Source organism: Enterococcus sp. AZ015 (assembly GCF_050499225.1).
GTDB classification, from domain to species: Bacteria; Bacillota; Bacilli; order Lactobacillales; family Enterococcaceae; genus Enterococcus_D; species Enterococcus_D entomosocium.
Genome location: NZ_JBMHEX010000001.1, coordinates 1122672 through 1238014 on the forward strand (window position 1 = coordinate 1122672; position 115343 = coordinate 1238014).

The window sequence follows — 115343 nt, forward strand, 5'->3', positions numbered from 1 at the left end:
TATCGAGCATGGGACGGTGCTGGTCTTGTGGGAACAGGCGCAATATGAGATTACCACCTTTCGAACCGAAGCCGCCTATCAGGATTATCGCAGACCTGACAAAGTTGATTTTGTCAGGTCCTTGAAAGAAGATCTAAAGCGGCGGGATTTTACCATCAATGCATTGGCACTTCAAGAAGATGGGGTCATCATTGATCTTTTCGATGGTCTGGCAGATATCGACAATCAGATTTTACGAGCAGTGGGTCACCCGCAGGAACGTTTCCATGAGGATGCCCTACGAATGATGCGGGGGCTGCGTTTTGTCAGTCAATTGGGCTTTGTTTTAGAAACAGAAACATTGGCTGCTATCCATGCGAATCATGCCTTGTTGGGGAAAATCTCTGTTGAACGGATCATGATTGAATTCGTGAAATTGCTGTTAGGCAATCATCGGAACCAAGCACTGCGGGCGCTAGTAGAAACCGAATGCTATATCTATTGCCCATGCTTGCGGGAATACGGTGAGGCGTTACTGCGGATGGCAGACCTGCCAGCGATCCCATTAGAAAACGAAACGACGGCTTGGGTATTGCTCATTGACCAAATCGGTTTAGCTCCTGAGGCAGTCCGCAGCTTTTTAAAAGCTTGGAAATGTTCGAATGACTGCATCCGCCAAGTACAAACGGTCTATCAAGCACTGCTAATGCGTCGAAACGGCGAATGGAACGATCTGCTGTTGTATCAGTTCGGTTTAGAAGCAACCTGTTTAGCTGAAGGATTATTGCGTTATGACAAGCTGCCCAATGATCCAGCAAAAATCAGTCAGCGCTATCAGCAGCTACCGATCCATTCACTGAAGGAGCTGGCGATCAATGGACGTGATTTACTGCAGACAGTTGATCGTTCTTCTGGTCCGTGGCTCAAAGAAGTCTTGGCCGCTGCCGAAGCTGCAGTCATCACACGAAAAATCCCTAATGAAAAAGAAGCACTATTGGCGTTTGCTCAAGCATATTTAGCGAAGGAGGGATAACTGAAGAATGGAAAGCAAAAAAGACTTTCTCGTTGACCTTCAAGACACTGCGGCTGTTTTGGGTTCTGGCGGTTTAGCGGTTTTAGCAACCCCTCGACTGGTCGCAATGGTGGAAAACACCTGTTGGGAAGCCCTTGAGCCTACTTTAGATAAAGGGTTTACCACCGTTGGTACAAAGTTTTCGATCGATCATTTGAAACCTTCGCCAGTCGGAGCGACAATCACAGTTCTTATACAATGGGAAAAAGAACAAGGATTCCAGTTTGATTATCAGGTGACCGATGGGGCGCAACAACTCATTGCCAAAGGGACTCATCAACGAGCGGCGGTGGAAATCTCTCGGTTTATGAAAAAAGTCAACGAAAACCAAAGTTAATTTGTGTCCCAGTAGCGACTATGTGTTAGAATTAAAATGTATTATTAATAAAAAGGAGCGTTTTGTCATGGCTAGAGAAATGAAAGCTTTAAAATTTTATTTCCGTAATGGAGAAACATGGACGATCGAGCGCCGTTACATCGGTGACTTATGGATCAAACAAATCACGACCAGTTTTGGCCGTATCCACGGAAGCGAATTCGTTGAGATTCATCCATGTGCTGGGTTCAAAATTGAAATCTTCCAAGAAGGCGATCATGTGGCAACACATGACATCAACTTAGGCGGACTTGAATTAGGGATGTTTGCTCGTGCGTTGAAATATGAAGATATTGAACGGATGGAAATTCTTTACCGTAACGGTACACCGGATCTTGTTTATTTCCCATACAAGGACAAAGATACGGAAGGATTGGATAATGTATACCAATCAACAAAAATCAGTGAAAAAACGAAGAGTCTGTATATCGTGATCGACCCAAATCAAACGGTTGATGATGTTTATCAAGAACATTTCGAAGAATAAGAAAAACGCAGAACCAGTTGGTTCTGCGTTTTTTTTAGAATGTTTCTTGGAACATATCCGTATACTTTTTTAATAAAAGATAATCTTCGGCATATTCATCCTTTAAAACGATTGTATCGCCAAAGAAACTCTTACGAGCATGTTGAATGATCCGATGCTGAATATCTTTTTCCAGAAGGTAATCGATCTCAGACTGTTTCAGGTTTTGTGCAGCAGTCGCCCGATTCTTTTCTAAATATTGCAGCAAATCGTACTCAAGGTGTCCCGCACCATTGATGACTCGTTTGTATTCGATTTTGTCAATTTTCATCTGCTCACACTCCTTGCTATTAAAGTACCTTAGAAAGAAGTAAAGGGGGAGATGGGGGCCTCGAAATTACATAAATCTTTAAAAAATGGATCGTTTGTTAATGTTATCTTAAGATTTGTCATCGAAAAGGAAAGAAAAACGAGTCAAGTGCCGGTATTTTTTGAACCATCAGCAAACGGTTCTTTTTCTTTTTGCTGATGGACAGGTCCTATGTTGGCGATCCCATCTAGACCACCAGCGTGACCACCGACTAATTTGCTGCGTGCAATGGCACGAGCGCCTTCCATTCGGCTTGTGGCATGAACGATCGAAGTGAAGCCGTATTTCTCACGAATCTTATCGATGATCAAATCTAATTTACGCTGGCGTAATTGCGTTTCTGCTTGCTCAAAAAGATCCAGCTGGACATTTTCTGTATAAACCAATTTTGAATAGGTGATACCGATGTGGCGAACGACTTGCCCGGTATAAAATTTTCGAAAGAGAAATAGGCAATGAGCCACAAGCTTACGTGTATTGTCAGTTGGCGGGATTTTCATTTGTCGGGAAAAGCCAGAGGCAGTTTCACCAAAGGCTACGCCGATGTAAACATTGATACAAGCGGTCTGACAATGATGGCGGCGAATTCGAGCGGCAACTTGCTCCGCCATTTCCTTGATGACGATCTCGATTTCTTCTTGTAAATAATAATTGCGATGTAGGACCTGACTATTGCCGTAGCTTTTTTCCATGACCTGCGGTGTCGGTTCGGCTAAAATGGTGCGGTCAATGCCGTGAGCGTGATGGTAGAGCTGCTCACCAATGATTCCCATGCGACTGCGCAAAAGATCAGGACTGGCATGAGCCAATTGTTCAATAGATTCAATCCCCATCAAGTGAAGTCGTTTTTCTGTGCGTCGACCGATTCCCCAAAACTCAGTCATGGGGTTGATTTGCCAAACTTTTGTCGGGACATCTTCGTAGGTCCATTCGGCAATCAAGGAACGGTTGTGTTTGGATTCGTTATCTAAAGCTAGTTTTGCTAACAAAGGATTGTCACCAATACCGATGGTGACATACAATTTCGTTGTTTCGTAAATGTCTTTTTGAATTTGCTGGGCAATCAGCCAACGTTTTTCTTCGCGAGAAATCGTGTTATCAGGAATGAAAAGATCCAGTGTACGGGTCAGATCCATCATCGTTTCGTCGATTGAATAGAGCAGCAAATCATCTTGTCCAACATATTTGCGAAAGACATCATTGACTTTGGTGTTTTCTTTGATATAAAAACTCATACGTGGCGATGCTTTGTACAAATCGGGATGCGTCGGCAGATTGTCATTGCGGGTCACATTTGAAATTCCTAAAGCCGATTTTGCCTTTGGGGAAGCCGCTAAGATTAAGCCGTTTCCAGTATTGTCAGAATGAGACATGACGACCAGCATCGCTTGGATAGGGTCTAATCCGCGCGAGATGCATTCGACAGAAGCATAAAAACTTTTGACATCGATAAATAAGATATCGCGTTTTGGCTCGAGCGCATAATTAAAACCACCCATTTTTATCACTCCTTACCGAGATTATACGAACGTTTGTTCTTTTTTGTCAAGCGAACAGGAGCGGATGGGTGGATTTGTTTTTTTATAGAGAGATTATTTTTGGTTTATAATGATGGGAAACGTTGTTTTATAAGGGATAAATTCATTTCAGGTTATCAGAATCCGATTGGACATAAAAACGTGATTTTGTCTTTTTACCCGAAGGTGTGATTAAAAAAACAGCCGATCCATTGGACCGACTGTCGTAGCTTAAATCAATTTTCGGCAGGTAGCATTGCAAACAAACTTAAGAGATTGCCGTCTATATCTTTGACGATGGCATAGCGTTGCCCCCAAAAGGCACACCAAGGTTCTTTGAAAGACTGATACCCGGCAGCTACGACTTTTGCATGAAGGGCATCAACCTCTTCAGGGGAATCACATAAAAAGGCTAATTCAATCGTATCTCCCACAGTCATTGGTGAATGCCCATAGATTCCGGCAACCATTTTGCGGCTATTCAAGGAGATGCGAACCCCGTCGTTTGCTAATTCCATATAATCTTCTGAGTGCTGACCTAATGGTGTGAAGCCAAGTACTTGATAAAAAGCCAGTGCCTGTTCCATGTTTTTTGTGATAATACCAACCATATCTAGTTTCATTGTTTTCTTCCTTTCTTGTGGGAATTCTTTCCATAACAGTCAATGCAGTTGCTAGCAATGAAGATTACCTCGTTTCTGTCAGACGGTAATGGTGCAACCGTTCAGCCAACGTACCAGTGTGTAGTTCAAACAAATGATTGTCATCATCGTAAAAATAAATGGAAGCACCTTCGCCTTTGATACGAGAACGATCTTTTTCGATCTTCAATCCTAGTCCTTGGATGCGCGTAATCAAGGAATCGATTTGAGTTTGATCGATTTTAAAGGCAATATGGTTATACGTTTTCGGCAGCTTCTGGGAGGCATCCTCCATAACAGCAAGCCATAAGCCATCGATCAAAAAGAATTTTTCTGGGAAGTAAGAATGGGGCTGGTCTCGGCTATCATAAATTTCCTCTGCTTCAAACAATGTTTCCAGCATCGTTGTCGTCTTTGCTAAATTCTGTACGATCAACGTGATATGGGAAATCTCCATCGCATCAACACTCCTTCGTTATGACGAAATAGGGGAAAGAGAAACAATTAGTATCAAAATAAGCATTATGTTAGTGATTGTAAAATACCAATAGGAAGAGCAGAACATAAAACAGTGCATCAGTTGTGCAAGGAATAACTTTCTTCTTGTATTTTGTCCAAAAGAAGACATTTATTAAGAAGAGGATAATCACTGTCGGTAAGCTAAAGGTCCAAGCAGGGTGTTTAATGAAAATGAAAAGCATATTTCCAATAAGAGCAAAAAGAAAAGCGCCATAAAACAGACGATAGTTACTAGGTAGATACGTAAAATTGCCAAGCATGGGTTCACCTCCTGTAGGCAGTATAGCATGAAAGGATCGACTGGCACTCAAAGTATATTGAAAGGACAGCTAGAAGAAAAAGCTAGTTCATGTTCTATGTGCCGCCTTTGTTGAACATTAGTTTCTTTTTTACATTATACATTAAAATTTATTTATACGTCGCTTCAAAGAAAAAGTTGGCTCAAAAGTTCAAAGCAAATAAGTGAAAATAGGGGAGTGGTTGTGTAAAGAGGGAAATAAAAATGCAGCAGCTATCATTGCAAAATGTCTGAAAAAAAAGAAGTTCGCAAACGCCTTGGTTATCAGCGTTTGCGAACTTCTTAAATAGCATTATTTTGTTTCGCGGTGTAAAGTAACTTTTCTTTCACGTGGGCAATATTTTTTCTTTTCCAAACGATCAGGATTGTTACGTTTGTTTTTGTTTGATAAGTAGTTGCGTTCTTTACAAGAAGTGCACTCTAATGTGATGTTTACGCGCATGATTTTCCCCCCTAACGATACAAGAATCCTCTAAGAAATCTCTCAGACTAAAATATAATAGCATGTTTTGTGCGGGAATGCTAGCTTTTTCCTGAAATTTGTTAAGTAGTTTTACTTGACGAATTACTTGAAACGTATTAGTCCAATTTGCTCTGGATATCTTCGATCATTTTGGTATAGGCGATCGGACCGTTGTAGAGCCAGCTTGATTCGGGACCGAATTCCCATAAATGATTGTTTTTGACTGCATCAAGATTTTGCCAGACTTGTTCGCTGAAAAAATCAGCACCTTTATCACTATTCACTAAAATCAAGTAATCGGCATCCAATTCTGCCAATTTTTCCAGAGAAACGGCAGACCAGTCAGCAGTGGCACTTTCACTGATTTCTGAAACAAGCGAGGGAACTTCAAAACCGAGTTCGTGATACAGCAGTTGACCACTTGATTTTGTTTCTGAAACCATGAAGACAGAATTATTGACCACCCATAAAACAGCAATCGACTTGCCTTGGATTTGATCAGCGTACGTTTCCTTGGTAGTAGCGACTAAGTCATCATAATCAGCTTCTACTTGGGCAGCTTCCTCTTCTTTGTGTAAGACCTTTGCGATATCTGTCAGACGTTCACGCCAGGTTACTTCCTCGCCATTTGTGACCACATAGGTCGGCGCGATCTTACTGTACTGATCATATTTGTCGCCTTCCACCATGGAATTGCTATCCATCAGCAGTAGGTCTGGCTCAAAGCTCAAGACATCTTCATAGGGCAGATCATAGTTGATTCTTGGCACATCTGCTAGTTTGTCTTGCAAGTATGCTTGATCACTGTCATTGCCGACTGTCCATTGAGCAACCGGGGTTACTCCTAAAGCGACCAAATAATCTTCCAAGTAACTACCGATCACCCGTTGTGGGTTTTCGGGAACAGTGACTTCATTTCCCATCGCATCGGTAAAGGTTGTTGCTATTTCTGAAGAAGTAGTGGCTTTTCCACTGCTATCCGTTGAGTCATTATTCGTACCGCAAGCACCCAGTAGGGTAAGGGAGCAGGCTGCTAGCAGGGTAAGCCAAGTACTTCTTTTTGACCATTGTTTCATAGAAAAACTTCCTCCTTTGTTAAAAGATGAGCACTTATCATTTTAATTGAGAATAATTCTCATTTGCTGATTGCTATTATTACGGAGAAACGCTGATTTGTCAATCTTATTTTTTTATTTCCTTTTTTTAGAACTATTGACGAATAGTAGGATTACATTCATAATTGATAAGCATTATCAATCAATTATTTTGGGGACGAATATGGCGAAATTACGAACAGTTGACTTGAGTGTCGGCTATCAAAAACAAAAAATTGTGCAAGATCTAACAATTGAGATTCCAGAAGGGAAAATCATCGGCTTGATTGGTCCGAACGGCAGTGGAAAATCGACATTTTTAAAGGCACTCGCCCGAATTTTACAGCCTTTGTCTGGTGAGGTCCTATTAGATACACAAAACCTCCAGAACATCAAAACCAAAGAAGTGGCTAAAAAGATTGCGCTGCTTTCACAAGTTAGCGACTCATCGATTGGCTTGACGATTCGCGAAATTGTTTCTTACGGTCGTTTTCCCTATCAAAAAGGACTGAATAGTTTATCGGAACAAGATCTTGCAGCGATCGACTGGTCTTTGCAGGCAACTGGTTTGACGGCACTAGCAGAAGAAGTGATCAGTACGCTGTCAGGGGGGCAAAAGCAGCGCGTTTGGATCGCCATGGCACTGGCGCAAGATACGGATATCGTGATTTTAGATGAACCAACAACCTTTTTAGATCCTGCGCATCAATTAGAAATTTTGCTCTTATTACAGCAAATCAATAAAACCTATGGGAAAACGATCATTATGTCGATTCATGACCTGAATCATGCGTCACGTTTTTCTGATTATATTTACGCATTAAAAGGTGGAGAGCTTTTGGTTTCCGGTACACCGGAAACGGTACTGACCAAAGAATGGCTGCAGCGTTTGTTTGAGATCGATGCCGTGTTAGGTACCTTTCCTAATAGTACAAAGCCGCTGGTCTTGACCTATGAGTTAGGAGCGCAGATATGAAAAAGTTTCCTTGGCTGCTGCTGCTTTTTAGTGGCTGCTTTATTATCTGTTTCTTTTTAGCGATCACTCAAGGAGCAGCGGACCTTTCTTTTGAAACGATCTGGGATGCCGTCTTTGCTTTTGATTATGAGAATCAGCTGCATCAAGTCTTGCGCAATATTCGGTTGCCACGTGTTTTGGCTGCTTTTCTAGTAGGAAGTTGTTTTGCTGTTACAGGAGCCATCATGCAGGGGATTACGAGAAATCCCTTGGCAGATGGTGGTCTTTTAGGTGTCAATAGTGGGGCTGCCTTGGGACTAGCGATCGCATTTATCCTCTTTCCTAGTGTGCAACCGAGTCAAGCGGCGCTGTTTTCCTTTTTTGGTGCGTTTGCGGCAACTGGGCTGCTTTTTTTACTGACCAGATACGCCAAACTAGGCATGTCGCCCACGGGACTGATTTTGGCTGGTGTGGCATTAAGTTCTTTTTTCTCAGCCATTAGTCAAACTCTGTCATTGCAATTTGATTTAAACCAAGAGCTAGCCTTTTGGTTTATCGGTGGTGCGGCGAATGTGACTTGGCAGCAACTGCGTTTTGTGGGCCCCATCTATCTGATCGCCATCGTTTTTGTGCTACGGCTAGGAAAAGCCCTCAATCTGTTAGCACTAGGAGATGACACCGTCATTTCATTAGGCAAGCACCCGCATCTGATTCGGGCATCTGCCTTACTGTTAGTCGTAGTTTTGGCGGGAATGGCGGTTTCACTTGTTGGACCGGTCAGCTTTGTCGGCTTAATGGTTCCTCATGTCGTGCGGGGGATGGTGGGCAAAAACTACCAATTGATTTTGCCTTTGACGATCATTGGAGGTGGGACCCTAGTGATGGCCGCTGATCTGGCAGGTCGCTTGATCAATCCCCCTTTTGAGACACCCTTTGGGATACTGATGGCATTGATCGGTGTGCCTTTTCTATTGGTCAAGATACGGAGGGAAGACTGATGAAAAAAACACTCTTTGTTTTTTTTCTACTGGTGATGGCGGCTTTTTTAGGAAGTGTCATGGTGGGAAAAACAATCTTAACCTTTCAGACATTAGGGGCAATCATTCAAGGTACGGCTTCTTCGAGTCAGGTACTGACGTTTACTGAGTTTCGACTACCACGGGCTTGTCTGGCGCTGATCGCCGGCGGTGCCTTTGGTTTTTCTGGTTTTGTCTTGCAGGGGGTGACGAGAAACGAGCTGGCTGATGCAAGTATCGTAGGAATCAACAATGGCGCGGGTCTCTTTGTAATGATCTACTTAGGGGTTTATACCCAAGGATCGCAGCTTTTACCTGTCGTTGGGATCTTCGGTGGCTTGTTGGCTGCTGTACTGGTCTATTTGATTGCCTATAAACACCGCCAATTGTTGTCGGTGGAGCGAGTGCTGCTGGCGGGAATCGCCGTCAATGCAGGGTTGGCCGCGGCTACTTTACTTTTTACGGTGGAATTATCAAAAGACCGCTATCGCTTTGTAACAGCATGGCTTTCTGGATCTATCTGGGGAACCTCGTGGCAGCAAATTACCAGTCTGCTTCCTTGGGTCATCGTATTGTCTGTCGCAGCTTTCTGGACCGTACCTAAACTTAATCTGCTTGGTTTTGGTGAGGAACAGGCAATTAGCTTAGGGGTTTCTTTGACACGGTTGCGGACGTGGTTTTTAGTGATTGCGGTTGGTTTGGCTGCCAGTACGGTTGGCTATACCGGTAATTTAGCTTTTGTGGGCTTATTGGCGCCTCATATCGCCAAGGGACTCATCGGCAGAGAATCTCGCAGTGCCTTTTTCTTAGCGGGAATGATCGGCAGTCTGCTGGTCTTAGTAAGTGATACGATCGGTCGTTTACTATTGACAAGCGGTGAGATCCCAGCTGGTATCATCATTTCTATCGTGGGGGCACCGTACTTTGTCTTTTTACTGATCCGGCGTAAAGAAGGATGAGCAGATAGTCATTATCTTGCCAAGAAATCTGCGATTCTAGTTTGCTATTTGGACACAGTTTTTGGTACTATTTCTGAGAGGAGTGATCCAATGGAAAAACCAGTCATTAGAGAGCACATGATCCAAACATTAAAAAAAATGCCGAGCAAACAAAAGCAGCAGAAAGAAACGGTGATTTTGCAGTTGCTGTTTTCTTCTCAGCTTTGGCAAACGGCTAAGTCAGTAGGAGTGATCCGTTCGTTGCCATTTGAATTTGATACAGCGGCTATTTTTGCTAAAGGATTTGAACAAAACAAACGAATCGCAGTGCCGAAAGCACAACAAAAAAAATTGCAGTTTTATCATGTGGAGCCGGCAACGCGTTATGAAACGTCGGCATTTGGGGTTGAAGAGCCGATCAGTGAGCAAGAAGCCCATCACTTGGATTTACTCATTGTTCCCGGCTTGGCTTTTTCGAAAAAAGGCTATCGCATCGGCTTTGGCGGCGGCTATTATGATCGTTTCTTGTCAGCTTTTGATGGCAAGACCGTTTCTTTGGTCTTCGGAGAACAATTCAACGATCAATGGACACCAGATGTATTCGACATTCCAATCGATAAAATCTATACGGATTCGCTTATTCGCACGTAAAGGAGCACGTCAATGAATTCTCAAATGAAAAGATGGCTGAATCAGCCGATCTTCACGTATCTATTTTTAGCTATCCAAACTATTGTGTTTATCTTGGGTTATTTTAGTCCCTCTATTCAATCAGGCGGGGTGATGTTTGGTCCGTTTGTCGTCTATTTAAATGAATATTGGCGTTTCGTTACCCCAATCTTTCTGCATTTCGGGTTGGCACATTTTGCAATCAACTCTGTGATTCTATATTATATGGGGCAACAAGTAGAAGCCATCTATGGTCATAGCCGTTTTTTTGCCTTGTATTTACTAAGCGGCATCATGGGCAATACCATGAGTTTTGCTTTCAACCAAATAGGGGTTCAATCAGCAGGCGCTAGTACTTCATTATTCGGGCTTTTCGGGGCATTTTTGATTTTAGGTTGGCATTTTAGAAATGATTACCGCATCCAAGCAATGGTACGGCAATTTGCCCTATTCGTTGGATTGAACCTGGTTTTTGGGGTGTTTGATCAAACGATTGATATGTGGGGACACATTGGCGGGATCCTCGGTGGGTTATTGTTAGGGAATCTTTTGGCATTGCCAAAGAACTATGGAAAATATTCGATCCACACCAGAATCCTCTCTGGCGGACTCTTTGTTTTCTTATTGGCTATTTTTGTGATATATGGTTTTAAAAAATATTAATTACTTGTATAATAAGCAGGAAGTGGTTAAATGGAAACGTTATATGACGTACAACAATTACTGAAACAATTTGGTGTTTACGTATATGTCGGCAAGCGGATCTACGATATAGAACTGATGCAAATCGAGTTGAAAAACTTTTATGACAGTCGCTTGATAGATCGGGATGTATATCTGACTGCCCGGCGAATTCTTACGCGGGAGCATCGAATTGAAGAAAGCCGGGAGGAAAACAAGTGATGGACAAAAAAATCATCGGAATTGATTTAGGCGGAACAACTGTGAAATTCGCTATTTTAACGAGCGAAGGCGAGATTCAGCAAAAATGGAGTATTGACACCAATATTCTTGATGAAGGCTCACATATCGTGCCAGAAATCGTGGCATCGATCAATCATCGCCTAGAATTATATGGCTTACAGCCGGAAGCATTTATCGGTATTGGTATGGGGACACCAGGAAGTGTCGACCGTGACAAAGGAACCGTCATAGGTGCCTACAATCTGAACTGGAAAACACTTCAGCCAGTCAAAGAACTGATTGAAAAAGGCACAAAAATCCCATTTGCCATCGATAACGATGCCAATGTAGCAGCTTTAGGTGAGCGTTGGAAAGGGGCAGGGGATAACAATCCTGATGTCATCTTTATCACACTAGGTACAGGTGTTGGCGGCGGTATCATCATGGAAGGGCAATTGCTTCATGGGGTTGCTGGTTGTGCCGGAGAAATCGGTCATATCACTGTTGATCCTGAAGGGTTCGAATGTACTTGCGGCAAACGTGGTTGTTTAGAAACTGTTTCTAGTGCGACGGGTGTTGTGCGAGTTGCTCGACAGTTGGCAGAAGAATATGCTGGCGACTCGGCATTGAAACAACAGCTGGACAATGGGGAAGATGTTTCAAGTAAAGATATTTTTGAAGCGGCTCAAGCAAACGATTCATTTGGCTTGATGGTCGTTGATAAAGTGTGCTTCTACCTTGGGTTGGCATGCGGAAACCTAGGAAACACATTAAATCCATCAAGTATCGTTTTAGGTGGAGGCGTATCGGCAGCCGGTGAATTTTTACGTGAACGGGTTGCTGCCTACTTTGCTCAATTTACCTTCCCACAGGTAACGGAAAGTACTGAAATCAAATTGGCCGAACTTGGGAATGATGCCGGTGTGATTGGGGCAGCATCATTAGCTTTGCAGTTTGCAGCAAAAGCATAGATGACAAGCTGCTAGGCAATGATACATTAAAGCAGCATAAATCAAAAAAGAATGTTTGTTACAATAGAGAGGAATAGAAGAAATGACACCAATTATGTGGCTAAACTTGGTTTTGGCATTAATAATCTTAGCAATCGCTTTGAACTGGGCGTATTTTCAAATTATGGGACGCCGTTCAGCAACGATCATCTCAGAAGATGAATTTAAAGCAGGAATGAAGAAAGCCCAAGTGATCGACGTTCGGGAAAAAAATGAATTTGACAGTGGGCATATTTTAGGGGCGCGTAATATTCCCTTTACGGTTTTAACCAATTCCTTCAGCGCATTTCGTAGAGATCAACCAATCTACTTATATGACACGCGTAAATCGTTGAGTATTCGGGCAGCAAATAAATTACGTAAAGAAGGCTTTACCAATGTCTATATCCTAAAAGAAGGGTATGAAGGTTGGAGCGGCAAGACGAAAAAGAAAAATAGTTTATAAAACAGAGAACTCAAGGCAAAAGAACACAAGCAAATTTGAATGAGTGACGAAACACCAAATGGAGTGTTTCAAGTAAGTCATTATTCAATTTACATTGTGGGCTTTTGCCTTTATTTATAGAACTTAGGTCTATCGATAAGGAGAGTGTGCGTTGATCAAGCGAAAAAGAATTTATGAAGTGGCGGAAACGACAGATGGCTATCGGGTATTGGTGGATCGCATCTGGCCTAGAGGAATGAAAAAGGAGGCAGCCCAGATCGATCTATGGCTCAAAGCAGTCGCACCAAGTACTGAATTGCGCAAATGGTTTGGGCATGATCCTGAACGTTTTGATGACTTTAAAGGCTGCTATCTACAAGAATTAGAGAAAGCGCCAGCTAAAGATGCCTTGGCACGGTTAAAAGCGTTGGTTGCTGAACAACAGACCGTGACCTTACTATACGGAGCGAAAAATGAAGAACAAAATCAAGCCGTGATTTTGCAGGACTTACTGGAGAAGGCAGAATGATTACCTAAAAGAGCCGCCAGCCTATTGAAGGCTGACGGCTCTTTTGTAGCAAATGATTAGCGGGCAACGCTTTTACGCATCGCGCGTTTCCGTTTTTCATCATGATCTGCTTGTTGTTCGTCAATTGGATCAATCACTTGTTTCTTGACCGTCATAACAACACTTGCAGCTGCAGCAACCGTTGCGACTGTTCCTACTAAAAATCCTGAAAGAAATCGTTTCATCATTAAACACCTCGCCTTTAGTTATAGGTTCATTATGAATGAAAACGGAAAAAATATCAAAAAAAATCACTTTTGGGATTGAAAACGCTTGAAATAATTTAGTAAATAATTTACAATAAGTTTACTAAAAAGAAAGTGGGAGTGAGAAAAATGGAGCAATTGCAACAGATATTTATTGATAAATTTGGAACAGCAGGCACAGGCATGTATTTTGCGCCAGGGAGAATCAACTTGATCGGTGAACACACAGATTACAATGGCGGTTATGTTTTCCCGGCGGCAATCACATTAGGGACGTATGCAGTAGCACGAAAACGTGAAGACCAGTTGATCCAACTCTATTCAGAGAATTTTCCAGAAAAAGGCGTGATCTCCTTTCAGTTAGATGAGCTAGATTACCGAAAAGAAGATGATTGGACAAACTATCCGAAAGGGGTCGTTCGTTTCCTAAAAGAAGCGGGGCAAGGGATCGATCGTGGCTTTGACATCGCTTTTTATGGCAACATTCCGAATGGCGCAGGTCTTTCTTCTTCTGCATCGATTGAATTGCTGACGGGGGTTTGTCTAAAAGATCTCTTTGATTTAACCCTGAAGACCTTGGACTTAGTTAAAATCGGCAAAAAAGTCGAAAATGAGTTTATTGGCGTTAACTCAGGGATCATGGATCAATTTGCGATCGGAATGGGTCAAAAAGACCATGCATTGCTTTTAGATACGAACACTTTAAATTATGAAGTCGTACCAGCGGCATTTGGTGATTATGTCGTAGCGATCATGAATACCAATAAGCGCCGCGAATTGGCTGATTCTAAATACAATGAACGACGTGCAGAATGTGAAGAAGCATTAGCTCGTTTGCAAAAATCATTAGCCGTTGATTCATTGGGCGCATTGGACGAAGCAACCTTTTTTGCAAATACAGCATTGATCGATGATCCACGCTTGATCAAACGGGCGAAACATGCAGTGACGGAAAACCAACGGACATTAAAAGCAAAAGCCGCTTTGACTGCTGGTGATCTTGAAGAATTCGGCCAGTTGTTAAATGCTTCGCATGCTTCATTGCGGGATGATTATGAAGTGACAGGGCGTGAACTAGATACATTAGTCGCAGCTGCTCAAGCGCATCCTGCTGTTTTAGGTGCGCGGATGACTGGTGCGGGCTTTGGCGGCTGCGGGATCGCATTGGTCAAAGCAAGTGAATGGGCTGATTTTGAAGCGTCCGTCAAAGCAACCTATTTAGCAGAAATCGGCTACGCAACCGACATTTATCAAGCAAGTATTGATGATGGTGCACGAAAACTGTAGAATAAGAAATGATGAAGGAATTTAGAAAGAAGGCTGAAAATATGGCGATTTTAGTATTAGGAGGAGCCGGCTATATCGGTTCTCATGCAGTCGATCAATTGATCGGACAAGGAAAACAAGTCGTTGTCGTTGACAATTTGCTGACAGGACATCGCCAAGCGATCCATCCAGCAGCAACCTTTTATGAAGGGGATATTCGCGACAAAGCATTTTTACAATCGGTTTTTGAAAAAGAAATGATCGACGGCGTGATTCACTTTGCTGCCAGCTCTTTGGTGGGGGAATCCGTAGAAAAACCATTGAAATATTTCAACAATAATGTGTATGGGATGCAGGTCCTCTTAGAAGTGATGAAGGAACATCAAGTGAAACATATTGTCTTTTCTTCTACAGCAGCAACCTATGGGGAACCTGATCATAGTCCAATCACGGAAGAAACCCCAACAAATCCTAAAAATCCTTATGGCGAAAGCAAGTTGATCATGGAAAAAATGATGCGTTGGTGCGATGAAGCCTATGGTATGAAGTATGTCGCATTGCGTTATTTCAATGTGGCTGGCGCGAAGTCGGATGCTTCGATCGGTGAAGACCATGATCCAGAAACACACTTAGTACCGATCATCTTACAAGCTGCTTTAGGACAACGAAAAGAAGTCGCGATTTTTGGGGAGGATTACGATACTCCAGATGGGACTTGTGTTCGTGATTATGTCCATGTCGAAGATCTGATCGCTGCTCACCTGTTGGCATTAGAATATTTACAAAAAGGCAATGAGAGCAATGTCTTCAATTTAGGCAGCAATCATGGGTACTCTGTGAAAGAAATGGTGGAAGCGGCCCGCAATGTAACGAAAAAAGAGATCCCAGCCAGAGTGGCGCCTCGCCGTGCCGGTGATCCAAGTACCTTAGTGGCATCGAGTGAAAAAGCACGAAAGGTTTTAGGCTGGAAACCAGTCTATACCGACGTCGAAGCAATCATCGAGACTGCTTGGAATTGGCATGTCAGCCATCCAAATGGGTATCAAGGGCAGGAGGAATAACCAATGACGATCAGCCAAACAATCAGCGATTTCGTCACTTTAGCAATCAAGGCTGGCGGCTGGATGGAAATGGATCGTATTTATTTGCAAAACCGAGTACTAGCTATGATCGGGGAAGCTGTTTTTGAGCCAAGCGAAATTCGTTCTGTTGCTCGTTCCTCGATTGAAATGATGGACGAACTGGTGGCATGTGCATTGAGCAATCAGCAAATTGGCGATTCTCACGCAGAAAGAGAAATCTTTGAAGCCCAGTTGATGGACTTTTTGACGCCACCACCTTCAGTAGTCAATGCTTTTTTTGCGCAACATTATGCCAATGATCCTAAAGAAGCGACGGATTATTTCTTTGAGCTGTGCCGTCAAAATGATTACATCAAGACTCGGGCCATCGCTAAAAATATCGTCTTTCCTGTTGATACGGAGTATGGGGAGATCGAGATCACGATCAATTTATCAAAACCTGAAAAAGATCCGAAGCAAATTGCCCAAGAAGGTACCGCTGCTTCTGTAGATTATCCGAAATGTATGTTGTGTTTGGAAAATGAAGGCTACCAAGGAAGGGTCAATTACCCAGCGCGGACCAATCATCGGATCATTCGTATGAATTTGGATAATGAAGCGTGGGGCTTCCAATATTCTCCTTACGCCTATTACAATGAGCATTCGATTTTTCTTTCTTTAGACCATCGGCCTATGAAAATCAATTTGCAAACCTTCGCTCGCTTGTTGCAGATCATTGAAGTGATGCCGCATTATTTTGTCGGGTCCAATGCCGATCTGCCGATCGTTGGGGGTTCGATCTTGTCCCATGACCATTACCAAGGAGGGCGGCATACGTTTGCCATGGCAAAAGCGCCAATCGAACAACACTTTTCTTTGACTGGGTTTCCTGATGTAGCTGCGGGGATCGTGAAGTGGCCAATGTCGGTGATACGATTACAAGCGAAAAACAAACAAAAATTAGCCGCCGCTTGCCAATATGTGTTAGCCCAATGGCAACAGTACTCAGATCCAAGTGTTTCGATCCATGCTTTTTCAGAAGATGGGACGGCTCATCATACAGTGACACCGATCGCCCGCAAGCAAGGAGGGCTGTTTGAAATGGACTTAGTCTTGCGGGATAATAATGTTTCCAAAGAACATCCTGACGGCATTTTTCATCCACATCAAGAAGTGCAGCATATCAAAAAAGAAAATATCGGATTGATTGAAGTCATGGGTTTGGCAGTTCTCCCACCGCGTTTAGCTCCGGAACTAGAAGAAGTGACTGCTTATCTATTGGATCAGCCCAATCAGATCGCGGCTTACCATATACCGTGGGCAGATGCGATCAAAGCCCAGCACCCAGAATGCAATGCCGAAAACGTGTCGCAGATTTTGCGCAATGCATTAGGAGAAGTCTTTACACAAGTATTGACGCATGCAGGCGTCTTTAAACGAGACCAGACAGGGCAAGCGGCCTTTGCTCGCTTTATAGCTACTTTATAAAAAAGTTCCCCGCAAAAAAAGGAGGCTGGAAGATGGCAACGATTAAAGATATTGCACAACAGGCTGGCGTCTCGCCAGCCACTGTATCACGGGTGCTGAATTACGATTCAGAATTATCGGTCAGTTCTGAAACCAAAGAGAAAATTTTTAAAGCCGCAGAAGCACTCAATTACACAAAACATAAAAAAAAGAGTCAGCCAGAAACCAGTAGTATGCGCTTGATCCAATGGTTTGATACCGAGGAAGAATTAGCGGATCTTTACTATTTAGCGATCCGTATCGGGATTGAAAACAAAACCGAAGAATTAGGGATCCGTTTGCTGAAAGAACCCTATGAAGGATTGTCTGATACCGCCGTCGATGGAACGATCGCGCTAGGGAAATTCGATGATCACCAGATTCGTCAATTGAAAAAAAGCCAATCCAATTTGTTGATGGTCGATTTTGACGCATTGGCCCAGGGCGTCAATTCTCTGGTGGTGGACTTTCAACAAGCGGTCGATTTAGTGATCGATGACTTTATTGCAAAAGGCCACCAAAGGATCGGCTTGTTATCAGGCGTTGAGTTTACCAAGGACCATCACCAAGAAATCGAAGACCCTCGGCGCCGGATTTTTGAGGAACGGCTTCGTCGGTTGAAGTTGCACCACCCGCAATATCATCTCAGCGCACCCTTTACAGTAGAGGGCGGTTATGAGGCGATGAAAGAGTATTTGCAGCAAAACAAAGAGTTGCCAAGTGCCTTATTTGCTTCCAGTGATGCCTTAGCGATTGGCGCTATGCGTGCTTTGCAAGAAAAAAACATCAAGATTCCAGATAAGATCGCAATTATCGGCTTCAATGATGTCAGTGTCGCAAAGTACGTCTTTCCGACTCTGTCAACCATCAAAGTTCATACGGAATGGCTGGGGGAGCTGGCAGTGACGACCTTGCTGGATATCATTACGAATGCAGCACCCGTTCCTCGAAAAGTTACGATCGCAACGGAGCTGATTACGCGCCAATCTTCTTAGCAACCAGTTGAATCATCGGAGGATACCGTTACACACGTCAACTGAGTTTTAATGAAATAACAAAAAAATGAATATCGCCTTACCCGAACCTTTAAACAGCCCCGCTGGTTTGCAACTGCAGCCGTGCTTGCTTTTTTCAAAGGTTCGGGTATTGTTGTCCTATTGCTTTTTTTCTAAACGCAGGCATCTTTTTGGAGACTTGGTTGGGCATTTGATTAGAATATGGTAGAATATGAGAGAGTTTTTTGAATGGGGAGAAGATAGATGAAAACATTAGCGATTGATACCTCAAACCAGACACTGGCGGTTGCGGTGGTCGATGGTCAAGAAGTGTTGGGACAAAGCCAGACGATGGCGATCAAAAACCACAGCACAGCATTGATGCCTGCCATTGATGGATTGATGCAGGCGGTGGGGATGGCCCCTAAAGAGCTGGAGCAAATTGTTGTTGCGAAAGGTCCTGGCTCGTATACGGGTTTGCGCATCGGTGTCACAACAGCAAAAACGCTGGCACAAACATTGAACATCCCGCTGATTGGTGTTTCTAGTTTGAAAGCAGTCGCTGCCAATTGCGTGGGCGTATCGCAAGTGATCGTCCCGTTGTTTGACGCTCGCCGTCAAAATGTCTACGCAGGTGCCTACCAATGGCATAATGGTACCTTAGAAACAAGGATCAAAGATCAGCATATCTCACTGTCTGAGTTATTGACCCAGCTAAAAGCAGTCGATGGTCAAGAAGTCCTATTTGTCGGCGCCGATACCGTCAAATTTAAGGACATGATCGAGGCGGAACTGCCGACAGCCCATATCAATCAAGTGTCGTTATGGAATTACCCGAATGGCGTTGTTTTAGCTGCTATTGCGAAAGAAGAAGCGCCGGTGGCTTCGATCCATGATTTTGTACCGGACTACTTAAAATTAGTTGAAGCCGAAGAAAAATGGTTAGCCTCGCATGAACCGGGAGTGGATGCCTATGTTGAAAAAATTTAAAACGATGACGGGAAAGTTGGCTCTTTTCCGTCAGATTCAATATCCAGAGCGTAAAAAAGAGATACGAGGGGAAACGTATGTTGTTCGTGAATTAGTCGGTGATGACATTAAAGAGCTGCTGCAGGTGGAGCGTCTCGTGTATGCTGGGGAACTGCCTTGGACCAAGAGCGCCTTTTTGTCAGAACTTTATTCACGGGTCAAACATCTTTATTTGGGCATCTTGCATAATGAACGGATGATTGGGTTTATCGGGGTGCGGATTTTAGGCGCTGATGCCCATATCACCAATATCGCGATCATTCCTGATTATCAAGGAAAAGGGATCGGTTCTTTCTTGATAGGAGAGATGGAACGTTATGCAAGGAAAAACAAATGCGACCGTTTGACATTAGAAGTTCGCCTGGGCAATCGTGATGCGCAACGTTTGTATCGGACCCTCGGGTTTGTTTCACAGGCGATCAAAACGGCGTATTACACTGAAGGCAATGAAGACGCATTGGATATGGTGAAATTTTTAAATGACTAACGAACAAGCAGATCAAACGATCCCGACACCGCAAATGCTCTGGTCATTGGCGGATCAGAGCTATCCCTTTGGCTCGCCTTGGAATTTGCAGCAATTTCAGCAAGATTTGCAAAACAGCAACAGTCGCTATTTGTTTCGTTATGGAAAAACCAACCAAGAGCTGATTGGGTTTCTCTGTTTTCAGCAAGTGCTGGATGAAGCAGAGCTGTTTAATGTAGCGGTTTTACCAGCATATCAAGGGCATGGTTTGGCGAAAGAATTGTTGAAACAAATGGAATCGCTCGTGGAACAAACCGATGGTCGGCGGATCTATCTTGAAGTACGTGTGTCGAATTTACAAGCACAGGCCCTTTATTTGTGCATGGGCTATACGGTCATCGGTCGTAGAAAAAAATATTACAGTCATCCTGAAGAGGATGCGTTGATTATGGAAAAGAAAGTAGGCGGAAAAAAATCAAATGAATGAATTGATTTTAGCCATTGAAAGCAGTTGTGATGAAACCAGTGTGGCAGTGATTAAAAACGGCGACACCATTTTAAGTAACATTGTTGCTTCGCAGATCAAGAGCCACCAGCGCTTCGGCGGTGTCGTACCAGAAGTCGCTAGTCGTCACCATGTCGAACAGATTACTTTGTGCATCGACGAAGCATTGACCCAAGCCAACACACAACCAGAAGAGTTGTCAGCTGTTGCTGCTACCTATGGTCCAGGGTTGGTTGGGGCACTGTTGATTGGGCTTTCTGCAGCAAAAGCCTTTGCGTGGGCCCACAGCTTACCGCTGATTCCAGTCAATCACATGGCAGGACATATTTATGCAGCTCGCCTAGTGAAGCCATTGGTTTTTCCTTTAATGGCATTATTGGTCAGCGGTGGCCACACCGAATTGGTGTATATGGCAGAAGATGGCTCTTTTGAGATCATCGGAGAAACGAGAGATGATGCCGCTGGTGAAGCCTATGACAAAGTCGGTCGAGTTCTCGGTTTGCCTTATCCTAGTGGGAAAGAAATTGATCGCCTTGCACATCTAGGTAGTGATACGTATCACTTTCCTCGAGCAATGATGCAAGAAGATAATTTTGATTTTAGTTTCAGTGGCTTGAAGAGTTCCTTTATCAACTTTGTGCATAATGCACAGCAAAGAGAGGAAGCATTGTCAGTAGAAAATCTAGCAGCCAGTTTTCAAGCCAGCGTAGTCGAAGTATTGGTTCACAAAACAGTGCGGGCATGCCAAGCCTATCCAGTAAAACAACTGATCGTCGCTGGCGGGGTCGCCGCGAATCAAGGCTTGCGTGACGCTTTACAAAAAGCAATGCAGGAATTGCCGGAGGTAGAACTGTTGATTCCACCGTTGCGCCTTTGCGGAGATAATGCGGCCATGATTGGTGCCTATGCCCATGTTGCGTTGAAAAAGCAGCACCTAGCAGACCTTTCATTGAATGCTGATCCAAGTGTCAGCTTTGCCCATAGGATTTCTTAAGATGATTGCACCTAAGATCCGTTCTTAGGTGTTTTTTTTGTTTCATTTATGAGCAAACAGAAGATATAGTTGTATTATATTTCATTATTTGATATTCTGATGTATATTTATTAATTATTTGAGAGGCGGGTATGCAATGACATCAGTTTTTAAAGGACGCAGTTTTTTAGCAGAGAAAGATTTCACAAAAGAAGAACTGCAATATTTAATTGATTTTTCCCAGCACTTAAAAGGGATGAAAGCCAACAATCAACCACATCGCTACTTAGAAGGAAAAAATATTGCACTTTTATTTGAAAAGAATTCGACACGGACGCGAGCAGCCTTTACAGTTGCAGCGGTGGATTTGGGGGCGCATCCGGAATTTTTAGGGGCCAATGATATTCAGTTGGGGTCTAAAGAATCCGTTGAAGATACCGCCAAAGTATTCGGCCGCATGTTTGACGGGATCGAGTTTCGCGGCTTTAGCCAACAGGTCGTCGAAGATCTGGCCAACTATTCAGGCGTACCTGTTTGGAATGGCTTAACGGATGACTGGCATCCAACACAAATGATCGCTGACTTTTTAACCATTCAAGAAAACTTCGGTGAACTGACTGGCTTGACCATCGCATACTGTGGGGATGGGCGCAACAATGTCGCCAATTCTTTGTTAGTGACGAGTGCGATTTTAGGGGTCAATATTCATGTCGTCACCCCAAAGGCCTTGCAGCCAGAAGCAAACATTATCGAACAAGCACAAGCCTATGCTCAGCACTCTGGCGCAAAGATCCTGGTGACGGATGACGTGGATCAAGGTGTTTTAGGCGCTGATGTCGTGTATACCGATGTTTGGGTTTCAATGGGCGAAGAAGAAAAATTTCAAGAGCGGATCGAACAGCTGCTGCCTTATCAAGTAAACCAATCGTTGATGGAAAAAACGCAAAATGACCAAGTGATTTTTATGCACTGTTTACCGGCTTTTCATGATGAACAAACTATTTATGGCAAAAAAGCAGCGCAGGCGTATGGGATTTCTGAGATGGAAGTCACTGACGAGGTCTTTCGTAGCAAGTATGCTCGTCAATTTGATCAAGCCGAAAATCGTTTGCACTCAATCAAAGCGATCATGGCAGTGACTGCCGGGGATCTATTTATTCCTAAAGTATAAAAATAAAATTTTTGAAAAATGCCAGAATCTCGCTAGCCAAACAAACATTTCTTTGCTATACTTTCTGGGAAGTAAATAGCCTTGATTTGATGAAACAAGAGAAGTAGCGATTCGAGTATCAGTTAGCGAGTTCGGGGTGGTGGAAGCCGAATTGATCAGATTGTGAAACGCACTTGTGAGAATTTGCTAAGCAAACGGAATTCTGCCGTTATCAGAAAAAAGTGGGTCCGAATAGGACAATCAGAGTGGTACCGCGGGAAATCTCGTCTCTAGTGCAAGTTATGCGCTAGAGGCTTTTTTGTTTTTATCAATCATTTCTTGCATGAAAAACATACAACTGTTTGCTTGCTTCAAACAACGTTTCATCAAAAAATGGGTTCAGTCATTATAGGAGGGATACTATGAATAACAAAGAAATCGTCGCACAAGCGATCCATCAAGTAGTAAAAGAAGATCTATCGATCGAACAAGTTCAGCAATTACTGGAAAATCCAAAGTCAGCCGACCATGGGGATGTGGCATTCCCAGCCTTCTCGCTAGCAAAAGTCTATCGGAAAGCGCCGCAGCAAATTGCCGCAGACTTAGCAGAAAAAATCGATCAAGCGTCTTTTGAAAAAATTGAAGTGGTCGGTCCGTATTTAAACTTCTTTATGGATAAAAAAGCAATCTCTGCCCATGTCTTAGAGCTGGTTCTCAAAGAAAAAAATCATTTTGGCGATCAAACCATCGGCAATCAGCAAGCAGTACCGATCGATATGTCTTCACCAAATATTGCCAAACCCATCTCAATGGGGCATTTGCGTTCCACTGTGATTGGTAACTCGATCGGCTTTATTTTAGAAAAAATCGGTTATCAGCCAATTCGCATCAACCATTTAGGCGACTGGGGCACACAATTTGGGAAATTGATCGTTGCCTATAAGAAGTGGGGGTCAGAAGAAGCGGTCAAAGCGGAACCAATCAACGAACTATTACGTTTGTATGTTGATTTTCATGAAGCAGCCGAGACAGATAAGCAATTAGAAGATGATGCGAGAGCTTGGTTCAAGAAACTAGAAGATGGTGACCAAGAAGCAATGGATTTGTGGCAATGGTTCCGTGATGAATCATTAAAAGAATTCAATAAAATCTATGATATGTTGGAAGTTTCCTTTGATTCATTGAATGGCGAAGCTTTCTATAATGATAAAATGACAGAAGTCGTGGAATTATTAGAAGAAAAACACTTGCTAAAAGAAGACCAAGGGGCAGAAATCGTTGATTTGGCTGCCTATGACTTAAATCCGGCGTTGATCCGTAAGTCCGATGGTGCGACCCTTTACATCACACGGGATATGGCTGCAGCGCTTTACCGCAAACGGACCTACAATTTTGCAAAATCATTGTACGTGGTAGGGAATGAACAAAGTTATCACTTCAAACAATTAAAAGCTGTTTTGAAGGAAATGGGCTTTGAGTGGGCAGATGATATGACCCACGTACCATTTGGGTTGATCACCAAAGATGGGAAAAAACTGTCTACAAGAAAAGGCAAGATCGTTCTTTTGGAAGAAGTATTGAATGAAGCGATCGATTCAGCGAAAGAACAAATCACTGAAAAGAACCCAACACTTGAAAACAAAGAAGAAGTAGCAAAACAAGTCGGTGTCGGGGCAGTCGTTTTCCACGATTTGAAAAATGACCGTTTGAATAATTTCGACTTTACGCTAGAAGAAGTCGTCCGTTTTGAAGGAGAAACCGGACCATACGTGCAATACTCTCATGCCCGTGCCATGAGCATTCTTGAAAAAGCCAACTTTGATCCCGCTGCTGTCAGCAGTCTGGCGTTGGCAGACGCTGAGAGCTGGGAAGTTATCAAATTGATTCAGCGCTACCCAGAAACGGTCATGCAAGCGGCGGAAAAATATGAACCATCCGTCATTGCCAAACATGCCATCAAGTTGGCACAAGCCTTTAACAAGTATTATGCCAATGTCAAAATCTTAGCCGAAGATACGGAAAAAGACGCACGTCTAGCTCTTGTTTATGCAGTAACTACTCTATTGAAAGAAGATTTACGGTTGCTTGGTTTACACGCACCCGACAAAATGTAACAAAAAAAGCTGTGCTTCTTGTTTCGACAAGGGCACAGCTTTTTTGTAGTGAAGAATGCAGCTAGATCCTATAGCTGTTTTTGCGCTATAAGACCGCGTGGTTTCTGATAAATTGATAAAAAGTTTCAGCGTCTTCGTCGCTGCGGGAAATCACCGCTACTGTATCAAAGCCCGCCAACGAGCAAACTTTTTCTGGCATGGTCACTTCATCGATCGCTGCCGAAAGCAAAGGCGCATTGTCCGCAACGGTATGGATCAAGGTCATGAATTGCACACGATCTACTTTAGTGACAACGTCTTCGATCATCTGTATCAAACGCTGCTCTTCTTCTTTTTCATCCTCAGAAGCTTGCATTCCTTGAAAAATGACAAACTTTGTCTGACCTGATTCATCGGGCACTTTCACGATTTTCAAATCACGAATATCGCGAGAAATAGTCGCTTGCGTGGCGGAGACGCCTTGGACTTCCAATTGCTGCAATAATTCTTCTTGCGTGCGTACAGTATGTTCAGTAATGATTTGTCTAATAAGTAAATGGCGATCAGCTTTTCGCATAGGTAAACTCCTTTAAGCATGATTGATTAAGTCAGCCTTATCATAGCAGATAACGCCGAAAAAACCTAGATATTATAAGAAAAGATTTAGAGTGTTAAAAAAAGCTGGATCGTGAATCGTAGTTTTTCATTTGAATCAGTTGCATTTCTTTTTTAGCTACTGTATACTGTTTAAGGCGTGAGTTTTTCACGTCAATCCCACATCTTGTTCCATCTGCGAAGCGGTGCTGATCGATTCAGTTCTTCAAGGAGTAAAAGAGCAAGAGAGGAAAACAAAAAACCAAATTGGAGGAAACACAACATGGCAGTAATCTCAATGAAACAATTACTTGAAGCCGGCGTACACTTTGGTCACCAAACTCGTCGCTGGAACCCAAAAATGAAGAAATATATCTTCACAGAAAGAAACGGCATCTACATCATTGATTTGCAAAAAACAGTGAAATTAGTAGACGCAGCTTACGACTACATGAAAAATGTTGCTGAAGAAGGCGGCGTTGCATTGTTCGTAGGTACTAAAAAACAAGCACAAGAAGCAATCAAAGAAGAAGCAATCCGTTCAGGTCAATACTATGTTAACCATCGTTGGTTAGGTGGAACATTGACAAACTGGGAAACAATCCAAAAACGTGTTGCTCGTTTGAAACAAATCAACAAAATGGAAGAAGATGGTACATTTGCTGTTCTTCCTAAAAAAGAAGTCGTTGGCTTGAACAAAGAGCGCGAACGTCTTGAAAAATTCTTAGGCGGTATTGCTGATATGCCAAGAATTCCAGATGTAATGTACGTTGTTGACCCACGTAAAGAACGTATCGCGATCCAAGAAGCACGCAAATTAAATATCCCGATCGTAGCGATGGTCGATACAAACTGTGATCCAGACGAAATCGATGTTGTTATCCCATCAAATGATGACGCTATTCGTGCCGTTAAATTGATCACTGCGAAAATGGCAGATGCTTTCATCGAAGGTAACCAAGGCGAAGACCAAGTAGCAGAAGAAGATTTTGCTGCTGAATCAACAGAAAACGCAACTTCAATCGAAGAAATCGTTGATGTTGTCGAAGGCGACAACGCATCAGCTGAATAATAAATGATGGAGCTGTTTCAAAGGCTAGGCGCCAAGCCTCACTCTCCTTTGAAACAGCTTTTTTTAAAGACAAGCAATCTTGTTTAAAAACATTTAGGAGGAAACAAAAAATGGCAGAAGTAACAGCTAAATTAGTAAAAGAATTACGCGATATGACTGGTGTAGGAATGATGGACGCAAAACGTGCATTAGTTGAAGTAGAAGGCGACATCGAAAAAGCCGTTGACTTATTACGTGAAAAAGGTATGGCAAAAGCTGCGAAGAAAAACGACCGTATTGCTGCTGAAGGTTTAGCATCTGTAGCAATCAACGGCAACACAGCAGCAATCGTTGAAGTGAACTCAGAAACTGACTTCGTTTCTAAAAACGAAATGTTCCAAGACTTAGTAAAAGAAATCGCTGAAGTAATCGCAGCGAACAAACCAGCTGATATGGATGCTGCTTTAAAATTAGAAACCTCTAAAGGCACAATGGATGCTGCGTTGATCGAAGCAACACAAGTAATCGGAGAAAAAATCAGCTTCCGTCGTTTTGAAGTTGTTGAAAAAGATGACAATGCTGCTTTCGGCGGTTACCTACACATGGGCGGACGTATTGCGGTGTTGACTGTTCTTGAAGGAACAACTGACGAATCAGTTGCGAAAGATGTTGCAATGCACGTTGCAGCGATCAACCCTCGCTACGTGAACGAAGCACAAATCTCTCAAGAAGAATTGGATCATGAAAAACAAGTCTTGACAGAACAAGCATTGAACGAAGGCAAACCAGCGAACATCGTTGAAAAAATGGTTGAAGGACGCTTGAAGAAATTTAAAGCAGAAATCGCTTTGGTTGACCAACCATTCGTTAAAGACCCAGATATGACAGTTGAAAAATATGTTGCATCAAAAGGCGCAACTGTGAAATCTTTTGTCCGCTTTGAAGTCGGCGAAGGTATCGAAAAACGCGAAGACAACTTCGTTGAAGAAGTAATGAGCCAAGTGAAAAAATAATTCTGTTCCTCGAACAGATGGGAACGCATGGAAGTGCGCTCCCTTTTTTTAAGCAAAAACGGTTTTTGAAGAAATAGTGTAGATAATTTTCAACGAAAGAGCACCAATATGCTACAATAGTATTGGAGAATGTACGGAGGAATCATGATGGGCAAACCAAAATATCAACGTGTTGTATTAAAATTAAGTGGTGAAGCATTAGCGGGTGACGAAGGCTTTGGGATCAAACCACCGACCATCCAGGAGATCGTTAAAGAGATCAAGGAAGTCCACGAATTAGGTGTACAGATGGCGATCGTGGTCGGCGGCGGAAACATTTGGCGTGGACAAATCGGTGCGCAAATGGGGATGGAAAGAGCCCAAGCTGATTACATGGGCATGCTAGCGACTGTGATGAATGCTTTAGCATTACAAGATACACTAGAAAACGCTGGTGTACCAACGCGTGTCCAAACTTCAATCGAGATGCGTCAAATCGCTGAGCCTTATATTCGTCGTAGAGCAGAACGCCACTTAGAAAAAGGACGGGTCGTCATTTTTGCTGGCGGAACCGGGAATCCTTATTTCTCAACTGATACGACCGCAGCCTTACGGGCAGCTGAAATCAACGCCGATGTCATTTTGATGGCAAAAAACAATGTTGATGGCGTCTACTCAGCAGATCCTAAAACGGATCAAAGTGCTGTGAAATTTGAAGAATTGACTCATTTAGAAGTCATTTCCAAAGGATTGCAAGTAATGGATTCAACCGCAAGTTCATTAAGTATGGACAACGATATTCCATTAGTCGTATTCAACTTGAATGAGCATGGAAACATTCGCCGCGCCATTTTAGGTGAACATATTGGAACGACAGTAAGGGGGAAATAACATGGCTGACAAAATTTTAACAGAAGCAAAAGACAAAATGAAAAAAGCAGCAGAAAACTTGCAGCGGGAACTAGGACAAATCCGTGCTGGCCGCGCGAACGCGAGCATCTTAGACCGCGTAATGGTTACTTACTATGGTGTACCAACACCCTTGAACCAAATGGCTTCAATTACGATTCCAGAAGCAAGAATTTTGATGATCACACCTTTTGACAAAACAATGATCCAAGAAGTTGAAAAAGCCATCATGCAAAGTGATATTGGTATCACGCCTGCCAATGACGGAACAGTGATTCGTTTGGTGATTCCTCAATTAACGGAAGAACGCCGTAAAGAATTAGCAAAAGACGTGAAAAAAGAAGCTGAAAATGCGAAAATCGCCGTCCGTAACATTCGTCGGGATGCCATGGAAGCTTACAAGAAACAAGAAAAAGCTGGCGACATCACAGAAGATGATTTGCGGGAATCTGAAAAAGAAGTGCAGACTGCTACAGATAACAGCATCAAAGAAATCGATGCCATCGCAGCTGAAAAAGAACAAGAATTACTTGAAGTTTAAAAGGAATGACGAAGAGTCGCTTCAGCGGCTCTTTTTTTATGGGCGAAACTATCTCATGTACTTGAATATGACAGCTGTTTTTTTGTTTTTTCTTAATATGGAAATCTTTTCTTGGTTTTCATAGGCAAGAAATCTGATTATTGTTATAATGTAAAAGATGAATTTCAAGAATTGGAAGAGGAGCGAATACGATGCTGCGTTTTTTTCCACAAAAAGACAAATATATCAAAGAAGCGGCTGAACATGAATTTGATCCATCACTGCCGATTCCCCAACACATCGCAATCATTATGGATGGTAACGGCAGATGGGCGCAAAATCGGCGCTTGCCAAGAGTAGCTGGCCACAAAGAAGGCATGGAGACGGTAAAGAAAATCACGAAACACGCTTCACACTTAGGTGTGAAGGTATTGACGCTTTATGCATTTTCGACAGAGAATTGGAAGCGGCCGAATGAGGAAGTAGACTTTTTGATGCAACTACCAGTCGACTTTTTCGACACCTTTGTTCCTGAACTAATCAAAGAAAATGTTCAAGTCAAAGTGATGGGGTTCACGGATTCTTTACCCCTACACACGCAAGAAGCGGTCAAGCGAGCGATCGACCAAACCAAAGACAATACGGGAATGATCTTGAATTTTGCTTTGAATTATGGCAGCCGCGCAGAAATTTTGACAGCTGTCCAAGCGCTTTATGAAGAACTCTCGGCTTCCGGCGAAGCCCTACCAGAGCTCACGGAAGACATGCTGGGGACGCATTTGATGACTGGTTTTTTACCAAGCCCTTTGCGGGATCCTGAATTGGTGATTCGAACGAGTGGTGAGGAACGTGTCAGTAATTTCTTGTTATGGCAGATTGCATACAGCGAGTTATTCTTTACGAAGGCGCTCTGGCCTGATTTCGATGCTGCTTTACTAGAAGATGCGATCGGGAGCTTTCAACAACGAAACCGGCGTTTTGGCGGTTTGAAAACAGAGGAGGAAGAAGAGTGAGACAACGTGTAATCACTGCGGTCGTCGCATTAGCCTTTTTCCTGCCAATTATTTATGTTGGCGGCATTGCCGTCGAATTGCTGGCAGCAGCAATGGCAGGAATTGGTGTTTATGAATTATTTCGGATGAAAGGACTAGCTATTTTCAGTTTTGAAGGAATTCTTTCAATCCTCGGAGCGGTGATCTTAGTTTTGCCTCAAGAACGCTGGTTTTTCTTTTTGCCAGAGGGGACAGATAAAAGTGCCTTGTACTATCTGATCGTTCTTTTGTTACTAGGGATCGCGGTTATTTCGAAAAATACGTATACCATCGATGAAGCTGGGTTTCCGGTGATCGTTAGCTTATATACTGGTGTCGGGTTTGAACGTTTCTTGACGGCACGGTCAGCAACGGATGGATTAGTTGTTTTAGTTTTCGGGCTGTTTATCGTGTGGGCAACGGATATTGGGGCTTACATGGTGGGACGGCGTTACGGCCAACGAAAATTATGGCCGGAGATTTCTCCTAATAAAACCATCGAAGGGGCCCTAGGCGGGATTGCTGCTGCGGTGGTCGTAGCTGGTTTGTATCTATTAGCATTTCCTGGGAAAGATTATTTTGGACACGGTAGTGCCATCATGATTTTATTGACGGTCCTCTTTTCGATCGCTGGGCAATTTGGTGATTTAGTGGAATCCGCGATCAAACGTCACTATGGCGTGAAGGATTCAGGGAATATCCTGCCAGGTCACGGAGGAATCTTAGATCGCTTCGATAGCATGTTGTTTGTGTTTCCAATCATGTATTTATTCGGTGTCTTTTAGAAAAGTTTTAAGAAGTGCAGGCTTGGCTTGCGCTTCTTTTTTTAAATTCTTGTTACAACGGGAATGTGAGTTCCTCAACGGGAACCGGTGTGATAAAATAAGGAAAGGCTGCCCTGAATGAGAGGGATGCTGTGAAAGAGAGGAACGAGCATGAAAACGATACTTGTATTTATCATTATCTTTTCCGTGGTGGTAGTGATTCACGAATTTGGACACTACTTCTTTGCAAAACGGGCAGGTATTTTAGTAAGAGAGTTTGCCATCGGTATGGGGCCTAAATTGTTCGCGCATCAAGCGAAAGATGGGACGACCTACACGATTCGGATGCTGCCATTAGGCGGGTATGTCCAAATGGCAGGCTGGGGCGAAGATGAGACTGAATTAACGCCTGGCATGCCAGTCTCCTTGGTTCAAGATGCAACTGGCAGAGTCATCAAAATCAATACAAGCAAAAAGATCCAATTGCCGCAAGCGATCCCCATGGAAGTGACCGACTTTGACTTGGAGGAGAAGTTGACGATCACTGGCTTCATCAACGGCAATGAACAAGAAGCGGTTACGTACGCTGTGGATCATGACGCAACGATCATTCATGAAGATGGCGTTGAAGTTCGGATCGCACCAAAAGACGTTCAATTCCAGTCTGCAAAGCTGTGGCAACGAATGCTGACGAATTTTGCAGGACCGATGAATAACTTTATTTTATCCTTGGTTTTATTCACTGGGTTGGTGTTTGCGCAAGGTGGTGTCGCGAATCAAGATGCAACCGTCGTGACAGGAATCGAAGCAGGAACCCCGGCAGCTGAAGCCGGGCTGAAAAATGGCGACGAAATCCTAGCAGTTGAAGGCGTCGATGTTTCCAACTGGTCAGAATTGACGACAGAGATCCAAAAGTACCCAGCTACTAAGATTACTCTAGAAGTCAAACGAGGAGCGGAAACACTTGATTTGACAGCAACTCCTGCGAGTCAAGAATCAGGGGAGACCACGATCGGTTTCTTAGGGATCACGGCTTCGTTAAAAACTGGGATCGGAGACATCTTACTGGGTGGCTTACAAACGACCATTGACAATTCGCTGGTTATTTTTAGAGCAGTCGGCAACTTGATCGCCCAACCAGATATCAATAAATTGGGCGGACCGGTAGCGATTTTCCAACTGTCTTCTCAAGCCGCATCGCAAGGTGTCACAACGGTGATCGCCATGATGGCGATGATTTCCATCAATTTGGGGATCTTTAATTTATTGCCGATTCCTGGATTAGATGGTGGGAAACTGGTTTTAAATATTTTAGAAGGTGTGCGAGGCAAGCCAATCAGTCAAGAAAAAGAAGGCATCATTACCCTGATTGGGTTTGGGTTTTTGATGCTGCTGATGGTTCTCGTTACCTGGAATGATATCCAACGTTTCTTCTTTTAAAAATAAGACGCACAAGCAAATCAATTGTTGATCGGGTGAACATGATTTTTTGTAGCAAAGGAGAAAAAAATGAAACAGTCAAAATGTTTGATTCCGACATTGAGGGAAACCCCCAGCGATGCGGAGACGTTAAGTCATCAACTGTTAGTTAGGGCAGGGTATATTCGACAAGTGGCGGCAGGCATCTATGTCTACTTGCCATTAGCTCAAAGGGTGTTAGAAAAGATCAAACGGGTCATTCGTGAGGAGCTGGCAGAAATCGATGCTGTGGAGATGGCGATGCCTTCTTTGCTTCCGTATGAACCATGGAAGGAGTCTGGACGGGCCTCATTGTATGGTGAGTCTTTGTATCGGTTGACAGATCGAAACGAACGAGAGATCGTTTTAGGGCCCACTCACGAAGAGCCGTTCACGACATTGATCAAAAACGAGATCACGTCTTATAAGCGGCTGCCTTTGAGCTTATATCAGATCCAAACGAAATATCGGGACGAACAGCGGCCGCGTTTTGGATTGATTCGCAGCCGTGAATTTATCATGCAAGATGGCTATTCTTTTCACGCCGATGAAGCCAGCTTAGATCAAACCTATAATCGCTACGAAATGGCTTACCATGCCATATTGAAACGCTGTGGGATCGAGTATCGGGCAGTGGTCGGGGATAATGGCTTGATGGGTGGCCGAGATTCAAAAGAGTTTTTGGCATTGTCTGGAATCGGCGAAGAGCTGATCTGTTATTCGACTGAAAGCGACTATGTCGCCAATTGGAAACTAGCAACTAGTCAGTATATCGCTAAAAAATCTCATGAGACCTACTTAGAGTTACAAAAAGTCGTTCATAAAGAATCATTATCGTTAGAGGAACTGGCGAAAACACACGATACGGATTTGCAAAAAATCGTTCAAGTATTTTTGCTGCTCGTTGACGAGCAAGTCATTATGGTATTACTTCGAGGTGATCACAGTCTCAATGAAACAAAAATCAAGCATTTTTTAGCGGCTGATCAAGTGAAGGTCCTGACTGCTGAAGAAGCCGAGTCCTATCTGACCAGTGACACACAACTTCGCAGCCCCATTGAGCTTGCTGATTCGATCCAATTGTATGCGGATCAGCATGTCCAAGATATGGCGAATCTGATCGTCCCAGCGGCAGAAAAACAGAGCTATTTTCTCAATGCAAATGTAGGCCGTGATTTTCAACCACTAGCCTTTGCCGATTTTCGCTTGGTTCAAGAAGGCGATCCTTCCCCAGATGGAAAAGGAACCTTAACCTTTACGCGAGGAATCGAAGTTGGGCATATCTTCAAGTTAGGAACCAAGTACAGCGAGGCCCAAGAAGCGACGGTTGTCGATGAAAATGGCGATGAACAACCAATCATCATGGGCTGTTATGGTCTGGGCGTTTCTCGGCTGCTTTCAACAATCGTCGAACAATACGGCAATGAGTTTGGGATCGATTGGCCCCAAGAAATTGCCCCATTTGATGTGCATATCATCCAAACGTCGATTGAAGATAGCTATCAAAATGCCTTAAGTGAAGAAGTAGAAGAAATGATGAACCAAGTCGGCTATCAAGTATTGGTGGATGACCGCAATGAACGTGCAGGGGTCAAATTTGCAGATGCCGATTTGATTGGTTGTCCGATTCGCTTGACCATCGGTAAAAAAGCCGTAGAAGGCATCGTGGAGATCAAAATCAAGCATACTGGCGCAACCGTTGAAGTGAGGAAAGAAGAAGTCGCTTCGACCTTGACGATTTTATTAGCCAACCAAGAATAAATCGGAACAAATGGTAGATCGAGAGAGGAAATCCTTTCTCGATTTTTTAATGAAAGTGAAGACAAAAAGAGGTATACTAGTGAGTACTGAGAAAAGGAGGATCTTCAATTGTCAAAAGAAAGAGAGACCTTTGAGATATTATTAGACCAAATTGCAGCTGCCCCAAATCTTCGGCAGCATCCGTTGATGCAGACTGCCCAAATCAGACAAGTAACCGTGCATCGACAATCAAAAGCGTGGACGTTTTATTTCCAATTTGAACGTTTATTACCGGTGATGGTGTATCAATCCTTTAAACAACACATTGAACTAGCGTTTAAAGAGATCGCGGAAGTTCGCATTGTCATTGAAGCTCAAGATGGTTCCTTCGATGAGCAGTTCATTCAAGAATACTGGCCATTAGCGTTAGCCAATCAAAATTGTGATCGGCCGTTAGTTCATCAAGTGATTAAAAATCAAATGCCTATGATTCAAGAGAACAAAGTGATTTTACCCGTCAACAATGATGCGGTCATCACGATTTTGCAGCAACAGTACTTACCGATCATTGAGGAAAATTATGGGACTTTCGGGTTTCAAAAATTTCGGATCTTGCCGCAGCTAGACAAAGAACAGGCTGAGGCAGCCTTGAAAGAACTTGAAGCACGAAAAGAAGAACAAACGGCAGCCTTCCAATTGCAAGCCGCTGAGAACTTAATGGCCCACGAGCAACGCAAAAAAGAAGTCAAAACAGTCGAATTTGACGGACCAATTGCCTTGGGACGTAATATTCCTGCCGATGAACCTGTGACACCGATGATCAATATCATTGAGGAAGAACGCAGAGTTACGATCCAAGGGTATGTCTTTGATAAAGAAGTTCGAGAATTGCGTTCAAAACGGAAGATTTTGATTTTGAAAATCACCGACTATACGTCGTCGTTTAGTGTGAAAAAATTCTCCAATAATGAAAAAGATGAACAAGTCTTTGATGCCATTGCTAAAGGTAGTTGGGTCAAAGTGCGTGGTAGTGTTCAAGAAGATACTTTTATGCGAGATCTCGTTATGAATGCGCAAGATTTGCTGGAAGTCAAACACGAGGCCCGCAAAGATTATGCACCTGAAGGCGAAAAACGGGTCGAACTTCACCTGCATTCCAATATGAGTACGATGGATGCAACCAACAATGTGGCAGACTTTGTCGCTCAAGCTGGCAAGTGGGGCCATAAGGCGATTGCGATCACCGATCATGGCGGCGCACAAGGGTTTCCTGATGCCCATCACGCCGGAGAAAAAGCCGGGGTAAAAATTCTTTACGGTGTGGAAGCCAATATCGTGGATGACGGGGTAGCGGTTGCCTATAATCCGAAGCCTGTCCCACTGACTGATGCCACTTATATCGTGTTTGACGTGGAGACCACCGGATTGTCTGCAGTGTACGACACCATCATTGAATTGGCCGCTGTGCGGATGCATAAAGGCAACGTGGAAGGCTCCTTTGATGAATTCATCGATCCTGGCCATCCTTTATCACGAACGACCGTAGAATTGACGGGGATCACCGATGAAATGGTTCGGGGGTCAAAATCGGAAGAAGAAGTCTTACGTTTGTTCCGTGAGTTTTCTGAAGGAGCCATTCTAGTTGCCCACAATGCGTCATTTGATATGGGCTTCTTAAATACAAGTTATCGAAAATACGGTATTCCAGAAGCAGAAAATCCCGTCATTGATACATTGGAACTCGCTCGTTATTTGTATCCAGAGTTTAAGCGATTCGGTTTAGGTGTCCTTTCCAAAAAATTCGGCGTTAGTTTGGAGCAACATCACCGAGCGATCTACGATGCCGAGGCAACCGGTCATTTAGCGTGGATCTTTGTCAAAGAAGCGATGGAAAAACATGACATGCTGCTGCACGAAGATTTGAACCGACACGTTGGGGGCGAGAACTCCTATAAAGCAGCTCGGCCTTTTCATGCCACGATCTTAGCCCGAACACAGGCGGGATTGAAGAATTTATTCAAGCTGATCTCGATGTCGAATGTGAAGTACTTCCATGATAAAGTCCCGCGGATCCCGCGCTCAGAATTGGTGAAATTGCGGGAAGGATTGTTAGTCGGAACCGCTTGTGATAAAGGGGAAGTCTTTGTCGCAATGATGCAAAAAGGGGTTGATGCAGCGCGGGAACTTGCTAAGTTTTATGACTATATCGAAGTCATGCCCAAAGCAGTTTATGCCCATCTCCTAGAAACGGAGCTCGTGAAAAGCGAAAAAGACCTAGAAGACATTATTCGGAATTTGATCCAAATGGGTGAGGAGTTAGGGAAAATCGTTGTTGCTACTGGGAATGCCCACTACCTGAACGAAGAAGATGCCATTTATCGTAAGGTCTTGATCAATTCGATGGGGGGCGCCAATCCCTTGAATCGACATAGTTTACCGGATGTACACTTCCGAACAACCGATGAGATGCTGACCGCTTTTCAGTTTTTAGGTCCGGAAGTAGCGAAAGAAATTGTGGTGACGAACCCAAATAAAATCGCTGATCTCTGTGAAAAAGTCATTCCGGTAAAAGATGATCTGTATACACCAAAGATTCCCGGATCTGAACAAGAGATCACCGACTTGAGTTACAACCGTGCCAAAGAGCTATACGGTGATCCATTACCAGAAATTGTGGAAAAACGTTTGAAAAAAGAGCTTGATTCGATCATTGGGAATGGGTTTTCCGTGATCTATTTGATCTCACAAAAACTGGTTCATAAAAGCAATCAAGACGGCTACTTAGTAGGGTCACGGGGATCAGTCGGTTCTAGTTTCGTAGCAACGATGACTGGGATCACTGAGGTCAATCCATTAGCCCCTCATTATTATTGTCCCGATTGCCAGTATTCTGAGTTTTACGAAGACGGCTCGTATGGTTCTGGTTATGATATGCCAGAGAAAAAATGTCCAAAATGCGGCACACGTCTGAACAAAGATGGCCATGATATTCCTTTTGAAACCTTCCTTGGTTTCCATGGCGATAAAGTCCCCGATATCGATTTGAACTTCTCTGGGGAATATCAGCCAGAGGCCCATAACTATACGAAAGTGCTCTTCGGCGAAGAATATGTCTATCGTGCCGGAACGATCGGTACAGTAGCCGATAAAACAGCCTTCGGTTTCGTAAAAGGCTTTGAGCGCGATCATAATCTCCATTATCGAGCAGCTGAAGTCGATCGATTGGCTAAGGGTGCAACTGGCGTCAAACGGACAACTGGTCAGCATCCGGGGGGAATCATCGTTATTCCAGACTATATGGATGTCTATGATTTCACGCCGATTCAATACCCAGCAGATGATCAAAATTCAGAATGGAAAACGACCCACTTTGATTTCCATTCCATTCATGACAATATTTTAAAACTGGATATCCTGGGACACGATGACCCAACGGTGATTCGGATGCTGCAGGATTTATCAGGAATCGATCCTAAAACGATCCCCACGGATGATCCGGAAGTGATGCGTATTTTTGGTGGTACGGACGTGCTAGGTGTGACTGAAGAGCAGATCTACTCCAAAACAGGTACATTAGGCATCCCAGAATTTGGGACCCGATTTGTGCGGGGGATGTTGGATCAAACCCATCCATCGACGTTTGCAGAGCTCTTGCAGATCTCTGGTCTTTCCCATGGTACCGATGTATGGTTGGGTAATGCCGAAGAACTGATTCGTCGCGGAGATGCCAGTCTAGCAGAAGTAATCGGCTGTCGGGATGATATCATGGTGTATTTGATCCATGCTGGCTTAGATGACGGGATGGCCTTTAAAATCATGGAGACGGTTCGTAAAGGGCAATGGAACAAGATCCCTGACGACTTGCGGGACACTTACTTGCAAGCGATGCGGGAGAACAATGTCCCTGAATGGTATATCGATTCTTGTTCGAAGATCAAGTACATGTTCCCGAAAGCCCATGCGGCGGCGTATGTTTTGATGGCGTTGCGGGTGGCTTACTTTAAAGTGTACTTCCCAATTCTCTATTACTGTGCTTATTTCTCTGTCCGGGCGGATGATTTTGATTTGATTGCCATGTCAAAAGGAAAAGACGCCGTAAAAGAACGGATGCAAGAAATCACTGACAAAGGATTGGATGCGTCAACGAAAGAAAAGAATCTGTTAACCGTTCTGGAGTTAGCCAATGAAATGTTAGAGCGCGGTTATGAATTTGGGATGATCGATCTGTATAAATCGGATGCGGAAAACTTCGTGATCGACGGAAAAAAATTGATCGCACCATTTCGAGCAGTACCGAGTTTGGGACTAAACGTAGCGAAACAAATCGTGGAAGCACGGAAAAATGGTCCTTTCTTATCGAAAGAAGATCTCGCCAATCGCGGGAAAGTTTCTAAGACTTTGATTGAATACATGACGGATAACGGTGTTCTAAAAGATTTACCTGATGAAAATCAGTTGTCGTTGTTTGATATGTTGTAAACCACCGGCTGTTCACTTAAGATAAAAAAAAGCACATCATCATAATGGCTAGTATAGCTAGTTTCTGCATGATGTGCTTTTTTGTCTTGTTTGTGAAATCGATCTAAGCAGCCACAATCTGACGAAAATCAGAAAGATCGTGGTCTATTGTGGGAAATCATAGGGGCCAGCCTTGGTAGCGAATCAATCGAACCTTTACCATACAAAGAGGAGAAAAATACTCGTTACCGAAAGAAGCGAATGCCTTTGGTAACGAGTATTTTTCGACAAAGTTCGTTAAATAGCTAAAAAAAGAAAAAAAGCAAAACAGGCAAATACACCATGTACAGTAAGACGGAATAGCCTAAACATGAAGTTGCAAACTCTTCATCCCCTTGGTAGTTTCGTACAAGGATCGGGACAGAGTTTTGGACGGGCATAGAGGCTTGAATAATAAACACAGAAAGCATAAATTCAGGAACAGGGATGATTCTGCTTAACAGCCACACAACGAGGGGCGAAAGAACGAAACGACCAAACAAGACACCGACAATGTCTTTCGTCATTCGCAAATTTTTGAGTCCCCCAAAGTAGACGATGATTCCGATAATAAACATTGATAAGGGTGTCGTCAAATCTGCTAGATAGCTTCCAAGGCCATCAACAAATGAGGGCAGCGGTAAGGTGAATAGCATCCAGATCAAACCGATGATGAAACCAATCAAGGCTGGTGAAAAAATCTTTTTTAGCATGACCAATGGATGAAAGGAAATCCGGGCTTCACCAAAATCAGGATTGTCTTTTGCTAACTCAAAAATACCGATGGTCCAAAATAATGTCGTATTTACAATATAGTACAACAACACATAAGGAACAGCTTTTTCACCAAAAATAGCTAAATTGATCGGTAAGCCGATGAAGATCGTATTGGAAAAGGTAAACATGGCGGAAAATGCGCCTTGGTGTTTGGCTTCAACTTGCGCGAAACGTCGCCATAAATAACCAGCGAAGTAAGTGATCATCATGGAAAGTAATGGGATGATCATCCCCGAAACCAATGAAAGAAATTCATCTTTCGTAAAGTTTTTAATAATCGTTAAAAACATATTGGCTGGTAATGAGACATTTAATACCAATTTTGAAAACGTATCGGCGGTTCGATTAGAAAACCATTGTTTGTAAGACAACCAATAACCGATAAACATGAGACTGAAAATGACAAAAATATTGATATATGCTTGAAACATGTGCTCACCTCTCATTTACTATAGCGAAAGGCAGAAGAAGAAGCAACTGATTCCCATTTGAAAACAACAAAAAACCAAACCACTCATTGAGCGATTTGGTCAAGAATTACTAACGTTGCTGCTTGCCTGCGTTACGACCTTTTCCACTAGGCTTTGTCGTGTTCAACGCTTTTTTGACAGCTTCTGTTTTTTCAGGAGTTACATCTTTGCGAGGCGTAACCACCGTTTTTGGCGGATTGGCTTTCATTTCTGCTTCGACTTGGGCACGAATTTTTGGTTTCATGATGACATTCGTGATAAATGTTTGGATACAACTGAAGACCCCACCGACTACCCAATAAAGCGTCACACCAGCTGGTGCACTCATTGACATGAAAACGATCATCAATGGAGAAACGATCAACATGGTTTTCATCGTTTTTTTCTGTTCTTCCGGAATCCCAATGGTTGAGATGTATCCTTGTGCCAGGTAGGAAATACCAGCAATCGCCACAAAGAGGATGCTGGGGTCACCTAATGATACGCCAAAGAACTCAGAGTTTTGGATTCCTTGTGTGTAACGGGCGGTGAAGTAGAGGGCAGAGAAGATCGGCATCTGAATCAGTAAAGGCAAACAACCGATACCGCCAAACATACTGACGTTGTTTTCAGAATAGATTTTTTGCATCTCCGCTTGCGCTTGCATTTGTTCTTCCCGAGTGGTTGCTTTCTTCAAATTGCCTTGTGCAATATCCACTTGAGGTTTCAGAAACTGCATTTTTTCACTTTGAATCATCGTTTTTCGAGACTGATGGATCCCTAATGGTAAGATAATGACGCGGACAACGATCGTTACGGCGATGATCGCCCAGCCGTAAGACCAGTTGAAGTTTTCAACGAGCATCGTGATCATATCACCTAAAGGTTTCACCAAAAAGCGATAAATCATTCCTGTTTCTTTCGGCGTACCATCAGCATTGGTACTGACACAGCCTGATAATGCTAATAACAGGCCAAATAATCCTGATGAAAGCAGCCATTTATTCATTTTAGACATTCTATTCTTCCTCTTCACAATAAATTTAGACAAAAATAACTATACTAAAAAAGACCGACTATTTCAATGTACAAAGAGAAATTCATTGAAAAATCAATCTTTCGACTTAGAAAACATTCAATTATCAATAATAGACTACATCAAAGCTAGTACGTTCTTTAATGGTATCGTCTGGTTGGATGTCGATTTGGTTCACTTTTCCAGCGGGAGAAGGAGAATCTTTCACTCCGGCAACAAAGGCATCGATGATTTTTTCATCTCCCATTGCTTCAATCGAAACAGAACCATCTGCCTCATTTTTTACAGATCCTGTGACCCCTAACTGATCGGCAAGCATTTTCGTGGTATAACGAAAGCCGACACCTTGGACACGCCCTTGAACATGGATTCGTAGTTTCTTCATGGACAATCCCTCCTCTGCTTATAATGATAGCGTTTTTTCAGTAAAAGAACAAGTTAGATCGATTGACTCATGCTATAATAAATCGAGGTGACCACATGAAAGAAATTCAATCGAAAAAAAATACCTTTATCAAGGAAATCAAAAAACTAACACAAAAAAAACACCGTACACAGACCAATACGTATTTGATCGATGGCTGGCATTTAGTGCAAGAAGCGCTGCAGGCCAAAGTACCTATCAAAGCGTTGTTGGTGACACCGCGAGGGTTAAGCGAAGCCAACGGGCAGCTCGATGATTATCAGGAAGAAAGCTATTTGATCACAGAGGAGATCGCAGCGATGCTTTCTGATTTACCAACACCACAAGGAATTTTTGCCGTGGTGGAAAAGCAAGAGCAAAACTTACAGACACTGACGGGTAATTGGTTGATTTTAGATAATGTGCAAGATCCCGGGAACGTTGGTACCATGATTCGAACAGCGGATGCTGCTGGATTTAGCGGGGTGTTTCTCGGCGAAGGAACAGCAGATCTTTACAGCACAAAAGTCTTACGCAGCATGCAAGGAAGCAACTATCATTTGCCGATTTTAGAAGGAGCGATCCCGCCATTTCTAAAGCAGCTACGCTCAGCTGGCGTGACGATTTATGGCACCGAATTAAATAAAGAAGCCGTTCCTTATACCGAGCTTCCTAAAGAACAAACAACTGCCTTCATTTTAGGTAACGAGGGACAAGGGGTTCACCCAGAACTGTTGGCTTTGACTGACAAAAATGTGTATATTCCCCTCTATGGTCAGGCGGAATCATTGAACGTCGCCATTGCAGCCGGAATTTTGATGTATTTTTCTGTCAGATAGATTTTTAAGGAACTGTTAAACTATTTGAATCTATTGCACCTCACCTAGAATCTTCGATGAATAGGTGCTATACTTTGTCTTGTAACAATCAAGCAGATCAAAAAAAGGTGGCAGACAAAAATTTATGACAGAAAAATGGCAAGAAGATAGCGAATATATGTCTTACGTGGCTGACCTGTTAGAAACAGAAGCTGTAAAAAAATTAGCCAACTTTGTGCAGCATATGAACTCCACACGTTTGGAACATTCGATCAGCGTCTCTTATTATAGTTACAAATTGGCCAAGAAATGGGGCGGCGATGCTCGTGCAACAGCTCGTGCAGGACTCCTTCATGATTTATTCTACTATGACTGGCGTACCACAAAGTTTGATGAAGGTACCCATGCGTATATGCATCCACGAATTGCAGTAAAAAATGCTGAAAAAATCACTGAACTAAGTGATCTAGAAAAAGATATCATCTTGAAACATATGTGGGGAGCAACGATTGCGCCGCCACGTTATAAAGAAAGCTATATTGTCACAATGGTTGACAAATATTGTGCGATCAAAGAAGCATCAGAACCACTTACAGAAAGTATGAAAGAAAAATGGCAACAACGTTTCTGGAAGAAACATCGTACGATTCAATAAGAAAAAAGTTCTTCGAACCAGCCGGTTCAAAGAACTTTTTTTGTTTGCTTAGCCAAAAATAAGTTGGAGGATCGCTGCGCCTACATAAAGGATCAGTAAGGTGATCAATACCATTAAGTGTCGTCTTTTGTGCATAAAAAGGATCGCTACGAATTCTCGTAAGAAGGCATTTGGTAAATAGTAAAAGGCGGTGGGTGCTCCGATACCATCCGCTTTAAGTTGTGCTTGATCTGCATAGAGACCGGCACGAAAAATATGGTAATTGTTGGAGGAAAAAATAACTTTGTAGCCATTTGGCTTTAAGGAATCCATGATTTCTTTCGAAAACTTCATGTTTTCATAAGTAGTCGTGGAATTTGTTTCTACTAAAATCTCTCCTTCGGGCACTCCTTGCGCAACTGCATATTCTTTCATCGCGACAGCTTCTGGCAGCTTTTCATCGCTTCCTTGGCCGCCTGACATCAGTAACCGAGGAGCGGTTTTTTTCGCTTTAAATTGCGCTTCGTAGAACGAGATTGCTTTATTGATACGCTTGGCCAATAAAGGGGAGACCGTGGTGCCATTCAAAAGACCTGCTCCTAAGACGATGATAAAATCTTGATTGTAACGAGGATGATTGAACTGATAAATGACTGAAATCGATAAAAAGTTCAAAAAGACCACAAATAGATACATCAGACTTAGGGGAACAACGCCGAATAAGGTTCGGATCCAATCCGGGAAAAAGTGCAAAAGGGTATCTGAAAATAATAAAACGGTCAAAACCACTGCTAAGATCAGGGTCAATAGATTGGCGATTGATCGCGACTCTCTTCGTAAAACAATAATGGAATTCCAGTAAAGAAAGACCACGAGAATGGCTAAGCCGAATAATAATACAGCAAAGAAGATCGCTAGCAAAACAGCCAATAGACCACCTACAAGAATATCTTGTGTTCGGTATAGATTAATGACTAGGTAGCCACCAAATGCTAAGACAAACAAATTAAAGAGCAAGCCATTTACGAGTCGGTGCTTGTTGCGCCGATAAGAAAATAAAAAAAGGCCGGCGAAGGCGACTGGTATTAGAATAAAGAAACTGCCTGTCCGTAATTCTGAGACGGCTAAATAAATCAGCAGGGCTAAAATCGTCCAACAGCACTCAAAAAAGAAAATATCTGGCTCATCTTTACTCTTGCGCCACTTTTGAACGACGATCACACCCGTCAAATAGCTGATGGCAAAAATCAGCAATTGCGTAAAATCCATGTTTTTCACTCCTTTAACGATACACCTAGTATACCGAAAAATGACAAAAATTGCTTGTTGCTAAGGTCAAAGTTGCTGAATTTCTTGCAATTCGCTAAAATGAAGAAAAGAAGGAGGAAGGAACATGCAATTAGGTGAAGTGATTCGCGTTGAACGGCCCGCTTTTTATGTGATCGGAAAAGAAGGCAAGGGATTAGCGGAAGAAGGAGCTTCTTGGGTACCAGCGCTATGGGAACTTGCAACAAAGGATTTTGAAGAGATCGAATTTCTAGTGAGCGATCAAAAGGCAGAAGAACTGGAATTTTGGGGCTTAATGAGTGATGGCACCAATTGGTTAGAGCCTTGGCAAGAAACCGGCCGTTATTTGGCAGGCGTTCAAGTCCATACAGAAAATTTTCCTCCCGTCGGTTGGGTCCGTTGGGAAATGCCCGCAATGACCTATCTCGTTGTAAAAACGGATGAAAAAAACTTGACCATGATGACTGAAAAAATGTTGATGGAAGTTTTACCAGAAAATAACGTCCACTTGTCAGCAGCGATCCAAGAAAGATATCTTCCTCATTTTAAAGAAGGGGAAGTTGAATTGTTTTTCCCTGTTGAGCCTTTGGCAGCAGCAACGGTGGAAACGGTAGAATAAAAAAAATCTGTCCGAGAAGCAATCTTTGCTCAGGACAGATTTTTTCTTTGGTTTGGATTAAAAAAGATTCTCGAAAAAGGTAGACACACCGCGCCAAGCACGAACAAAGATGTTGGCTTTTTCTACCGTTTGTGTTGTGACCAATCCTGCAGTTTCGTCATGATCAGAAGCATCAATATAACCAAGCGTATCAGCTGGAATCGAAGCACTTACAGTACCGACTTCTGTGCCCTCAGTCAATGGCGCTTGCAGGGCAGAATCACGATAATGCTCATTAAAGTCAATGGTTGTTTCAAAGGCTGTTGCATCCATATCTCCACGTACCCATAAGGTCAAACCTTGATTTAAGGCAACGGGAACACTCAATTCTTTCCCATCTTTGACTGATACCGTCTGTGTATCTTCTAACTGTGCATTTTCTGGTAGAATTTCTACTTGTTCCCAAGCATCGAAGGAGTAGTCCATCAACCGACCTGTTTCGATAAAACGTACGCTTGGATTTTCCGCATGACCATTGACGTTTAGCACGACGGTGATAATTCGTTGACCATCCTTGACGGCGGTTCCGACAAAGCAGGCGCCTGCCATATCTGTCGTACCAGTCTTAAGACCGTCAACACCATCTTTAGTATTCGTAAAACCTGGAAGCATCCAGTTCCAATTGACCATCTCGACAGGCGAATAGGAACCTTCGCCAAATTGTTTGGTGGAAAGACTTGTTACTTCTAAAACGTCTGGAAAGTCTTGCAGCAAATGGCGAGCAATCAGGGCGACATCTTTTGCGGATAGTTCGTTTTCGTCAGTGGAAGTTGACCCGGGATAGATATTGTCCCCTAAATAAGTATTGTTCAAGCCAGAAGCATTAACGATCTTTGCATCGGTAATGCCCCATGATTGCACTTTTTCTTGCATTTGATCAACAAAGGCACTTTCAGACCCAGCAATCAGCTCCGCGAGCGCTACGATTGCAGCATTTGCAGATTGGATATAACTGGCATCATACAAATCTTTTACTGTATAGGTAACGTCTTGATGCAAAGGGACATTCGATAAGTTTGGCGACACGCTGAGATTCGCGGCATAATCTGAAATAGGGACAGGATCATCCCAAGCGATGGTTCCTTGCTCTACTTGCTCAGCTACAAGGTAGAGACTGATGATCTTGGTGATGGAGGCGATGCCCATGGCGGTCTCACCATCTTGATCATACAACACTTTGCCTGTGTCAAAATCAATGGAATAAGCGGCTTTTGCATCGACTGAAAAATCTTGGATCTCTTCGGCGCTCATAGCTGTATCATCAGCATACGAAACGACGGGTAAGCCGGCAGCAGCAAAGAGGATTGCCAAAGCAGCAACGATGGAATACCCGAACTTGGTTATTTTCTGCATATATGTAGTAGCTCCTTTAAAGTTGTATCTAAGCAAAAATTTTAACAAAGAGTATCCACCGTTGCAATACTCTAAGAGAAAACTTAGCATTTAATTGCGTAAGACCGATCCCTCAGTAGACAAACTGAGACGTTACGTGACTAAGGTTGTTTACTGTAAATAATAGCTAACAAAAAAACTTACCTTCCTATAAAATAGAAGGCAAGTTTTTGTGAATTGACATAGGGTCAAACTGATTCACTTAGCGACGATTGGAATGGATTCTCGGGTTTTGGTTTTGGACTCTGACGGGAACTTTCACCGCCTTCGTTTCTTGTTGCATAGCCAATTTTGCTAAAAAGAATGTCCCAGCTAACAATGCAGCTAAAGCAAAGATGGAAAAGAGTGAAATAAAGGTCGTTAACATAAAAATCCCTTCTTTCTATTTAAAATAAATGTGGAAGGTAGGAATCGAACCTACACCTTAATCTATGAACGATCAAACATCACTCAACGGAACACCTTGTTCAACCACTTGTTAAGTTAATGATAGCATGGATTGCCAAGAAATGCTGATAAAAAGTCTGAGAATTGACCGAAGAAAATGTGAAGAAAACATGAACTTGGCTTTCTCAGCGATTTTAGATGATTTTTGTCAAAGAATAGTGGCAATCTTCTGCTTCATCATATAAAGTAATGACGGAGCCTTTTTGTTCAAGAACTAAATGATAGCCAAATGTGTCCAGTAAAACTAACCGCATCGGAGTCAATTCAACGATGGAAGCAGTCAAAGGCTTGCCTTCGATGGTCAACGAATAATCATTGGCTATTTCTATCGTGACATCTTCTTTTGTCTTGGAAGTAAAACGCCAATTACCAATGAAATTCTGGCGATTCTCATTTTTTTGTTTTTCTTTTCGCAACAGCAAGGAGCTGACCACGCCCGTTGCAAGAGATAAACCAATCAAAATAGACCTTTTCTTCATTTATACACGTCCTATCATTTACGATTCATCAAGTTGTGCCTTGTGGACAGGTGTCCACTTTTTCGCACTAGAAAATAATTGCCATAAGTATACCATGAGAAGGTAAAAAAGCATGGTACTTTAGTTTGAAGTTTAGAAGTTTTTATCAAAATATGCTATGATTCAAAAGAGCAGGTGAGAAAATGAATTATCCGAATACTCTTTTAGCCACGTTTCTCGTGCGAGACAACCGGTTCATTGCCCGATGTCTCGTTGACGGTCAAGAAGTAATCGTCCATGTAAAAAATACCGGACGAGGAAAAGAGCTCTTGCACAAAGGTGCGCTTGTTACCCTGCAATATTGGGACAATCCGAAACGCAAAACCAATTACGACTTGATCTCAGTCAAGAAACAAGACCAATGGATCAACATCGATAGTCAAGTACCGAATCGTTTAGGCTATGAAGGCCTCTTGGATGGCACGATCCAGTTGCCAAATATCAAAGGGAGAATCGCGCTTTTGCGAAGGGAAGTTGTCTATAGGACATCAAAATTCGACCTTTATTTTGAAACAGATGAACAAGAAAAAGGCTTTTTAGAAATCAAGGGAATGACCCTTGAAAACAAGCAAGTCGGTGCTTTTCCAGATGCACCAACCATTCGTGGCTTGAAACACGTCAATGAATTGATCCATGCCAAAGAAGCTGGCTATTATGCGGCGGCTTTGTTTATGATCCAATTTGAAGCGGTGCAAATCGCCACGATCCATCGACAGATGCAACCGGATCTGGCCACTAAAATCGCTGAAGCGCAAAGCAAGGGTGTCGAAGTGTTTGCCTATAATTGCCAAGTAAACCAAGGGATGATCACGGTCAAAGAACCAATCCCTTTTGATTTGAATGTCGTCTTTGACGACCCTAATCTATAGAAGAAAGAAGGAAAAAATATGATTCATTTAGGAATTATCGGCACAAATTGGATCACCGATCAATTTGTACAAGCAGCCCACGAAACCAAACGCTATCAATTGGTTGCCGTATACTCAAGAAAGTTAGCAACGTCACAACGTTTTGGAGAAAAATATGGGGACATCGAGTATGCGACCGATCTGGACACTTTTTTTGGCTTAGCTCATATGGACACGGTCTACATCGCGTCTCCGAATAGTTTGCACTTTGAACAAGCCAAGCAAGGTATTTTAGCAGGAAAAAATGTCATTGTGGAGAAGCCAGCCTTTTCAACGCCTGAGGAAATGGCGGAGATCATCGAATTGGCAAATCAGCAACAGGTATTATTCTTTGAAGCAGCTCGCAACATCCATGAAGCAAGTTTTTCTACTGTAGCCGAATTCTTACCGACACGCGGTGCCATTCTTGGGGCGAACTTTTCTTATATGAAATATTCGTCTCGTTATGACGCTGTACTAGCTGGGGAGGAACCAAATATTTTTTCTCCACATTTTTCTGGCGGTGCCTTAGCAGATTTGGGCGTCTATCCGATTTATGCGGCGGTCGCTTGGTTTGGCAAACCGCAAGATGTTCATTATTTTGCCCGTAAATTACCGACTGGTGTAGATGGTATCGGGACTGCAGTGTTGCGCTATGCTGACTTTGATGTCACAATCCAAACAGGAAAAATCGCTGATTCAGAGTTGCGTTCAGAAATCTATTTTGAAGACGGTACATTAGACCTAAATGCCGTCAATGCCATCGAAGAAGCCGCATTTTATGAGCGAAAAACAAAACAAACCCAGGCATTAGCAGTAAGTGCTTTAGAAAACCCGATGATCGAAGAAGCACAAGACTTTGCAGACATCATCGAAAACAAAAATGATCCCCAACAAGGACAACGGTATGAGGAATGGGTGGAACTTGCTCGCAGTGTCAATGAAACCATCGCTCTTATGCGTAAACAAGCAGGCATCATTTTTGATGCAGATAAAAAATAAGGAATGGAACATTTATGACAGTATTTGAATTGACACAATTGCCAGACATCTGGCAGGAAAAATGGCAGGCGGCAGGGTATCACGCACCGTCCTTGATCCAAGAGAAAACCTTTGGCCCTTTAAAAGATGGTGAGTCTGTCATTGGAGTCTCACCGACCGGTTCTGGTAAAACTTTGGCGTACCTCTTGCCACTGTTAACAAAAGTCGAGGCAAAGCAAGGTAATCAGTTGCTGATTTTGACTTCTTCACAAGAATTAGCGATGCAAGTCACAGAAGTGGCCCGGGAATGGGCCCAAGCCATTGGTTTGACCGTTCTGCCGCTAATTGGTGGCGCAAGTACAAAACGCCAAGTGGAAAAACTGAAAGACAAGCCCGAGGTCTTGATTGGCACCCCAGGCCGAGTGTTAGAATTGATCAAAGCAAAAAAAATCAAGACCCAGCAGTTGCAATCGTTGGTATTAGATGAGGTTGACCAATTATTGAAAGAAGGGGCCTTCACACTGGCTGCCAAGATCAATCAAACATTGCCAAAACAAATCCAGCGTAGTTTCTTTTCAGCAACCGCTAACGAAGTGATTGATGAGATTCGACCATTGGTGACAAAAGAGCCGCTGATCATTGATGTTACCCAAGAAGATCAGAGCAAAGGCGTGATCCATCACTACTATTTGAATTATCCGCAACGACGAATCGTGGATGCTTTAAGGCGCTTTGCTCATTTACCAAGCTTTCAAGCCTTGGTTTTCTTCAATGAATTAAGCGCAATGGGAAATGCAGAAGAAAAACTGCTGTTTCACGGCTTGCCGGTGGCATCATTAGCATCTGACCAAAACAAACTTGCCCGAAAAGGCGCACTGGAGAGCTTCCGTCAAGGAAAACTAGTAGAATTATTGACGACCGATGTCGCCTCTCGCGGCTTAGATGTGGTGGATTTGCCTTATGTCATCAATACGGAAGTCCCGTTAGAAAAAGAATCCTATCTGCACCGGGCAGGACGTGTTGGACGAATGGGCAAAGAAGGAACCGTCGTCACGATCGTTCAAGACCATTCGTTGAAGGATTTGAAAAAAATCGCGAATCAATTGTCCATAGAACTCAAGGAAGTCTATCTGCATGGGGGACAATTACACACAGAAGCACCTGTTATCGAAAAGGAAAGCAAGAAAGAAACGAAAATAGTAAGTGTGCAGAAAATTTCCAAGAAAACATCTGAAAAATTACACACTCCTGTTAAAAAGACCAAGAAAAAGACGAAAAAGCAAAAAGACAAAGGAAAAAGACGCCATTGAGCGTCTTTTTGTGTTACCATTAACGTTGTTTATTATTAGTGTGTAAAAAAATGAGGAGGCTATCGAATGAATTCGCGAAAAGAAGAGATTTTTCAAACGATCGAACTGCATAAGCAAGGGTTGACCGCAGTTGACGTCGCTAAAATCTTACAAATCGATCGCAGCAATGCAAGCCGTTATCTCAGTGAGCTTTATAAAGAAAAGAAAATCGGCAAACGTTCCGGCCGTCCGGTCGTTTATGAGCCATTAGAAGAAACGGTGCATGTGGATGTTTCCTCTGAAGTGAGTTTTGAAAGTCTTGTTGGGGTTCAAGCTTCTTTAAAAGTAAGTATCCAGCAAGCCAAAGCAGCAATTTTATATCCGCCTAGAGGACTCCATACCATTATTTTTGGAGAGACAGGTACCGGTAAATCCTTATTTGCCGAATGTATGTATCACTTTGCGGTTGAATCAAATATGTTAGAAAAAGATGCTCCTTTCGTATCGTTTAATTGTGCGGATTATGCACAAAATCCGCAGTTGTTGTTTGGTCACATCTTTGGCATCAAAAAAGGGGCCTACACAGGTGCTGCAGAAGATAGTCCAGGACTTATGGCAAAAGCCGATGGCGGCATCCTGTTCTTAGATGAGATCCATCGACTGCCGCCAGAAGGCCAAGAAATGCTCTTTACCTTCATTGATAAAGGGATCTACCGTCCTTTAGGGGAAAGTAATCAAGTTCATGAAGCCGCCGTGCAGATCATCGGTGCCACCACGGAATCATCAGAAACCTTTTTAACGACCTTCAATCGGCGAATTCCCATGGCTATTACTTTGCCAAATGTGGAAAGTCGTTCCTTAGATGAACGGTATGAAATCATTTCGTTGTTTATCAAGCAAGAGGCGACCCGTCTGAACCAACGAATCGATGTCGAACGAGATGCGATATTGGCCTTTATGCTCTATGATGCAGAAGGCAACATTGGTCAAATCAAGCGCGACCTTAAACTCGTCTGTGCGAAAGCATTTTTGCATTATCGAACCTATGGAAAAAAACACTTGCTGATTCGAAAAGGCGATTGCTCCTTGCAAGTTCAAAAAGGCTTGTTGAAGATCAAAGAAATGTCGGAACGCTTGGATCGGTTTTTGGATGGCAAAGGCGACTTTCTAAGTTTTGAACCTGGCGACCCAGATGTCGTCTGGTCTCGTGATCCACAACGGAATATGCAAGTGTATAACGAGATCGAAGAAAAAGTCAGCTCGCTGATTGAAACGGGCGTAGCCAATGTCGATCTGGAAAATTTGATCTCTAAAGATGTCGATGCGTACTTTGAAAAGTATGTCGAAGAATTGATCCAAAATCCCGTTCATAAAGAACTGATTCCAGAAGACATTTGGAAACTGACAAATGTTCTTTATGATCTAGCTGGGCAAAGATTGTCTCGAACCTATAGTGAAAAAGCCCGCTTTGCCTTTGCACTGCATCTGCAAAGTACACTGGAACGTGTCAAGGAAGGACATATGATCGTTCACCCAGATTTGAATACAGTCAGAAAAAACTTGAAATCCGAGTTCCAGGTGGCAATGGATCTATCGACCATTATCGAAGAAGAACGCCATGTCGAGATCCCCTTCGATGAGATCGGCTTTATCAGTATGTTTTTAGCGATTCAAGTCAAACAACCCTCGCAACTGCCCCTTGAAAAAGTCGAGATCATTGTCTTGATGCACGGCAAAGCGACTGCCAGCAGTATGTTGGAAACGGCACAAGAGCTGCTAGAAACCGACCACGGCAAAGCGATGAATATGTCTTTAGATATGGAAGTCGGTCAAATGTATGAGCAGCTATTGAACTATGTCACTGACAATAAGGAAAAGATGAGCAACGGCTTATTGCTTTTAACTGATATGGGTTCCCTCAATTCATTTGCGAATTTGATTTCCGAAGAGACCGGGATTCGTACGAAAGCCATCTCGATGGTCAGTACGATGATCGTCTTAGAGGCTTTGCGAATGGCGGAAAGTGGCCGAAGTTTAGAAGACATTTATCAAAACATTCAGCGTTCTTTTGAAACCATCGTGCAAGAACAGTTCCGCACAGTTCGCGAAGCGAAGGGGAATAAAAAAGCAGTCATCGTCACTTGCTTTACTGGAGAAGGTGTCGCTGCTAAACTTTATCAACGAATTTATCCCGTCGTCGATCAATCAAAAGTCGAGATCATTCAAATGCAATTTATTGAAAAAGAAACCTTCAAGAAACATATTGATGGCTTGCTAGAAGAATATGAGATCAAAGCCATTGCGGGCACCGTCGAGATCGATTATCAAAATATCCCGTTCTTTTCCGCCTATGATGTCTTTGATGACAATCGGTTGAATGTACTGAAGCGGATCGTTTCAGATGAAGTGCCGATCGAAAAAATCGTACGTTCATTAGAAAATACCTTAACGCATGTAGGGTCCGTCTATCATCTGATCGAAAGTCTGCAGCGAATCGTTCATCAAATTCAAAATCAATTGCATGTGATTGTTGAACCTACCGTTGATGCGGGCTTAGTGATTCATTTAGCCTTTCTAGTGGAAAGTTTATTGAAGAAGGAACATTCTCGTACTTTCCCCAATTTGGTGGCCTTCCAAAAACGCTATCGTATCGAAACAGATGTGTTGCGAACTCATTTATTGCAGATAGAGAAAAACTATCAAATCAAAATCTCTGAAGATGAGATCGCCTATTTAACACAAATGTTCTTAGAAAATGAAATAAAAAGTTATGATGAATCCGCACACAATATTAGTGTGTAATGAAAAATCCGTGAGTGTGCAAAAGAAAAATTGGTTCAGACCATTGATATATAAAGGTCTGGACTTATTTTTTTTTGGCACGCTTTTTGCTTTATAGTAAAGTGTAACTTACAACAGAAAGGAGCGGATACGCGATGGCGAAAAAAACGATTATGCTTGTTTGTTCAGCAGGAATGAGTACCAGTCTATTGGTGACGAAAATGCAAAAAGCAGCCGAAGCAAAAGGAATGGAAGCAGATATCTTTGCTGTTTCAGCTTCAGAAGCCGACCAACATTTGGAGTCGAAACCAGTCGATGTTCTATTATTAGGACCACAAGTACGATTCATGAAATCACAATTTGAACAAAAGCTAGCACCAAAAGGCATTCCTTTGGACGTGATCAACATGGCAGACTATGGCATGATGAACGGCGAAAAAGTATTGCAACAAGCAGAAACATTAATGAACTAAGATTTTTTAGGATCGAAGTGTAAGGAGGATTTTTAAAGATGGATGAGCAAAATTTGGAAGCCATTATGGGATTGATCATGTATGGTGGTAATGCAAAAAGTGACGCAATGGAAGCAATCGCGGCAGCAAAAGAAGGGAACTTCGAATTAGCTGACCAAAAAATCAAAGATGCTGAAGCATCTCTTGTGGAAGCGCATCATTCGCAAACAGGATTGTTGACACAAGAAGCGCAAGGCAATCATATGACCGTGACATTGTTGACCGTGCATTCACAAGATCACCTAATGACGTCAATCGCATTTACCGATTTAGCGAAAGAAATCATTGATGTCTATCGACGTCTAAATAACGAATAATCTTTGAACGGATAGAAGTAGTTATTGTCGATGAATCAAAAAATCTTCTTTGACGAATAGAACTTATAGGAGGAATTAAGAATGGATGGATTAACAAGTTGGATGGAGAGACACATTCTCCCGGTTGCAGCTAAGATTGGTGCGCAAAAGCATTTGGTTGCCTTGCGGGATGCTTTTATCGGAATGATGCCAGCAACGATGGCTGGGGCAATTGCAGTATTACTGAACGCCTTCATGCGTGATTTTCCAAACACTTATCTTGGTGCGGACAATGCAATCACGAAATTTTTCACGCCAGTGATCGCAGTCAATGGTTTAGTTTGGACAGGTACCTTAGCAATTATGGCGGTTATCTTCTCAGCTTCATTCGGTTATAATTTAGCGAAGGCTTACAATGTTGATGCACTATCAGGTGCGTTGGTCTCTTTAGCAGCATTTATTATGGGTATTCCACAATCTGCTTCTCTTTCTTTAGCGTTAGAAGAAGCACTACCAGCAAACGTGGTAGACATGATCAACAGTACAAGTGCTACATCAGGATTTGCAGCAGATGGTTCAACGATCAGCGCTGCAGGCTGGGGCTACTTCCCATTTAGCGCCTATATGGGTGGCTCTGGATTGTTCACGGCAATCATCTTTGGTTTCGTTTCAGTTATTATCTTTGCAAAATTGATGCAAAAAAACATTATTATCAAAATGCCAGATTCAGTGCCACCAGCAGTTTCCCGTGCCTTTGCAGCGATTATCCCTGGGATTGCCGGACTATATGCTTCAGGTTTGATTTACTATCTATTTGAACGCTTTGTCGGTATGCCGATAATTGACTGGATCTCCGAATCGATCCAAAAACCATTATTGGGTCTCTCTCAAGGGTACTTTGCCGTATTTATCATTGTTTTACTTGTCCATGTCTTGTGGTTCTTTGGATTACATGGAACAAATATCATGGGACCTGTTCTACAATCGATCTACGGTGTGGCAATGGTTGAAAATACTAATGCTTATCAATTAGGGGAAGCTGTTCCTTATAAATGGGTAGCAGGTTCATTCGAAGCATTTGTTTGGCCTGGTGGAGCAGGTGTGACTTTAATGCTCTTGATCGCAATCTTGCTATTCTCTAAACGTGCCGACTATAAGACAGTTGGTAAACTAGGGATTGGACCTGGGTTGTTCAATATCAATGAACCAGTAATGTTTGGTCTACCAATCGTGTTAAACCCATTGTTTATCATTCCATTTATTGTTGCACCGTTAGTTACAGCAACGATTGCTTACTTTGCAACAACTTTAGGGTTAGTTGCACCAGTTGTGGTAAATGTGATTTGGGTAATGCCAACGATCCTAAGCGGCTTCTTAGCTACCGGTGGAGACTGGCGTGCGATCATCTTGACAATTATTAATTTGGCTGTAGCTTTATTGATCTGGGCACCATTTATTATTGCTGCCAACAAAATCAATCCAGCAGACCAAGAGAACTAATCAAATAAACTAGATGGGTGGCTTCACCCATCTAGCTATCTTTTTTAGGAGGAGAAAAAATGATTATTGTAAATTCCGCGATGCAACAAGACAACATCAAAGCATTACTTGAGTCTTTGACAGAAGGTGAGATCAAGTATACCTTTAAAGAAAAAAAAGGGATTCAGTTGATTTTTGAAACAACGGCAGAAGACAAAGAAAAAGCAGCGAAACTTGCCAAAGACGCAATCAAAAATACTGATTGGGGTCGAGTACTATACTTTAACGTCGTTAGTCAATAGTGAGGTGATATCATGTTTAAAAATGGATTGTTTTTTATAAGCATCGGTAGTATGTTATTTATATACAGCGCTAACGCGCAGTCAGGTGAATACCACTGGGTGAATCTCATCACGTCAGTCATTCTAATGGCTATTGGAGGAATCATGGCTTCAATTGGACACAAACGCAACAAGAAAGACAAGGAGGCGCAAGATGGAAATCACTAAAAAAATGAATGTACCCGCTGACTTTTTATATAAGACGATCATCGATTCCGTGTTACATGATATTAAACAAGCGACAGATCAAACACTTACTGAAGAGCAATTAGAAGGATACAGCTATCTTAAACAGTTTTATAAAGATAGTAATGCCACCATAACAATCGAAACGGTCAAGAAGAATCAAGCCTATGCGTTCCAAACGGCGACGAAAAAAAATACCTTCCGTGTACACTATCAGATCGAAACGATAGACGAGTCGCACTGCAACTTGCATTATGAAGAAAAAATGACTTCTGAAGGCATGATTCAGCAATTAAATGACATGCTCTTAGGTACGATTCTAGGATATTTCAAACGCAAGCAATTTAAAAAAATGTTGAGTATGATGGAAGAAGCATATTAAGGGGTCGACTGACGCCTTTTTTGCGTTTCTTGCGTGTTTTCAAGTAGAGGAGATGAAGGAATGACAGATGTCAAAAAAATGACCGAATTTGGTTCGCAAGAAGTACTGGACTTGGTTTCTTATGCCTTTCAGTGGGAATTGAATGAAACAAATATCAAGCGCTATCGCAAGCTTGCGGAAAATTCTTGGAATTATGGTTCCTACGATGGGGATGGAAAATTGGCGAGTCAAATCATGGCAACGATTTTTGATGTGAACTTTCATGGAACGAGTTATCCGATGGCAGGGATCGGTTTTGTGGCTTCGTATCCAGAGTATCGCAGCCAAGGTCGGATCGATCGGATCATGAAACAAATCATTAAGGACTGCTATGAACAAAAAATCGTTCTTTCCTATCTGGCACCTTTCTCCTTTGCTTTTTATCGCAGATATGGGTATGAGTATACTTTTGAACGGACGGTTTATGAAGTCGATGCGCATCAATGGCCCGATGGCAAGAAAGTGAATGGAACGATTCAACGCATGAATTGGGAGGAAGCACAGCCGATCATTCACGAGATTTATCATCAATTGCCGCGCCATCAAAAGGGCGGACTGATTCGCCAACCCTGGTGGGAAGAAATCAAGTTTGTTTTGCGCCGACCGTATACGTTTGCGATTTATCGCAATGAAGCAGGGGTCCCTGAAGGCTACTTGATTTACTTTATCGAGGGAGGACGTTTCGATATTCAAGAGTGGGGCTATTTGACTGCGAATGCTTACCAAGGATTTAATCGGTTTATCGTCTCCCATGCAGATTCAGTAGCACAGATTAACTATCGACCAGGGTTTGATGGGGAAGTCCTACAAGCAAACGCGGCCAAACCATTGTCTCACTACCAAGTGCGCCCGGACATGATGGCGCGCGTCATCGATGTGGAAGGGTTTCTAAAAAGTTATCCATTTACGATGAAAAAAGCTGGTCGTTTTGCCATAGAAATTCAAGGGGATGAATATGCCCCATGGAATAATGGGTGTTATGAAGTGACAATCGAAAACGCTCAGCATCAGGTCACGAAAACGACGGCCACCAAGCTGCCAAAAGCAACCTTGTCGATTCAGCGTTTTGTGCAGCTGTTCTTGCAGGCACAATCCCTCGATTCTCTGGTCTTTTTCCAGCAAATGGAAACGGACCAGGAAGCTGCAGTGTTGATTCAGGAAAACTTGCCAACAGGAAAACCACTATTGGAAGACTATTTCTAAGCCAATCGACACAGACGCATTCACTTTCTAACAAAAAAAGATTCCTTAAAAATAAGGAATCTTTTTCTTCAAAAAACGTTCCCTGCCGGAATCGAACCAGCAACTAATCCTTAGGAGGGACTTGTTATATCCATTTAACTAAGGGAACACAATAGCTATATTTTACCTGTTATTCGTGTTTCTCGCAAGATGAGAAGGAAAAGAAAGGAAGAAAAACATGGTCAAACGATTGATAAGTGCAAACTATAGTGAAATCAAAGAAATGTCGGCGCAAGAATTGAAACAATCCATTAAAGCGAGCGAAGGACGAGTAATCATCTGTGAAACGGTGGTTCAAACCATGTCGCAAGCTGGCGATATCACCAACGCAGAAGTCGCGGCAGCTTTTGGGGCTGACTTAATTTTGTTGAATGGGTTTGATTGTTATCGCCCAGCTATTTTTGGGATGCCTGGTATCACATTGGAGCAGCTGCTTGATCCTAAACAACCGATTGAAAACCCGATTCCTCAACTAAAACAACTGATTGGACGACCTGTCGGCATCAATCTTGAGCCGATCCCAGCTACGACGGAGATGATGAGTGAAAAGATCAGCATCAGTCAAGGCCGAACAAGTTCGGTTGACACCATCAAAAAAGCCCAAGAACTCGGGGTGGACTTTCTCTGCTTTACAGGCAATCCTGGAACAGGTGTGACCAACCGAGAAATCGCTAAAGCAGTAAAATTGGCAAAAGAACATTTCTCTGGGTTGATCATCGCTGGAAAAATGCACAGTGCCGGCTCAGATGAGCCTGTGGTTGATCGAGAAGCCATCATTTCTTACGCTGAAGCTGGGGCAGATATTTTGTTACTGCCTTCCGTTGGCTCGATTCAAGGCTTTCTAGAAAAGGATCTGATTGAAGCTGTTCAAATTGCCAAACAATATGACTTATTGACGATGTCAGCGATCGGAACGAGTCAAGAAAGCGCACGTCCAGAAACGTTGCGGCAATTAGCCATTATCAACAAAACCTGTGGGGTCGATCTGCAGCATATCGGTGATGCCGGCTATGGCGGCATGGCACCGACCGAAAATATTTTCGAAACATCGGTTGCAATTAGAGGCATGCGCCATACGATCAATCGTGTCGGGCGTTCAATTAATCGTTAAATCAGAAAAAATTACTAGCGAAGGAAAACGAAGAATCGTTCTGCTTCGCTTTTTGCGTTTTTTTCGCTAAGTTAGAAAGAAAGGAGGAAACACAAAATGAAACAAGCATTGATCATTTACGGAGGATGGGAAGGACACGCCCCAAAAGAAACCAGTCAGTTTTACCAAACGTTGCTGGAGTCAGAAGGATATCAGGTGACACTCGCCTCAGATTTTGAACCTCTCTATCATAAAGAAGAATTAAAAAGGCTGGATCTGTTGATCATGAATTGGACGCGTGGAGAATTACCTGATGAGCCGCTGCAAAATGTCACTCAGGCTGTAGCAGAAGGAGTAGGATTAGCAGGAGTTCATGGCGGCTTTGCTTCGGCTTTTCAAGCCAGTAAAGGCTGGTTGTTTCTGACTGGAGGCTGTTTTTTGGCACATCCTGGCGGCTTGGAAACGACCTATAGCATCGATCTTACGACAAATCACTATATTACGGCAAATACGCAATCGATCCCTCAGTTGACGACGGAGCAATACTATTGCTTGGTTGATCCAGCCGTCACTGTGTTAGCTACCTCAACATTTGCCGCTAAAGATCATCCGAATGCAGCTAACCAAGAAGTCATACTGCCAATGATGTGGATCAAAAAATGGGGCAAGGGCAGAGTCTTTTTCCAATCCGTTGGACACAGTCTAAAAGAGCTGAAAGAGCCGACCATTCAGACTTGGACCAAACGAGGCTTTCTATGGGCCACCAGAAATACATTGGCTGATCCGCTGAAAAATAGCCAGTATAGTGAGTCATCAGAAAAACGAATGAGGAAATAAACGCGTGCAATCGTTTTACTTTATGGAAGAAAATAAGCATGGTACACTTTATTTGTATTTGATTAAGCAGGAGGTAATGTGGAATGGGAAAATTTGGAAAAAGTTTTTTATCGCAGGTAATATCTGACGGAATCAAAGGACCATTTGTCACGATCATGCTCAATACGCATGTCGGCCACCAGAATGTCGAAAAGGATCAAATCAAATTTAAGAACTTTGCCAAAGATGCGAAGCGCCGCTTTGAAAAGAAATACCCAGAACATTCTTGGGATCTTTTTCAAACGAAAATTGATGAACTGCTTGCAGATCAATCATTTTGGCGCAACAGTACAACAAGTGTGGCGGTGATTATCACCCCAGAAGAGGTACTGGTCCATCGGTTAAGTATTCGTGTGGATGATCAATATTACGTAGGGGAAACCCCTTATGTATTAGCTGTCATCAAAAATGCACAATTTAATTACCCATTTTATCTCTTAGCGTTGAATCGCGATTCAATGCAAGTCTATCAAGTTGAAAACAATCAAGTGCGTGAAGTCGAGTTGCCAGAAGAGGCACCGACGACGATTGAAAAAGCGCTGGGGGAAGAAGTCACTGGTGGTGGTAACTTTAATTACAGTGCTCAAGGTGGCCCTAACTCAGGGGGAGAAGGCGTTGCTTATCACGGCTTTAGTGCCAAAGATGAAGAAGTCGAGATCGATCACGTCAACTACTACCAAGCAGTTGATGCATTTTTCAAGAATGATTTTTCAAATGAAGAGCATTTACCAATGTATCTGTTTGCATTACCAGAAAATCAAACGCTGTTTAAAAAAGTGGCAAAAACCAACTTTTTCAAAGCAGATCCAAGTATTTCTTCTTCACCAGCGTCGTTATCTTTGAAAGAGATCCAAACGTGTACGCAAAAGCTGATTGCGGAGTTGACACAAAAAGAAGTTGGGGAATACGGCAAGCTGTTGGATCGAAAATTTATTGACCAATTGGTTGATATCGTGCCTGCAGCCAAAGAAGGCCGGATCGCCAATCTGTTTGTGGCTACCTCAAATCTCGCCGATGGGTTTGGAGAAGATCCTGATACAGAGTATGATCGTCGCCAAGTGTTAAATACGCTGGCAATCGATGTTTTAGAAAACGGCGGTGAGGTATCTATCTTGGAACAAAAAGATGCCCCTGGAGAAAAAAGTTTGACGGCGATTTTGCGTTACTAAACGCAGTTGCGACATTCGTAAATAAATCGTTTCCAAAAAAGAGAAGACTGTTGCAGATCTTTAATGCAGCAGTCTTTTTGCGAATCATAAAAAATTTAAGGCGTTTTCATTTTTTTTGATTTTCTATTAGTCATAATGAAGATAATGTGCTATAATACAAAGTGTAGTTTTTGTTACGGTAAATTATGGTAGCTTGTTTCATCTTAAACATCTTCCACATTTTCACCTTATACAAGTAATTGCAAAATATGTGTATAAACACAAGGAGGATTTTTATTATGGAAACAGGTACAGTTAAATGGTTTAACTCAGACAAAGGTTTTGGATTCATCACTGCAGAAAACGGTAACGATGTATTCGTTCATTTCTCAGCTATCCAAGGCGAAGGCTTCAAAACTTTAGAAGAAGGTCAAGCAGTGACTTTCGATATCGAAGACGGACAACGTGGCCCTCAAGCGACTAACGTTAACAAAGCATAATTAGTGAATGCCTTTTAAGAGCAGCTTAGCTGCTCTTTTTTTGTGCGCGAGATAGTTGCTTGCAGACAAAGGAGTTGTTATACTCTTAAAAAAAGGAGGCACATTTATGGGATTGAATGAATTTATTCTCGGATTGGCTAATTTAGAGAAGATCCAACGAGCGCCGGGTTTTTTTAAGTTTACTGAGCACAGTGTCGCTGCTCATTCATTTCGAGTAACGATGATTGCCCAGACCTTAGCTGATATCGAAGAAAAGGCGGGGAATCAAGTCAATTGGCAAATTCTCTACGAAAAAGCCTTGAATCATGATTACACTGAACGTTTCATCGGTGATATCAAAACGCCGGTCAAATATGCGAACAAAGAATTGCGGGCAATGTTATCAACCGTTGAAGAAAAAATGACCGATGCCTTCATCGAAGAAGAAATTCCAGGAAGCTTTCAAGCAACGTATCGCAGACGCTTAGCGGATGGCAAAGACAACAGCCTTGAAGGGCAGCTATTAGCAATTGCGGATAAGATCGATCTTTTGTATGAATCTTTTGAAGAGATCTCAAAAAGCAACCCAGATAAAGTATACAAAGAAATGTTTCGAGAGGCCGTTTTAACCGTCAAAGAGTTTCAGCATCGTCCGTGTGTCACTTATTTCTTTGAAGCCATTTTTCCAGAGTTACTAAATGCAGATTTTTATGGCAAGACTGCTTTTCTAGAAGAAATCGCGGCTTTGGTGGAAAAATAACCCAAACGAAAAAACGAAAAATCAAGAAATGATCCATCTCAAGGGCTTCAATGAAACAAGTGAGGGGATCAGGTTTGATTTTTCGTTTTTTTGTTGGATTAAAGCAAAGATTCTGCTCCATCAATATAGACTTCCGTTCCAGAAATATTGCCGGCAGCCTCTGAAGATAGAAAAAGCACAAGGTTGGCGACTTGTTCTGGCACGCCTGTTTCTTGCTTTAATGGTCGAGAACGTTCTGGATATTTGACGGGGATCTCAACGCGAGCAACCTCTTCTTCAATTTCTGTGCTGGCATCGATATTCGTCGCGATCGCCCCAGGGCAGATGGCATTGACCCGAATATTATAACCAGAAAGTTCCAGCGCAGCCATTTTTGTAAAGGCGACTTGACCTGCCTTAGACGTACTGTAAGCAGTCGCACCAAAATTGCTGAAGATGCGGTTTCCATTGACTGAACTCGTAATGACAATGCTGCCACCGTTCGTTTTCATAAAGGGAATGGCTGCTTTGACGGTAATAAAGGTACTACGTAAGTTTGTGTTGATCGTCTGATCCCATTCTGCCACTGTCAGCTCTTCGATCGGTGTCCAGGTACCGTTGATGCCGGCATTGACATGGAGTACATCGAGACCGCCTAGTTCTTCTACAAGACCACTTATTGCTTCTTGCAGCTTATCCGCTTCAGTGACGTCAACAGCTCGATAATGGGCTTGTGCTTGATAGTCAGCAAGAAACTCCTGCAGCTCTTCTTCGTTGCGATCAATTAACCCAACAAGTGCGCCCTGTGCTAGAAATTGTTCTGCCACCGCTTTTCCAATCCCTGAAGCAGCCCCCGTTACAATCACTCGTTTGTTTTTGAAATCATTCATTTTTTTCGCCTCCTTACAGTAAATTATAAAAAAGATCCCTTTTTTTGTCGAAAAAAGCGATCAGCGAACAGCAACAAACTTCTTCAGCTAGGAAACGCCAATGGTTGGTTTTCTAATTTTACCTCCCGAGAACCCTCTTATCTAGTGGGAAAACAGATGTAATCGCCATTGATTTTGTAGTATAATGCAGACAGTGTGCAAGGAGGAATACAATGAAACCCATATACGCTGTGGTGGATCTTGAAACAACAGGAACCGATTCGACGATTGATCGAATTATTCAATTTGGCTGTGTCTTAGTCCAAGATGGCAAGATCATCAATCGTTTTGCCGCAGATATCAACCCTGACCGCAGAATTTCTAAGCAAATTCAACGATTGACACACATCACAAACCAACAAGTAAGCAAAGCGCCATATTTCGAAGACGTAGCTGATACGATCTATAACTTACTCAGCAACACGATTTTTGTGGCGCATAATATTTATTTTGATTATCATTTTTTAAGCAATGAATTTGTGCGTTGCGGGCTACCGCCTTTATCACTTCCCGGAATCGATACGGTGGAATTGGCGCAAGTGTTTCTACCAACAGAAAGCAGCTTTCGTTTAGGCGATCTGGCAGATAGCATCGGCTTTCGTCATGATAACCCGCATCAAGCTGATAGTGATGCAGAAGTGACCGCAGCTTTATTTTTGTATATCGAAGCGATCATGCGAGAACTGCCCCGAACGACCCTTAAACAAATTGCGCTTTTAAGCGGTCAAATGGGCATGCAAACGAGTGACTATATCCATGGAATTTTAAAAGAAAAAGGCCCAGAGTTGGCAGAAGATTTAGAAGTGATCGACGGTATCGTCTTGCGGAAAAAGACCGTCCCGCTTTTTGAATCTACGCATTTTCAAGAAACGTATCCGAAAGTTAAAACGGAAAAAGAACAGCGCTTTGGCCAGCACTTAGTCTATCGGAAACAACAAGCACGCTTGATGAATGCAGTGTATACGCATTACACCCAGCCAGAGAAAAATCTGATCATTGAAGCAGAAACAGGCATGGGGAAAACCATTGGTTACTTGTTTCCAGCCGCCTATTTAGTGACACCAGAAAATCCGTTGATCGTTAGTACCTCTTCAATTCTATTGCAAAATCAAATCATCAACAAAGACATTCCTTTGGTAAACCAAGTACTGCAGCAACCTTTGCAAGCAGTTTTGGTCAAAAGTCATCGTCATTACATTGATTTGCAGCGTTTTAAAGCGACCCTTGATCAACCGATAGAGCAAAAGCAATATGCGCAATACCAAATGGGGATCTTAGTTTGGCTGACTAAAACAGAAACGGGGGATTTCGATGAATTGAACTTGGTTCGACTTGATCATCCTTTATTTACCGACATCCGCCATCGCGGCGTTGCTTTTTTAGCCAAAGATCAACCCTTCTATGAACAAGATTTTGTTCGACATTTATATAAGCGGATGGCGCAAAGCAATGTTTTGATCGTCAACCATGCCTTTTTGATGCAGGAAAACCGGCGAGCGCAGCCACTGTTGCCAACGAGTGATTACTTATTGATTGATGAAGCCCAACAGTTGCCGCAGCAAGCAGAAGGCTTTAGTCAACATGTCTTTGACTCTGCTCACTTCAAGCGGCAGTTTTTACAGCTAAATGAAGAAGGGCTATTTGAAGAAATTGCCCAAATCATTACCGAGGATGACTTTCTGCAACGGATGTTCTCGTTGTATCGAAACGCGTTGTCGATCTTGGTCGAAACACAAGAACAGTATTTTCGCAGTTTGTCGATCGATGCGCCAGAGCTACAAGTCGTGCACCATGACGACCTCTATGATGGCACGTTAGAACAAGACAAGCTGCATCAGAAATTGAGCCTTTACTATCAAGAAATCAATGAGATCCAACAACAGTTGCGTCAGCGATTCGAGTTGACCAATGATCGGTGGTATGCAAGACAACGAATCGTGATTGCTCGTTTGTTTGATTTCTTTGGTCAAATGGAAACCCAGGAACAAACGGTGACCGCATGGTTGACTTGGTGGCATCCTCGTTACGTTCATTGGTTGAAAAAGCATCCCCAGTCAGGAAATGCTGTGATTGAATTAGCTGATCTAGAAGGGCATTCGATCGTGGAAAGCACGTGGTATCAACGCTATCAGCACATCATTTATCTTGGGGGGACATTGAAGATTCCAGGAAATAAAGAATATTTTGCCCATCAGATTGGCTTGACCGATGTGCCAGTCAAAACGATTCCCGCTTTTTATGACTACAGCAAACAAACTCGACTCTATGTAGTTAAAAAAGGACTCTCGATCCAACAAGCATCAGCTGCCGAATACGCGGATTATTTAGTCGAAGCGTTAGTCCCAATTTTGTTTGACAATCCGCAACCAGCGCTTGTGTTGTTTACGGCGCACGAAACTTTGAAAAATGTCTATGATCGATTGAATAAAAAAGCCCTGCATTACGGCAGAGAAATCGTTGCTCAAGGAACTGGCGGAACCCGTGAGAAAATCTTAAAGAAATTTTTATTAGCGGAAAATGGCATCTTATTAGGGACTAGCAGTTTTTGGGAAGGGGTCGACCTACCAGGTCAGGCCTTGAAGATCGCTGTGGTGACTCGCTTACCTTTTGAGAATCCTAAGCAACCTATGGTCCAAGCACGGCATGCCTTCTTGGAAGCAGAAGGCATCGATTCTTTCAAAGAAGATGCCTTACCTAAAGCGATTCTACGGCTACGCCAAGCGTTGGGGCGCTTGATCCGTTCTGAAGAGGATACAGGCGTGATGGTCGTCCTTGATCGACGCTTGTTATCAACGAAGTATGGCAAACGGATGGTCAAAGGTCTACCTAAAAACTTACCTCTGATTGAAGCTAGTCCAACCGAAATTGCCGAAGATATTCAACATTTTTTTGCGCAAGAGGAAAAAGCGGCGGTTGATTTTGAAAAATGAGTCGAACATCTGATATAATGAGTTTTATTTAAGATTGGAGTACGAAGTGTGAAAACAAAAGACAAAGAACATCGGCGAGTGATTATTTTGCTGAGTGCGATCACGGTTTTACTGGTCGTTATTCTCTTCGCTTCTATTTTCTATCTCCGTTCTTCTCGTCCAATGCGGCAAGCAAGAAACGAAGCGATCGAAATAGCAGAAAGATACACCGATTTAGCAGAGGTCGAACAATTTTATTGGTTCACCCGTGAGGAAACATCTTTTAGCATTGTTGGAAAAGATACGAATAACAATGAGATCGTCGTGATCATTCCTAAAAGCGGCGAAAAGGTTTCCGTTTTTAATCAAGGGGATGGATTGACGGAAGCACAGGCCAAGGCCTTCGTTCGCGACAACCATCAAGGGCAGGAAATCCAAAAAGCAGCATTGGGTATTTTTAAAGGCGAGCCCGCTTGGGAAGTCATGACTAAAGACGACCAAGGCCGCTTGAACTATTATTTGATTGGTTTCAAAGATGGAGAAGAAATCAAAGCGGTCACTGAACTATAAAAAGGCGCTTTTGATAGACAGAAATTTGGATCGTAGGAAGGATGATAAACATGGTACTTTCAAAAAGAGCAGAAAAATTAGAACCCTCCGCTACGTTAGCGGCATCTGCTAAGGCAAAAGCATTAGCAGACCAAGGTGTAGACGTATTAAGTCTAACCGTCGGTGAGCCCGACTTTATTACCCCGAAGAACATTCGCCAAGCAGCGATTGCAGCGATTGAGAGCGGCAAAGCTAGTTTTTATACAGCAACTGCTGGGATTCCAGAGCTAAAACAGGCGATTCTTGCTTATATGAAAGAGTTTTATGGTGCTGACTATGATTCAAACCAAGTGATCGTGACAGATGGCGCGAAATTTGCTTTGTATACGTTGTTTCAAGCGCTTCTTGATGAAGAGGATGAAGTACTTATTCCAGTTCCTTACTGGGTCAGTTATGCGGAACAAGTCCGTTTAGCAGAAGGGACACCTGTGTTTGTTGAAGCTAAGCAATCAGCAGATTTTAAAGTTTCTGTTGCTCAATTAGAAGCCGCTCGTACAGAGCAAACGAAAGCCATCATTTTAAACTCGCCTGCCAACCCAACAGGGGCGATATACTCAAAAGAAGAATTAACGGCAATCGGCAACTGGGCAGTGGAAAATAATATTTGGATCATAGCGGATGATATCTATGGTCGTTTGGTTTATAACGGCAATACCTTTACATCAATCGCTAGTCTATCAGAAGAGATCCGCAAACAAACCATCGTGATCAACGGCGTTTCTAAAACCTATTCTATGACTGGGTGGCGGATCGGATTTGCTGTCGGCGATGCAAAAATCATCAAAGCGATGGTCGATATCGCTTCCCAAGCTACCAGCAACCCGCCGGCTGCTAGCCAATACGCTGCAGTTGAGGCACTGACTGGTAATCAAGAATCGATCGAAGTGATGCGTCAGGCCTTCGAAGAACGCTTGAACAAACTATATCCGCTAATTGCCGCTATTCCTGGTTTTCAGGTGACGAAACCCCAAGGCGCTTTTTACTTGTTCCCAAATGTCAAAGAAGCCATGACAATGTGCGGCTATCAAACCATTGATGCCTTCGTAGAAGCTTTACTAATGGAAGCCCACGTGGCAGTAGTGACTGGTGCTGGTTTTGGCACACCGGATTATTTACGGATCAGCTATGCAACTGATTGGGACACGTTAGCGGAAGCTACCAAACGAATCCATGATTTTGTTGAAAAGAAGCGCCAAAAAGCTTAAAATGCTCTATGGTGCCTTTATTAATTAGATAGGAGAGAATCAAGTGGAATCTATTCAAATTTTAGATGCAAAAAAACACGTTGGCGAAACCGTTCAAATCGGAGCATGGGTTGCTAACAAACGTTCTAGCGGCAAGATCGCCTTCTTACAACTTCGCGACGGAACAGCGTATTTCCAAGGAATCGTTGTAAAAAGTGAAGTAGGTGAGGAAGTTTTCCAATTAGCGAAAAATTTAAATCAGGAAACTGCCGTACTGGTCACTGGGGAAATCAGGGAAGACAGCCGCTCAAAATTTGGCTATGAAATTGGCATTTCTGGTTTAGAAGTTGTTGGGGAAAGCCATGATTACCCAATCACACCAAAAGAACACGGAACAGATTTCTTGATGGACCATCGTCATTTATGGTTGCGTTCCTCAAAACAACACGCCATCATGCAAATCAGAAACGAAATCATCCGGGCAACGTATGAATTCTTCAACAAGAATGGCTTCATCAAAATCGATCCACCGATCCTAACCGGATCAGCACCAGAAGGAACGACCGATTTATTTGAAACCAACTATTTCGATCAAAAAGCATATCTATCTCAGTCCGGTCAATTGTACATGGAAGCTGCCGCTATGGCGTTTGGCAAAGTCTTTTCTTTTGGACCAACCTTCCGTGCCGAAAAATCAAAGACACGTCGTCACTTGATTGAATTTTGGATGATTGAACCAGAAATGGCCTTTATGCACCAAGAAGAAAGTTTAGAAGTCCAAGAGCAGTACGTGGCATTCTTAGTGCAAAATGTGCTCGATAACTGTGACTATGCGTTAGACGTCTTAGGTCGTGACCGTGAAGTCTTGAAAAAATACACCAAATTACCATTCCCACGAATCTCTTACGATGATGCAGTGGAATTATTACAAAAGAACGGCTTTGATGATATTCAATGGGGCGATGACTTTGGCTCACCACATGAGACCTTTATTGCCAATTCATTCGATCAGCCCGTCTTTATCTTAAACTATCCAAAAGCCATCAAACCTTTCTATATGAAGCCACATCCAACGAGAGAAGATGTCGTGATCTGTGCCGATATGATCGCACCAGAAGGCTATGGCGAGATCATAGGTGGTTCTGAACGTGCCATCGATCATGAATACCTCCTAGAGCAAATCCGCGCCCACGGCTTAGACGAAAACGAATACTCATGGTATTTAGACCTACGCAAGTACGGCTCAGTTCCTCACACCGGCTTTGGACTTGGACTAGAACGGACCGTTACCTGGTTATCAGGAATCGAGCACGTAAGAGAATCCATTCCGTTTCCACGGTTGTTGAATCGGATTTATCCTTAGGGAAATGCAGATGGTTGGTAACTATTCAATCATCTGTTATTTTTTTATTTTGAAGTTTCATTTATGTTTCATTATTGGTAACAATATAACGGTTTTATTACAATTATTTTCTTTTAGATGAATATCGGGTAAAATGAAAGGTAGCGTAAAAAAAGAAAGGGATACTGTGATGAAATCATGGCTTCTTGCGAAAATTAAGCAAAGTTATTTATTCACAATTAAGCGATTTGCTAAAAAAAATAAGAAACAGCATCAGCAAATTGTTTATTTACTTAGTTTTCCTAGTACAAGCAATTATATAATTGAGAAGTTGTTTCAGAAATATCAAAAACGACTGACAATTTGTTATACAAAGAACGCAACTGATTTAGCAAGAACTTATCAAGAAAAAGGATGTCCAATTTACTGTATCGATTCACAACTGATTTTATTTAGACATATTGTTCCTTTATTGAAAAGCGCAAGAGTTATATTGTGCGATAACTATTTTGCTATATTAGGTGGGATTGACTTTTTACCCAAAACAAAAATAGTTCAACTATGGCATGCCAATGGAGCAATTAAAAAATTCGGTTTAGAAGCTCACTATGCTAAAAAAGCAACCCAGGCCGATCAAAAACGTTATAAGGATGTTTATCGTCGATATACCCACTATGTGGTAAGTTCACCTAAAATGGCGTCAATTTTTGAGAGAAGCTATCAACGTGAATTGACTTTTTTACCCTTTGGCTATCCACCAACGGATCAGTATTTTAAACGTGATGATGAAAAAATAAAAGAAATGAAAAAAATTTTTGGAGGAAAAAAATTGCTCCTCTACGCACCAACCTACAGGGAAGAACGAGGAGATTTTTTTATTGATTTTAACAGATTACTAACAGAGTTACCTGAGTGGAACATTCTTGTGCAACTTCATCCCCATGATTTAAAGCAGTTACAACATTTAAAAAAAATTGAAGGAATCATAACGAATTTTGAAGGCTACAAAATCCAAGATTTATTTCCCATAATCGACTGTTTAGTGACTGATTATTCTTCAATACCTTTTGAGTATAGTTTAAGCAACCCGAGTGGTATGATTTGCTATTTTTGTTATGATTATGATTTATATGATAAAACTGTTGGTATCCAAGATTGTTTCAAAAAACAAAAGAGCATAGCTAAAACACAAGATGAACTTGTCAGAATCATACAAAAGGGAACAAGTGATTTAAACCAATTCAACCAAGAATGGAACACATATGTTAAAGGGAATGCCATAGAACAACTAGTAGAGTGGGTGAACGCACAATATGAATACTGAAGTAATCATGGGATTACCTGTTGATCAGGTTACTTATCAAACTATTTTGGCAGAATTGCCTTTATATTTTGAGAATGGAAAGAAAATGACGGCGATTAGCATAAATCCACAAATAGCTGTTGACGCAAAAAAATATCCTGACATAGTAGAATTTATCAAACAAAGTACACATCGTATTCCCGATGGAATTGGAATAGTGCTAGTTTCCCAACTAACTGGTGGTAAAATTAAAGAACGCGTAGCTGGATTTGATTTAATGGTGAAATTTTTAGAATATGCTAATAATCATCAAAAAAGAGTTTTTTTTTATGGAGCGAAACCCGAAGTTTTATTTGATGCCATAGAAAATACTCGTGAATTATATCCTAACTTGACAATTACTGGTGGAATAGATGGTTACACTTCTTTATCAGAAGTGGAAGTAGTTGAAATGATTAATAGAGCAATGCCAGACTTTCTCTTTGTAGCATTGGGATTTCCACGTCAAGAGCAATGGTTGGCTCGTAACACATCTCGCTTAAATGTTACTGTCCTACAAGATGTAGGAGGGAGTTTCGATGTTTTAAGCGGACGAGTAAAACGAGCGCCAAAAATGATTATAAACTTACATTTAGAGTGGCTTTATCGTTCGTTAAGTAATCCGAAACGGATTGGTCGGATTATTCAGTTGCCTATCTTTGTGGTGAAAAGTTTGTGGTGGAAGGTTAGAGGAGACGATTAAGTTATGACAAGAAAAATAGGAATAGTTGGTTATGATTTATTTGGTACAGGAGGAACAACTCGAAGTAATACAAATCTAATCAATGAATTTTTAGCAGATAATAAAGAAATTATCTATTTCAATTTATTACCTTTTTCTAGCCTGAAAGTGAAAAAAATAAAAAAATTATTTATTAATCCAGACAAAATTCAATTTTATCAGTTAAAAGATTTCTCAGAGAGTCAGGAAGCAGATACGTATATCATCACTCGAGAAAGCCTTTTTGTCTTTGCAAAAATAATTAAGGAAAAATTCCCCCAAGTAAAAGTGATTGGAGAAGTCCACACACCTCTGAGTTTAATTGATCCAGAAACCGATTTTGCACCTGATGCTATTGATACATATCGAGTAGCAACAGAAAAGATCAAACAAACACTAAAGGATAAATTTAAAGATAATAATATTGTTGTTTTTCCAGTAAGTATTCGTCATTTGGCAAACAAGGTACAAAATAAAGATATCTCTTTGAAAAATATAAATTCGGAAGTCAATTTTTTAGTATATTCAAGATTTGATGAATCACAGAAAGATATAGCTTATAGTATTAAGTTAATGGATTATCTAGTTCACAGAGCAGGCAAAAATCATTATAAATTATATATTAATGGAACTGGAACCGGTGAAATTTTATATAAAAACCTAATTGAATTGTATCAATTAAGTGAGAATGTTTTCTTGAATCATAAAGTGCCTGAATATGGAATCTATTTGTCAACAGCTCGTTATGAAACTCTTGGTTATTCTATTATTGAAGCATTTATAGATGGCCTTCCAATCGTTTTATACAAAGGAGACGACAATTCACTAAAGGATATTTATCGTGACTTCAAAAGTTTTTGTTGGTTAGAGAAGAACATTATAAAAGATGCACAAGAGATTATTCATTATGTAAACGATAATTACTCTGAAAAGCTACATTTGTTCAAACACGACATCCCTTTGGTTGAAGACTTGAGCCCCTTGGAAGATTATGGCAAGAAATATGAAGAAACAATTCTATCCGCGCCGCTAGTAAATAAGCAACGTTTCGAAGGCAAAACAGATAATCTATATCAAATGATTTATGATCAGAATAATCTAAGTAAAGATACATTTGCTCTTAAGATTTATCTTAGATTAAAAGAGATGAGGGTTATCGGACCTGTTGTTTCTTCTGTGAAAACTAAAGAAATGTTAAAGAGATTGATGAGAAAAACAGAGGCAACTCCTACAAGTGATATACTGTTAAAGGGAAATCTGAGGGATGATTTTGTTTTTGTAGAATCTTTTCATGGCAAATCTTTCACAGGTGATCCGAAATATCTTGCCATAGCGTTAAAGAAAAATTTTCCTGAATACACGTTTTACGTTAGCTCAGTGAATGAATTAGTTGACATGGAAATATATTCTTACGGAATGATACCGGTGCGTCTAGGCGGAAAACAATATGTCACAAAGTTTAGAAAATCAAAGTTAGTGATATTGAACGGGAATTCGTTGGATAAAGCAGGCAAAGTAGAGGGCCAGATTTTTTTAGAAACTTGGCATGGTGTTCCTCTAAAAAAAATGGTTGCAGATTTAGTTGATTTTCGTCAAAGAGAAACTGAAGTATCCGCATTTATCCCAAGAATGAAAAAATGGAATTACTTGATTACTTCTTCTCCACGGAATTTAAAATTATTTGAAAGTGCTTTTCAATTAGAAAAAAACACGCAATTAAAAATTTTAAAAAGTGGCGCACCAAGAAATGCTTTTTTGATAAAAAATAAAGATAATACGGCATTAAAAAATAAGCTGTTAGGGAAGTATTTTAATTATAATTTCGAGTTAGGGAAAAAATATATTTTGTATTGTCCAACTTGGAGAAAACAAAAAAGAGATGCTATCAGTCAACTTGATTTTATAAAAGTTTTAAATCAGTTGCCAAATGAATATGAACTAATTGTAAAATTGCATCCTTTAGAATCAGAGTTAATCAATTATTACAATAATTTAGATCCACGTATTCATTGTTTCTTTAATGAAATATCTGATATACAGGAATTATACTTAATAGCTGATATATTGATTACAGATTATTCATCTGCTATGTTTGATTTTGCTCACTTAGATAAAAAAATCATTATTTTACAAGAAGATGCTGTAGATTATGAGAATAGTATAGGTTGGTATTTTGATCTAGAAAAATTAACGGGCTTAATAGGACATTCATATACAGAAGAGGAACTTGCCTGTGAAATAAAGAATAATAACGAAAAATTATATAACCAGAAAATACTTCAGAATCTACTTTCGTGGGATGCGATTGATACCGAAAAAAATATAATAAAACAATTGATGATAAGGTGGAATAGTTAATGAAAGAGAAAATAGCAATATTATTACCATGTTACAATGAAGAAAAAACCATTGAGAAAGTTATTAAAGACTTTAAAAATGTTTTACCAGAGGCTGACATTTATGTTTATGATAATAATTCAAGCGATAATACTTTTGAAATAGCTAAAGCCGCAGGAGCAATTGTTCGAAAAGAATTTAAGCAAGGAAAAGGGAATGTAGTCCGATCCATGTTCCGAGACATTGATGCAGATTATTACATCATGGCAGATGGGGACGATACTTATCCAGCTGAAGAAGTTTTTAAACTATTATCGCCACTTCAAGAAAAGCGCGCAGATATGACGATTGGTGACCGATTATCAAATGGGACTTATGCAGAAGAAAATAAACGTGCTTTTCATGGGTTAGGCAATAGCTTGGTCAGAAGTTTAATTAATGGATTGTATAAAGCAAACTATCAAGATATTATGACAGGGTATCGAGGATTCAACAAGTTATTTGTTAAAAGCTTTCCTGTTTTAAGCCCAGGTTTTGAGATTGAAACAGAGTTAAGCATTCATTCTTTGGATAAACGTTTTAATTTAGTAGAAGTTCCTATTGAATATCGTGATCGACCAGAAGGTAGTGAATCCAAACTAAATACTTTCACTGATGGATTTAAGGTTTTGAAAACAATATTCAATCTATTTAAAGACTATAAACCATTAATTTTCTTTTCTTGGTGGGCGTTAATCTTTTTAATTTTTGGCTTAATTGCGGGAATTCCAGTTTTAAGTGAATTTTATAGAACAGGGTTAATCGATAAATTACCATCTGCAGTGCTAGCTGTCGGACTTGTTTTAATGGCTATGTTAGCATTTGTTTGTGGACTAATCTTAGATACAGTGGCTAGAAAGTCAAGGGCTCAATACGAAATGGATGTCTATCGTCTGTTATTTGAGTTAAAGAGGGAAGGGAAATAATTGCTAAACAGGACCTATATTAAGTATTTCTTCTGGATGACAGCATCGGTATTATTCAGCATGATGCTTTTCCAAGATATAAAAGTAATAATTGGAATGTCTGTAATTAATTTTATTCTATTGTTTTTTTTAAGTGATAGTGTAAAAAAAAGACCCTATAGTAGGTTGACCAATTTTTTTATATCTTTTATATTTGCAACGATCATGGGAATTAGTTTAATACCTTCAGAAATATTGACAACATTTAATCTAATATTTAGTATGCAAGGAATCTATTTATTGGGTACATTTGCTTATTTTCTTTGCTTTTTTTCCGCTTTACAAGATTACTTATTAATTTCTTCCCAAGAAAATTCTAAAAGAAAAGTCACATCCTTTTGGGTATATACTTTAGCTTTTTTTCTTATGTCAAGTATTTATTTATATGCATATTATCCAGGAATATTTTTCCCGGATTCTATCAATCAATGGGATCAAATCCAGACAAGTAATGTACCATGGAATGATTGGCATCCAGTGGGGCACACATTTGTTATTATGGCTACTTCGTTAGGAAAATATCCAATAGGATTTATAGTATTCCAAATTGTTATTTATAGTTTGATTATGGCATATTTTTGTGATTTTATTAGAGAGTTTGTGGGAAGTAAATTTGCGACGATATCTTGTATCTTTTTTATAGCTATACCGATCTTTCCGTTAGCTAGTATATATATAGTTAAAGACTCTCTATTTACTTATACACTTTTATTAGTTACCTTATACTTGGTAAGAATCATTATAAGCCAAGGAAAATGGCTAAATAAAATCTCAAATCTAGCTCTACTGTATTTTACTTTATTAGGATTTGTTTTTTTTAGACATAATGGATGGCCGGCATTGCTTGTATCTACATTAGTATTTGCAGTATTTTTATTTAGAAAAAAATTTATTAAATTATTCCTCGTAATCGGATTAGTTATTTTTAGCTATCAAGTTATTACGGGTCCTATTTATAATCACTTCAACGTTATTAGAAGTGATTCAACTGAATCTTTAGGAATTTTTGTTCAAATTTCCGCTGCTATTATCAAGTATGACGGGACTATATCTAAAGAGGAAATGACATATTTGGAAACATTGATGCCAAAAGAGGATTGGAAGAACCTATACCAACCGAATAATGTTGATAATATAAAATTTAAAGAACGATTTAAAAAGCAAGTAATAAAGGATGATCCTAAAAAATTTTTAGAAACAGTTCTTGGTCTCATAATTAGAAATCCTGGCTTAACATTAGAAGCATATATGAAGCAAACCGAAATTTTATGGCACGCAAACTTTTCTTTAGAACTGGATAATTTACGACCAATCTTTAGAAACCAGTTAAGCGGTCAACAAGGTCCTTTTTTCTTTATGACTAGAGAACAGAGAGAGGAAATTGATCCGGATTACGAAGGGTTAAATTTAGATGAAATAACTAAAGGGAATAACCGTGTAAGAAACCAATTGCTCGAGTTACAAAATTGGATTCTAAAAAGTAGACTTTATGTTTTATTAATGCCAGCTCTTTACTTTATTTTGTTTCTTTTTTCAATGGTTATGCTTATTGTCAAAAATAAAACAAAACTAATAATTGCTTTTATGCCGTATGTATTAGTAATGGGTACAATTTTTGTTGCAATTCCTGCGCAAGATATTAGATATGCATTGCCTAATATATTTATCGGGATTTTGGGGCTGGCTACTGTAAAGGGACGATTCTCAGAAAGGGTGTCCGAAAATGCAGAAAACTAGCCAACGTGTAGGAAGTTTTGATGTGTTGAAAATATTGGCAATTCTGGCTATCATAGTCCACCACTACGCGTTGTGGTCAGGATGGGATTTTTCCTCGGGTTTTCAGTTTAACAAATTAGCAGCTCAGACCTTATTAATCGGAGGAAAACTTGGAGTAAATATTTTTGTAATGATTACTGGATATTTTCTAATTTCTTCCATTCCTAAAATTAGAAGCTTATTTCAAGTTTGGGTAGAAACAACTTTAATTTCGCTAATTATCTATTTCTTTTTAGTTTTTAATCCAGATATTGGTTTTCATTTTGAATGGGAAGAGTTTATTTTCAGACTATTCCCAGTTGTTTTTGGGAAGTATTGGTTTGTTACCTCTTATACATTAATGTATTTTTGTATTCCCGCTATAAACAAATTAATGGTAAGTACGGATATAAAAAAAATAAAACAAGTTTTGATATTTTCTTTTATTATTTTTAGTCCATATACGTTTATTTATTATAATAAAGGATTAAATTTCTCTCATCCAGTCTGGTTTCTTTTTTTATATGCCATCGGTGCTTATATAAAATTGAACGAGAAAAATATTAAGAAAATTAAAATGATTCCTTTATTTACAATGAATATTTTGATGTTGGTTATAGGGATTGGAATTAATATTAGTTTGCAGATTATTTTTGCAAACAAGGATAGTTTTTTTGGAAATGTTTTTACTGCTTTGGGATGGAATGAGACAATTTTTTATACACGTGATTCTAGCCCGTATTTATTGATATTTGCAGTGCTTATCTTTGTATTTTTCCTAAAATTACAAATTAGACCACGAAAGATATATTCATTTGTCGCAAGAGCTTCTTTTGGAGTTTATTTGATCCAGAGTAGCCAATGGTTTAGCACTGAGTATTTGTGGCCTATACTTGTGAACGGCAGTCAATTTGATTCGGGTAAAAATATTGTGTTGTATGGATTTTTCATTTCTATACTTATATTCCTTACGGGAATTGTCATCTATATCGTTTTATTACCTGTAATAAATGTGGTGATGCATTTATTTTCTACAACACTTCATCATCTTCAAGAAAAAGTATTTGGTACAAAGGAGAAAAAAAATGGATTTTAAAGGCATACTTAAAAACTTCAGTAGGAATATGCTAAATGAAGAATTCTCGAGAAGAACTCAGTTCACTAAAAATTACAATAGAAACAAGGTGAAAAGCAATATTGTTTTTTATGAGTCTTTTCATGGAAAAGCAATGAATGATAATCCATTTGCAATATTTAAATATTTAGTAAATAGTAATGAGTATGATCATTTAATTCATGTGTGGTCTTTGAACGATGTTACAGATAATGAATACGTAAAATATTACAGTAAGTTTAAAAATGTCAAATTTGTAACACCTTATACGAAGGATTACTATTACTATTTAACGGTAGCAAAATATATCTACAGTAATGTTACTTTGCCTCCTTATTACATCAAAAACGAAGGCCAAGTATATGTAAATACTTGGCATGGAACTCCCTTAAAAACATTAGGAAATGAAATGGCTGGTAATGTTGCTCAGAACTACAATGTTCAAAGAAATTTTTTGCAAAGTGATTTTTTACTATCCCCAAATACGTTTACTACAGAAAAAATGGTTTACTCCTATGATATCGATGGCATTTACAAAGGAAAAGTGTTAGAAAATGGGTATCCCAGAATAGATAGCATTTTCAGCAACAGTGAAGTTGTAAAAAATTTTCTAGAAAAAAATAACATTGATCTAAATAAAGAGTTAGTTTTATATGCGCCGACTTGGAGAGGAATTACTGGTCGAGTACAAGATACAACTACGGATATGGTTGAACGATTGAACGCGATCTCTCAGGGGATTTCTGGAAGTAATAAACAGTTTATTGTTAAAGTACATCCTTTAGTTTATCAATTTATAAAAGAGATTCCCTTAGATGATATCTTTCTAGTACCAGATTGGATCGATGCCAATGAATTACTTCACTTTGTAGATATTTTGATTACTGATTACAGTAGTATTTTCTTTGATTACTTGGTTACAGATAAACCAATTTTGTTTTATATGTATGATAAAGAAGAATATGAGCACTCAAGAGGTCTATATTTCGATTTAAATGAAATGCCTGGAGAAATTTGTACTACAACGAAAAAATTAGTGGATTCTATTTTGTCGGCAGATAATGAAAAATTTCATGCTAATCCGAATGTAACTATTTTTAAGGAAAAATATATTTCTCACGAGGACGGTCACGTAACAGAGAAGTATATAAACTTTATAATGAACGGGAATAAGGCTGTTAATGTTCGCTCTTTTGATAATCACAAACCGAATGTTGTTGTATATGGCGGAGGGCTATTAAATAATGGGATTACCTCTTCTTTAATTAATCTAAGCAAAAATTTTGATTATGATAAGTACAATCTTATCATTGTTGATAAAAACAAGGTTAACCAAGAATTTGAGGCAAATATTGGTAGATTATCGGAGAAAGCACATGTTGTCTATAGAAATAATGGGTTAAGCCTTACTTATTCAGAGTGGATTAAGTATAATAGATTATTTAACCGTTCTTCTGTAGAAGATATCAAAACACATCAGGTATTTGTAGCTAGAGAATGGAAACGGCTTTTGGGGAACACTCAAGTTGATAGAGCTATTGATTTTGGCGGATACGCTCCGTTCTGGTCATATATGATGGCATTTTCTAAAGCGAAAAGAAAAATTATTTATCAGCATAATGACATGCAAGCAGAGTTTGATAAAGTTGTAGAAGGTCGATACGTTCATAAGAAAAATTTAACCACTATTTTCGAATTCTATAAATACTTTGATTATATTGCATCCGTTGGTAAACTTACAATGGAACAGAACAAAAAAAATCTTTCGAAATTTGTTTCAAATGACAAATTTGTTTATGTTCCAAATTTATTGGATAAGGAATACCTTTTCGATCATCGAAATAATCCCCAACTATCAATCAAAGAGATTCTAGGGGAAGAAAAGTTAATTATTGAAGAAGCTAGTGAGTTTGGAAGAAATATGTTAGTGGGAGTGACTGCTCCTACTAAGAATGCCAAAAACTTTGTGACAATTGGTCGGTTATCACCTGAAAAAGATCAAGAAAAACTATTGTTTGCTTTTAAAGAAATTATGATGCAATCAAATGATCAGCACCAGCTTTATATTATTGGTTCTGGAAAAGAAGAGAAAAAACTTAAGACCACAGCATATGTATTAGGCTTAGAAAAAAATGTTATTTTTGTAGGGCAAACTGTACATGCAATGGAGATACTAGATAAGTGTGATTTATTCGTCTTTCCTTCAAATCACGAAGGACAACCAATGACTTTGCTAGAATGTCTAGCACTTCAAATTCCAGTTGTTGCAACGGATATTCCAGGAAATATTTCTGTTTTGGAAGATCAAAATGGAATGATAGTGGACAATAGTGTTGAGGGGCTGGTGGGCGGTATGAATCGCTATTTGGCTGGAGAAAAAATTCCTTCATCATTAAATGTGGATCAATACAATCAAGACGCATTAAATCGCTTCTATGCATTGATTGAATAGAATAATACTCATAAATCACTGATTGGTATAACTAACTATGTAACAGCATATACTAAGTAGTATGGTATGTATAACTACTGAATTTAACCTGAGACAGAATAGAGTTTTTCTGTCTTAGGTTTTTTTTATGTAGAGTTGTTTGAAAGAGTGTTCATTAAATTACCAATTTGAAAGGAATTTAGAAATAAAATCCCAGACAGTCATAGATTGCAGATGAATTTATATAAAATAAATTCATCTGCAATCTATAGCCTTGATTTGTTTTATGGTACAATTTAAAAAGTAAGCATCTAATAGGATTATCAAATTTAGTTTTAATTATTCAAGGAGGTATTATGAAAAAAGTACTTATAAAATTACTAAAAGTATGTATGTTCGTAGCTATACTAATGCTCCCTACTAATGCTCATGCGGATGATATATTTGACTCAAATATTCTTAATGATGAAATCACTGCATTATTAAGGAGTCAGAGAAACTCGCAGATTATTAGTAAAAACTACCCATTTCTTAAAATTCAAAAAGACTATTCTGGTAATTTTGATAAGATGAACTATCAAGATGGATATGCTTTGCCTACTGGTGTTGTCATACATGAAACTGCAAATTCAAACTCTACAATCCAAAATGAGATTGCATATATGAAAAGAAATTGGCAAAATGCTTTTGTGCATGCTTTTGTTGATCATAATAATATTATTGAAATCCATCCTACAGACTATTACAGTTGGGGGGCCGGTCGACAAGCTAATCCCAAATTTATTCAAATAGAATTGGTGCGAGTTTCTAGTTCAAATTTTGATCGATCTGTATATAACGACGCTTTTTATACAGCATATATGTTAAAAAAATATAATTTGTTTCCAGATAATGCTCATAGTGATGGGAAAGGAACTGTTTGGAGTCACGATGCAGTTACTAGGTTTTTAGGAGGAACGGATCATACTGATCCTGTGGGATACTTTAGTGCAAATAATTATTCAATGTATGATTTCTATGAATTAGTTGTTTATATATATAACAAGATTGGTGGGTCTGTTGCTACGATGATAGAAAATATAAATAACGATGCTTTAGTGACTGGTACCGGGTACATTTTTTCTGAACCTCAAGGTAATATTGATTCTAAAATAACTGGGAATATTAGCAGTTATGCTAATAAAAAATTAAATGCAATTCGAGAAGTTACTATGCCAGGCAACAGTAAATATTATTTAGTTAAAGAGGGATCTAATTATTTAGGCTGGGTAGCTGAAAAGAATATAAAATTATATGGCAAAGTATTATCGAGTAAAACATTAGATAACGATGCTACAATAAAAGATCTTAAATATTCGGGCATCTATAATGTTCCTTGGAATACGCCTGGTTATACAAAAATTGGCGATCTATCAAATTATAATGGTCAAAAATTAACAGTGATTGAAGAAGCATCGACTGCGACAGATAAGTACTATAAATTTAAAGACTCAAATGGGACGATTGTTGGCTGGGTTGATTATAGAACCCTTACTTTATATGACAAAATTCTTTCTAGTAAGACTTTGGACCAATATAGCAAAGTACAAGTAACCAAGTATGATGGTATTTATGCAGGCCCATGGAATACGTATGGAGCAACACGAATCGGTAATACGAGCGCCTACGTGAATAAAGATGTGAAGCTAATTAACTATGCGAAGACGGCAAGTGGTGAATATTATCAATTCCAAACAGTAGATGGTAGTATGACTGCATGGGCTGATATTCGAAACTTCAAGATGTACGATACGATCATCGAACAAAAAGCAATGAATCAATATAGTAAAGTACAAGCAACCAAGTATGATGGTATTTATGCAGGCCCATGGAATACGTATGGAGCAACACGAATCGGTAATACGAGCGCCTACGTGAATAAAGATGTGAAGCTAATTAACTATGCGAAGACGGCAAGTGGTGAATATTATCAATTCCAAACAGTAGATGGTAGTATGACTGCATGGGCTGATATTCGAAACTTCAAGATGTACGATACGATCATCGAACAAAAAGCAATGAATCAATATAGTAAAGTACAAGCAACCAAGTATGATGGTATTTATGCAGGCCCATGGAATACGTATGGAGCAACACGAATCGGTAATACGAGCGCCTACGTGAATAAAGATGTGAAGCTAATTAACTATGCGAAGACGGCAAGTGGTGAATATTATCAATTCCAAACAGTAGATGGTAGTATGACTGCATGGGCTGATATTCGAAACTTCAAGATGTACGATACGATCATCGAACAAAAAGCAATGAATCAATATAGTAAAGTACAAGCAACCAAGTATGATGGTATTTATGCAGACCCATGGAATACGTATGGAGCAACACGAATCGGTAATACGAGCGCCTACGTGAATAAAGATGTGAAGCTAATTAACTATGTGAAGACGGCAAGTGGTGAATATTATCAATTCCAAACAGTAGATGGTAGTATGACTGCATGGGCTGATATTCGAAACTTCAAGATGTACGATACGATCATCGAACAAAAAGCAATGAATCAATATAGTAAAGTACAAGCAACCAAGTATGATGGTATTTATGCAGGCCCATGGAATACGTATGGAGCAACACGAATCGGTAATACGAGCGCCTACGTGAACAAAGATGTGAAGCTAATTAACTATGTGAAGACGGCAAGTGGTGAATATTATCAATTCCAAACAGTGGATGGTAGTATGACTGCATGGGCTGATATTCGAAACTTCATTGGATTAAAAGCTGTTCCATCTGTAAGTGAACAGCCACAGACTGAGGAAACAACTACTACATCTAAAGACAGTGTAGCAGAAACAAAAGATTCATCAGAAGCAATATCAGAAACTAGTCCAAGTATCTCTGAAGAATCTAGTATGATGGATTCGAGTAGTATAGTCTTTTCTTCGGAGGATAAAGAATAAGTTTTACTAGCTTTAGAACGAACAATCGTAATTGTTGCTTTCTTGAATAAAAATAGAACATAAGATGGAGACAACGCTTTTGGTTCATATAACATTTAAAAAATGTGTTTAATTACAAAGTTTCATGGTGATTTGAGTGAAATAATAAATTTGAAAAGGTATTAATGATGAAACGCAAATAGGAATAAGTTGTTTATCGAAAAGAGATTCAGTGATATCGTAAAGTTTATTAAATCCAATGGTAAAATTGATTCCACTCCTCCTAACTTTCGTGTATAATGGTACAAGCCAGTATTACGAAAGTTAGGAGGAGTTGTTTTGAGTAAACAACATCCAGAGGATAGATCCTTTAAAGACGAAGTATTAGGAGCTTTAAAGCAACCTCAATCAGATCAAACCCATGAAGACCAAGGTTTGAACGAGCGTCCTATTCAACAACCTCAAGAAGAGGTGGGTTCGCGAACTGCAAGTGGAAAGACCAAAAATAAACAAGCAAAGCAAGCTGCTACAAGTCGTAGGGCAGCAGCGGAAGAAGTGCCCATAGCTGAAGGTGGGGAAACGCAATTGCGCAAGCAGCAACGCAAAAAAGAAGATCGGATTGTCAATCGGATCGTTTTGATCGTAGTCCTTGCTCTGCTCGTCATCGGTGGTGTTTTAGGATTTTCAATGTATCGTTATGTAACATCAGGATTGCAGCCGTTGAATCCAGAAGATACAGAAACGGTGGCAGTTGAGATTCCTAGTGGATCGTCCAACAAAGCAATTGGAGAAATATTGGAAGAAGACAATATCATTAAAAGTGGTATGATTTTCAACTATTACACGAAATTCAATAATTTAACTGGGTTTCAAGCGGGGAATTATCAGTTTGCGCCAAGTATGACATTGGATCAAATATCGAAGATGTTACAAAATGGGGAAGGATCGGTCACCTCTGATGCAAAAGTGACGATTCCAGAAGGATTTGATGTGGATCAAATCGGTGATGCTCTAGCGGAAGCAACAAATATCTCGAAAGACGATTTCTTAGCTTTGATGGAAAGCGATGAGTTCTTTGAAAAAATGAAAGAAACCTATCCTGATCTTTTAGGAAGTGCCGGCGATGCGCAAGGTGTGCGTTATCGACTAGAAGGATATTTGTTCCCAGCGACGTATGACTACTATACAGGGAATACCTTAGAAGAAGTCGTTACCCAAATGGTGGATAAATCAAATGCGGTCATGTCAAAATATTTCGATCAAATTGCTCAAAAAGAAATGACCGTTCAAGAAGTCCTTACTTTAGCATCACTTGTTGAAAAAGAGGGTAGTAAGCTAGAAGATCGTAAAAATATCGCACAGGTATTCTTCAATCGTTTAGCGATTGATATGCCGCTGCAATCGGATATTTCGATTCTATACGCGTTAGGTGAGCACAAAGAGCTAGTCACTTATGAGGACACTCAAGTTGACTCTCCTTATAATCTCTATGTGCATACTGGCTACGGACCTGGACCATTCAACAATCCAAGCGAAGCAGCGATCCAAGCGGTCTTAGATCCGACACCGAACAACTACTATTATTTCGTTGCTGACATTCATACCCAAGAAGTTTACTTTGCGGAAACCTATGAACAGCATATGCAATTAGTGGAACAATATGTAAACAATACCTCAAATTAAATTTTCATAGGTTTATAGTTTACATTTAAAAAAAAGCATGGTAATCTTTTGTGGACTCATCGCAAAAGATTACCTTTTGCGATTTATTAGAAGTTACTAAAAGGAGAAAAGAACTATGGTAGAAAAAGTTTACCCAATGACACTTGAAGGAAAAGAAAAGCTAGAACAAGAATTAGAAGAATTGAAAACGGTAAAACGCGGCGAAATCATTGAACGTATCAAGGTAGCCCGCAGTTTTGGCGATTTATCCGAAAACTCCGAGTATGAGTCTGCTAAAGATGAACAAGCGTTTGTCGAAGGCCGAATTACTACTTTAGAAAATATGATTCGTTTTGCAGAGATCATTGATAATGAGGGTGTAGACTCTGATGAAGTTTCCATCGGAAAAACAGTGATTTTTGTTGAGTTGCCTGATGGTGACGAAGAAGAGTACATGATCGTCGGTAGTGCTGAAGCAGATCCGTTTTCTGGTAAAATTTCCAATGATTCACCAATCGCTCGTGCCTTGATTGGGAAAAAAGTCAACGATGAAGTGACGATCTCAACGCCAGGCGGAGATATGCAAGTAAGAATCACAGAAGTAAAGAAAAGCTAATTGCTTGATCACTCGATCAATCTAGTTGACCCTGTTGTTCATTTTCCTTTAGGGAATTTGATCAAACAGGGTCTTTTTTCGGACCAGCGACGGATGGACAAACCATTTTTTTCAGGTATGATAGAGTAGAATTACTAGGAGGAGGAGCTTGAATGAAAAGTCCTTGGCGTTTTTTCTTTATTGTTGAAGCGCTCTTACTGCTTTTTGCGGTATGGCAAATTTTATCTAATCCGCCATTATTATTTTTATTAATACTTGGTGTGACGTGCTTGGTCCTTGTGAACCGAAGTGAGCGCAAGAGCAATTTTAAAAATTTCTTGATGGTCTCAAGTTCCATTGCTATTTTGATCAGTTTGTTAAATAGTCCAGCACTGTGGCTGATGCTGATTTTTGCGATTTTATTTATTGGTTTAAAAGGAGTCGAGATTACCGGAATCGACTTAACTAAAAATTCATTCTGGCGCAAAAAACAAATGATTATCGTTGAAACTGAAGAACCCAAAGTGGATCATCCGCTGAAACAAAAGCAGCAATGGTTAGGCAATGAACGGATCGGCAGTCAAGTCTATGAATGGGACGATATCAATTTAGATATCTTGACGGGAGACACTTTCATCGATCTAGGCAACACTTTATTGCCTAAGAAAGAAAACGTCGTGATCGTACGAAAAGGCTTTGGTAGAACTCGTATTTTAGTGCCTGCTGGCATAGCGATCAAATTAGAGCACAGTACTTTTATTGGCTCCGTTATCTTTGAAGGCGAAGAAACGAGCTTGAAAAATGAAAAAGTAACGATTTACAGCCCGGATTATGGCGAAAATAGTCGGCGTTTGAAAATCTTAACGAATACCCTTGTTGGTGATGTTGAGGTGATTCGGGTATGATTGGAAAATTTTCAAGAGGCATGATCGCTTTTTACGCAGGATTAGCAAGTTTTTTCACCATGATATTGATGCTGTTTTCCTATTTGTATGCCAGTGGGAAAAATAATTGGCTGATAGAAGTCTTTCAAATCAAACTCTTTTTTATCCCAATCGTCTTTCACTTACTTGTAATATCTGCATTGATTGCTTTAGCTGTCTTTTTACTGATTTCTTTTTTTCGCAACCGTCAATACGGTCCAGTGGAAGAAAAGCTAAGACTGTTAGCCAGCGGCTATATCGATAGCCCTTTATTGGAAACAAAGATCCCACATGCGTCTGAAAACCATTTGATTGCGAATGTGGATCGTGATATTGCCAGTATCCAATCGAAGATGAAACAGATGTCGATGGAATTACAGCAATTGAATGCGAAACCGCAGTTTGTTGATGGTCAGACGAAAGAAGAGATTTTAGAAGCAGAAAGGCAGCGTCTGGCTCGTGAACTGCACGACTCTGTTTCTCAACAGCTGTTTGCCGCCATGATGATGATGTCTGCACTGAATGAGCAAGCGATTCGAACAGATGCTCCAGAAAGCCAAAAGAAACAGTTAGCGATGGTCACAGACATTATCAATGCTTCGCAATCTGAAATGCGGGCGCTCTTGCTTCATCTACGACCTGTAACTTTGGAAGGGAAGAGTCTAAAGCAAGGAATCGAGCAATTGTTAAAGGAATTAGAGACCAAAATCAAAATTCTATTGACTTGGGATATTGAAGACTTTACGATGCCTAGTTCGATTGAAGATCAACTCTTTCGTGTGATCCAAGAACTCTTGTCTAATACACTGCGTCACGCGAAAGCTGATGAGTTAGAAGTTTACTTGCATCGCATCGATAATAACGTGTTATTACGGGTGATCGATGACGGAGTTGGCTTTGATCCCCAAGATCAAAAGGCCGGCAGCTATGGCTTGATGAATATCCGAGAACGGGTAAGTGCTGTTGGCGGAACGTTGAAAATCATTAGTTTTAAAAATCAAGGAACCAGTATTGAAATCAAAGTTCCACTGTTGAAGGAGGCATAACGTATGATTAAAGTGTTGTTAGTTGATGACCATGAAATGGTTCGTCTGGGGGTCTCTTCTTATCTATCAATTCAAGACGATATAGAAGTAATTGGGGAAGCGGAAAATGGTCGAGTCGGGTATGAAAAGGCATTGGAATTACGTCCAGATGTGATTTTGATGGATTTGGTGATGGATGAAATGGATGGGATCGAATCTACAAAATTGATTTTAAATGATTGGCCAGAAGCAAAAATCATCATTGTCACTAGTTTTATTGATGACGAGAAAGTCTATCCTGCAATTGAAGCGGGTGCGGCCGGTTACCTGTTAAAGACGTCTACTGCTCATGAGATTGCGGAAGCCATTCGTGCAACCCAGCGAGGAGAGCGGGTCTTAGAACCCGAAGTCACCACGAAAATGATGGATCGTTTGACGAATCGGACACCAATCCTACATGAAGATTTGACCAATCGGGAACAAGAAGTGTTACTGTTGATCGCTGAAGGAAAGAGCAACCAAGAGATTGCGGATTCACTCTTCATTACGCTGAAAACAGTGAAGACACATGTGTCAAATATCTTATCAAAATTAGAAGTAGAAGATCGTACACAAGCTACGATATATGCTTTTAAACATGGCTTGATAAAATAAAATCTTAATAATCATACCTCCTCATGGCAAGCAGGGGAGGTTTTTGTTATACTAAATAATGATCTGGCAAACAAAGGAGCGTTTGTGGTGAAGCAAAATTATGCAATTATTGGATTAGGTCGTTTCGGTGGAAGTATTTGTCGTACGTTGATTGAATCAGGTCAAGAAGTGTTGGCAATCGATAGCAACGAAGATCGTGTCAATGAGTACATGAATATCGCCACCCATGCGGTGGTCGGCAACGCACAAGATGAGATGACGTTACGCTCATTGGGTATCCGTAACTTTGACCATGTCATTGTTGCGATTGGTGAGGATATTCAAGCTAGTATTTTGGTGACCTTGATGGTCAAAGAAATGGGTGTTCCTAATATCTTAGCGAAAGCCCAAAACGAATACCATGCCCGTGTACTGGAAAAACTCGGCGCAGACCGTGTCGTTCATCCCGAACGTGACATGGGGATTCGCATCGCCCATAATCTTGTTTCCAAAAATATTTTAGATTATATTGAACTATCTGACGAATTTTCTCTAGCAGAGATTCGCGTATCCAATCCACGCTTTTTCAATAAATCCCTGATTGAGCTGAATTTTCGACAAAAGTATGGTCTGACAGTCGTTGCGATTCGTCGGGGACCAGGACAAGTGATCGTTTCGCCTGATGCAGAGGCGATCGTGCGTGAAAATGACAATTTACTCGTGATCGGCAATACAGATGATGTAGATATACTTGATGAACATATGAATGATTAGGAGTGAAGAAAATGAACTTAACAATAAGTCCTGAAGCAATGCAATGGTTCAAAAAAGAATTGGTGGTAGACCAAGGAAGCGGAATTCGTTTTTTTGGAAAAATTTATGGAAAGACACAAGTGCATGACGGATTTTCCGTGGGGATGTCAGTAGACAAACCAGAACGTCCGATCGTTGAACAAACCATTGACGGATTGCTTTTTTTTATTGATGAAGCGGATGAGTGGTTTTTCAAAGGCTATAATCTGACAGTTGATTATGATCAAACGTTGGATGAACCGAAGTACGATTTTAGTGAAGATAAAAAATAATGTGGATTCGGTCATAGCTGACCGGCTTTCCACGATTGGCTCTAGGAGATGAAACCGATGTTATCAATTGTTGTACCTTGTTTTAATGAAGAGGCGAGCTTGCCGATATTCTTTGAGGAAACAGAAAAGGTGAAGAAACATTTAAACATGCCTTTTGAATATATTTTTGTTAATGACGGCTCTTCAGATCAAACACTACCTGTTTTAAAAGCGTTATATCGTGCCCATCCTGAAAGTGTTCGCTATTTATCTTTTTCGAGAAACTTTGGCAAAGAAGCTGCACTTTATGCAGGTTTACAAGCGGCGAAAGGTGATTTTGTCACTGTGATGGATGCAGATCTACAAGATCCGCCGACATTACTGCCAGAAATGTTTGCGATGCTGGAAGCAAAACCAGAGCTTGATTGTGTTGGGACCAGACGAGCAGATCGCAAAGGAGAACCGAAAATCCGTAGTTTTTTCTCAGATGCCTTCTATAATATTATCAACAAGATTGCCGATACCGAAATGGTAAATGGTGCCCGAGATTTTCGCTTGATGCGTCGTAATATGGTGGATGCCGTTTTACAACTGTCAGAGTACAATCGCTTTTCAAAAGGGATCTTCAGCTGGGTCGGCTTTGATACAGAATACATCGCTTATGAGAACCGGGAACGAGTCGCCGGTGAGACTTCGTGGTCATTTTGGAAACTATTCCAATATTCGATCGACGGGATTGTTAACTTTTCGGATACGCCGCTGAACATTGCTTCGTTTATTGGGGCGCTTTCCTGTTTTGGCTCTCTGATTGCTTTGGTATTTATAGTGATAAGAACCTTTATTTTTGGAGATCCGACATCAGGATGGCCTTCGATGGTCAGCATCTTCTTATTTGTTGGTGGACTACAATTGCTTTGTTTAGGAATCATCGGCAAGTATATCGGAAAAATTTTCTTAGAGACTAAAAATAGACCCTTGTATTTTTTGAAAGAAACCGAAAAAGATCAAGAAAAACAAAAATAAAAAAAGTGTACAAGTTGAAGGGTTTGCCTCCGACTGTACACTTTTTTTGCGGAAAGAATATGTTAGTAGCCTTTATCCAAGTTTATCTCATTTTTTACAAGTTCTTGTTTTGCCAAAAAATGTTGGAAGTTCGCTAAGAAAATGGCCATAAATGCCTTTTGAAAATGGGGCGTATGCCCTGAGATATGGGGGGTTATCAAAAGGTTTTCGATGTGCCATAACGGATCATTTTCGGGCAATGGCTCTTCTTCAAAAACATCCAGTGCGGCAAATGCTATCTGCTTTTTTTCTAGGGCTTTTGCTAATGCAGTGGTATCCACACTAGGCCCACGGCCGACATTATAAAAAGAAGCAGAAGGTTTCAATTGTGCAAAAAAGTCTTCGTCATACAAATGTGTGGTTTCTTCTGTCAGGGGAAGAATATTGATGACGCAATCAGCGGTTTTTGCGCAAGCGTGTAAGTCAGATAACGCAAACGTTTTTTCAAAACCTGTCACGTCATGCCCGCTAGTATTGATACCAATAGGACTTACACCAAAAAAGGTCAATGCTTGAGCTAACTTTTGGCCAATTTGTCCTGTACCAACGATCAAAATCTCTTGGTCCGACAATTTTGTATAGTGAATTGTATTCGGTGACCATTGCTGTTTTCTCTGTTGCTGAATTGCTTGGAAAATCCCGCGGTTTTCCATAAATAGTAGAGCCAACAAATGGTCTGTGATCGATTCGGCATGGATGCCGCTGCCATTAGATAAGCGAATATTGTATTTCGCAAACTCTTTTAATGGTAAGGTGTCTACGCCAGCTGAAATCGCTTGGACCCATTTCAAATTTGTTTTCTCCGTTAGCAGGTAGTCCTTCCATTCCGACTTCCAACCAATGGTGATTTCTACTTGTGACCAATCAATTGCTTGGTCCTTTGTGTACACAAGAAATTGATAGTCTTTTTCGATTTGTTTCACATATATGTCGCGAAACTCTCGAGTAGCTAAGATTATTTTTTTCATTGCCTAGCCTCCTTTTAACATAAGTGTAGCAAAGAATGAGAAAAAAACCATGTTCAAGGAATTGAACATGGCTTAGATCAGGTTTTAAACTGAATTTTTGGAGAATGTTTGACCCCTTGTGTGAATAAGAATAAAGAACCAAACAAAATAAAGGTGGTTGCATCGAAGGAAGGCAATAGTAGTTGTACGATTACACTAATAAGCGTAGGCAATGCAGCACTTACGATTAGAATCTTTAAATTTTCAAAGAAGGTATAGGAGAATCGTTTTAATCTTGTATAGATCGTTGCAATAAAGGTCCCCATCACTAAGGTGATCAGCAAGCTGACAAATGATGGATACAATGCAACAAAAAAGACAATGAGTTTGATTAGCCAGGGGATCGCTTGGTTTGATAGCGCTTCTCGAATCGCCTGACCGTTAAGATTGCGCAGCGCAGGCTCACTGTAATCAAATTCTAATTGATTAGAATCTAACATTGACGTCGATAAGCCAGAAGAGGGGATACGGATGACCAGCTGATCTTTTAACAAGCCAACAGCGATGACAGAGCCAGTGACATCAGATGCAATATCTGCTGGCGTACGGTTGCCATCTGGATCGAAAGTAAAGATGATCGAATCGGTTTGATAAATGAAACCTTGCGTATCCGACGCTGCAGCAAGCTGCCCATTTGCAATCGTAAAATCTGGGATCGATTCGCCTATTTTTTGTCCGTCTGCTTGCACATCGCGAAAGACACCTAATACATTGATGGTCATCGGTACCGCGATAAGCACGGAGGCGCTTAATAGAAAAACGATTACTTTGGAAAATTCTGCTTTTTTGACAAATTTTAAATCAGGTATTCGGAAAAAAGCAATTTTAAATAGTTGGACGATAGTCATTTGCTGATGAACTCCTTTGTGGTATAACTAGAGTAATTGTAACGAAGGGTTCTTTGAATTACAAGGAATTCACAAAAAAAGAACCAATTATCGTAGGAATGAATAAATAAAGAAATGAAAGTAGGCAAAAGAATGCAAAAGTACAACGAATACAAACAGTTCTTGCAGCAAAAAAAGTTGTGGGAGCCGATTACGTATTTATTTTTTGGTGGATTAACGACTGTAGTCAACATTGTCGTCTATCTCATTTTTCGTGAATGCTTGAAATTCTACTATGATATATCAAATATTAATTTTAGTCTTCTTTTATGTGATGAATATTGAGGTTACTTGAATTTTAATTGGACGTGTAAAAGCATGGATGAAGCTATTATAACAACAATTTTCCAAAATGTTACCTCACTGACTTGACTGAGTTTGACAAATTTATATAAGGCACTTTTTAGCTTTGCTATCAAAATCATTTCAACTCTTTCTCTACTGTTTTAACAAAAATGATTGTATGGAAGTTGAGAAAATAGTATAAGAAGCTCTCCAAGGTATTTATGAATGAGTGTAAAAAGAAGTGAGAAAAAGATAAACTTATGAAAAAATTCGTATATTAATTACTTATAGGATATAATGTGATATAGAAAAAAGCGTTAATATAATAGGAGTGTTCTTTTTGAAATTTTATTTAAGGTTTAAAGAGACATTAGAAGAAAGAAAATTGTGGAGCCTTTTTATTTATCTTTTTTTTGGTGGCCTTGCAACGATTGTTAATATTGTGACGTATTTTATTTGTATAGAATGGCTCTTTCTGCACTACTTATTGGCAAATGGAATCTCTTGGGTAGCTTCCGTTTTATTTGCATTTGTAACAAATAAATTATGGGTGTTCCATTCAAAGACAGAAGGCAAGTTAGATCTTTTAGTTGAATTTGCTAAGTTTATTTTTTATCGTGTCCTTTCCCTAGGGATGGATATGGGGGTGATGTATGTCATGATCGATTTAATGGATACAACGAATTTAACGGCAAAAATTATTACTCAAATCATTGTTGTCCTCGCTAATTATTTATTTAGTAAATTCCTGATATTTAATCAGGTGAAAATAAAAAATTTTGAAGCAAATGATGAAAGATAGTAAGCATATTTTTTGAACAAAGTCTGATAGTCTGATAATGTTACTTATGTAAACATTATCATTGAGGAGGAATTTTTTTATGACTTACACATTACCAGATTTACCTTACGCATACGATGCATTAGAACCATACATTGATGAAGAAACGATGCATTTGCATCATGATAAACACCATAACACTTATGTAACAAACTTAAACGCAGCGATTGAAAAACACCCTGAATTAGGTGAAAAAACAGTTGAAGAATTATTAGCTGACTTTTCTTCTGTGCCAGAAGATATTCAAACAGCGGTTCGTAACAATGGCGGCGGCCATGCTAACCACACGTTCTTCTGGGAAATCTTAGGCCCAAATGCTGGCGGTGAACCTACTGGAGCTATCAAAGAGGCAATTGACGAAGCTTTCGGCAGCTTTGAAGACTTCAAAGAAGAATTCAAAACGGCTGCAACCGGACGTTTTGGTTCAGGTTGGGCATGGTTAGTCGTTAAAGATGGCAAATTAGCAATCACCTCAACAGCGAATCAAGATTCACCATTGATGGATGGCCAAACACCTGTTTTAGGTTTAGATGTTTGGGAACATGCGTATTACTTGAAATACAAAAATGTTCGTCCAGATTACATCAATGCTTTCTGGAGTGTTGTTAACTGGGACAAAGTAAACGAATATTTCGCAAAAGCTTAAACAATTTACTAGAAAGAAGCCTGCTAAAAGGCTTCTTTTTTTGTGGATAGAAAGAATCGTTTTGATATTGCTAACGCTTACATAATCCGCTATAATAAAGGCGACGGAATCGTCGGATTATAATTATTGGAGGCTTTACACACTATGGAACATGGGAAAGTAAAATGGTTCAACAACGAAAAAGGGTTTGGTTTTATCACAGTTGACGGTGGCGATGATGTATTTGTTCACTTTTCTGCCATTCAAGGAGACGGTTTTAAGTCACTTGAAGAAGGTCAAGAAGTTGAATTTACGATCGTTGAAGGTGCCCGCGGACCTCAAGCAGCAGAAGTGACCAAAGTCTAAATCAGAACGGAAAAGCTGAGTAAGCCCTCAGCTTTTTTAATTTGCTATTTCTCGCCATATTTGGTATCTTCAATACATTAGTAAGACTAGGAAGCGAAGAGGGATAAGCATGAAACGAGTAATTACTTACGGAACATTTGATTTATTGCATTATGGACATATCAATCTTTTGCGTCGTGCAAAAGAGCAAGGCGATTATTTGATCGTGGCACTATCAACGGATGAATTTAATTGGAACGAAAAACAAAAAAAATGCTACTTTTCTTATGAGAAAAGAAAGCAATTGTTAGAAGCGATTCGGTATGTGGATCTAGTGATTCCTGAAGAAGGGTGGGCACAAAAAGTTTCCGATGTCAAAGAATATCATGTGGATACCTTTGTTATGGGAGACGATTGGGCTGGCAAATTTGATTTTATTCAAGAAGAGACCGATGCTGAAGTGATCTATCTAGCTCGGACTCCGGAAATATCAACTACTCAAATCAAAAAAGATTTGAAACTTAACAATTAAAAGGACTATTATAAAAAAAGCATCTTTTACAGATGTTTTTTTTATTGAGCCCAACTTCAAGAAATTAAGATTTTATTACTAGTTTTTCATTGATTATTTGTTCAGAACACAAAATATGGTATGATGTTTTGTGAGTTGACTCGATCAATTAGAAATTCTATGAGAATGGATGAAGAAAGTGGAAAAAGAAATCAAAGTCCGTGCAACTTTAGTGACGAAAGAATACGACTTATATAAAAAGAAAGCGGATAAAGTTAAAGCGCTATTCAAGTTCTATCATCGCAATGTTCCTCGATTTTGGGCATTAAAAGGGATCAGCTTCGATGTGAAAGCCGGCGAATCAGTAGGGATCATTGGAATCAATGGTTCTGGGAAATCAACTTTATCCAACGTAATCAGTGGGATTATCCCACCGACATCTGGTACGATGGAAGTAAATGGTGACACCTCGATTATCGCAATCGGTGCGGGGTTAAAATATCAGCTGACTGGGTTAGAAAATATTCGGCTCAAAGCATTGATGTCTGGAATGACTAATAAAGAAATTGATGAAAAAATGCCTGAGATCGTGGCCTTTGCTGATTTGGGTGACTTTATCAATCAACCAGTTAAAAGCTATTCCAGTGGGATGAAATCACGGTTAGGCTTTGCTATTGCTGTTCATAATGATCCAGATATTTTAGTTATTGATGAAGCTTTGTCTGTCGGTGATGAAACTTTTTATCAAAAATGTGTGGATAAAATCATGGAATTTAAAGCAGCCGGAAAAACCATCTTTTTTGTCAGTCATGCTTTAGGACAGGTAGAAAAACTGTGCGACCGAACGATTTGGATGCACTATGGTGATTTACGGATGTTTGGTCCTACTGAAGAAGTAATGGCTGAATATCGCAAATTCATTGATTGGTTCAAAAAGCAGCCAAAGAAAGAGCAAAAAGCGTATCAAGACAATTATAAAGAAGACCAGAAAGCCTTTAATTTGGAGAAATTAGCAGAAAAAAGCCGTGAAGATCACTTCTTGCAACAACAAAATCTTTCGGACCAAATGATCCAAAAAAACTTGAAACGTACACCTTTAGGGGAAAAAATGAGCTGGCCAACCAAAGGGATCCTAGGTTTGGTAGTAGCCGCAACGATATTTTGTTCGCTGGTTTCTTTTAGTGGGCGTTCGATTACTTACGCAATTAAGAATCCTATTGAAACGATTAGTCAAGTTTTCAAATAAAGAAGATGTTTCTTTGTTTAGTTCATATAGAAAAGGAAGAAGTTTGTGAAAGAGATTGCTGCAGTTATAAAAGAACAATTTAAAAATGCGGGGATTATTTTTCGGATGTCCCGTTATGAAGATAAAGCAACCTATCAAAGTCACTATCTAGGTTTAGCTTGGCAGATTTTAAATCCCGCTATTCAAGTAGGAATCTATTACTTGGTTTTTGGTCTAGGCGTTAATCAAAACGGAAATGTTGACGGCGTACCATTTATTATCTGGATGTTGATTGGGATCACGGCATGGTTTTATATTAGTGCGTCAATCTTAGGAGCCTCGAATAGTATTCACCGACAAGTAGGAATGGTAGCGAAAATGAAGTTTCCAGTCAGTATTCTACCATCGATCAATATTATAAGTAATTTATCATCCTACATCCCTATGGTGGCAATCGTGGTAGGTTCGTTATTCATAGCTGGTGTGACGCCAAGTATCTATTGGTTACAATTTATTTATTACTTTCTTGCGATGATTGTTTTCTTATTTGCATTTGGTCTATTGAACGCCACAATAACAGTACTAGTTCGAGATTATCATATTTTCTTACAATCAGTACTTCGTTTATTATTCTATGTTTCAGGACCTATTTGGAATATCAATAATCGTAATTTACCAGATTGGCTAATTAAAGTGTTACATTTAAATCCAATTTACTATTTAATCGAAGGATTTCGTGATGCTTTCCTTTCTCGTGCATGGGTTTGGGAAAAAACAACTTATACACTTATCTTCTGGTGTCTAACTTTGATGCTTCTTATTTTAGGAAGCCATCTGCATATGAAGTTTCGTGCTCGTTTTGTGGATTATATTTAAAAAAGTGACTATTTGTGCTGCACTCTCTAACTTAGAGGGTGCACTTTATTTTTGTTTTATTTTTGTTTATTTCAAAGAAGTTACGGAAGGATTAAATATGAAGTTGATGCATGATAGCGATTGCTGAAAGATGCGTTTTGTGGGAAAATTTATTTGATGAGTGAATTTTTACTGGTGAGGTGTAAGATGCGGAGATATCAAAAGGTAATTTTAGGTATTTTAGTCGTGTTAGTGGTTGGAATCATTGGAGTAACGATCTACGGGATGCAGGTTTATCAAGAGACGAATGCCACTTTTAATCAAATCTCTCACGCTGTTGATCGGAAAACAGACAAACGAGAGGAAGCGATCAGCATTGAAGATCGAGATCCGTTTTCCATTTTGCTAATGGGAATCGACACTGGGGCTTTAGGGCGAACCGAACAAGGTCGTTCGGATAGTATGATGGTGGTGACGGTCAATCCAGAAAAAAAACAGTCAACGATCATTAGCCTTGACCGTGATATTTACACACAAATCGTTGGGTACAATACGATCGATAAGCTGAATCATGCTTATGCTTTTGGTGGGGAGGCCATGGCCATGGACTCTGTTGAAAATCTCTTGGACATTCCTATCGATCACTATGTGACGATCAATATGCAGGGTATGCGGGATCTGATCGATGCAGTTGGGGGCATCGAGGTGACAAATGCTATCGATTTTACTTTAGAAGGTGTTCATGTCCCTGAAGGGCGAATTACTTTAGATGGTAAGACAAGTCTGGCTTATGCAAGAATGCGAAAACAAGATCCGGAAGGGGATATCGGTCGCCAAAGACGGCAAAGAGAAGTGGTTACGAAAATTCTTCAAAAAGTTATGAGTCTGGATGGTATCAGTAATTACCAAAAGATTCTTAAGGCGGTTGAAAAGAATTCGAAGACGGATCTTACGTGGAATGATATGATGGACATCGGTACCAATTATATTCCTGCTTTTACGACCATCAAGCAAGAGCAACTCCAAGGAGAAGGGCAACTGATTGGTGGGGTATATTATCAGCTATTAGGCACGAATCAGTTATTGTATACGCAAAATTTATTAAAGGAGCAGTTGCAACTTCCGACGAACGAGGGTTTGACCCAAGGCGACGAATTTACTAACGGATCGCCTAATTATCAGTTATACGACGACAGTCTGACCTTTTCAGAAGAAAACTCAACAACTGGAGAGTAGCTAGTTTCTTTAGAAGCCTAAAAAGTAGGATGACCGAAAGTCCTCCTGCTTTTTAGTTTTCCACAAAAGCACCAACGGAAATCTTGTTTCACGAAACCATCAAATGAAAAAACATAAGAAAGCTTAAAAAAACAATTTTTTCATGAAAGAATGAAAATGAAACATTCAAACTGTGAAACATTTACTCGGATTCACGCTAATTTTTATAGTTTTTTCTAAGGATTAATGGATATTTTTTGTTTTTTCTGTTTCGAATCGAATTTTTTGGTAAAATAGGACAGTAGTCATTATAGATTGGAAGGATAGATGAGATGAAGAATTTGAAAGATAAAGTTGTCCAAGGGATACGCAAGGGGCCAGAAGAACCAAAGGCTAAATCGTATCGCAAATCTCATGTTCCATTTCGATTGAACTTTTTGTTTTTTATTATTTTTGCTTTGTTTGTGTCCTTGATCGTTCAATTAGGCTATCTACAGATCGTCAATGGCGACAATATTGAGCAGCAGTTGAAAGCTTCATCTGTAGTGGAAGTCAAAGGAAGCGCCCCTCGGGGAATGATCTATGACGCTTCTGGAAAAGCGCTGGTGGAAAATCAAGCCAATGCAGCAATCACATTTACCCGCGGAAACAAAATGACCGCTCAAGATTTGTTAGAAACGGCCAAAAAATTGAGCGAGTTGATCGAAGTACCTGTGGACAAAAACTTGTCTGATCGTGATCTTAAGGACTTTTGGTTGGCCGATGAAGAAAATCTTGAAGCAGCAACTGACCGATTGAGTGATGAAGAGCGTTCTTTAGGTACTTCTGAACAATATGCGGCAACCGTTGATAAAGTGACAGAAGATGAAATCAATTTCTCTGATGCAGAATTAGAAGCAGCCACGATTTTTAAGCGGATGAATAGCGCCCAATCTTTGAGTACGGTCTTTATTAAGACGTCGGATGTGTCTGACCGTGAATTAGCTATTGTTGCTGAAAACATGGTCGATTTACCGGGAATCTCCACCGGTACCGATTGGACGAGAAACATCGTTGAAGGAAGTTCTCTGGCTAGTTTGATCGGAACGGTGACCAGTGAAGAACAAGGAATTCCGGAAGAAGTTTTGGATGAATTTTTAGAAAAAGGCTATGCTCGTAATGATCGAGTTGGACGTAGTTATTTAGAGCAGCAGTATGAAGAAGTCTTACAAGGCACAAAATCCATTTCTGAGATTTCCCTTGATAACAATAATAATATTGAAAGTCAAAAAGAAACCTTTGCTGGGGCAAAAGGGGATAACCTTGTATTAACATTAGATGCTGAGTTTCAAGCGAGAGTTGATAAAATCTTGCAAGACAATTTCCAAAAACTGATTGATTCTGGGGCAGCAGAATATTCTCCAGGGGTTTACGCAGTGGCGTTAAATCCAAAAACCGGCGGCGTTTTGTCAATGTCCGGCTATCATCATGACACAGGTTCAAATGAATTGCAGGAAAATGCCATTGGTACCTTCATTAATTCCTTTGTACCAGGGTCCGTTGTCAAAGCAGGGACTTTGGCTGCTGGCTGGGAAAATGGGGTCTTAAATGGCAATGAAGTGTTATTGGATCAACCAATCAGAATTGGCTCCGATGTAAAAGCCTCAATTTTCAATCCAACTGGGGCAAATAATCGTAACCTTTCTGCGGAGCAGGCGTTGGAAGTTTCTTCTAACTCCTATATGATGCAAGTCGCTTTACGTTTGATGGGCATCAATTATCAGTCAGGTATCTCGATTCCAACAGTGGATCGTCAAGGGGATGTCTATGAAAAACTACGTTCATCTTTTGCCTCTTTTGGTATGGGAACTGAAACTGGGATCGATTTACCGGGAGAAGCGACTGGTATCAGCACATCGATCGATAATATGGACCCCGTCAGTGATGGTGGGAAGATCCTTGACTTGGCTTTTGGTCAGTTTGATACCTATACCACGTTGCAGCTGGCACAATATGCAGCAACCGTTGCTAATGGTGGCAAAAGATTGCAGCCTCATATCGTCGACGGTATTTACGGCAATGATGAAACTGGCGGTCTTGGCTCACTGATTGAAGAGATCGAACCAACGGTATTGAATGAAGTTGGTTTAACAGATGCTCAAATGCAAATTGTTCAAAATGGATTTTATGATGCAGTTCATGGAACGGATGCTTGGGCAACTGCCAAAGGCTTGGCTTCTGCGAAAATGGAGGTCTCTGCCAAAACAGGTACTGCCGAAACACCAATTGTGGATAGTAATGGCAATACCATCAGCTTAGTTAACCTAAACATCGTTGCCTACGGGCCAAGCAGTGATGCGGATATTGCGATTGCGATCGTAATGCCTCAATTAAAAGGCGACACAGATACCCATCCAAATATTCAAATCGCCAAAGAGATCATGGATGCTTACTACGACTTATATATGAAATAAGCATAAAAAATCGCAGTGAAGACTGCGGTTTTTTTGTTTTATAAGAAAACTGATAGAAAACCAACATTTAGTGAGAAAGACTTGCTATTTTTGAATGATTGGCTTAGAATACTAGCGGTCAAGAGATAATTTTGATTTGCACGTTAAATAAAAAGATAAACTGATGATAAAAGGGGTAAAAAACGTAATTATGAACAAGGAATGTTTAAGTAAGCAAGAACTAATGAAGCAGTTGGGACAATTTACACCAGCTGAAAAAAAGGAGATTCGGGATTATTTGCAACGGAAAAATCCATTGCTTTTCCGAAAATTTGAACGAATGAAACACGATTTATATCGCTTGGAATCACGGCGTGTCCAATGCGAGATTGAAAATAACGAAAAGGAGTTAGGTCTTCTAAACGACAAGATCCTTTTAAAAAAAGAAGATTTTCTTGAGCTGTTATTAGCCATTCGAAAGAAAAGAGGGTAATGGATGGAATTTATTGAACTCGTCATTATCATTGCAATTCTTGTCACATTATCAAATGTGGCGAGCAAAATATTGCCCTCAGTACCGATCTTTTTTATTCAAATCATCTTAGGAATTTTATTAGGTCTTACAGAAATGGGTCAAGAGATCGCCTTTGAACCGGAAATGTTTTTAGTAATGATCATTGGTCCATTGCTATTTCGAGAAGGGGAACGAGCAGATGTACCTGAGATCCTAAAAAACAGCAAGATCGTGCTGTTTTTGGCTTTTGGTGGCGTTTTAATGACGCTGTTTGCGGTCGGCGGAACCCTCCATTGGTTGATGCCGACGATACCTCTGGCTGCTTGCTTCGCTTTCGGGGCTGCGTTAGGACCAACTGATGCGGTGGCAGTCTCCTCATTAGCAAAGCGTTTGAAAATTTCCAAAAACATTATGCATATTCTTGAAGGCGAGGGCTTACTGAACGATGCTTCGGGGGTTACCGCATTACAGTTTGCTATCGTGGCTTTGACTACCGGGAGTTTTTCAGCAGCCAACGCAGGCTTCCAACTTCTTTTCTCTAGTATCGGTGGCGGGCTTGTCGGTTACTTGATAGTATGGCTGAAACGCCGGATTTTACGTTTTATTGAAAAAATCTCGGCACAAGATGTCACAGTATACTTATTGATTGAACTGCTCTTGCCATTTGCTGCCTATTTGCTGGCAGAAATGATTGGCGTCTCAGGGATTATCGCAGCAGTTGTGGCAGGTGTAGCCCAAGCCCAAAGAAAACGCCGGATCTCGTTGTTTGATGCAGAATTAGCGAACATTTCTGAAAGCACATGGTCGACCATTGTCTTTACATTGAACGCATTAGTGTTTCTCTTTCTAGGGATCGAGTTGTCACAAGTCTTTTCACCGATCTGGGAAAGCAAAAACTATGCAAACTGGCATCTAGTCATCACGATTTTAGTCGTCACAGCGGTGATTTTCCTCGTACGTTTTATCTTTTTACTATTTTATTATTGGTTCTTACAGTCAAAAAAACAAGTATCCATGAATCAAGTCGCCTTGTTGACCTTTGGTGGCGTCAAGGGAACAGTCAGTTTGGCAGCCATCTTCATTTTACCGGTGATGGTGCATGAGACACCGTTTCGGGAACGGAGCTTGCTCCTGTTTTTGACCGCCTGTGTAATTTTGCTGACATTGATCATCAGCGTGATGGTCTTACCTTATTTGGCAGATGGTGAAGCTGCCGAAAGTGTCGACTTCAATCACTTGCTGATCTTAGAAGACGTCATCGAACAATTGGAAGCAGAAGAAAAACAAGAGCTTTCTGATAAAGGTCGCTTAGCGATCGATGCTGTCATCAATTCCTATGAAAATCGTCGTTGGGAATTGTATCGCAATAGTTTGACTGATTCAGAAAAACAAGAAATCCAAGAAATTCAAGGATTGATCTTATCGATCGAACAAGACGGCTTGGATGAAGCTTATCGAAATGGGAAAGTCAGCCTAAATGGCTATCGTTTTTATTCACGCTTTATTTCTCAGCAGCAGCATTCCCTCGCAAAACAAATTCTCTCATTCTTTAGTTTTTGGCTCTTCTTTATTCAGCGTTTTATTCGTGTACTGATCCATCCACGTTTGTTTTTACAGCGGCAGCAGCAACTGAAAGATGCCTTGAAACAACGAGACATTTCTGAAGTACAAAAAATCTACTTAAAAAACAGCGAATACATTTTTCACAGTTTGAGCAATTTAGAAGATGTTTATGATTCCTCGCTGATCAATTTCTTTATTCGTCAACGAGAAATGAGCATCAAACGGTTTGAACATAGCAATTTCATTGAAACGATCATGATTGAGCAAGACCCGATTTTTGTTAAGAAAGTCCTTTGGGGCTATTATCTTGAGCGCAAGACGATCGATGAATATGAAGTGGCTGAGAAAATTTCAACGATTTCTGCAAATGAGTACCGACGCAATGTCAATCTGTTAGAATCGTATGCGATGTCTCGAGCGGAAGAACAACCGAAACAGCGGATGTTCCGCCGATAATATGTCTCAAAAGGCGCGCAACTTGATGCACGTTTTATGGAGTGTCTCCGTCAGGTTATTCCTAAAAGATGATCAACATCGATGATCAGAGGGAATAAACTGACGAAGGCATTCTTTTTTATTGCAAAAACTGCTCCTTTCTCTCATCGTTTCCTCGGATGAAATGTGGTACAATGAGCGAAGAAAAAACTCAGGAGGGATTCTGTGAAAGAATTAAAAGTAAGTGAATTAACCAAAACTTACGGTGAAAAAACACTGTTTGATCAGCTTTCTTTTCTGATACATGAAAAAGATCGGATCGGTTTGATTGGTGTCAATGGCACGGGGAAATCAAGTTTGCTGCGAATCTTAGCAGGTTTGGATCGTGGAGATGGTGATCGCCAAACTGTTTTTGCCAGTCAAGATTATCGAATTGGCTTTTTAGCGCAAGACAATCAGCTACAAGAAGAATTATCCGTTGTAGATGCTGTTTTTCAAGGGACCAGTCCGCTGATCCGCGTTGTTCGCGACTATGAAAAAGCGCTGATTGCTTTAGAAAATAATGGTATGGATCAACAAACGCAGCGCAATTATCAATTGGCAGAAGAAGCGATGAATAAAGCCGATGCTTGGAACACAGATACAACAGCCAAAATTATCCTCCAAAAACTTGGAATCAGTGATTTAAAGAAAAAGGTCAGTGAGTTATCTGGAGGTCAAAAGAAACGAGTGGCTATGGCTCAAGTATTGATCGATGAACCAGACCTGTTGTTATTGGATGAACCGACTAACCACTTAGATTATGATGCGATCCAATGGTTGGAAGGCTATCTTAAAAATTATCGGGGTGCGTTATTGATGGTGACCCACGATCGCTACTTTTTGGATCGAGTCGTTAACCGGATCTTTGAATTGTCCTTTGGCAAACTGCATGAATATCAAGGCAATTACGAGACGTATCTTCATGCTCGAGCAGAACGAGAACGAGTGGAGGAGACGCAAGAAGACAAGCGCAAGCAGTTATACAAACATGAGTTGGCTTGGATTCGCACCGGAGCAAAGGCCCGTACAACGAAACAACAGGCACGGATCGATCGTTTCGATGATTTAAAAGAAAACCTACATCAAGTAAAACGGAACGGCGAAGTGGCCATTGATGTTGCTACGACACGCTTAGGCAAACAAGTCTTAGAGCTAAAAGATGCGAGTTTCCAGATTGAAAACAAAACGATTTTGTCTCACTTTGATTTGTTGATTCAATCAAGAGAACGCTTAGGGATCACAGGAGAAAACGGTGCGGGCAAATCAACGTTGCTCAATATTTTAGCTGGTCACCTGCCTTTAGAAGAAGGGGAGCGTACGATTGGCGTGACTGTGAAAATGGCTTATTATACGCAAACGATTGAAGCGATGAACCCTGATCAGCGAATGATTGCTTATTTGCAAGAAGCAGCCGAGGAAGTGCAAAAAGTGGATGGCTCACAAGTCAGTGTCGCAGAAATGCTGGAACAGTTTTTGTTTCCGCGATCCATGCATGGCACTAAGATCGGCAAGCTATCTGGCGGGGAAAAACGACGCCTATTTTTGCTCAAGCTATTGATTGGGCAGCCAAATGTTCTCTTGTTAGATGAACCGACCAACGATTTGGATATTGATACCCTGACGATTTTGGAAAATTATTTGGAAACATTCCCAGGTGCAGTGATCACTGTTTCCCATGACCGCTACTTTTTAGATAAAGTTGCCCAAAAATTGCTGATCTTCGAAGGAGACGGCAGGATTAAGTCCTACTTTGGTTCCATTAATGAGTACCTAGCAGCCAATACCAATAAAGCTAGTTCAAGTGTACTAGAGCCAAAAGAATCAAAAAACGATTCCCTTTCTGCTGATAGTGAGGAGTCTGCTGCAGCGCCTGTCAAAAAGAAACTGAGTTATATGGAACAAAAAGAGTGGGCGACAATTGAAGATGATATCGCGGCTTTAGAAGAAAAAGCAGCCGCTTTGACTGAAGAGATGAATCATCAAGGAGCTGACTTTACCAAGCTTCAAAAATTACAGCAAGAAATCAGCGAGGTTGAAACGCAACTTGCAGAAAAAATGGATCGTTGGGAATATTTGAGCGAATTTGTGTAAAGTAAAGGAGAGAACGATGGAACAAGCATATTTAGATCTAGGAAGAAAAATATTAGCAGAAGGCAATGATAAAAGTGATCGTACCGGAACGGGAACACGCAGTGTCTTTGGTCACCAAATGCGTTTTGATCTGTCCCAAGGCTTTCCATTGCTGACAACCAAGAGAGTTCCTTTTGGATTGATCAAAAGCGAATTATTGTGGTTTCTAAAAGGAGATACCAACATTCGTTATCTCCTAGAACATAATAACCACATTTGGGATGAATGGGCGTTTGAACGCTATATTAAAAGTGATGCTTACACAGGTCCTGACATGACGGACTTTGGCCGTCGTTCCTTAGTGGATGAAGCTTTCAATGAACAGTACCAACATGAGTTGAAACAGTTTTGTGAAAAAATCTTATCTGATGATTCATTCGCTGAAACCTTCGGCGATTTGGGTCATGTTTATGGGTACCAATGGCGCCATTGGGAAAAAAGTACGGGTGGGTTTATCGATCAAATCAAAGAAGTGATCGAGATGATCAAAACAACGCCAGACTCTCGTCGTTTGATCGTCTCTGCTTGGAATCCAGAAGATGTACCGACGATGGCGTTGCCCCCTTGTCACACGATGTTTCAATTTTATGTTCATGATGGTCGCTTAAGCTGTCAGTTATATCAACGCAGTGCCGATGTCTTTTTAGGCGTTCCCTTTAATATTGCTAGTTATGCGCTATTAACGCACCTGATTGCTCATGAAACTGGACTAGAAGTCGGAGATTTTATCCATACATTAGGTGATGCTCATCTGTACAGTAATCATATAGAACAGATGAAGGAACAGTTGACTCGTTCAGTACGTCCGGCGCCAAGCTTACAGTTAAATCCTGAAAAACAGTCAATCTTTGATTTTGAAATGGAAGATATTACCCTGGCAGGGTATGATCCGCATCCAACAATCAAAGCACCGATCGCAGTTTAAGTGGTTGTTTGGTTTCATTTCATAAAGAAAGGAATGAGGCGTAATGGAAAATACCCACAAACGAGGCTTTGCGGCGACCTTTCATCAGAGACATGCTGGATCGATTCATGCATTGCTCATTGATCAATGCATTGATTTCTTGCATCAGCACTATGATGGAGTTTGGCTATCCGTATCCGAGGAAACAGTGCCGGAGCTAAAAGAAGCCATTCGATCAAATCAGCAGTGCACTGCCATTTTTATACCAGCAAAAGGGGCGGCGGATGCCCGCAGAAGACTTGTTTTTGCTGCACAGCATAATTTACCAATGCTGGATTCATTGCATATTTGTGATTTTGATCGCGTAGTGACTTGGATCGAGACGTATCCAGAAGAACTTGTGGCAATAAGCAAACAGCCGTTACCAGAGAATACGTATTGTATCCTAGGGCGAACTGCAAGGGCGTTTGCGAGTCATCCGCAAACGTGGCAAAGAACGGAGCGCTTGATCAACGAGATCGCAGCTGACTTTTTTCAAATACAAGAAATTGATGTCGCAGCTGGTAGTGCTCTCTTTCCTATCTCCCTGATACCGACCTTACTGAAAAACAACAACGCGCGTTTAAACGATGGGGAATGGCCGAGAAATGTCCAAAGAAGCGGCGGCACAATTGTTTACCAAGCCTGTGATGGCTTGCGCTTTGATGAGCGCAACAAAGATTCATTTGAGCATGAATCAGCTTTTCAGCTGATGCAGCGGCTGCAGGTTGCTGCTACTATTTCGGAATCATTTTATACAGAAGGGATGTAATTTTTATGTTGATCGCACTTTGGGCACAAGATCAAAAGGGTTTGATCGGAGCGGATGGCACACTGCCGTGGCATTTGCCGAATGATTTGAAATTTTTTAAAGAGCAAACCATCAATAATACGATTATAATGGGGCGCAAAACCTTTGAAGGCATGGGAAAAAGATTACTGCCGCAGCGTACGACGATCGTTTTGACAAGTGATCCACACTATCAAGCCAACGGCGCGTTAGTGATGCATGACCGAGAGGAAATCTTAGCGTATGTGAAGCAACAAGAGCATCCCGTTTTTTTAACTGGTGGAGCGGGTGTTTTTGAAGCGATGATTGACGATTGCGATCAATTGTACCGTACAGTGATCGCTGCGGAATTTAACGGAGATGTGTATTTCCCAGAGATTGATTGGGCGCAATGGAAACTTGATCATGTGATCGATGGGATCGTCGATGAAAAGAACCGTTATCCCCATCAATTTGAATTTTATCATAGAAAATAAAAGAACAGGAAGCTTTCTGCAGCGAAAGTTTCCTGTTCTTTGTTTGTAAGCAATGCTTCATTTTTAGGTATACAACAAGACGGAGAAGTACATCAGTCCAGCACCTAACATAACGAATAAGTGCCAAACCACATGCATGAATCGAACGGATTTTAAACTATAGAATAGCGCACCTACAGTATAAGAAACACCACCGCTTGCTAGTAAAAATGTTCCCCAGTAGCCTAAATGTTCGATCAGAGGTTTAAAGGCGACGACACATAGCCAGCCCATGATGATGTAGATCAGGGTGGAGATTTTTGAGACAGTCTCTTTTTTATGAAGAGTCAGTGACTTATAAACGATGCCGCTAATTGCTAGTAGCCAAATCAAGACAAAGAGTGACCAGCCAAGCCAGCCTTGGATACTAAGCAAGCAAAAAGGTGTATAGCTTCCGGCGATCAGCAAGAAAATGGAGGCATGATCAAAGACTTGGAAGACCTTTTTTGCTTTGGTAAAAATCAAACTGTGAAATAAGGTAGAAAAGAGGAAGAGCAAAATCATCATCGACCCATAAATGGCATAGGAAACGATATGGATAGGTGACCCTAGATTTGCCCCCTTGATTAAGAGGATGACCAGTCCTGCGATACTCAGTCCTAATCCGATCCCGTGGGTTACTGCATTTAATACTTCATTGACGATCAAATATCTGCGACTAAACTTCATGTGCTGCATTCGGCACCGTCCTTTCGAATCGAAATTAGATGAAAAAAAATTTTCTCTCTGTTATACTTAGTATAAATGGTCTGTGGTTATTTTACCACGAAAAAAGACTTGATTTAAAGAGAGAGTGAATATATGATGGCAAATCTTAAAATTGTGACAGATTCTTCCAGTACGATGGAACCAAGTGTCCGTGATGCTTTGGCTATCCATGTCGTGCCTTTATCTGTAATGATCGATGGTGTCGTTTATCCAGATGATGAAACGCTGCCGGGAGAAAAATTTATGCAAATGATGGCGCAAGCCAAAGAATTACCTAAAACTAGCCAGCCGCCAATCGGTCATTTTGTAGAACTATATGATGAATTAGGCAAAGATGGCAGTGAAATACTATCGATTCATATGACCAAAGGGCTTAGCGGAACCGTGGAAGCGGCTCGTCAAGCCAGTCATTTATCAAAAGCCAAAGTCACCGTGATCGATAGTGACACGACAGACCAAGCGTTGGCTTTTCAAGTGATTCGGGCAGCAGAATTGGCTAAAGCCGGTAAGACACTAGAAGAAGTTTTACCAGAGGTGGATTTGGTGCGTGAGCATACGAAATTATTTATCGGCGTTTCAACGTTAGAAAACTTAGTAAAAGGCGGTCGTATCAGTCGTGCCAAAGGTCTTTTATCGAGTTTGCTGAACATGAAAGTGATTATGGATTTTGATCATTCAGAACTGATTCCAGTCGTCAAAGGACGTGGTGTCAAGACCTTCAATAAATGGTTTGAAGAGTTAAAAGCTGAACTGAAGAGTATGCCTAAAGTGACGAAAATTGGTATTTCTCATGCTGAAGGGTTAGAAATCACAGAACGTTTCCAAAAGGAATTAGCGGAACTATTCCCCGAGTTGGATATCCCCTTGTTGCACACGACACCGATCATCGCCACTCACACAGGTAAAGGTGCCTTTGCGATTACTTATAGTACGGAATAAAAAAGCATGTTTTCTTTCAGCGATTCGTTTAATGACGAATCGCTTTTTGGCGTATGACAAGCTGTCAGGAAGAAAAAACAAAAAAAGAAGCTGCCTTTGCTTGTCGACTCTTTGGCAGGTAGCTGTTTTCTTTCTTAAGTTTGAAGGATTGCGACTAGGAATTTTATGAGAATTTTGTTAAAATAGCAAAGATTACAAAGGAGTTTGAATACCTGTGAAATGGAAGAAATTAGTAACTTATCTACTCGTTGTGGGATTGATAGCTATTGGAACTAGCTTACTGTTTCATTTTACTGTTCCCAAAGCCCAACCATTGCTGACCCCTGTGGACAAGCTAGCAGCCAATGATTCGAAAAAATCCGCCATTGAATATCTCGCTCTTGGGGATTCCTTGACAGAAGGGGTTGGTGATGAAACAGCTCGTGGTGGCTTTGTGCCAATTTTGGCTGGGGATCTAGAGGATCGCTATGATTTGAGCAATTTGGTAACTAAAAATTATGGGGTCGCTGGTGAAAGAAGCGATCAGATTTTAAAGCGAGTGAAAAACGATGAAGACTTACGCCAAGATCTTAGTCAAGCGGATTTGATTACCTTGACTGTCGGCGGTAACGACGTACTAAAAGTGATTCAGAGCAATTTCTTCGGCTTGAGCATTGAGACGTTTACGGAACCGATGGAAGATTACCAGGAACGTTTAAAAGACTTATTTGCTCAAATCCGCGATTTGAATAGTGATGCACCAATCTATGTCTTGGGCATCTACAATCCATTTTATCTGAATTTCCCAGAAATCACGGATATGCAGACGATCATTGATAACTGGAATAAACAAACGGAAACGTTCGTCAATCAGCAAGACAATGCCTTTTTTATTCCTATCAACGATTTGCTCTATAAAGGGTTAAGTGATGAGGTCGGTATTGCTGATACAGAAGAAGGAGAATCAGAGAAAACTGCCGAATCATCGGACACAGAACGCTTATCTGATTCATCGACGACAGCTTCGGACGAATCACAAAGCAGTACTTCAACGACAACTGACTCATCGCAAACTGTCGGGAATAATATCACAAACAATGTTTTGTATGAAGGCGATCGCTTCCATCCCAATAATCTTGGGTATCAACTGATGGCGAATGCCGTTCGCGATGAAGTGATCAAAACGCAAAATTATTGGTTGCTAGAGGAGGAAGCAAAATGAAACCAAGCGAATCAACGAAGCAGCCGGAAAAAACAGCTGCAACGAAAAAAAAATCGATCAACTACTGGAAAATTGCTTTTCTAGTGTTGGTCGGTATCCTTTTAGGCACAACGGTTTTCTTTGCTTCAAGAATTTTTCAACAGCGAGAAACCGGCTTAAATGAAAGTGCTGAACTTGTTCAACGGGAGGGCAGTCCTGTTCTGACCGTTAACAGCAACAAGAGCCAGGTCAACCAATTGATTGATTTTTATCTGTCAGATTTTCAAAAAGATCAAGAGGTCAAGTATAATTTTGAGCTAAGAAATGAGGCATTGTTGACGGGAGAGTTTCAAGTATTAGGATTTCCTATCACCTTCTATCTCTATTTTGATCCTTACGTGACCGAAGAAGGTAACGTTCAATTGAAAGCCAAAAGCTTATCAATCGGCACCTTGGATCTGCCCACCAGTGAAGTAATGAAAATGATCAAACGTAGTTTTAAATTTCCTGACTGGATCGATGTCAATGCCGATGAACAAATCATTTTGATACGTTTGGATCAATTCCGTATGCAAAATGGCTTGTTTATCAAAGCCAACAAAATCAATCTTGTGGATGATGAAATTCAAATGAGTTTATATTTACCAGCTGAAACGGAGGATGAATAATGGAACGAGCAATTTTTGCCGGTGGGTGCTTTTGGTGTATGATCCAACCCTTTGATGAATTAGAAGGGGTGCATTCAATTTTTTCCGGCTATACCGCAGGACATACCGAAAATCCAACCTATGAAGAAGTCAAAAGCCATCAAACAGGGCATACTGAAGCAGTGGAAATCATTTTTGATCCTGAAAAAATCAGTTATGAAGACCTTTTGACGATCTATTGGCAGCAAACGGATCCGACAGATGCTTTTGGTCAATTTGAAGATCGCGGCGACAATTATCGTCCGGCTATCTTCTATTTTAATGAAGAGCAGCGGAAAAAAGCCGAAGCCAGCAAAGAGGCGCTTCAGGCTTCCGGTCGATTTACCGATCCGATCGTGACCACGATCGAACCAGCCCAACCTTTTTATTTAGCGGAAGAAGAGCACCAAGAGTATTACAAAAAGAATCCTGAGAATTTTGCTCGCAATCATGCCCGTAGAGCAGCCTTTTTAGAAAATCATTGGGAGCAAGAACATGCGTAAAAGTTTTTATACCTATTTAATGGCAGTCAAAGGACCGAGTCATACAGATGAGGCCCAGATCTTTGCTACTCATGCAAGTCATGATATCCAGTTTCCGAAGCACAGCGATGACTATGATGAAGTCTCTTCTTATCTGGAACTAAATGTTGATTATTTGCCATCCATGGATATTTTTGATCGTATCTGGGCAGAGTATCTCGAAAATAACAAATAAAAAAACTATCCTTCGTTTTGTATGGTTGCATAAAATCCGCAGAACGGAGCTGTTTTTTCTCAGAGAGGTGTTGTGAATGAAAGGTTTAACGACGAGCCGATATATCGTTTCTCTCGTTTGTGTCGCAATTTTGTCAGGAGGCGGTGTCTATTTATGGCAAACGGCTCAGCAAAATCAGCAGACGACGCAACCGGTGACAGAAACGACCACAGAAGCCAGCGGAATGGAGAAAATCCAGTCGCTATATGACCAAATCCTTGCGAATTATTACCAAGAAGTTGATGAGGATGCCTTGATAGAAGGTGCCCTTCAAGGGATGACTGATGCGCTAGATGATCCTTATACGACGTATTTGAACCAATCAGATGCGGATAACTTAGAACAATCACTTTCTGGAAGTTTTGAAGGGATTGGTGCTACCTTGTCAATCGTTGAAGACTATCCAGAAGTCGCACAAGCGCCGATAAAAAATACGCCTGCTGAAAAAAGTGGTCTGCGGATCAATGACCGAATCGTCAAGGTAGACGGTGAAGATACGCAAGGACAGGAATTATCTGAAGTTGTGGGAAAGATTCGTGGTGAAAAAGGGACGAAAGTCACCTTAACGATTCAACGTGATCAGGACACCTTTGATGTGGAGATCACTCGTGATGTGATCCCAATCGAAACAGTCCATGGAGAAATTGCTGAAAATAATGACACAATCGGTCGTATCGATATTACCTCCTTTGGTGAAAACACAGCAGCTGAGTTGAAAGAAACCATCACCGAACTGCGAGAAGCCGGCGCAAAGTCGTTTGTTTTGGATTTAAGACAAAATCCTGGCGGATTGCTGGACCAAGTACAGATCATGGCAAGTATGTTTTTAGAAAACGGCCAAACGATCGTGAAGTTTGCCAACAATCAAGGGGTGGTCAGTGAGACCAAAGCGAGCGAAGCATTGGATGAAGGATTCAAAGTCACAGAGCCGGTCGTTGTTTTAGTCGACGGCGGCAGTGCCTCTGCATCGGAGATTTTTGCCGCAGCCTTGCAAGAATCAGCGGATATCCCAGTTGTTGGTACAGAAACCTTCGGCAAGGGAACCGTTCAGAACGTGAAGGATCTGGGGGATAATAGTGAATTAAAAATGACGGTCATGAAATGGCTGACACCGGATGAAAATTGGGTCAATGATCAAGGTGTGATGCCGGATTATGAAGAGGACTATCCAGAGTATGCGTATTTCCCGCCATTACCACGGGACAATGCCTTAAAAGCTGGACAATCATCAACGGCAGTCAATAATCTAAATCAATTTCTTAAAGCGTTAGGGTATGCCACTAGTGGTGATACCTTCAACGATGGGACGACAGCAGCAGTGAAGACTTTCCAAGAGGCTCATGATTTAAAAGTGACTGGGGAAGTCGATGCAGACACTGCCCAAGCGATCGAAAAAGAAGTAACGGAGAAACTCAAAGCAGAGGACCCAGCATATTTAAAAGCACTGTCCTTGCTTTCTGAAGAATAAACTAAGTGAAAAATTGGAGAGGAGGCAGACGTGTGGAGGCGAAAAAACTCTGGGTTGATCGTTTTTGGCTAGTAGTGAAATATGCGTTGATCGCTTTTGCAACAGCATTCTTGATTCGGGCATTCTTGTTGATCCCAGTTCCTGTTGAAGGAAATTCGATGGAAGGAACCTTAAAACAAGGAGACATGGTGGTCATTGAGAAGATTTCGCCCATCCAACGTTTTGATGTCGTTGTTTTCCAGTTGCCGGATGGTTCGACCTATATCAAGCGGGTGATTGGCTTACCGGGTGAGTCAGTAAAATATGTCAATGATCAGCTTTACATTGATGATGAACCGGTAGATGAAGATTTTCTAGTGAAGAACCGCAGCAATGATCACGAGTCTGTCTCTTACACCAATGACTTTGATTTGGAATCTTTATTAGGTGTTGAGAAGTTAGGGAAAGATAGTTACTTTGTCATTGGAGACAATCGACGTGCCTCCAAAGATAGCCGTTCCTTTGGACCAATATCAGGAGAGGCCATTTTAGGCAATGCTCGTTTTGTTTATTATCCATTGACTCATATTCGATTGATTTAGTTTGTGTAAAATCAATAAATAATTAAATAATGAATCCCCCCCTTGGAATTATCCGTTGATTCCAAGGGGGGATTTTGTCTAGCTTTTTATTCTTTTTCCAAAGGGAAATGGTTAGCATCGAAAGAAGCGTTTGCTTAGTCACTAATTGCTGTTAATTTTTTTATTTTTTCATTAAAAGCATTCGATAGTTTCTGACATAAATTCGTTTCAAAATCACGATAGCGACAAAAATCAATGATTGCCGAGTTTTCTTCGGTTGTAAAAGGGGGTAAAAGCTGTGGTGAGCTCAAAATATAAAAGTCAAAAGGTTCTTCAGTTGGCAGCGTGATCCGTTCAATTTCAACGTAGGGCAACCGTTCACATATATTAAAAACTTCCATGGAAACCAAGTAGTTAGATACATAGACAAAAGCAACTTTAAGTTTATATTTTTGTTCCTTTTCAATGTAAATGGGATAAAGCAAACAGGCTTGATAAAAAGCAAGATCGGTATAACAGGTTTTTAACCACTCATAACCTTTACGATTTGCTATTTTACGCCAAAAACTTTGAATGGTATTTGTCAAAATCGTATGTAATGGGTATTTATCCTTAATGACATTTGCTTCGAAAAAATTTGAAAGGGGGACTTTTTGCTTAAATATACAGAACTTCAGCAACGTAAGATATGTATTCATATAAAGGAACGACTGATGGTCGAAGTCAAAATCACAGAGAAATTTTTGGCAATGTTCTTCAAACTCAGTCATCAGCTCTTTTAATTCTAGCTTTTCGTGATTGTAACAATCCGCTACAATCGGAAGACGCACATCTTTGGCAGAAGTCAGCATCGGCCAGTAATAAAAAAGAAAGAACAAAGAATTGATCTCAAGAATGTCTATTGCTGAATCAATGATCATAAAGAAAGCAGAGAAGAAATCAAGCTTTTCACCACTGGGGATAAATGATCGGTTCGTTAACTGATAAAGATTTGTCTTGTGACCATCCTTTAAACGAAACAGACAAATCTTGCAATGAAGTAAGGCTTCTTTTTTGCCAATTTCATACTTGCTTTTGTATTTCGTTCCTTCATAGGTAACAAAAAGCTCTTCGATCTCTTGGTCAAAGGCCCTCACCAAACTATCCCCTAAAGAAATGTGCCAGATAAAATTAAACAATAAGATGCGAATCACCATCTCTGAACCGATAAGCGTCATGGCGGATTGATTTAAGGTTACGTTGAATTCCTTTAAATGATCCTGAAGCTTTTTCGTTTGTCGGAAACAAGTCGAACGACTGATATAGTTTCTTTGGCAAAATGCCAGCAAACTTTCATCTTGGTTGGTCAAGATACTTAACAACATTTTATAAGAAATACTTTCTTGGGCTAAAAACTGCTGATATTGATTGTATTCAATCAAATTTTTAGGGAGACTAAGGGTGTTTTTATGTAATGAAAGATTTACTGGGGAGAGGTTTTGCAGGTCCTCTTGGATCGAGGAAAGTAAACTTTTCAATCTCGTTGCACTTAAATGGGTCAGATTTTTCACGAACTCTATGTTGTATTCACCCGGAGCAATTGATAGTAGTTTTCCGTAGAGTCCGATTTTGTCTAATGCTCGGGTATCTAAGAGTATTTTTTCAATCAAATGATCACCTTCTTATTTTATTAATAACTTATTTATATTACTGTGTAAAGACACGTCTCAAAACTTTTGCTTTTTTTTAGAAAAACTGAGACAAATTTTTGCCAGAGCTGTCTCATAAAGAACAAAAATAGAAATCGCATGTGAAAAACGCTAGTTTTTTTTAGTTATTAAATAACGTTGGTTAATTGGTTCCGCTTTGAAATAAAAAAACTTTTTTATTTATGAATAACTACAGATGCGTAAATTTTTCCTGTTTTTCAGAAAATAAAAAAAAGAGGTGTCTTTCGCTTCTTTCTTGTATCATCAGCTTGTAATTTTTGATTCTTTGAAAGGAGGTCTTTTTATGTTTTTGACAAAGAGACACCACTGGTTCTCTTTCATTTTCTGTATGTTAGGGGGGATATTATTTTTCATTTATTCGAGTTTGCAAACAAATGGGACAGCAAGTGCACAAGAAGAAAATACGATCGCTATTACCGAAACGGAGCAGATCAAGCTGACAGGTCAACGGGAGGGCAATCAATTTACTTTACGATATCAGCTATCACAAAAAAACAAACAGCAACGCATCTGGCTACAATTATATGCACTTGATGAAACAAAAGAACAACCGCTAACGAAAACGAACAACAAAGAGGTGGTTTTTATTGAGGATGAATCCGCGCAGTCTTGGCTAACAACACAAGACTTCTTGCAAACACCCTGTGAACAAGAAGTAACGTTTCAACTACCTAGTGAAACAAAAAAACTGAAGTTGGCGATTCAGATTGAAGAATATGATCACGAAAATCAAGAATCGCACAAATTGGCGTCTTTGGATGAATTGATAGTTGACATTCCGCTTGCGACAGAATCTGCTTCCTCAGATAGGGTGGAAGTCAGCTCAACTGATTCACAAGCTGCAGAAACCGGCACGGAGTCAACTTCGGAACAAGTGTCGAATGAAGACTCAAAAGGTGTTTCGAATGAAGAAACGCAGGAAGAGACAAAGGAAACAGGAACAACGACAAGTTCTTCTGAAGACGAAACACTCATTGAACCGTTTAAACAAGAACGTCTTTATCAAAAAACGACCGTTTCACAGGCTTTTGCTTCGATTGAACCAGATTATACGACAGACCAAAGCGGGACGTATCCTTCGGCTAATTGGACAATTGATGAAAAGAGCAATGTCTTAAATCATCAGGGGAACAAAGATGCAGGCGAAACCTGGGATGGCGTAGCTACATGGAATGGTGATCCAGAAAATTTGATCAACTCGTATATTGAGTATGGTGGTGTGGGAGATGAAGCGGATTTTGCTTTACGGAAATTTGCAAAAGAGACGAATACTCCAGGACTGTTTGATGTCTACCTAAATGTACGAGGGAATGTTCAACGCCAAATTGATCCGATCGATGTTGTGTTGGTAGT

Annotated in this window: 112 protein-coding genes, 1 tRNA gene, 1 pseudogene and 1 other annotated feature (2 of these 115 cut by a window edge); of the genes and pseudogenes, 92 read left to right on the forward strand and 22 right to left on the reverse strand. The window is 40.7% G+C overall.

Annotation, left to right across the window (positions count from 1 at the left end; translation table 11 throughout):
* From IGK85_RS05275 to IGK85_RS05285, 3 genes are all read left to right on the forward strand, one after another.
* On the forward strand, positions 1-1012 hold the 3' portion of the coding sequence (locus tag IGK85_RS05275; RefSeq protein ID WP_008381057.1) for a CCA tRNA nucleotidyltransferase. It extends 203 nt beyond the left edge of the window; the window shows 1012 of its 1215 coding nt (coding positions 204-1215); the start codon falls outside the window, past its left edge; the stop codon is at positions 1010-1012.
* A gap of 7 nt (positions 1013-1019) precedes the next feature.
* Positions 1020-1388, forward strand: a complete 369-nt coding sequence (locus tag IGK85_RS05280; protein WP_008381059.1) for a thioesterase family protein — start codon at positions 1020-1022, stop codon at positions 1386-1388.
* 67 nt (positions 1389-1455) lie between these two features.
* A complete protein-coding gene (locus tag IGK85_RS05285) occupies positions 1456-1914 on the forward strand; it encodes a hypothetical protein (RefSeq protein WP_008381061.1) in 459 nt (152 codons plus the stop codon).
* Between the two features lie 34 nt (positions 1915-1948).
* Here the strand turns inward: IGK85_RS05285 and IGK85_RS05290 are convergent, their stop codons facing one another.
* The 7 genes from IGK85_RS05290 to IGK85_RS05320 all read right to left on the reverse strand — a co-directional run bounded on the left by IGK85_RS05290 (position 1949) and on the right by IGK85_RS05320 (position 6777).
* Positions 1949-2224: a hypothetical protein gene (locus IGK85_RS05290; protein ID WP_008381063.1), complete on the reverse strand. Its 276-nt coding sequence runs from the start codon at positions 2222-2224 to the stop codon at positions 1949-1951.
* Between the two features lie 143 nt (positions 2225-2367).
* Positions 2368-3762, reverse strand: coding sequence for a Y-family DNA polymerase (locus IGK85_RS05295; protein ID WP_005237054.1), 1395 nt, complete (start codon positions 3760-3762; stop codon positions 2368-2370).
* 254 nt (positions 3763-4016) lie between these two features.
* A complete protein-coding gene (locus IGK85_RS05300) occupies positions 4017-4403 on the reverse strand; it encodes a VOC family protein (protein ID WP_008381067.1) in 387 nt (128 codons plus the stop codon).
* A gap of 64 nt (positions 4404-4467) precedes the next feature.
* Positions 4468-4878: a FosX/FosE/FosI family fosfomycin resistance hydrolase gene (fosX, locus tag IGK85_RS05305; RefSeq protein ID WP_008381069.1), complete on the reverse strand. Its 411-nt coding sequence runs from the start codon at positions 4876-4878 to the stop codon at positions 4468-4470.
* Between the two features lie 70 nt (positions 4879-4948).
* Positions 4949-5200 carry a hypothetical protein gene (locus tag IGK85_RS05310; protein ID WP_005237045.1) on the reverse strand — a complete coding sequence of 84 codons (252 nt, stop codon included), beginning with the start codon at positions 5198-5200 and terminating at the stop codon, positions 4949-4951.
* A gap of 330 nt (positions 5201-5530) precedes the next feature.
* Positions 5531-5680: a 50S ribosomal protein L33 gene (gene rpmG / locus IGK85_RS05315; protein WP_005229384.1), complete on the reverse strand. Its 150-nt coding sequence runs from the start codon at positions 5678-5680 to the stop codon at positions 5531-5533.
* Positions 5681-5817: 137 nt separating this feature from the next.
* Positions 5818-6777 (reverse strand): ABC transporter substrate-binding protein, encoded by a 960-nt coding sequence (locus tag IGK85_RS05320; RefSeq protein ID WP_008381073.1) that lies wholly within the window; start codon positions 6775-6777, stop codon positions 5818-5820.
* A gap of 202 nt (positions 6778-6979) precedes the next feature.
* On the opposite strand from IGK85_RS05320, the gene IGK85_RS05325 reads away from it, so the two are divergent.
* The 9 genes from IGK85_RS05325 to IGK85_RS05365 all read left to right on the forward strand — a co-directional run bounded on the left by IGK85_RS05325 (position 6980) and on the right by IGK85_RS05365 (position 13239).
* Entirely contained in the window at positions 6980-7771 is a 792-nt protein-coding gene (locus IGK85_RS05325; protein WP_005237041.1) for an ABC transporter ATP-binding protein, read from the forward strand.
* Positions 7768-8748 carry a FecCD family ABC transporter permease gene (locus IGK85_RS05330; protein WP_008381077.1) on the forward strand — a complete coding sequence of 327 codons (981 nt, stop codon included), beginning with the start codon at positions 7768-7770 and terminating at the stop codon, positions 8746-8748. The genes IGK85_RS05325 and IGK85_RS05330 overlap by 4 nt, the downstream gene beginning before the upstream one ends.
* Positions 8748-9725, forward strand: a complete 978-nt coding sequence (locus IGK85_RS05335; RefSeq protein ID WP_008381079.1) for a FecCD family ABC transporter permease — start codon at positions 8748-8750, stop codon at positions 9723-9725. The genes IGK85_RS05330 and IGK85_RS05335 overlap by 1 nt, the downstream gene beginning before the upstream one ends.
* 90 nt (positions 9726-9815) lie before the next feature.
* Positions 9816-10355 carry a 5-formyltetrahydrofolate cyclo-ligase gene (locus tag IGK85_RS05340; RefSeq protein WP_008381081.1) on the forward strand — a complete coding sequence of 180 codons (540 nt, stop codon included), beginning with the start codon at positions 9816-9818 and terminating at the stop codon, positions 10353-10355.
* Between the two features lie 12 nt (positions 10356-10367).
* The gene (locus IGK85_RS05345) at positions 10368-11036 is read left to right on the forward strand and encodes a rhomboid family intramembrane serine protease (protein ID WP_005237037.1); all 669 of its coding nucleotides are present in this window, start codon (positions 10368-10370) and stop codon (positions 11034-11036) included.
* 30 nt (positions 11037-11066) lie between these two features.
* Entirely contained in the window at positions 11067-11276 is a 210-nt protein-coding gene (locus IGK85_RS05350) for a YqgQ family protein (RefSeq protein ID WP_005229394.1), read from the forward strand.
* Positions 11276-12247, forward strand: a complete 972-nt coding sequence (locus IGK85_RS05355; RefSeq protein WP_008381084.1) for an ROK family glucokinase — start codon at positions 11276-11278, stop codon at positions 12245-12247. The genes IGK85_RS05350 and IGK85_RS05355 overlap by 1 nt, the downstream gene beginning before the upstream one ends.
* Before the next feature lie 82 nt (positions 12248-12329).
* Positions 12330-12731, forward strand: coding sequence for a rhodanese-like domain-containing protein (locus tag IGK85_RS05360; protein WP_005237036.1), 402 nt, complete (start codon positions 12330-12332; stop codon positions 12729-12731).
* A gap of 151 nt (positions 12732-12882) precedes the next feature.
* On the forward strand, positions 12883-13239 hold the full coding sequence (locus IGK85_RS05365) for a DUF488 domain-containing protein (RefSeq protein WP_008381086.1): 357 nt from the start codon (positions 12883-12885) through the stop codon (positions 13237-13239).
* Positions 13240-13295: 56 nt separating this feature from the next.
* Here the strand turns inward: IGK85_RS05365 and IGK85_RS05370 are convergent, their stop codons facing one another.
* Entirely contained in the window at positions 13296-13463 is a 168-nt protein-coding gene (locus tag IGK85_RS05370) for a DUF3042 family protein (protein ID WP_017144401.1), read from the reverse strand.
* 150 nt (positions 13464-13613) lie between these two features.
* Here IGK85_RS05370 and IGK85_RS05375 point away from each other — a divergent pair, with 150 nt between their 5' ends.
* The 10 genes from IGK85_RS05375 to argS all read left to right on the forward strand — a co-directional run bounded on the left by IGK85_RS05375 (position 13614) and on the right by argS (position 24549).
* Positions 13614-14771, forward strand: coding sequence for a galactokinase (locus tag IGK85_RS05375; protein ID WP_008381089.1), 1158 nt, complete (start codon positions 13614-13616; stop codon positions 14769-14771).
* A 41-nt stretch (positions 14772-14812) separates the two neighbouring features.
* Complete coding sequence (gene galE / locus IGK85_RS05380; RefSeq protein WP_008381091.1) at positions 14813-15811, forward strand: UDP-glucose 4-epimerase GalE; 999 nt, start codon at positions 14813-14815, stop codon at positions 15809-15811.
* 3 nt (positions 15812-15814) lie between these two features.
* A complete protein-coding gene (gene galT, locus IGK85_RS05385; RefSeq protein WP_008381093.1) occupies positions 15815-17299 on the forward strand; it encodes a UDP-glucose--hexose-1-phosphate uridylyltransferase in 1485 nt (494 codons plus the stop codon).
* 32 nt (positions 17300-17331) lie between these two features.
* Positions 17332-18312 carry a LacI family DNA-binding transcriptional regulator gene (locus tag IGK85_RS05390; RefSeq protein ID WP_008381095.1) on the forward strand — a complete coding sequence of 327 codons (981 nt, stop codon included), beginning with the start codon at positions 17332-17334 and terminating at the stop codon, positions 18310-18312.
* 264 nt (positions 18313-18576) lie between these two features.
* Entirely contained in the window at positions 18577-19302 is a 726-nt protein-coding gene (gene tsaB / locus IGK85_RS05395) for a tRNA (adenosine(37)-N6)-threonylcarbamoyltransferase complex dimerization subunit type 1 TsaB (protein WP_008381097.1), read from the forward strand.
* Entirely contained in the window at positions 19286-19828 is a 543-nt protein-coding gene (rimI, locus tag IGK85_RS05400; protein ID WP_008381099.1) for a ribosomal protein S18-alanine N-acetyltransferase, read from the forward strand. Before tsaB ends, rimI (IGK85_RS05400) begins: the two co-directional genes overlap by 17 nt.
* Entirely contained in the window at positions 19821-20294 is a 474-nt protein-coding gene (rimI, locus tag IGK85_RS05405) for a ribosomal protein S18-alanine N-acetyltransferase (RefSeq protein ID WP_008381101.1), read from the forward strand. The genes rimI (IGK85_RS05400) and rimI (IGK85_RS05405) overlap by 8 nt, the downstream gene beginning before the upstream one ends.
* Complete coding sequence (gene tsaD, locus IGK85_RS05410) at positions 20287-21306, forward strand: tRNA (adenosine(37)-N6)-threonylcarbamoyltransferase complex transferase subunit TsaD (protein WP_008381103.1); 1020 nt, start codon at positions 20287-20289, stop codon at positions 21304-21306. The genes rimI (IGK85_RS05405) and tsaD overlap by 8 nt, the downstream gene beginning before the upstream one ends.
* A 136-nt stretch (positions 21307-21442) precedes the next feature.
* Positions 21443-22456, forward strand: a complete 1014-nt coding sequence (gene argF, locus IGK85_RS05415; RefSeq protein WP_005237003.1) for an ornithine carbamoyltransferase — start codon at positions 21443-21445, stop codon at positions 22454-22456.
* Between the two features lie 80 nt (positions 22457-22536).
* Positions 22537-22730, forward strand: a binding site (T-box leader).
* Between the two features lie 127 nt (positions 22731-22857).
* Entirely contained in the window at positions 22858-24549 is a 1692-nt protein-coding gene (gene argS, locus IGK85_RS05420) for an arginine--tRNA ligase (protein ID WP_005237000.1), read from the forward strand.
* 85 nt (positions 24550-24634) lie between these two features.
* Here argS and IGK85_RS05425 read toward each other — a convergent pair whose 3' ends face one another.
* Positions 24635-25105: an arginine repressor gene (locus IGK85_RS05425; RefSeq protein ID WP_005236999.1), complete on the reverse strand. Its 471-nt coding sequence runs from the start codon at positions 25103-25105 to the stop codon at positions 24635-24637.
* A 300-nt stretch (positions 25106-25405) separates the two neighbouring features.
* Here IGK85_RS05425 and rpsB point away from each other — a divergent pair, with 300 nt between their 5' ends.
* The 9 genes from rpsB (at position 25406) to IGK85_RS05470 (ending at position 38066) form a co-directional block, all read left to right on the forward strand.
* Positions 25406-26194, forward strand: coding sequence for a 30S ribosomal protein S2 (gene rpsB, locus IGK85_RS05430; protein ID WP_005229426.1), 789 nt, complete (start codon positions 25406-25408; stop codon positions 26192-26194).
* A 110-nt stretch (positions 26195-26304) separates the two neighbouring features.
* Positions 26305-27186, forward strand: coding sequence for a translation elongation factor Ts (gene tsf, locus IGK85_RS05435; RefSeq protein WP_005229432.1), 882 nt, complete (start codon positions 26305-26307; stop codon positions 27184-27186).
* Between the two features lie 147 nt (positions 27187-27333).
* Positions 27334-28056 carry a UMP kinase gene (pyrH, locus tag IGK85_RS05440; protein WP_005229433.1) on the forward strand — a complete coding sequence of 241 codons (723 nt, stop codon included), beginning with the start codon at positions 27334-27336 and terminating at the stop codon, positions 28054-28056.
* 1 nt (position 28057) lies between these two features.
* Complete coding sequence (gene frr / locus IGK85_RS05445; protein WP_005229434.1) at positions 28058-28615, forward strand: ribosome recycling factor; 558 nt, start codon at positions 28058-28060, stop codon at positions 28613-28615.
* 191 nt (positions 28616-28806) lie between these two features.
* Positions 28807-29607, forward strand: a complete 801-nt coding sequence (locus IGK85_RS05450) for an isoprenyl transferase (protein WP_005236994.1) — start codon at positions 28807-28809, stop codon at positions 29605-29607.
* Entirely contained in the window at positions 29604-30410 is an 807-nt protein-coding gene (locus IGK85_RS05455; RefSeq protein ID WP_005236992.1) for a phosphatidate cytidylyltransferase, read from the forward strand. The genes IGK85_RS05450 and IGK85_RS05455 overlap by 4 nt, the downstream gene beginning before the upstream one ends.
* 150 nt (positions 30411-30560) lie before the next feature.
* A complete protein-coding gene (gene rseP / locus IGK85_RS05460; RefSeq protein WP_008381110.1) occupies positions 30561-31829 on the forward strand; it encodes an RIP metalloprotease RseP in 1269 nt (422 codons plus the stop codon).
* Between the two features lie 69 nt (positions 31830-31898).
* Entirely contained in the window at positions 31899-33608 is a 1710-nt protein-coding gene (locus IGK85_RS05465; protein ID WP_008381112.1) for a proline--tRNA ligase, read from the forward strand.
* Positions 33609-33716: 108 nt separating this feature from the next.
* Positions 33717-38066 (forward strand): PolC-type DNA polymerase III, encoded by a 4350-nt coding sequence (locus IGK85_RS05470; protein WP_005236975.1) that lies wholly within the window; start codon positions 33717-33719, stop codon positions 38064-38066.
* Between the two features lie 284 nt (positions 38067-38350).
* Here the strand turns inward: IGK85_RS05470 and IGK85_RS05475 are convergent, their stop codons facing one another.
* The 3 genes from IGK85_RS05475 to IGK85_RS05485 form a co-directional block, all read right to left on the reverse strand.
* Positions 38351-39292, reverse strand: a complete 942-nt coding sequence (locus IGK85_RS05475) for an AEC family transporter (RefSeq protein WP_008381115.1) — start codon at positions 39290-39292, stop codon at positions 38351-38353.
* Positions 39293-39401: 109 nt separating this feature from the next.
* On the reverse strand, positions 39402-40328 hold the full coding sequence (gene yidC, locus IGK85_RS05480; protein ID WP_008381117.1) for a membrane protein insertase YidC: 927 nt from the start codon (positions 40326-40328) through the stop codon (positions 39402-39404).
* 124 nt (positions 40329-40452) lie between these two features.
* The gene (locus tag IGK85_RS05485) at positions 40453-40731 is read right to left on the reverse strand and encodes an acylphosphatase (protein ID WP_005236969.1); all 279 of its coding nucleotides are present in this window, start codon (positions 40729-40731) and stop codon (positions 40453-40455) included.
* A 95-nt stretch (positions 40732-40826) separates the two neighbouring features.
* Between IGK85_RS05485 and IGK85_RS05490 the strand changes: the two genes are divergently transcribed.
* Both IGK85_RS05490 and IGK85_RS05495 read left to right on the forward strand, forming a co-directional pair.
* Positions 40827-41588 (forward strand): TrmH family RNA methyltransferase, encoded by a 762-nt coding sequence (locus IGK85_RS05490; RefSeq protein ID WP_008381120.1) that lies wholly within the window; start codon positions 40827-40829, stop codon positions 41586-41588.
* A 124-nt stretch (positions 41589-41712) separates the two neighbouring features.
* Positions 41713-42222, forward strand: coding sequence for an HD domain-containing protein (locus IGK85_RS05495; protein ID WP_005236965.1), 510 nt, complete (start codon positions 41713-41715; stop codon positions 42220-42222).
* 48 nt (positions 42223-42270) lie between these two features.
* Here the strand turns inward: IGK85_RS05495 and IGK85_RS05500 are convergent, their stop codons facing one another.
* Positions 42271-43470, reverse strand: coding sequence for a YdcF family protein (locus tag IGK85_RS05500; RefSeq protein ID WP_008381122.1), 1200 nt, complete (start codon positions 43468-43470; stop codon positions 42271-42273).
* 124 nt (positions 43471-43594) lie between these two features.
* On the opposite strand from IGK85_RS05500, the gene IGK85_RS05505 reads away from it, so the two are divergent.
* Positions 43595-44107 carry a GyrI-like domain-containing protein gene (locus IGK85_RS05505; RefSeq protein ID WP_008381124.1) on the forward strand — a complete coding sequence of 171 codons (513 nt, stop codon included), beginning with the start codon at positions 43595-43597 and terminating at the stop codon, positions 44105-44107.
* Positions 44108-44164: 57 nt separating this feature from the next.
* Here IGK85_RS05505 and IGK85_RS05510 read toward each other — a convergent pair whose 3' ends face one another.
* From IGK85_RS05510 to IGK85_RS05520, 3 genes are all read right to left on the reverse strand, one after another.
* Positions 44165-45499, reverse strand: a complete 1335-nt coding sequence (locus IGK85_RS05510; protein WP_008381126.1) for a serine hydrolase — start codon at positions 45497-45499, stop codon at positions 44165-44167.
* Positions 45500-45740: 241 nt separating this feature from the next.
* Complete coding sequence (locus tag IGK85_RS05515; protein WP_008381128.1) at positions 45741-45905, reverse strand: hypothetical protein; 165 nt, start codon at positions 45903-45905, stop codon at positions 45741-45743.
* 214 nt (positions 45906-46119) lie between these two features.
* Positions 46120-46464 (reverse strand): DUF4828 domain-containing protein, encoded by a 345-nt coding sequence (locus IGK85_RS05520; RefSeq protein ID WP_008381130.1) that lies wholly within the window; start codon positions 46462-46464, stop codon positions 46120-46122.
* A 182-nt stretch (positions 46465-46646) separates the two neighbouring features.
* Between IGK85_RS05520 and sfsA the strand changes: the two genes are divergently transcribed.
* From sfsA to IGK85_RS05570, 10 genes are all read left to right on the forward strand, one after another.
* Positions 46647-47372 (forward strand): DNA/RNA nuclease SfsA, encoded by a 726-nt coding sequence (gene sfsA / locus IGK85_RS05525; protein ID WP_008381132.1) that lies wholly within the window; start codon positions 46647-46649, stop codon positions 47370-47372.
* Between the two features lie 18 nt (positions 47373-47390).
* Entirely contained in the window at positions 47391-48392 is a 1002-nt protein-coding gene (locus tag IGK85_RS05530) for a Gfo/Idh/MocA family protein (protein WP_429972187.1), read from the forward strand.
* A gap of 14 nt (positions 48393-48406) precedes the next feature.
* Positions 48407-49681, forward strand: a complete 1275-nt coding sequence (locus tag IGK85_RS05535) for a DEAD/DEAH box helicase (protein WP_008381137.1) — start codon at positions 48407-48409, stop codon at positions 49679-49681.
* A 66-nt stretch (positions 49682-49747) separates the two neighbouring features.
* On the forward strand, positions 49748-52462 hold the full coding sequence (locus IGK85_RS05540; protein ID WP_008381139.1) for a sigma 54-interacting transcriptional regulator: 2715 nt from the start codon (positions 49748-49750) through the stop codon (positions 52460-52462).
* A gap of 134 nt (positions 52463-52596) precedes the next feature.
* Positions 52597-52914 carry a PTS sugar transporter subunit IIB gene (locus tag IGK85_RS05545; protein ID WP_005229471.1) on the forward strand — a complete coding sequence of 106 codons (318 nt, stop codon included), beginning with the start codon at positions 52597-52599 and terminating at the stop codon, positions 52912-52914.
* Positions 52915-52952: 38 nt separating this feature from the next.
* On the forward strand, positions 52953-53270 hold the full coding sequence (locus IGK85_RS05550; protein ID WP_005236949.1) for a PTS lactose/cellobiose transporter subunit IIA: 318 nt from the start codon (positions 52953-52955) through the stop codon (positions 53268-53270).
* 81 nt (positions 53271-53351) lie between these two features.
* Positions 53352-54749, forward strand: coding sequence for a PTS sugar transporter subunit IIC (locus IGK85_RS05555; protein ID WP_005236948.1), 1398 nt, complete (start codon positions 53352-53354; stop codon positions 54747-54749).
* A gap of 59 nt (positions 54750-54808) precedes the next feature.
* Positions 54809-55030, forward strand: a complete 222-nt coding sequence (locus tag IGK85_RS05560) for a hypothetical protein (RefSeq protein ID WP_005236947.1) — start codon at positions 54809-54811, stop codon at positions 55028-55030.
* Between the two features lie 193 nt (positions 55031-55223).
* Positions 55224-55637: a DUF3284 domain-containing protein gene (locus IGK85_RS05565; RefSeq protein WP_008381141.1), complete on the forward strand. Its 414-nt coding sequence runs from the start codon at positions 55224-55226 to the stop codon at positions 55635-55637.
* A 60-nt stretch (positions 55638-55697) separates the two neighbouring features.
* Complete coding sequence (locus tag IGK85_RS05570; RefSeq protein WP_008381142.1) at positions 55698-56879, forward strand: GNAT family N-acetyltransferase; 1182 nt, start codon at positions 55698-55700, stop codon at positions 56877-56879.
* Positions 56880-56955: 76 nt separating this feature from the next.
* Here IGK85_RS05570 and IGK85_RS05575 read toward each other — a convergent pair.
* Positions 56956-57027: transfer RNA gene (locus tag IGK85_RS05575), tRNA-Arg, on the reverse strand.
* Positions 57028-57096: 69 nt separating this feature from the next.
* Between IGK85_RS05575 and IGK85_RS05580 the strand changes: the two genes are divergently transcribed.
* The 5 genes from IGK85_RS05580 to IGK85_RS05600 all read left to right on the forward strand — a co-directional run bounded on the left by IGK85_RS05580 (position 57097) and on the right by IGK85_RS05600 (position 61271).
* Positions 57097-58029, forward strand: a complete 933-nt coding sequence (locus IGK85_RS05580; RefSeq protein WP_008381143.1) for a hypothetical protein — start codon at positions 57097-57099, stop codon at positions 58027-58029.
* Between the two features lie 96 nt (positions 58030-58125).
* Positions 58126-58845, forward strand: coding sequence for a ThuA domain-containing protein (locus tag IGK85_RS05585; protein WP_008381144.1), 720 nt, complete (start codon positions 58126-58128; stop codon positions 58843-58845).
* Positions 58846-58928: 83 nt separating this feature from the next.
* Positions 58929-60053, forward strand: a complete 1125-nt coding sequence (locus IGK85_RS05590; protein WP_008381145.1) for a hypothetical protein — start codon at positions 58929-58931, stop codon at positions 60051-60053.
* Between the two features lie 278 nt (positions 60054-60331).
* Complete coding sequence (locus IGK85_RS05595; protein WP_003126918.1) at positions 60332-60532, forward strand: cold-shock protein; 201 nt, start codon at positions 60332-60334, stop codon at positions 60530-60532.
* 106 nt (positions 60533-60638) lie between these two features.
* On the forward strand, positions 60639-61271 hold the full coding sequence (locus IGK85_RS05600) for a YfbR-like 5'-deoxynucleotidase (RefSeq protein WP_008381147.1): 633 nt from the start codon (positions 60639-60641) through the stop codon (positions 61269-61271).
* Positions 61272-61369: 98 nt separating this feature from the next.
* Here the strand turns inward: IGK85_RS05600 and IGK85_RS05605 are convergent, their stop codons facing one another.
* Positions 61370-62140: an SDR family oxidoreductase gene (locus IGK85_RS05605; RefSeq protein WP_008381149.1), complete on the reverse strand. Its 771-nt coding sequence runs from the start codon at positions 62138-62140 to the stop codon at positions 61370-61372.
* A 212-nt stretch (positions 62141-62352) separates the two neighbouring features.
* Between IGK85_RS05605 and IGK85_RS05610 the strand changes: the two genes are divergently transcribed.
* From IGK85_RS05610 to IGK85_RS05705, 20 genes are all read left to right on the forward strand, one after another.
* Positions 62353-65109, forward strand: a complete 2757-nt coding sequence (locus IGK85_RS05610) for a helicase C-terminal domain-containing protein (RefSeq protein WP_008381153.1) — start codon at positions 62353-62355, stop codon at positions 65107-65109.
* A 48-nt stretch (positions 65110-65157) separates the two neighbouring features.
* Positions 65158-65658 carry a DUF5590 domain-containing protein gene (locus IGK85_RS05615; protein WP_005236934.1) on the forward strand — a complete coding sequence of 167 codons (501 nt, stop codon included), beginning with the start codon at positions 65158-65160 and terminating at the stop codon, positions 65656-65658.
* A gap of 50 nt (positions 65659-65708) precedes the next feature.
* Positions 65709-66902 (forward strand): pyridoxal phosphate-dependent aminotransferase, encoded by a 1194-nt coding sequence (locus IGK85_RS05620; protein WP_008381156.1) that lies wholly within the window; start codon positions 65709-65711, stop codon positions 66900-66902.
* 43 nt (positions 66903-66945) lie between these two features.
* Complete coding sequence (gene asnS, locus IGK85_RS05625) at positions 66946-68244, forward strand: asparagine--tRNA ligase (RefSeq protein WP_005236932.1); 1299 nt, start codon at positions 66946-66948, stop codon at positions 68242-68244.
* A 169-nt stretch (positions 68245-68413) separates the two neighbouring features.
* Positions 68414-69547, forward strand: coding sequence for a CDP-glycerol glycerophosphotransferase family protein (locus IGK85_RS05630; protein ID WP_008381159.1), 1134 nt, complete (start codon positions 68414-68416; stop codon positions 69545-69547).
* Positions 69537-70268: a WecB/TagA/CpsF family glycosyltransferase gene (locus IGK85_RS05635; RefSeq protein WP_008381161.1), complete on the forward strand. Its 732-nt coding sequence runs from the start codon at positions 69537-69539 to the stop codon at positions 70266-70268. The genes IGK85_RS05630 and IGK85_RS05635 overlap by 11 nt, the downstream gene beginning before the upstream one ends.
* Positions 70269-70271: 3 nt before the next feature.
* A complete protein-coding gene (locus IGK85_RS05640; RefSeq protein ID WP_422705351.1) occupies positions 70272-72644 on the forward strand; it encodes a CDP-glycerol glycerophosphotransferase family protein in 2373 nt (790 codons plus the stop codon).
* Entirely contained in the window at positions 72644-73588 is a 945-nt protein-coding gene (locus tag IGK85_RS05645; RefSeq protein WP_008381165.1) for a glycosyltransferase family 2 protein, read from the forward strand. The genes IGK85_RS05640 and IGK85_RS05645 overlap by 1 nt, the downstream gene beginning before the upstream one ends.
* Before the next feature lie 36 nt (positions 73589-73624).
* Positions 73625-75364 (forward strand): DUF6020 family protein, encoded by a 1740-nt coding sequence (locus IGK85_RS05650; protein WP_155845500.1) that lies wholly within the window; start codon positions 73625-73627, stop codon positions 75362-75364.
* The gene (locus IGK85_RS05655) at positions 75351-76478 is read left to right on the forward strand and encodes an acyltransferase family protein (protein WP_008381168.1); all 1128 of its coding nucleotides are present in this window, start codon (positions 75351-75353) and stop codon (positions 76476-76478) included. Before IGK85_RS05650 ends, IGK85_RS05655 begins: the two co-directional genes overlap by 14 nt.
* Entirely contained in the window at positions 76468-78948 is a 2481-nt protein-coding gene (locus tag IGK85_RS05660) for a glycosyltransferase (RefSeq protein ID WP_008381171.1), read from the forward strand. The genes IGK85_RS05655 and IGK85_RS05660 overlap by 11 nt, the downstream gene beginning before the upstream one ends.
* 335 nt (positions 78949-79283) lie before the next feature.
* Positions 79284-81881 (forward strand): GW domain-containing glycosaminoglycan-binding protein, encoded by a 2598-nt coding sequence (locus IGK85_RS05665; RefSeq protein ID WP_429972189.1) that lies wholly within the window; start codon positions 79284-79286, stop codon positions 81879-81881.
* Positions 81882-82199: 318 nt separating this feature from the next.
* A complete protein-coding gene (gene mltG / locus IGK85_RS05670) occupies positions 82200-83543 on the forward strand; it encodes an endolytic transglycosylase MltG (protein ID WP_008379596.1) in 1344 nt (447 codons plus the stop codon).
* A 115-nt stretch (positions 83544-83658) separates the two neighbouring features.
* Positions 83659-84138: a transcription elongation factor GreA gene (gene greA, locus IGK85_RS05675; protein ID WP_005229556.1), complete on the forward strand. Its 480-nt coding sequence runs from the start codon at positions 83659-83661 to the stop codon at positions 84136-84138.
* Between the two features lie 152 nt (positions 84139-84290).
* Positions 84291-85022 (forward strand): cell wall-active antibiotics response protein LiaF, encoded by a 732-nt coding sequence (liaF, locus tag IGK85_RS05680; protein WP_008379602.1) that lies wholly within the window; start codon positions 84291-84293, stop codon positions 85020-85022.
* Entirely contained in the window at positions 85019-86086 is a 1068-nt protein-coding gene (locus tag IGK85_RS05685; protein ID WP_008379604.1) for a sensor histidine kinase, read from the forward strand. Before liaF ends, IGK85_RS05685 begins: the two co-directional genes overlap by 4 nt.
* Before the next feature lie 3 nt (positions 86087-86089).
* The gene (locus IGK85_RS05690) at positions 86090-86719 is read left to right on the forward strand and encodes a response regulator transcription factor (protein WP_005236913.1); all 630 of its coding nucleotides are present in this window, start codon (positions 86090-86092) and stop codon (positions 86717-86719) included.
* Between the two features lie 87 nt (positions 86720-86806).
* Positions 86807-87472, forward strand: a complete 666-nt coding sequence (locus IGK85_RS05695; RefSeq protein WP_005229566.1) for a potassium channel family protein — start codon at positions 86807-86809, stop codon at positions 87470-87472.
* An 11-nt stretch (positions 87473-87483) separates the two neighbouring features.
* Positions 87484-87783 (forward strand): HesB/YadR/YfhF family protein, encoded by a 300-nt coding sequence (locus tag IGK85_RS05700; protein WP_008379609.1) that lies wholly within the window; start codon positions 87484-87486, stop codon positions 87781-87783.
* 57 nt (positions 87784-87840) lie between these two features.
* On the forward strand, positions 87841-88785 hold the full coding sequence (locus IGK85_RS05705) for a glycosyltransferase family 2 protein (protein ID WP_008379611.1): 945 nt from the start codon (positions 87841-87843) through the stop codon (positions 88783-88785).
* A gap of 62 nt (positions 88786-88847) precedes the next feature.
* On the opposite strand, the gene IGK85_RS05710 is transcribed toward IGK85_RS05705, so the two are convergent.
* Complete coding sequence (locus tag IGK85_RS05710; protein WP_008379613.1) at positions 88848-89792, reverse strand: phosphoglycerate dehydrogenase; 945 nt, start codon at positions 89790-89792, stop codon at positions 88848-88850.
* Between the two features lie 77 nt (positions 89793-89869).
* Complete coding sequence (locus tag IGK85_RS05715) at positions 89870-90679, reverse strand: DUF1189 domain-containing protein (protein WP_008379616.1); 810 nt, start codon at positions 90677-90679, stop codon at positions 89870-89872.
* 114 nt (positions 90680-90793) lie between these two features.
* Here IGK85_RS05715 and IGK85_RS05720 point away from each other — a divergent pair.
* The 15 genes and pseudogenes from IGK85_RS05720 to IGK85_RS05790 all read left to right on the forward strand — a co-directional run.
* Positions 90794-90970: pseudogene (locus tag IGK85_RS05720) on the forward strand (GtrA family protein); the annotation flags it as partial.
* A gap of 373 nt (positions 90971-91343) precedes the next feature.
* Positions 91344-91805 (forward strand): GtrA family protein, encoded by a 462-nt coding sequence (locus IGK85_RS05725; protein ID WP_008379619.1) that lies wholly within the window; start codon positions 91344-91346, stop codon positions 91803-91805.
* 79 nt (positions 91806-91884) lie between these two features.
* Entirely contained in the window at positions 91885-92490 is a 606-nt protein-coding gene (locus IGK85_RS05730) for a superoxide dismutase (protein ID WP_005236898.1), read from the forward strand.
* A 144-nt stretch (positions 92491-92634) separates the two neighbouring features.
* Positions 92635-92835, forward strand: a complete 201-nt coding sequence (locus tag IGK85_RS05735; RefSeq protein WP_005229578.1) for a cold-shock protein — start codon at positions 92635-92637, stop codon at positions 92833-92835.
* A gap of 109 nt (positions 92836-92944) precedes the next feature.
* The gene (tagD, locus tag IGK85_RS05740; protein ID WP_008379620.1) at positions 92945-93346 is read left to right on the forward strand and encodes a glycerol-3-phosphate cytidylyltransferase; all 402 of its coding nucleotides are present in this window, start codon (positions 92945-92947) and stop codon (positions 93344-93346) included.
* A 169-nt stretch (positions 93347-93515) separates the two neighbouring features.
* Positions 93516-94571, forward strand: a complete 1056-nt coding sequence (locus tag IGK85_RS05745) for an ABC transporter ATP-binding protein (protein ID WP_008379621.1) — start codon at positions 93516-93518, stop codon at positions 94569-94571.
* 45 nt (positions 94572-94616) lie between these two features.
* Entirely contained in the window at positions 94617-95426 is an 810-nt protein-coding gene (locus tag IGK85_RS05750; protein ID WP_008379622.1) for an ABC transporter permease, read from the forward strand.
* Between the two features lie 186 nt (positions 95427-95612).
* A complete protein-coding gene (locus IGK85_RS05755) occupies positions 95613-96641 on the forward strand; it encodes an LCP family protein (protein WP_008379623.1) in 1029 nt (342 codons plus the stop codon).
* A gap of 311 nt (positions 96642-96952) precedes the next feature.
* Positions 96953-99073, forward strand: a complete 2121-nt coding sequence (locus tag IGK85_RS05760) for a peptidoglycan D,D-transpeptidase FtsI family protein (RefSeq protein WP_008379624.1) — start codon at positions 96953-96955, stop codon at positions 99071-99073.
* Positions 99074-99263: 190 nt separating this feature from the next.
* Positions 99264-99545 carry a hypothetical protein gene (locus IGK85_RS05765; RefSeq protein ID WP_008379625.1) on the forward strand — a complete coding sequence of 94 codons (282 nt, stop codon included), beginning with the start codon at positions 99264-99266 and terminating at the stop codon, positions 99543-99545.
* Positions 99546-99548: 3 nt separating this feature from the next.
* The gene (locus IGK85_RS05770; RefSeq protein ID WP_008379627.1) at positions 99549-101585 is read left to right on the forward strand and encodes a cation:proton antiporter; all 2037 of its coding nucleotides are present in this window, start codon (positions 99549-99551) and stop codon (positions 101583-101585) included.
* Between the two features lie 204 nt (positions 101586-101789).
* The gene (locus IGK85_RS05775; RefSeq protein ID WP_008379629.1) at positions 101790-103697 is read left to right on the forward strand and encodes an ABC-F family ATP-binding cassette domain-containing protein; all 1908 of its coding nucleotides are present in this window, start codon (positions 101790-101792) and stop codon (positions 103695-103697) included.
* A gap of 16 nt (positions 103698-103713) precedes the next feature.
* Positions 103714-104661, forward strand: coding sequence for a thymidylate synthase (locus IGK85_RS05780; protein ID WP_008379632.1), 948 nt, complete (start codon positions 103714-103716; stop codon positions 104659-104661).
* 43 nt (positions 104662-104704) lie between these two features.
* Positions 104705-105451, forward strand: a complete 747-nt coding sequence (locus IGK85_RS05785) for a hypothetical protein (protein ID WP_008379634.1) — start codon at positions 104705-104707, stop codon at positions 105449-105451.
* Positions 105452-105456: 5 nt separating this feature from the next.
* Complete coding sequence (locus IGK85_RS05790) at positions 105457-105945, forward strand: dihydrofolate reductase (RefSeq protein WP_008379636.1); 489 nt, start codon at positions 105457-105459, stop codon at positions 105943-105945.
* Positions 105946-106008: 63 nt separating this feature from the next.
* On the opposite strand, the gene trhA is transcribed toward IGK85_RS05790, so the two are convergent.
* The gene (trhA, locus tag IGK85_RS05795) at positions 106009-106662 is read right to left on the reverse strand and encodes a PAQR family membrane homeostasis protein TrhA (RefSeq protein ID WP_005236874.1); all 654 of its coding nucleotides are present in this window, start codon (positions 106660-106662) and stop codon (positions 106009-106011) included.
* 126 nt (positions 106663-106788) lie between these two features.
* Here trhA and IGK85_RS05800 point away from each other — a divergent pair, with 126 nt between their 5' ends.
* The 7 genes from IGK85_RS05800 (at position 106789) to lepB (ending at position 112302) form a co-directional block, all read left to right on the forward strand.
* Positions 106789-107631, forward strand: a complete 843-nt coding sequence (locus IGK85_RS05800) for a DegV family protein (RefSeq protein ID WP_034872242.1) — start codon at positions 106789-106791, stop codon at positions 107629-107631.
* A 214-nt stretch (positions 107632-107845) separates the two neighbouring features.
* Entirely contained in the window at positions 107846-108832 is a 987-nt protein-coding gene (locus tag IGK85_RS05805; protein ID WP_008379640.1) for an SGNH/GDSL hydrolase family protein, read from the forward strand.
* On the forward strand, positions 108829-109479 hold the full coding sequence (locus IGK85_RS05810) for a YpmS family protein (protein ID WP_005236869.1): 651 nt from the start codon (positions 108829-108831) through the stop codon (positions 109477-109479). The genes IGK85_RS05805 and IGK85_RS05810 overlap by 4 nt, the downstream gene beginning before the upstream one ends.
* Positions 109479-110000 (forward strand): peptide-methionine (S)-S-oxide reductase MsrA, encoded by a 522-nt coding sequence (msrA, locus tag IGK85_RS05815; protein WP_008379644.1) that lies wholly within the window; start codon positions 109479-109481, stop codon positions 109998-110000. The genes IGK85_RS05810 and msrA overlap by 1 nt, the downstream gene beginning before the upstream one ends.
* Positions 109993-110214 carry a YozE family protein gene (locus IGK85_RS05820; RefSeq protein ID WP_005236867.1) on the forward strand — a complete coding sequence of 74 codons (222 nt, stop codon included), beginning with the start codon at positions 109993-109995 and terminating at the stop codon, positions 110212-110214. The genes msrA and IGK85_RS05820 overlap by 8 nt, the downstream gene beginning before the upstream one ends.
* Before the next feature lie 76 nt (positions 110215-110290).
* Positions 110291-111721: a S41 family peptidase gene (locus IGK85_RS05825; RefSeq protein WP_008379646.1), complete on the forward strand. Its 1431-nt coding sequence runs from the start codon at positions 110291-110293 to the stop codon at positions 111719-111721.
* Between the two features lie 32 nt (positions 111722-111753).
* Positions 111754-112302: a signal peptidase I gene (lepB, locus tag IGK85_RS05830; RefSeq protein ID WP_008379649.1), complete on the forward strand. Its 549-nt coding sequence runs from the start codon at positions 111754-111756 to the stop codon at positions 112300-112302.
* Between the two features lie 134 nt (positions 112303-112436).
* Here the strand turns inward: lepB and IGK85_RS05835 are convergent, their stop codons facing one another.
* A complete protein-coding gene (locus tag IGK85_RS05835) occupies positions 112437-113930 on the reverse strand; it encodes a helix-turn-helix domain-containing protein (protein WP_008379651.1) in 1494 nt (497 codons plus the stop codon).
* Between the two features lie 343 nt (positions 113931-114273).
* On the opposite strand from IGK85_RS05835, the gene IGK85_RS05840 reads away from it, so the two are divergent.
* Positions 114274-115343, forward strand: the 5' portion of a protein-coding gene (locus IGK85_RS05840) for a SpaA isopeptide-forming pilin-related protein (protein ID WP_429972191.1). 2506 nt of this gene lie beyond the right edge of the window; only the first 1070 of its 3576 coding nucleotides appear in the window; the start codon lies at positions 114274-114276; its stop codon lies beyond the right edge, outside the window.

Bases quoted from the DNA above. Each gene is read 5' to 3' on its own strand.
- sfsA (WP_008381132.1), top strand. From the start codon at position 46,647: ATGAATTATCCGAATACTCTTTTAGCCACGTTTCTCGTGCGAGACAAC.
- greA (WP_005229556.1), top strand. From the start codon at position 83,659: ATGGTAGAAAAAGTTTACCCAATGACACTTGAAGGAAAAGAAAAGCTA.
- IGK85_RS05780 (WP_008379632.1), top strand. From the start codon at position 103,714: ATGGAACAAGCATATTTAGATCTAGGAAGAAAAATATTAGCAGAAGGC.
- IGK85_RS05685 (WP_008379604.1), top strand. From the start codon at position 85,019: ATGATTGGAAAATTTTCAAGAGGCATGATCGCTTTTTACGCAGGATTA.
- IGK85_RS05785 (WP_008379634.1), top strand. From the start codon at position 104,705: ATGGAAAATACCCACAAACGAGGCTTTGCGGCGACCTTTCATCAGAGA.
- IGK85_RS05600 (WP_008381147.1), top strand. From the start codon at position 60,639: ATGGGATTGAATGAATTTATTCTCGGATTGGCTAATTTAGAGAAGATC.
- IGK85_RS05325 (WP_005237041.1), top strand. From the start codon at position 6,980: ATGGCGAAATTACGAACAGTTGACTTGAGTGTCGGCTATCAAAAACAA.
- IGK85_RS05760 (WP_008379624.1), top strand. From the start codon at position 96,953: ATGAAGAATTTGAAAGATAAAGTTGTCCAAGGGATACGCAAGGGGCCA.
- rpmG (WP_005229384.1), bottom strand. From the start codon at position 5,680: ATGCGCGTAAACATCACATTAGAGTGCACTTCTTGTAAAGAACGCAAC.
- IGK85_RS05290 (WP_008381063.1), bottom strand. From the start codon at position 2,224: ATGAAAATTGACAAAATCGAATACAAACGAGTCATCAATGGTGCGGGA.
- IGK85_RS05645 (WP_008381165.1), top strand. From the start codon at position 72,644: ATGAAAGAGAAAATAGCAATATTATTACCATGTTACAATGAAGAAAAA.
- IGK85_RS05650 (WP_155845500.1), top strand. From the start codon at position 73,625: ATGACAGCATCGGTATTATTCAGCATGATGCTTTTCCAAGATATAAAA.
- IGK85_RS05300 (WP_008381067.1), bottom strand. From the start codon at position 4,403: ATGAAACTAGATATGGTTGGTATTATCACAAAAAACATGGAACAGGCA.
- trhA (WP_005236874.1), bottom strand. From the start codon at position 106,662: ATGCAGCACATGAAGTTTAGTCGCAGATATTTGATCGTCAATGAAGTA.
- IGK85_RS05585 (WP_008381144.1), top strand. From the start codon at position 58,126: ATGAAACAAGCATTGATCATTTACGGAGGATGGGAAGGACACGCCCCA.
- IGK85_RS05345 (WP_005237037.1), top strand. From the start codon at position 10,368: ATGAATTCTCAAATGAAAAGATGGCTGAATCAGCCGATCTTCACGTAT.
- IGK85_RS05540 (WP_008381139.1), top strand. From the start codon at position 49,748: ATGAATTCGCGAAAAGAAGAGATTTTTCAAACGATCGAACTGCATAAG.
- IGK85_RS05635 (WP_008381161.1), top strand. From the start codon at position 69,537: ATGAATACTGAAGTAATCATGGGATTACCTGTTGATCAGGTTACTTAT.
- IGK85_RS05310 (WP_005237045.1), bottom strand. From the start codon at position 5,200: ATGCTTGGCAATTTTACGTATCTACCTAGTAACTATCGTCTGTTTTAT.
- liaF (WP_008379602.1), top strand. From the start codon at position 84,291: ATGAAAAGTCCTTGGCGTTTTTTCTTTATTGTTGAAGCGCTCTTACTG.
- IGK85_RS05295 (WP_005237054.1), bottom strand. From the start codon at position 3,762: ATGGGTGGTTTTAATTATGCGCTCGAGCCAAAACGCGATATCTTATTT.
- IGK85_RS05660 (WP_008381171.1), top strand. From the start codon at position 76,468: ATGGATTTTAAAGGCATACTTAAAAACTTCAGTAGGAATATGCTAAAT.
- IGK85_RS05700 (WP_008379609.1), top strand. From the start codon at position 87,484: ATGAACTTAACAATAAGTCCTGAAGCAATGCAATGGTTCAAAAAAGAA.
- IGK85_RS05735 (WP_005229578.1), top strand. From the start codon at position 92,635: ATGGAACATGGGAAAGTAAAATGGTTCAACAACGAAAAAGGGTTTGGT.
- IGK85_RS05545 (WP_005229471.1), top strand. From the start codon at position 52,597: ATGGCGAAAAAAACGATTATGCTTGTTTGTTCAGCAGGAATGAGTACC.
- rimI (WP_008381099.1), top strand. From the start codon at position 19,286: ATGTTGAAAAAATTTAAAACGATGACGGGAAAGTTGGCTCTTTTCCGT.
- IGK85_RS05465 (WP_008381112.1), top strand. From the start codon at position 31,899: ATGAAACAGTCAAAATGTTTGATTCCGACATTGAGGGAAACCCCCAGC.
- IGK85_RS05555 (WP_005236948.1), top strand. From the start codon at position 53,352: ATGGATGGATTAACAAGTTGGATGGAGAGACACATTCTCCCGGTTGCA.
- IGK85_RS05510 (WP_008381126.1), bottom strand. From the start codon at position 45,499: ATGCAGAAAATAACCAAGTTCGGGTATTCCATCGTTGCTGCTTTGGCA.
- IGK85_RS05610 (WP_008381153.1), top strand. From the start codon at position 62,353: ATGAAACCCATATACGCTGTGGTGGATCTTGAAACAACAGGAACCGAT.
- IGK85_RS05560 (WP_005236947.1), top strand. From the start codon at position 54,809: ATGATTATTGTAAATTCCGCGATGCAACAAGACAACATCAAAGCATTA.
- IGK85_RS05350 (WP_005229394.1), top strand. From the start codon at position 11,067: ATGGAAACGTTATATGACGTACAACAATTACTGAAACAATTTGGTGTT.
- IGK85_RS05475 (WP_008381115.1), bottom strand. From the start codon at position 39,292: ATGTTTCAAGCATATATCAATATTTTTGTCATTTTCAGTCTCATGTTT.
- IGK85_RS05690 (WP_005236913.1), top strand. From the start codon at position 86,090: ATGATTAAAGTGTTGTTAGTTGATGACCATGAAATGGTTCGTCTGGGG.
- IGK85_RS05425 (WP_005236999.1), bottom strand. From the start codon at position 25,105: ATGCGAAAAGCTGATCGCCATTTACTTATTAGACAAATCATTACTGAA.
- IGK85_RS05565 (WP_008381141.1), top strand. From the start codon at position 55,224: ATGGAAATCACTAAAAAAATGAATGTACCCGCTGACTTTTTATATAAG.
- IGK85_RS05320 (WP_008381073.1), bottom strand. From the start codon at position 6,777: ATGAAACAATGGTCAAAAAGAAGTACTTGGCTTACCCTGCTAGCAGCC.
- IGK85_RS05820 (WP_005236867.1), top strand. From the start codon at position 109,993: ATGCGTAAAAGTTTTTATACCTATTTAATGGCAGTCAAAGGACCGAGT.
- galE (WP_008381091.1), top strand. From the start codon at position 14,813: ATGGCGATTTTAGTATTAGGAGGAGCCGGCTATATCGGTTCTCATGCA.
- rimI (WP_008381101.1), top strand. From the start codon at position 19,821: ATGACTAACGAACAAGCAGATCAAACGATCCCGACACCGCAAATGCTC.
- IGK85_RS05580 (WP_008381143.1), top strand. From the start codon at position 57,097: ATGGTCAAACGATTGATAAGTGCAAACTATAGTGAAATCAAAGAAATG.
- yidC (WP_008381117.1), bottom strand. From the start codon at position 40,328: ATGTCTAAAATGAATAAATGGCTGCTTTCATCAGGATTATTTGGCCTG.
- IGK85_RS05605 (WP_008381149.1), bottom strand. From the start codon at position 62,140: ATGAATGATTTCAAAAACAAACGAGTGATTGTAACGGGGGCTGCTTCA.
- tagD (WP_008379620.1), top strand. From the start codon at position 92,945: ATGAAACGAGTAATTACTTACGGAACATTTGATTTATTGCATTATGGA.
- IGK85_RS05745 (WP_008379621.1), top strand. From the start codon at position 93,516: ATGAAGAAAGTGGAAAAAGAAATCAAAGTCCGTGCAACTTTAGTGACG.
- tsaB (WP_008381097.1), top strand. From the start codon at position 18,577: ATGAAAACATTAGCGATTGATACCTCAAACCAGACACTGGCGGTTGCG.
- IGK85_RS05495 (WP_005236965.1), top strand. From the start codon at position 41,713: ATGACAGAAAAATGGCAAGAAGATAGCGAATATATGTCTTACGTGGCT.
- galT (WP_008381093.1), top strand. From the start codon at position 15,815: ATGACGATCAGCCAAACAATCAGCGATTTCGTCACTTTAGCAATCAAG.
- IGK85_RS05490 (WP_008381120.1), top strand. From the start codon at position 40,827: ATGAAAGAAATTCAATCGAAAAAAAATACCTTTATCAAGGAAATCAAA.
- argS (WP_005237000.1), top strand. From the start codon at position 22,858: ATGAATAACAAAGAAATCGTCGCACAAGCGATCCATCAAGTAGTAAAA.
- tsaD (WP_008381103.1), top strand. From the start codon at position 20,287: ATGAATGAATTGATTTTAGCCATTGAAAGCAGTTGTGATGAAACCAGT.
- IGK85_RS05530 (WP_429972187.1), top strand. From the start codon at position 47,391: ATGATTCATTTAGGAATTATCGGCACAAATTGGATCACCGATCAATTT.
- IGK85_RS05330 (WP_008381077.1), top strand. From the start codon at position 7,768: ATGAAAAAGTTTCCTTGGCTGCTGCTGCTTTTTAGTGGCTGCTTTATT.
- IGK85_RS05390 (WP_008381095.1), top strand. From the start codon at position 17,332: ATGGCAACGATTAAAGATATTGCACAACAGGCTGGCGTCTCGCCAGCC.
- IGK85_RS05485 (WP_005236969.1), bottom strand. From the start codon at position 40,731: ATGAAGAAACTACGAATCCATGTTCAAGGGCGTGTCCAAGGTGTCGGC.
- IGK85_RS05790 (WP_008379636.1), top strand. From the start codon at position 105,457: ATGTTGATCGCACTTTGGGCACAAGATCAAAAGGGTTTGATCGGAGCG.
- IGK85_RS05655 (WP_008381168.1), top strand. From the start codon at position 75,351: ATGCAGAAAACTAGCCAACGTGTAGGAAGTTTTGATGTGTTGAAAATA.
- IGK85_RS05550 (WP_005236949.1), top strand. From the start codon at position 52,953: ATGGATGAGCAAAATTTGGAAGCCATTATGGGATTGATCATGTATGGT.
- frr (WP_005229434.1), top strand. From the start codon at position 28,058: ATGGCTGACAAAATTTTAACAGAAGCAAAAGACAAAATGAAAAAAGCA.
- IGK85_RS05595 (WP_003126918.1), top strand. From the start codon at position 60,332: ATGGAAACAGGTACAGTTAAATGGTTTAACTCAGACAAAGGTTTTGGA.
- IGK85_RS05665 (WP_429972189.1), top strand. From the start codon at position 79,284: ATGAAAAAAGTACTTATAAAATTACTAAAAGTATGTATGTTCGTAGCT.
- IGK85_RS05515 (WP_008381128.1), bottom strand. From the start codon at position 45,905: ATGTTAACGACCTTTATTTCACTCTTTTCCATCTTTGCTTTAGCTGCA.
- IGK85_RS05535 (WP_008381137.1), top strand. From the start codon at position 48,407: ATGACAGTATTTGAATTGACACAATTGCCAGACATCTGGCAGGAAAAA.
- IGK85_RS05520 (WP_008381130.1), bottom strand. From the start codon at position 46,464: ATGAAGAAAAGGTCTATTTTGATTGGTTTATCTCTTGCAACGGGCGTG.
- IGK85_RS05730 (WP_005236898.1), top strand. From the start codon at position 91,885: ATGACTTACACATTACCAGATTTACCTTACGCATACGATGCATTAGAA.
- IGK85_RS05355 (WP_008381084.1), top strand. From the start codon at position 11,276: ATGGACAAAAAAATCATCGGAATTGATTTAGGCGGAACAACTGTGAAA.
- IGK85_RS05710 (WP_008379613.1), bottom strand. From the start codon at position 89,792: ATGAAAAAAATAATCTTAGCTACTCGAGAGTTTCGCGACATATATGTG.
- IGK85_RS05570 (WP_008381142.1), top strand. From the start codon at position 55,698: ATGACAGATGTCAAAAAAATGACCGAATTTGGTTCGCAAGAAGTACTG.
- IGK85_RS05765 (WP_008379625.1), top strand. From the start codon at position 99,264: ATGAACAAGGAATGTTTAAGTAAGCAAGAACTAATGAAGCAGTTGGGA.
- msrA (WP_008379644.1), top strand. From the start codon at position 109,479: ATGGAACGAGCAATTTTTGCCGGTGGGTGCTTTTGGTGTATGATCCAA.
- rpsB (WP_005229426.1), top strand. From the start codon at position 25,406: ATGGCAGTAATCTCAATGAAACAATTACTTGAAGCCGGCGTACACTTT.
- fosX (WP_008381069.1), bottom strand. From the start codon at position 4,878: ATGGAGATTTCCCATATCACGTTGATCGTACAGAATTTAGCAAAGACG.
- IGK85_RS05770 (WP_008379627.1), top strand. From the start codon at position 99,549: ATGGAATTTATTGAACTCGTCATTATCATTGCAATTCTTGTCACATTA.
- IGK85_RS05620 (WP_008381156.1), top strand. From the start codon at position 65,709: ATGGTACTTTCAAAAAGAGCAGAAAAATTAGAACCCTCCGCTACGTTA.
- IGK85_RS05590 (WP_008381145.1), top strand. From the start codon at position 58,929: ATGGGAAAATTTGGAAAAAGTTTTTTATCGCAGGTAATATCTGACGGA.
- IGK85_RS05450 (WP_005236994.1), top strand. From the start codon at position 28,807: ATGCTGCGTTTTTTTCCACAAAAAGACAAATATATCAAAGAAGCGGCT.
- IGK85_RS05825 (WP_008379646.1), top strand. From the start codon at position 110,291: ATGAAAGGTTTAACGACGAGCCGATATATCGTTTCTCTCGTTTGTGTC.
- IGK85_RS05630 (WP_008381159.1), top strand. From the start codon at position 68,414: ATGAAATCATGGCTTCTTGCGAAAATTAAGCAAAGTTATTTATTCACA.
- rseP (WP_008381110.1), top strand. From the start codon at position 30,561: ATGAAAACGATACTTGTATTTATCATTATCTTTTCCGTGGTGGTAGTG.
- IGK85_RS05800 (WP_034872242.1), top strand. From the start codon at position 106,789: ATGGCAAATCTTAAAATTGTGACAGATTCTTCCAGTACGATGGAACCA.
- tsf (WP_005229432.1), top strand. From the start codon at position 26,305: ATGGCAGAAGTAACAGCTAAATTAGTAAAAGAATTACGCGATATGACT.
- IGK85_RS05715 (WP_008379616.1), bottom strand. From the start codon at position 90,679: ATGACTATCGTCCAACTATTTAAAATTGCTTTTTTCCGAATACCTGAT.
- IGK85_RS05500 (WP_008381122.1), bottom strand. From the start codon at position 43,470: ATGGATTTTACGCAATTGCTGATTTTTGCCATCAGCTATTTGACGGGT.
- IGK85_RS05340 (WP_008381081.1), top strand. From the start codon at position 9,816: ATGGAAAAACCAGTCATTAGAGAGCACATGATCCAAACATTAAAAAAA.
- IGK85_RS05370 (WP_017144401.1), bottom strand. From the start codon at position 13,463: ATGAAACGATTTCTTTCAGGATTTTTAGTAGGAACAGTCGCAACGGTT.
- IGK85_RS05810 (WP_005236869.1), top strand. From the start codon at position 108,829: ATGAAACCAAGCGAATCAACGAAGCAGCCGGAAAAAACAGCTGCAACG.
- IGK85_RS05285 (WP_008381061.1), top strand. From the start codon at position 1,456: ATGGCTAGAGAAATGAAAGCTTTAAAATTTTATTTCCGTAATGGAGAA.
- IGK85_RS05640 (WP_422705351.1), top strand. From the start codon at position 70,272: ATGACAAGAAAAATAGGAATAGTTGGTTATGATTTATTTGGTACAGGA.
- IGK85_RS05360 (WP_005237036.1), top strand. From the start codon at position 12,330: ATGACACCAATTATGTGGCTAAACTTGGTTTTGGCATTAATAATCTTA.
- IGK85_RS05375 (WP_008381089.1), top strand. From the start codon at position 13,614: ATGGAGCAATTGCAACAGATATTTATTGATAAATTTGGAACAGCAGGC.
- IGK85_RS05705 (WP_008379611.1), top strand. From the start codon at position 87,841: ATGTTATCAATTGTTGTACCTTGTTTTAATGAAGAGGCGAGCTTGCCG.
- argF (WP_005237003.1), top strand. From the start codon at position 21,443: ATGACATCAGTTTTTAAAGGACGCAGTTTTTTAGCAGAGAAAGATTTC.
- pyrH (WP_005229433.1), top strand. From the start codon at position 27,334: ATGGGCAAACCAAAATATCAACGTGTTGTATTAAAATTAAGTGGTGAA.
- IGK85_RS05755 (WP_008379623.1), top strand. From the start codon at position 95,613: ATGCGGAGATATCAAAAGGTAATTTTAGGTATTTTAGTCGTGTTAGTG.
- IGK85_RS05280 (WP_008381059.1), top strand. From the start codon at position 1,020: ATGGAAAGCAAAAAAGACTTTCTCGTTGACCTTCAAGACACTGCGGCT.
- IGK85_RS05335 (WP_008381079.1), top strand. From the start codon at position 8,748: ATGAAAAAAACACTCTTTGTTTTTTTTCTACTGGTGATGGCGGCTTTT.
- IGK85_RS05505 (WP_008381124.1), top strand. From the start codon at position 43,595: ATGCAATTAGGTGAAGTGATTCGCGTTGAACGGCCCGCTTTTTATGTG.